Here is a 108,037-nt window from a genome sequence, read left to right on the forward strand (position 1 = left end):
TCGCGCTGATGCTGTTCGGCTGTTTCATTCCGTTTCAGGTCGTATTGCTGCCCATGGCGCAAACCCTGGGGTGGCTGGGTATTTCAAGCTCCCGTGCGGGGTTGGTTCTGGTGCACGTGGTGTTTGGGATTGCCTTTACGACGCTGTTTTTCCGCAACTTTTATGTCGGTATTCCCAATGAACTGGTATCAGCGGCAAAGCTGGATGGTGCGGGGTTCTTCCGTATCTTCTGGCGAATTCTGCTGCCTGTCTCGACGCCGATCATCGTGGTCTCGGTGATCTGGCAGTTTACCCAGATATGGAACGACTTTCTGTTCGGCGTGGCATTCTCCGCCCACAACACCCAGCCGGTGACCGTGGCGCTCAATAATCTGGTCAACACCTCCACCGGCGTACGCGAATACAACGTGGACATGGCCGCGGCAATGATAGCCGCACTGCCCACCCTGGTGGTGTACGTGCTGGCCGGTAAATACTTCGTGCGCGGGCTCACGGCAGGCTCGGTGAAAGGCTAACAATAATAGGCAGACCCATTATGGCAGCGTTAGAAATACACAATGTGAGCAAAGATTTCGGCAGTGAACGCGTGCTGAAAGATGTCAGTATCTCAATCGATTCCGGCGAGTTCCTGATACTGGTGGGGCCGTCGGGCTGTGGTAAATCCACGCTGATGAACGCCATTGCCGGGCTTGAACCGGTTACCAGCGGCAATATTTATATCGATGGCGAAGACGTCACCTGGCGCCCCCCGGCTGATCGGGATATTGCCATGGTGTTCCAGTCCTACGCCCTCTACCCGAGCATGACGGTGCGTCAGAACATCAGCTTCGGGCTTGAAATGCGCAAGGTGCCCAAGCCTGAGCGTGAGGCTGCAGTCGAGCGCGTCGCCGACCTGCTGCAAATCACGCCGTTGCTCGAGCGCAAGCCTTCACAACTGTCTGGCGGGCAGCGTCAGCGAGTGGCCATGGGGCGTGCGCTGGCCCGCGAGCCAAAGGTCTATCTGTTTGATGAGCCGCTATCCAACCTGGATGCCAAGCTGCGGGTGGATATGCGCACCGAGATCAAAAAGCTCCACCAGCGTCTGGGCACAACCATTGTTTACGTGACCCACGACCAGGTTGAGGCGATGACGCTGGCTGACTGCATAGCGGTCATGCGCGACGGACATATTCTGCAGCTAGGCAGCCCCGACGAGGTGTACAACAACCCGGTGGACATGTTCGTGGCCGGCTTCATGGGGTCACCATCGATGAACTTTATCAGCGCGATGCTCGAGCGCGATGGTGACGACTATGCGGTACGTATCGCCACGCCGAATGAGGAGGATTTATGCCTGCCCTGGCCGACGGCGCGGGTCACGGACGCCATGACCGAGCAGTTGGGCAAGCCGGTGATTCTGGGCCTGCGCCCCGAGCATTTCAGCGAGGAGGATGAGCGCTTGAGCGCCCAGGCAGAAGGCACCTTGCTGCATGCAAGCGTCACCGTCGTTGAGCCCACCGGCGCTGATATACTGCTGCGTCTGCCACTGGGTGAGCAAGAAGTGACGGCGCGGGTAGGGCCCAAGTGTGCCGTATCCCCCGGTGAACGCCTGGCGCTTCGGGTGGATATGGCGCGGGCGATCCTGTTCAACGCCGAGACCGAGAAGCGACTCGCGTAAGCCTTCAAACCTGCGGACAAAAAAAGCCCTGCCAGATCAGCAGGGCTTTTTCGTCACCGTTTCCCCTTCAACTGCGTAAATGCCGCAATTCGCCATTGAGCGCCTTGATGATCGAGTAGCACATCACCAGGAGCACGAGGGAGAACGGAATTGCGGTGGCGGTGACGCCCGCCTGAAGCGCTGACAGGCCACCGCCGATGAGCAACACGATCGCGATGAGACCTTCCACGATTGCCCAGAACATCCGCTGGGGCCGTGGCGCGTCGATCTTGCCGCCCGCGGTGATGGTATCGATCACCAGAGAACCGGAGTCCGAGGAGGTGACAAAGAAGATCAGCGCCAGGATGATGCCCAGGGTCGACATCAGGCCCGTCAGCGGCAGTTCGTTGAGCATGCCGAACAGCGAAAGCTCGGGCCGGTAGCTGTCGATCACATACTCCTTGACCAGGCTGGCGGCAGGATTGGCGTAGAGCTGATCGAGCGCGGTTGAGCCGAAGACACCCATCCAGATAAAGATGAACAGGCTGGGTACCAGCAGCACGCAAAGCACGAACTCGCGCACCGTGCGGCCCCGCGACACCCGCGCGATGAACATTCCGACGAACGGTGCCCAACTGATCCACCACGCCCAGTAGAAGATGGTCCAGGACTGGCGATAGGCATCGTCGTCACGGCCGAAAGGCGCCGATAATGGCAGGAAGTCAGTCACATAGGTGGCAAGTCCTGACCAGAACCCGCTGAGCGCGACAAGGGTAGGACCGGCGAACAGCACGAAAAAGAAGAACAGGACAGCCAGGATCATGTTGATCTCGGAGAGCTTTTTCAAACCGCCCTCAAGCCCGCGCCAGACCGATACCAGCGCCACAGCGGTGACCAGAATGATGACGATGACCTGGGTGAAGGTACTCACTTCCAGGCCGAAGACGAAGTTCATCCCCGCATTGGCCTGCTGAGCCCCAAGCCCGAGGGAGGTCGCCAGCCCAAAGAGGGTGGAAAACACCGCCAGAATATCGATGACATGCCCCCACCAGCCCCAGACGCGCTCGCCGAGGATGGGAAAGAACGCCGAACGGATGGAGAAGGGTAAGCCCTTGTTATAGGTGAAGATGCCCAGTGCCAGTGCCATCACCACATACACCGCCCAGCCGTGGATACCCCAATGCAGATAGGTACCGGCAAGGCCCAGGGCGCTGGCGTCGGCAATGGCGTCAGGGTTCAATTCCCCATCGGCTCCAAACGGAGAAGCGACCCCTAAGGGCAGGGAGACGTTGGCATGGTAAACCGGCTCCAGCACTCCGAAGAACAGCAGGCCGATGCCGATGCCGGCGGTGAACAGCATCGCGAACCAGGAGAGGTAGCTATGCTCCGGCCGGGCATCAGGGCCGCCCAGCCTGACCGACCCGTGGGGCAGGACGACCAGCGCCAGGGAAAACAGAATAAAGAAGTCCACGATGATCATGAAGTACCAGTCCAGTGTCCCCGTGGAAAAAGCGACAATGGCCTGGAAGGTGTTGCTTGCCCGATCGGGGAACAACAGGGTGAGGAGAATGAAAATAATTGACGCAACTGCTGATACGACAAAGACCCGGTTGTGAATATCGAAACCAAAGGGGCCGAGGTTTCCCGAGATATTATCCTGACCAACGACATAGTCAGTCTGCATGTCGTCTGCCATGGGCGGGGATTCAGAATCGCTTGAATCGTTCATGCAAGATTTCTCCTCATTCAAGAATGGTGAGACAAGCGACCATCATGGCGGCAACCAGCGTTGAAACCTAACGGGCTTTCAACGGAAGCCGCCTTTCAGGGTGTTTACGGCCGGGATGAGCGGTCTTGGGGCGTGGCTTCCTTGTCGAGGCGCTTGATCTGTCGCCACAGGTCCTGGCGCAAGTCGCTGAGCCTGGGTTGCTCTTCGGCGGTAAAGGCCACCGGGCGGCACAGCCGCTGAGCGCGCAGCCCAAGGCGGGCACTGAGCAGCCCGGTGGCGAGGCCCTGGCCAGCCCGTGCGGACAGGCGACTGGCCAGATCCAGCGAGAGCATATCCATGCTGGCCTCGGTGGCCAGCTCGCTTGCCCCGGCAAACGCCATGTTATGCAGCACCTGGCGAAACAGCCGCAGGCGGCTGGCGTAGCCCAACTCCAGGCCATAAAGGCGACATAGCCGATCCACCATCGCCAGGCTGCGCCAGGCCACCAGCGCCATATCGACCAGGGTCAGCGGGCTCACCGCGACCATGATGGCGGTTTCGCCGGACATCCGCGTAATCAGTCGCTGCGCTTCCCGGTCCCGGGGGGCGAGGAGGTGGTAGCGCAATAGTGTCTGGATCTCTTCGCCGCTATGGTGTGGCTGACAGGCGTGTTTGAATGCTTGCCAGTGCGGGTCGTCGTCGGCCAGCTTGAGCTGGCATTTAAGCTGTTCGGCCATCTGCTGGGCTTGCTTGGCTGAGCGCTCAGGCAGCTCGGCCAGGTCGCTGCGCAGCCGGTCGTGACGTTTTAAGCGTCTTAAGCGGCCCAACTCCTTAAGCAACGATAACCCACCCAGCCCGATCAACCCCATGCCGAATACCTGCCAGGCCATTGCCAGCCACTGGGACTGAGCCAGCGCCTCGGGAATACCCGTCGCCAGTTCCAGGGTGCCCAGGGCGGCACCACCGCCCAGTGCCAGCATCAGCCCCCAGCGGCGTTTGCGCGGCGCGCCCAAACGGGCCTCGGGGAGGGCCTTTTCCTCGGCAGAAGGCGGCAGGGGGTGGTGATGGTCGGTAGGTGCGAAGGTTTCACGCTGACGCAGCTCGGCATCAGCTCCATCGTGGGTTGCCTGGGGCTCATCGAGGTTGAAGTGTCGACGTGGCTGTGGGGTGGTCATGTGAGTTTATCTCCAATCAGCCAATCGATAGCGGCGTCCATGCGAATGTGACCAAGGGCTTCGGACCGTATATCCATGGGTCGAAAGCTGGGGAAGTCGAAGCCTTGCTGTTGCCAGAAGTCATGCGTCGGTAAACGGGGTGGTACATCGCCGGGATATACCAAGACGTCTTCCCCCTCAAGCGTGGTACCCCGCAGAGCGGGCGAACGCTGACCGTTGTGCACGACCTCGCGGGCTTCGGTGGCGCGAATCGCGGCCAGCGAAAGCGCCTTGACGGGAATGTTGGCAAAGCGCAAATCCTTGAGAGGTTCCGCCAGCAAGGCTTCAAGCAGTTGAACGACATGGCCGTGCTGGTCGGGGGTGACATGGTCCGCCTTGGTAGCGGCGATGGCCAGCTTATCGATCTTGGGGGCAAATAACCGTGTCAGCAGGCTGCGCTGGCCATAATCGAAGCTGTGCATCAGCTGGCTGAGCGCCTGGGAGAGGTCCTCGAACCGCTCAGGCCCGGCATTGAGCGCACCCAATACATCCACCAGGACAATCTGGCGGTCAAAGCGGCGGAAATGGTCACGGTAAAAGGGGCGCACGACCTGCTGCTGGTAGTAGCGAAAGCGCGCCGCCAGGGTGGCATACAGGCTGTCAGGTGGAAGTGCCTCCAGTTCCTCTTTGGGCATAGTGAGCTGGGGAAGTGGAAAAAACTGTAACACCGGCGCCCCGTCCAGCTCGCCCGGCAATAAAAAACGCCCGGGCTGGAGGTTGGAGAACCCTGCCTGCTTGGCGCGTCGAAGGCCCTGTGCATAAGCTTCAGCAAGGCTTGCCAGCTGCCCTTCGTCGGCTTCGGCGGTGGGGTCGAGGGTTTCCACCTCGGTTAGCCATTCGCTGAACATGGCCCGGCGCTGGTCGCCTGAGTGCAGCGGCTGTGCCTGGCACCAGCTGTAAAAGTCGTGCTGCAGCAGCGGTAAGTCGAGCAGCCACTCGCCGGGGTAATCGAATAAATCCAGCGTAAGGTGGGCGATGTCGGGCGCTAACCAGCCCTGTTGAGCGGGGCGGTAGCGTAACTGCAGGCGCAGTTCGCTGATCCCCCGGGTGGGCTCAGGCCAACGGGGCGGGGTATCGCGCAGCGCGGCCATTCCCGGGTCATAGGGAAATCTCGGCACGCCCAGGTCAGGCTGATTGAGGCGCTGGGCACCGAGCAAGCGCCCCTCGCGGGCTGCCGGTAGCAGGTCTAGCTGGGCTTCAACGCCAGCATGGCGGAGCTGATTGACCAGTGAGGTTAAAAAAGCCGTTTTGCCCGCCTGGGAGAGTCCGGTGACCGCCAGCCGAAGTTGGCGGTCGCGGCCACGTTCTATCAGGTTACTCAGCTCGCGATGAAACGCCTGGCGCATGGCGCGTTGTCCTCTATCAAGGTTTGCAAAGCTCAGGTTCTGCTCAAGGTGGTACCCAGCAGATGTTGGGCACCGGGGACCAGCCATACGGGATCCAGGCGGGTGTTGGCGGCCTCGACACACACAAAGCGTTTGGCGGCCTCGATAGAGGTATCGGCGGGGGGCTCTTGGTCCGGGTGCCACACCACGGTGGAATCGCTGGACTGTTTGCCGATGCGTAGCGTGCGCGGGCCATCATGCAGCATCACGGCTTCATTGGAGTGATAGATACGGTCGACCGCACCGCGAATGGCCAGGATGCCTTGCTGCTCGCTTTCCGCAAAGTCGCGCAGCTTGTCGAGATAGCGTGCGCCGGTCAACCCCTCCAGCCGACACTGGTGAGCATCGTCGACCGCGAGATAGGAATGCAGTGCGCCACTGACCTTTACCGGGCTTTCGCCCACGTTTTCGGTGATCAATTCCACCGCGAGCCGCTGGGCATTGGCCTGGATGACGGTGCGCACCGTCAGTTGGGAGTGCAAAGGCTGCATTGGTGAGAGGTGGAGTTCGATTCCCTCGGCATGTTCATCCGCCGCTTCCAGCCGCCAGTCGGCATGCCGGGCCAGGCCGTGGAAGGTGCCGCTGCGGTCGGGCGTTTCGTCAGCGTAGCGTTCATCCGCGAACCAGGGCCAGCAGAGCGGAATGCCGCCACGGACGGCGCCAGGCATGGGTTGTGGGGTGGGGGTTACCCATAGCCAGCCAAGGTCATTGGGCGGTCGAAAGTGCAGTACCTGGGCGCCTTGCAGCGAGACGATCAGTTCCCCCCAGGGGGCGTTGAACAGTACAAGGTCGCGGCCTTGCCAGTGAGACGTTTGCTGGCCGTCTACACCATCAAGCAACTGCTGGAGGGAGTCGGGAATCATAGGCAATCCTTTTTTCAGCGGGGCCACTGTCAATGAATATTAGCGCGGTACCTTAACGCTGTGTGCTATGTTAAAACACGCAAGGGAAACAGGATAACATTAACCACAGGTACGGAAAGGAGGCGACATGGGTTTCATTGCTTGGTTGATCATTGGTGGTCTGGCTGGCTGGATTGCCGGCAACATCATGCGAGGCGGCGGTTTTGGCCTGCTGGGCAATATTGGCGTCGGCATTGTGGGCGCCGTCTTGGGTGGTTTCCTGTTTAGCCTGTTGGGCCTGCAGGCCGGCGGGTTTATTGGGTCACTGGTAACGGCCATCGTCGGGGCGGTGGTATTGCTGTGGGTTATCAGTAAAGTAAAACAGGCCTAGCGCCCCAGTCGGCAATTAACCGTTGTGCAATTGCCACGAACCCGCGCCGTTGAGCGCGGGTTCGTGTGTTTGGGGCGTTACCAGCCGCCCTGGCCCTCAAGCAGGCTGCGCGTATTGTTGTTCAATGCAAGCCTGAAGTCGGCACTGCCCAGGACCATGGCATCGCTCGAACGTACCACCCGGGCGCTGACGTAGATATAATCCTGCCCTTGGGCATAGGTTCCCATCAGGATGGAGCGTGCATCGTGCTGGGCGCTCAGGCGTTGAACCTGCCGAGACAGGATCAGCTCGCCGACGCTTTCTTCGATAAACATGCTGTCGCGCATCTTGACCTCGCGCACCTGCATGCCCTGGCGGCCCAGCGCCGATGCCATGAGTTCTGAGCTGATACGTCCAAGCGTGGAGGATTGACTCAGGTTGTCGATGCTCACGAAAGTCGCGGCAATCATGGGGCTGTAACGTGTTATGTCAGGGTTGCTGGCCACCATCTGCTCAGCCGCTTTTTGTGTAAGCTCGGGCAGGTCTGGAGCAGGTTCCTGTTGTTGCGTATTACTGCCGCCAAGCACGCTACAGCCCGCAAGGCTCAATACCAAAAGACTGGCCGTTAACCACTTGGCGGTGAAAAGCGGGCGCGTTAAGTGCATAACGACAAATGACATCGCAGACATGGCATTACCACCTATCCGTAATGGAAACCGAGGGTGTTGACGGCGCTGAGGGGACACGGTCGGGCGCATAGTGGCGACGGTCGCCGCTGTTAATGTAATAAATGTTCGACGATGAATAGAGAATTTGCTCACCGTCGAGAATCTGGGTGGTGACGATGATTTCTTCGTTACCGGTGTGTGTCCAGCTGCCGCTGGTGACGTCAGCGGCGACGGCGGCCGGGATAAGCCCCAGGGCGGGTTCCGCCCATTGGTTAATCGGTATCGCGGCCACGGCTATACCGCCTGCCAGGGCGGTGAACGCCCCCGTGGGTGGGCGTACAAAGCCTCGGTCCCGGTGCGCAACGACGTCAACGTCGATATGAACCTCGGCGCTGCTGGGTAGAGGCTGAGTGGTCAGGTTGGCTCCGCGCGAGACCAGTTCACTGGTGAGCAGTGTACGAAAGCCACGGCCAAATTCACCGCCGCTGTAAGCGTGGGTGGCGTCTTGCGGGGCATCCGGGATGTGCAAATCGCGGAAACGGACACGCTCGCGCTTCAGGATCTGCGTCGCCTCATGGCGGGCGAGAACATTCCAGTGATGGGCAGCCTGCATACGCTGCTGCTCGCTATAGGGATACGTCGTGGCGATGGGCGCTTGCGATGTATTGGCATAGAAGCAGCCACTGAGCGTCAGACAGGCCAGTCCGATGACAAGTGGGCGTAGCGCTGACGAGGATATATCAATTTTACGGGTGCGCACCGGGTGGTTCCTTCTCGCTACGAAACGGCTTTTTGATAGACTAGGCAGCGCTAATGACAACGCCACCCATTAATAGTCGGCCTGGGAGCCAAAAACTTGAATGAGTAATCACACGGATGCTTGAAGATCACCGCAGTGGACCTCGCCACGACTCGCTCATGTCCCCCTACCGTGAAGATGATAGCGGTAGTATCTGGATGGTGAGCTATATCGATATCATGACGCTGCTGGTGGCGCTGTTTGTGATCATTATTGCGGCAGCCGGTGCCACAAGCCCGACATGGATGGCAACAGAACCACCTCCCGAGCCGCTCTTTGATTCGCCACCGCCGCTTGGGGTACCGCTGCCAGAACCGCTGGCCAATATTCGTAACGAGCGAGATAGATCAGCAAACTGGCTGGGTGGCGAGTTGCTGACCAGCACGATCACGGCGGCCCAGGGAGTGGCCGGGCGCCCCAGGCGAACCACACGCGGTGTCCCCCCGCTGCTTGCCATGCCCGATCCGGTAGCGGAGCCACTGGCCGCGTTGCCTGAACCCCGTTTGCCGATGCCCTTGGTGCCGGTTGAACAGCCAGCGCTTCAATTTCCGCTGGCTGATTATATGGTCGTCCTCACGGACAATCCCCCAAGTAATGTCGAGACGCTCAGCGACGATGCCATTGACGGTGCGTTGGCCCTGAGAGAGCAGGTAGAGCGCTCTCCGTATCTGCCTGACCTGGAAGGTGTCGAAGTCTCACGGGTAGAGGAAGGTATCAGTCTGCGAGTGCAAGACCGGCTGCTGTTTCCCTCGGCGGAAGCGCGGTTGACCAATGATGGAGGCGAATTGATCAGTTCGCTACTTGACACTATCCAGCGGTATGACGGAGAAGTATGGGTTGAGGGCCATACGGATAGTCGAACGATTGATACACCGGAGTATTCGTCCAACTGGGCGCTATCCAGTGCCCGGGCGATCGCCATTGTGGAAGCCCTGGAAGCGGCTGGCGTTGCATCGGACCGCTTGCGTGCCGTTGGACTGGCGGCGACCCAATCCCTGGCAGATAATGACACGGCAGAAGGGCGGGCGCGTAACCGCCGGGTCGAAGTCGTCATCCACGTAGAATAAAAGCTTTGCATAAAAAAGCCCGCCGGGGAAGGCGGGCATAAAGGGCTTGGCTCACTGCAGCCCACTGGCAGAGGGGGTGGGGTGTACAGGGTTGCCAGTGGGTACAATTTCAGTATAGCTATTTATTGCGCCTTGCCAAGCTTTGTGTTGGATTTTTTGTTATCAAATGTAACGTTCAGCGGCACTACCCTGGCTCGGCTGTGTTTGACCTGCCCTGTCTTATTGCACCAGAAAAGTGCACTGCAACGTCCGTTTCCGCTAAAACCATTACTCCCTTCAGGTATTACCCCCTGCCACCTTATGCATATCAAAGCGTTAAAAGCGTTGGCATGTATTGTGCTAGGCAATAAACACGCTGTCATTGCCATCTCTATCAAGTGGCGAATGAGTGCGTCCACCGCTTAGCAGTAGAGAGGCTGCGCCATGCTTGAACACGCCAGCGCTTCGGCGCTTCCCGACGACCGAGTGGACCCGCCGCGTCTTGTGGTCACCGACCTCGATGGCTCGCTGCTTGACCACCATAGCTATGACGCCTCCCCGGCAAAGGCCTGGCTGGCCCGATTAAAGCAGGCGAAGGTGCCGGTGATCCCCGTGACCAGCAAAACCCGTGCTGAACTGTTCCCCCTGCGTGAAGCGCTGGGTCTGACGATGACCCCGTTTGTGGCTGAAAATGGGGCTGTTATCGGCCTTCCGCCGGGGTGGTGTCATGCGCGGCTGGATCGGCCGGGCAACGGGCGTGACGGGATGGTCATCAAGCATCCAAGCGTCGATATTGGTTTTATTCGTGCCCGCCTTGACGTCTGGCGCAAGCGGCTCGGTGTGCGCTTTACCCCGATGAGCGAGCTTAGCCTTGACGACTTGACCGGGCTGACCGGGCTCGACACTCACCAGGCACAGATGGCCCGCCAGCGTGAGGGTAGCGAGCCGTTGCTCTGGCACGATGATGACACCTCGCTTGAGACGTTTCGCCGAGCGCTGGAAGGTGATGGCCTGCAACTTACCCAGGGAGGCCGCTTTTATCACGTTATGGGGAGCGCATCCGACAAGGGGAGTGGGGTCACCTGGCTGGTCGGGCGATTCCGGGCGCTGCGCGGTCGTGAGCCGCTGTCCATCGGCTTGGGCGATGGACCCAACGATGTGTCGATGTTAAACGCCGTCGATCAGGCGGTGGTGATCCGCGGTCACCATGATCTGAAGGTTGAACCCACTAATCCCCAGCTTTATCGAACGCGAGCCACTGGCCCAGATGGCTGGGTAGAAGGCATGTCCCACTGGTGGGGTAAGGCGTTTGCTCCGACCAACCCGCGTGATGCAAAGGAGGTAAACGCATGAGTGATTTCCATCAGAACGGCGTCATTACCGATTTTCATAACCTGACCCGCCGCCCGGTCGAGGCACTGGAAAAAGAGCTATGCCAGTTTGCCCGGCGGCGGCCCATGGGGCTGATCCTGCCATCGTTGTTTTCAGAGCTGGAAGGCCCGGCACTTTCGGCCATTGTCGATGAGCTGGTCAAGGTGCCCTATCTCGGCGAGATCGTGATTGGCCTGGACCGGGCTGACCGCGAGCAGTTCTTGTATGCGCGGGAGTTTTTCTCGCGCCTGCCGCAGCACACACGTATCTTATGGAACGACGGGCCGCGCCTGCGTGCCCTGGACGCCGAGCTGGAGCAGCACGGGCTGGGCGCATTAGAGCCTGGGAAAGGGCGCAACGTCTGGTATTGCGCGGGCTATGTGTTGGCCTCGGCGCGCTCGTCGGTAATTGGGTTACACGACTGCGATATTCTCACCTATGATCGCGGGCTGCTGGCGCGTCTGATGTACCCGGTCGCTCACCCACGTTTTAACTACAGTTTCTGCAAGGGCTATTACCCCCGCATTGCCGAGGGAAGGCTCAATGGGCGCGTATCGCGCCTGATGGTGACGCCGTTGCTAAGGGCGCTTAAAACCGTATGCGGTCCGTTACCCTACCTTGATTACCTGGACAGCTTCCGCTACCCACTCTCGGGCGAGTTCGCCATGCGCAGCGACGTGCTTGAGGGGATACGCATCCCGGCGGACTGGGGGCTTGAAATTGGCGTTCTCTCCGAGCTTCAGCGCAATTACTCGCCGCGTCAGCTTTGCCAGGTCGACATCGCCGATGCTTATGATCACAAGCACCAGCCGGTCAGTGAAGACAACCCCGATGCCGGGTTGAACCGCATGAGTCTGGATATCGCCAAAGCCCTTTACCGTAAGCTGGCCACTCAGGGGATTACGTTCAGCAGTGAAGATTTCCGCACCCTGAAAGCAACCTACTACCGGCTGGCGTTGGACTTGATCGAGGCTTATGACCACGATGCGACCATGAACGGTTTGAGTCTTGATCGGCATAGCGAAGAGCAGGCCGTTGAACTGTTCGCCAGCAACCTGCTGGAAGCGGGTAACCTGTTTTTGGATAACCCCCGCGAACGCCCCTTTATCCCCAGCTGGAACCGTGTCCAGGCAGCGGTGCCCGACCTGCTCATGCGCATGCACGAAGCGGTAGAGCTGGATAATCAGGGCGATGTTTGAGGCGGCTTTAGCCAATGTGTGAAGACTGGCTGGGCAGGCCATGTAAGGGGCTTGCCCAGCCGGAAAGGCTTTATTTAGCCATGGTGAGAGGAGGGAAGGGACGGTGTTGCCGAGGCTTGGTGGCCGGCAATCTGGAAATGCGCGACCCGCTGGCGTAGCTCAAAGCTGAGATCTGCCAGACGTTGGGTGGCCCCGGTGCTTTCTTGTACCAGCCCGGCATTTTGCTGGGTCATTTGATCCATCTGAGTGACGGCCTCGTTGACCTGCTCGATGCCGTGGCTTTGTTCCTTGGTAGCCGCCGAGATTTCTTTCACCAACGTATCGAGCTGCCGAATATTGTCGACGATACCGCTAATCACGGTGCCGGTGTCGCGCACCTGGCGGGTGCCCTGCGTGATATGAGCGTCAGAATTGTCAATCAGCGTTTTAATCTCTTGGGCTGCCGTTGCCGAGCGGCTGGCCAGCTGGCGGACTTCACTGGCGACCACGGCAAAACCGCGTCCCTGTTCGCCTGCCCGAGCCGCTTCAACAGAGGCGTTAAGCGCCAATATATTGGTTTGAAACGCAATCGAGTCGATCGTTTCGATGATACCGCTCATTTGTTTCGCGCTATCGTTAATCGTCGACATGGTGTCAATCACGGACTCCATCGCTTCGCTACCTTGCTGAGCACTGTCGGTGGTTTTGCTTGCCAGTTGGCTTGCGTGGTCAGCGTGTTCAGCGTTTTGTTTTACCGTTGCGGTCAGCTGTTCCATGCTGGAAGCCGTCTCGGCAAGTGACGCCGCTTGTTGCTCGGTACGCGTGGATAACTCTTCGTTAACGCCGACGATCTGTTCAACAGCGGTGTTCACGTTATCCGCGCTCTGGTGAATGCTCCCGATGGTGTCTGACAGCGTTTCACGCATGCGGTCAATATCAAACAGCAGGCTTTGCTGGTCCCGGGCGGAGAGCTGTGTCGTGCGCGTCAAATCGCCGTCGGCAATATGCCGTACCACGTCGGCGGCGTAGCGAGGGTCACCTCCCAGGCGACGGGATACATCGCGAATCACCCAGCCCATTAGCAGCGTCACCGGTAAGCCGATGATCAGCAGGATGGTCATTGAGCGAATCAAATTGCCAATAAACGCCTCATCAATATCATCGACATAAATACCGGATGCCAGCGACCATTCCCATTCGGGAATATAGGCAACATAGCTTGTCTTCGGCACTTGTTCATCGCCGCTAATCCGGCGAGAGTAATAGTCAACGTGGCCGCCACCTGCATGAGCCGCCTCACGAAAAGCCGCATAAAGATCCATGCCGCTTGCGTCCTGGTAGTTGCTCATGTCTTCTCTCCGAGGACGGTTCGGATGAGAGACAATCCGTAGGTCATCATCGAAAGAGAACAGGTATTCACCATCACCAAAACTGACGTTTGACATGGTATCGATAGCACGTTGTTGAGCTTCCTCAAGGCTAAGCTCGCCGGTGTCGACCCGTGTCTGCAAGGCACTCACCTGACTTTGTACGCTTTCAACCAGGTGCTCGATGCTGGTGCGGCGTTCATCTTCAATCGTCTGGCGATTTTCCCAGGCAAGCCAGCCTACCAGCATCAGCATGGCCGCCAAGATGATAATTAGAGTACTCCAGAGCTTCTGTGTCGTCGTCAAGCGGTTCATAGGGCTTCCTGATGGGTCGATATTACACGCTGATTTTGGAAATCAGCCGTCTATTATCTATCGGCCCGATCAGTAAAACCTTAACGATCTAGGGGTATAAATTAATGAGGTATTGCTAATAAACGCGATATCAACCAGCGCGAGCGTGCGTTAGCGTGTCGAGTGCGCTGCCCTGGATGCAGGCGCTGGTTTGGCAACTCAAACAGCGTAAGACGGCGCTTTGCTCGCCAGTGCCTTCGAGGCGAAAACGGGCCAGAAACGCTGTAGTGGGAGACTCGAAATTGCCGCAACGGCGGCAAATGATGTCAACACCGCGGACTTTGTAGTTGATGATGATAGGTTGCACGCTGACCTCCTACCCGTGGGTGTCGTTGGGTCACTCGTCACACAACCCGATAGTGGCAAGTGGTGGATTATTAACCATAGGCCATGATGGGCAGTTCGGTGAGCAAAAAAGTCATTTTTTTCGGCTTTCATATCCTGGGTTAGATAAACCATTGGTCTTGAAGTGCATTGTGGGCACCTAGCGCAGAGGACGCGCATCAGGGAAGACCAAGCAGGATGCTTGATGGACTCAAGGACGCATGAACAGGACGTTCATGAAGAAGGATCAAGGAGGACCTGCTCAAACCCCAGCCCAAAATGGCTGGGGTTTTTTTTGGTGCATGCCGTGATCAATCGGCTTTTTCAGCGTTTTCTTCGTCGTCGGGTTTGTCGCTACCCTGGTGGCCAAGGGGGCTTGCCTGGTCAAGACGTGGATGGTTATCGAGGAATTCACGCTTCAGGTCAGGCAGTTTATCCAGCGCTTTCAGTGTGTGGGTCAACGCATGGATGGCGGCCAATACGTCTTGGGTATTGCCGGTTTCCGAAATCGTGTGCATGTTGCGAATCGGGAAACCAATCGACGTGGCGGCACTGTCCACCGACGCCAAGACACCCGCCATCCCGTCGGTACCCGTGTCAACGCCGACCATGTCGCGCTGCATGGGGATGTCATTGGCTTTGGCCGCCTGGGCAATCACGCGGTTCAACTGTTCGCTGGCGACCGAGCCCACCGCCATGGTGAAGCCTTTGCCCATCTCCAACGGCTGCATGCGTTTGTCGCCGATGCCGGGAGCGGCCACGTAGTCGTGGTTCACATCGACGCCAATCAGCGCATCAGGTTTCATTTCGCCCGCCATGACGCGGCTGCCGAAACGTCCAATCTCTTCGTAGCTGGCAATCGCGAACAGTACGCGTACATTTTGGGTGCCGCCTGCCTCGGCGATCAGCTTGGCGACTTCAGCGGTCACAAAGCAGCCCAGGCCGTTATCCAGGTAGGCGCCATAGAAGGTGTTGGGGCTAAAACCTTCGCGAATAGGGCGATCAAAAATAATCGAGTCGCCGGGGCGCACGCCAAGATTGAGTACCTGCTGTTTCTTGTTTTCGCCGTGGATCTGCAGGTCCAGATAGATCTGTTCTTTCTTCAGCCCTTTGCTGCCATCGCGCATGGCGGGGTCGGAAAAATGAATCGCGCCCAGGGCTTCCACCGTGCCGCCTTCAATGCAGCGGTAGCTGCCGGGGGCTTCCGGGTCTTCGCTAAACAGCTTCACTTCATGGCCGACCAGTACGGTGGGCAAGAAGGAGTCGGTGTTGATCCAGATCTTGCCGTCTTCGCCAATCGAGCGCACCTGCATGCGGATTTTATCCGCATGGCCGATGATCATGACCTTGAACATGTCATCCTGACCGGGATGGGTATCGAGCACGACGCCCGCATTGCCCTTGAACTGGTGCAGATGCCAGTCGCTCGGGGCAAAGCTTTCAAAATAGGGCTTTAACACGCCGTAGGTCATGGCGGCTTCCAGGCCCACGGGGCTTGGCGCCGCCAGGATATCGCGCATCAGTTTGAACTGCGCGTCGGGCATGGGTTGTGTCCAGGGTGTGGCGCTATCACTCATTAAGCTTTCTCCAGTTGAGGGATGATCAAGATGATCCAGTGTGACAGATTATGCCGCCATACGCGTCCTCGGTAGGCGACGTTTAGACGATGTCATGTTGGTGGGGTTCATCTTATGATGGCTTTAGTAAAACCGCATATAAAAAACCAGCGTTCACGACGAGGATGTCGATATGGCCACCGTTACCCTTCGCTCTCAGCGCTTCAAGGTGCTGTTGGCGGGTGTTTTCAGTCAGTTGCTGTGTATCGGGGTGGCGCGCTTTGCCTACACGCCGTTGCTGCCGGTGATGCAGCAGCAAAGCTGGATGGGCGACGCCGATGGTGGTTGGCTGGCGGCGCTCAATTACGCGGGCTATATGCTGGGCGCTGTGCTGGCGGCGTCGATTCGTCGTATTCATGTCAAAGATACGCTGTACCGTATTTGCTTGGTACTGGCCGTTCTCACCACGGCGGGTATGGCCTTGACCGAGCATTTCTGGCTTTGGGCGGGGCTGCGTTTTTGGGCGGGGTTTTCGAGCAGCGGCGCGATGCTGCTGGCCTCGGGGCTGATTCTTCACTGGTTGATTCAGCACCGCCAGCGTGGCGAGCTGGGCATTCATTTTGCCGGGCTTGGCCTTGGCATTGTCCTTGCGGCCGTCGCCGTTGAGCTGATGTTGGCGTTGTCGCTGGACTGGCAGGCGCAATGGTGGGGATTCAGTCTGCTTGGCGTAGTGTTGCTCGTACCCGCCTGGCGCTGGCTGCCCAGGCCACTGCCTGCCGTGCCCGGTACCTCGGGGGATAAAACCGCCGCTGCCAACCCACCCACCCGTACCTTTATGCGCTGGATGCTGGCCGCATATTTCTGTGCGGGTTATGGCTATGTGATCAGCGCTACTTTCATCGTCACGATTGTGGAGCGTGAACCGCTGTTGGCCGGTGCCGGTAACTGGACCTTTGCGTTGGTGGGCCTGGCGGCGGCCCCTGCGGTCATCCTGTGGGATCTTGTAGCGCGTCGTATCGGCTATTTGGGGGCACTGATACTGGCCATGAGTCTGCAGGTTATCGGCATTGTCCTGCCCGCCATGACGACGAATCTAGCGGCAGTGCTGCTCAGCGCAGTGCTTTATGGCGGCACCTTTCTGGGTTGTGTCAGCCTGGTACTGACCATGGCGGGGCGGCTGTATCCCGCCAGCCCCGCACGCTTGATGGGGCAAATGACCCTGGCCTACGGCGCCGCGCAGATGATCGCGCCGGCGCTGACAGGCATGTTGGCGGAGGCTTCAGGCCACTATAACGTTGGTCTCTGGCTGGCCGGTGGCTTCGTGGCTCTGGGCGCCCTGTTGTTTGCCTGGTTGCGGCGTGTCGACCAAACCGCGCAGCGGCTGGACGCCGAGGCCAAAGCCGCCGTGTATGCCCCGTAGTGACGTCTTGAATGTCGCCATGATGTGTTGAATGGCCGCGCGCGTCAGGATTTTTTGCGCATTCGTTGCCAAATCCTCTAGGATAAGCGCTTTTTTCCAACAGGGTGGTAGATCATGGCGTTTTCTGGGCAACCGCGCATCCAATGGTTAGGCCGCTGGGGCTTTATGCTGGCGGCGACGGGGTCGGCCGTTGGGTTAGGCAATATTTGGAAGTTTCCCTATATCACCGGGGAGTTTGGTGGGGGAGCCTTCGTGCTGGTCTATCTCGCCTGCATCCTGGCGGTGGGCGTGCCGGTCATGATGACCGAGATTGCCTTTGGGCGGCGCGGTCAGGGGAGCCCGGTCGATGCCATTCGCCGGGTGGTCAATGAGTCCGGTCGGTCTTCAGTATGGTCATTGATCGGCTGGATGGCGATGCTCTGTGGCTTCATGATTCTGTCGTTTTATGTCGTTGTGGCGGGCTGGTCGTTTTCCTATCTGTGGAAGATGCTGACCGGCGGCCTTTCGGGTAGCAGCGTTGACGATATGGCCGCAGTGTTTGGTGCCAATAACGCCAATCCCTGGAACCTGGGCTTCTGGAGCACTCTGGTCACGCTGCTGACCATGCTGATCGTCGGTAAAGGCGTGCAGGAGGGCATTGAAAAAAACGTCAGTTGGATGATGCCCGGGCTGGTGCTGATGCTGGCGCTGTTGATTGTGTTTGGCATTTTTTCGGGCGGCTTTGGTCAGGCATTCAGTTTCCTGTTTTCTTTCAAGGCGGGCAGCCTGTCCAGTGACGGCATGCTGGCCGCGCTGGGGCACGCGTTTTTCACCCTGTCACTGGCCTCCGGGGCCATCCTGACTTACGGCAGCTACCTGCCTAAAGGGACTTCCATCGGGCGCACCACGCTAAGCGTGGCGGTTGCCGATACCGTGGTGGCCTTGATGGCCGGACTGGCCATCTTTCCGGTGATTTTTGCCAACGGGATGGATCCCGCCGAAGGCCCAGGGCTTATCTTCATGAGCTTGCCACTGGCGTTTCAAGCGATGCCGCTGGGGACACTGTTTGGCATTCTGTTTTTCCTGATGCTGTCGATGGCCGCACTGACCTCGGCGATTTCGATGGTCGAGGCGACGGTGTCCTGGCTATGTGATAACAAAGGTCTCTCGCGTAAAGCGGCCTCGTGGGGCACCGGCATCGTACTTTGGCTGATCAGTACCCTGGCGATGCTGTCGTTCAACCTGGGCGCCGACTGGACGCTGGCGGGCAAGAACTTCTTTGACTGGCTGGATTACCTGACCTCGCGCTTGATGATGCCGTTGGGCGGTTTGGGCACGGTCGTGCTGGCAGGCTTTGTGTTGAAGAGCGAGACGTTCCGCGATGAGCTGGGGCTTTCACCGCTGCCCTATGCGCTGTGGCTGACCATGGTGCGCTACGTTAGCCCGCTCGGTATCGTGGTTATTTTTATCAACGCGCTGGATATTTATCAGGTCTCGTTTATCGCGCACTGGCCGTGGTTACTGGCGATTCTGGTCGTCATGGCGTGCTTGGGCGAAACGCTCAGCCCGCGGTTGCGTCATGTTCGGAGCCCCCGCTGAGCGCTGTTACGGCTGCGATTGTTGCCGTCTTGCCCTGGCGTCGGCAATCGCGCCGGGGTGAGTGCCGACTTCAAGTAACTCATCCCAGCGCGTGGTATAGCGCTTCGAGCGATGGGCGCAGCGCAGTTGCCAGGGGGCTTCGTCATCGGTCATCCCGAAACGGATCGTGTCTTGCCCCATACGCTGGTTGATGGCGTCCACGGTGGCCATTAGCCGGGGATGGTGGCGGGCGGGGGCATCGAGTAGCGATAGCTGATGCTGTTGGGCGTCGACGAGATCCAGCAGCATCACGCCGGCTTTCATGAACCGATAGCCGGGGCGGTATATTTGCTCAAGACCCTGGCGGACGGCGTCGAGGACCACGCGTGTATCGTCGCTGGGGGTGGGTAACGCGACCAGGGTGTGGGGAAAGTACTGTGGCTGGTCACGGCGGTGGCGGTTGGTTTTCAGGAACAGCATCACCGAGCGCGCCAGGCTGTGCTGTTCGCGAAGTTTTGTGGCACTACGCTGGGCATGGCGGCGCAGTGCTTCGTGCACCTGCGTTTTTACCCCGGTGGGCTGACCAAAAGAGCGCGACGTCATGATGCGCTGGCGCGGCTGATCCACCGCGTTCATTGTCAGGCAGGAAGTGCCACGCAGTTCCAGGGCGGTGCGCGCCAGCACCACGGAAAAGCGTTTGCGCAGCTGTTTTTTATCGCACTCGCGTAAATCCAGGGCGCTATGGATGCCGTTAATGGCAAGCCGTTCGGCAAGCCGCCTGCCCACGCCCCATACCTCGCTGACCGGCGTTTGCTTCAGCAAGGCGGTGGTGCTGGCGTCGTTCCCGGCAAGCAGACAAACGCCCTGGTAGTGTGGCTGCTTCTTGGCCGCATGGTTGGCGAGCTTGGCCAGGGTGTGGGTCGGTGCCAGCCCGATACATACCGGTAACCCGAGGCAACGCTGAATGTCTCGGCGTAGGCGATCGCCCAGGGCCTGGCACTGGTGCTCGCTCATGCCCTCCAGGTAGACAAACATTTCATCGATGGAGTAGGGGGCGATGTCAGGGCAAGCGTCCCGCAGCAGTTGGGCGAGCCGTGCCGACATGTCGCCATACAGCTCATAGTTGGACGACAGCAGATGAATCTCGCCGCGCTGGCGGAGCCCCTCCAGTTTGAAGGCAGGGGTGCCCATGGGAATATCCATCGCTTTCATTTCCGCCGAGCGGGCGATTACGCAGCCGTCGTTGTTGGACATCACACCGACGGCTTTGCCCTCCAGATGGGGCTGGAAAACACGTTCGCAGCTGACGTAAAAGTTGTTGGCGTCGACCAGTCCGATCATGGCGGTGACATCATCGCAGGTATTCGTGAATGACCGCCCGGACAACCCCCCATACCTGACAGTCGCTGTCTTCCAGGGGCAGCGGCGGATAATGGGGGTGCGCTGAGCACAAGTGGGGTGTGCCGCGATAGAGCGCGTAGCGCTTGATCAGTAGTTCGTCGTCGAACATGGCGACCAGAATATGCCCCAGACGAGGGGAAAGGCTACGGTCAACCACCAGCAGGTCGCGATCGAAAATTCCCCAACCTTCCATGCTGTCACCGGTGGCGGTCAGGTAAAACGTGTGGGTGGGGTTCTTGATCAGGCGCACGTTGAGGTCCAGCGTGCGCTGCTCGTAATCCTGGGCGGGGGAGGGGAAGCCGCTAAACCCAGCGCGGCCGTGTAGCGGAGGAAAGGGCAGCGACTGATGCGTTAACGGCACGGCGGGCGTGATAGGCGATAACGGCTGCGTCATGGTCAGCCTCCTCACTGGCAAAATATGTATTTATATACAGTATTTGGCCATGGGGATAAAATTGCAAGAGCTGTTAGGAATATCCGTGAAGGCTTATCTTGCCAGCCAGAGGCCCACCACAATGGCGCTGGTCACAGCGATGAAAAAGACCCAGTTGCGCGTTCGGGTATCACGGTGGGGTTTCATAAAGGCCTCGTTAGCAGGAAAAGATAGACGTTGGTAAGTGTCAGTCATTTTGTACAGACAATGACGTTTGGCATGGTACCGTTTGTGCTTTATGCCGTCATCTTGCTGCCTAGGGCGGTTGGTTTGCTTAGGATAGATTCATAATGTCTCAACCCACTTCAAGGCGTTATCCGCACTCCCTTTCCCTCGCCCACGGTCGTCTGGCGGCGCTGAGCTGGGGGCGCGAGGAGGCGCCCACTTGGCTGGCACTCCACGGCTGGCTCGATAATGCAGCAAGTTTTTCCCGGTTAGCGCCATTGCTGGTGGAAGCGCTGGATATTCGTATTGTGGCCATCGATTTCCGTGGTCATGGCTATTCGGCACACGCCCCAACGGGGCAGGATTACGCGCTGTGGGATTATTGCCATGACGTACTGGATGCCATGGAAGACCTGGCCATTGAGCGAGCGGTGTTGCTCGCCCATTCAATGGGCGCCGCGGTGGCCTGCTTATTGGCGGCTGCCTTGCCGGAGCGTATTGAGCGAATGACGCTGCTGGATGGCTTGGGTGCGCTCAATACCCCCGCCAGTGACACGGCAAGCCAACTGCGCAAGGGGTTAATGGCGCATAGACGGCCCACTTCCCAGGCACCGCGTTACCCTGATCTGGCCACCGCGGTGGCGGCCCGCTTGGCCGGTGGTGTTACCCCGTTAGATACCATCACGGCCACGCCGCTGGTGGAGCGCAATGCCGATGTGGCGGCTGACGGGCACGTACAGATGCGCACCGACAGCCGTTTGTTGAAGCCATCGCTGGTACGCTTTACGCCTTCCCAGGTGTTAGCGCTACTGGCCGATATCCAGGCACCGGTGCTATTGATAGAAGGTGAGGAGGGCATCTTGGGCGAGCGCGACTGGGCGGGAAAAGCCCGCCAGGCGGTACCCCACTTAACACGCCATGTACTGGCAGGCGGTCATCACCTGCACCTTGAACCCCAGGCGGTGTTCCGCGTTGCCGAGGTAATTACGCAATCTATCAATGAAACGTCGGGATCAGTCGTAGGAAACGAGCAATGAACGAACCGAACCTGGCCGATGGCAGTGTATCGAACGGCAATAACGGCAATAACGGTAATAAAGTGGCGCTGGTTCTGGGTAGCGGCGGCGCCCGGGGCTACGCGCACATCGGTGTGATTGAGGCGTTGGAAGCCCGGGGTTACGAGATCATCTCGATTGCCGGGTGCTCCATGGGCGCGCTGATAGGCGGTATTTATGCGTCGGGCAAGCTTCCCGAATACCGTGAATGGGTGTGTAACCTGGACTATTTGGATGTGCTCAAGCTGGTCGATGTGACCTGGAGCCCGATGGGCGCCATGCGGGCCAGCAAGATCATGAGCAAGCTGGAAGGGCTGGTGGGCGATACATTGATGGAAGACCTGCCGATTCCGGTAACCACCGTCGCTACTGACCTGGTACGTCAGCGCGAGGTATGGTTTCAAAACGGCCCGTTGCTGCGCGCGATACGGGCATCGATCGCCGTGCCCGGCGTGATTACCCCTGTGCATCTGGGAGGGCAGGTACTGGTCGACGGTGGCCTGCTGAATCCGCTGCCCATGATGCCCATACTCGCCGCCCACGAGGCAGACTTTGTGGTGGCAGTCAACGTGACCGCCCACAGCCCGCAGCCGGTGTCTTTGGAGACCCTGCTTCCCAAGGACGAGAATAGCGATAGCCGCACCACCCGGGAGCGCGATCGCGATGCCAATATCGGTGGCTGGATGGACGAAGTGCGGGCTACCACGCGGCGACTATGGAGCGAGCTTGGCAGCCGTAATGAAGAAGAGGGTGAGGTGGATGAGACGCTGGACCTTCGCGGCAAGCGGGAATGGGGCAAGCTGGATATGATCCTCGAATCGTTCGATATTACCCAGGCGGCGCTGGCGAAATATAAAATTGCCGGTTACCCGCCAGATATTCTCATCGAAGTTCCCAAAACGGTGTGCAGTACCTACGAGTTTCACCGCGCCAGGGATCTGATCCGCCTGGGCCGTCATCTGGCCGATGACGCCCTGGCACGACGGATGCCCGACACGGCGTCGGATGCGCAAGCGTAGAGGGCCTACTGGCCGCGTTTGCGTAGCAGGATGTAGACCGCGCCGGTGCCGCCGTCGATCTCAATGGCAGAGCAGAACGCCAGGACGCCGGGCCACTCGCGCAGCCAGGCATTGGTGTGGCTTTTCAGTACTGGAAAATCAGCCGTTGTGCCCCAGGCCTTACCGTGGACGACCAGCACGCAGCGAAGCCCTTGAGCAGTTGCATCCCGCAGAAAGCTCTCAAGTTCCAGCCGGGCTTCTTCAAGGGTGTAGCCATGCAAGTCGAGGCCGGCCTGCCAGGCCATCTGGCCACGTTTGAGTTGGCTAAAGGTACGCCAGGGCAAATCGGCGACGCTGAATTCCAGATACTCGGAAGGGCGCACCGCCTCGACCCGGCCATCAGAGGTGCGGCCGGTGGTGGCGAAGGTATTGCTTTCCACCGCCGCCTGCCGCCTGGCCTGCTGGGCATCATCGTTGCGCTTGGGTTTGCCGGGGTCGGCCTGGTTGGTGGCCATGCGACGCACGCCCGCGGCTTTCAGCGCTTGGCGGAAAGCACTGATATCGTCATCATCGGGCAGGTGGCGGCGTCGTGTCATGACAGGCTCAAATGGCAAATGGGCAAAACGGAGAACAGGCGCACAGTATAGCGAGATGCGCGCTGCTGTGAACCGGGCAGCGTCAAAGGTACAATCTTTTCTTTTGCCATGCCGTCTTCCTAAGAGATGGCCGCTTTTGTTGACCAGGAGCCGATGTGACCCAGCCTCTCAACGCCGAGACTTCGCCTTCCTCCCTCACCCTGCCGGATACGGCGCTGGTGAGCGAGCTTATAACCTTACGTGACTACCTGCGCTGGGTATCCAGCGAGTTCTATCTGGCGGGGCTCTATTACGGCCATGGCACCGAGTCGGCATGGGACGAAGCCGTTGCCCTGTGTCTGGGGGCGCTGCATTTGCCCTGGAATGTCGACCCAGGGGTACAGGATGCACGTCTGTTGCCGATGGAGCGCGAGCGCATTGTGACCCTGACCCGTGAGCGAATCACCACGCGTCGCCCGCTGCCTTACCTGCTGGGAGAAGCTTTCTTCGCCGGTTATCCGTTTGACGTTGACGAACGCGTGCTGATTCCGCGCTCGCCGATGGCGGAATTGATAGAGGATGGCTTTGCCGCCTGGTTCCCCGAAGAGCCGCCCGAACGGGTGCTGGATTTGTGCACCGGCTCCGGCTGTATCGGCATTGCCACCGCGCTTTATTTGCCCACCTGCGAGGTGACGCTGGCCGATATCAGCCAGGAGGCGCTCGCCGTGGCGCGCCAGAACATCACCCGCCACGATGTCGGCGAGCGCGTACGCGCGGTGGAAGCCGATGTGTTCAGCGGGCTGGAGGGCCAGCGTTTTGATGTCATCATTTCGAACCCGCCCTATGTCGACAAGCGTGACCTGGCCACCATGCCCGCCGAATTCCGCCATGAGCCTGCTCTTGCGCTCGGCGCGGGCAGCGACGGTCTGGATATCGTGCGGCGCATCCTGCGCGAAGCACGTGCACACCTGACCGATGAAGGGTGGCTGATTGTCGAGGTGGGTAACTCAGACCGCCATGTGGAGGCTGCCTTTCCCGAGGTGGCGTTCATGTGGCTTGAATTCGAGCGTGGCGGCCAGGGCGTCTTTGCCCTGAGCGCCGCTGAACTCGACGCCCATGCGGCGTCTTTTGCGTGAGGAGCTAAGGCTCATGTCCGGCAATACATTTGGCAAACTATTTACCGTCACCACCTTCGGGGAAAGCCACGGCCCGGCGCTAGGCGCGATCGTCGATGGCTGCCCGCCGGGGCTGCCCCTATCCGAGGCGGATTTACAGCACGACCTGGACCGCCGCCGCCCCGGCAGCTCGCGGTATACCACCCAGCGCCAAGAAGCGGATCAGGTGAAAATCCTGTCGGGGGTTTTCGAAGGCAAAACGACCGGAACCTCGATTGGCTTGCTCATCGAGAACACCGATCAACGCTCGAAAGATTATTCAAAAATCAAGGATCAGTTCCGCCCCGCCCACGCGGACTACACCTACCACCACAAATATGGTCACCGTGACTATCGTGGCGGCGGGCGCTCGAGCGCCCGGGAAACCGCGGTACGCGTCGCTGCGGGCGCCATCGCCAAGCAGTACCTGGCGGCTCAGGGCGTGCAGGTGCGTGGCTACATGAGCCAGCTTGGCCCGATCAAGATCGATTTCCACTCCTGGGATGCCGTCGGACAGAACGCGTTTTTCTGCCCCGATCCCGCCAGAGTGCCGGAGCTTGAAGATTACATGGATCAGCTGCGCCGTGATCAGGATTCCGTCGGCGCGGAGATCACCGTGGTGGCCGAGGGCGTGCCGGTCGGGCTGGGTGAGCCGGTATTTGATCGCCTGGATGCTGATCTGGCGCATGGTTTGATGAGTATCAATGCGGTAAAAGGGATTGAGATTGGCGCCGGATTTGGCTGCGTTGATCAACGGGGCAGTGAGCATCGCGACGAGATGACGCCGGAGGGCTTTTTGTCCAACCACGCCGGTGGGGTGCTGGGCGGGATTTCCAGCGGCCAGCCCATTGTGGCCCGCCTGGCGCTGAAGCCGACGTCAAGCATCACCACGCCGGGGCGCTCGATCGACGTCAACGGCAACGCCGTCGAGGTGGTGACCAAAGGCCGTCACGACCCTTGCGTGGGTATTCGCGCAACGCCCATCGCGGAAGCGATGATGGCGATCACGCTGATGGACCACTGGCTACGTCAGCGAGGGCAAAACGGTGAGGTAAGCGTTGATACGCCACGGCTAACCCAACGCTAGCGGCAAGGTGTCCTTCGTATATCGCTGCTACACTTAAATAAAACAAGATTGGTTAATAAAGCAGGAGCCGCCGATGAAGATTAACGTTGAGTTCGATCTCACCCCCGATGAGTTTCGCCAGGCGTTGGGGTTGCCCGATGTTGAAGCGTTCCAGCAACATTTGCTTGATAACATTCAGCGGCAAATGGAGTCCGGGGTTGAAGGGTATGATCCCATGAGCCTGATGCGGCCCTTCCTGCAGCAGCCCATGATGCAGCAGGGCCTTTCTCAGGGGTTGTCCAACTTTGGCACCTATCAGCAGATGATGCTTGATATGTTGAAGCAGGCCGGGAACGCCAGTACCAGTAGTAGCGGCGCTCCCGAAGAGGACAAAACTCAAAAAAGTAGCACGACAAGTACCAAGAGCACCGATGCCAATGCCAAGGCAACGGCATCTTCCCGTTCACGGGCAAAACGGAAAGCGGAGTGAACGGAAAGCAGTGCGATCTATGAGGGTAATGTCGCCAGGGCACGACCAAAGCGTTAGAAGCCGTTTTCGTCTAGGTAGTTGCAACACACCCTGTCAAGGATTACTCTTTTTGCAGTGCAGCAATTTGCGTTTGTGTGAGTCACTCTCGGCTCATGCCAAGGAACGAAAAGAGGAGTAGACACCATGCAAGATAAAATGATGGACGCCTTCAACGCCCAAACCCGCCAGATGTTTGAGCCGATGCGCAAGATTAACTCGCTGATGCTCAACAACATGGAAAAGATGACCCAATATCAGCTGGAGGCGATGAAGCGCTACAGCCAGATGGGCACCGAACGCCTGCGTAACGCCACCGACATTCAGGATGCTGAAAGCCTGCGCGATTTCGGCACGCAGCAAGCAGCTATGATGAACGAGCTGTCGCAGCAAATGCAGGAAGACGCTCGCGTGATGAGCGAGATGAGCCTTGAATTCAAGGCAGAAATGGAAAAACTGTTTGGTGAAGCAGGCAAGCAAATGGCCGACCAGGCCAGCGCCGCGGCCAAAGGTGAGCAGCCCTCCGCCAAGGGTGAGCAGCCCGCGAAAGCGAGCAGCCAGTCATCGCGTAAAAGCTGATTGACCCGATTGATCGCGGCGCCCAAGGGCGCCGCGCCTATTTTGAGCCTTTGATTACCTGCCATCATACGGGTTGCGTATGGGTTGCGCGCCGGTAGAGGAGAATGAAGATGTCAGCAGAGTGGGAATTACCGCCCCATGGCCTGTCTCAAGAAGAGCTGGACGCCTGGAACGCTCAGCTAAAAGATATTGGTGAGCAGTATCAAGGTCTCATGCAGGATCTGTTATCGCGCATTGCGCCTAGCGAAGCGGCCGACTCCGTGTATAGCGATATGCGGGAAAGCTTTGAAGCCGGGGCGCAATCATTAATGCAGAACCCGACGTTATTATGGCAGACCCAGGCACGCCTGCTGCAGGACCAGTGGCTGCTATGGCAGCAGGGCATGCGGGCGATGGCCGGTGAAGAGGTATCGCCATTGGTCACGCCGGAGAAAGGTGACCGGCGGTTCAAGGACGAGGCCTGGACCCGGGAACCCCACTTCATGGCCATCATGCAGCAGTATCTGCTGTTTTCCCAGATGGTGGACGAGCTGGTGGATAGCTTGAGCGGCATGGATGAAACCCATAAGCGCAACCTGGCCTTTTACGCCCGCCAGGTGGTCAATGCCATGTCGCCGACCAACTTTGTATCGACGAACCCCGAGGTCATGCGCCGCACGCTGGAAACCAAGGGACAGAATCTGGTGGAAGGTCTTGAGCGGCTGCGCGAAGACCTGGCCAATTCCGCCGAAGGCATCAACGTCCGCATGACCGACCGCAGCGCCTTTGGCGTGGGCGAGAACATTGCCGTTACCCCGGGAGCGGTAGTGTATGAAAATGAATTGATGCAGCTGATCCAGTACACGCCCACCACCGAAAAAACCTATAAAACACCGTTGCTGGTCGTGCCGCCGTGGATCAACAAGTACTACGTGCTTGATCTGCGCCAGGATAATTCAATGATGAAGTGGCTGGTCGACCAGGGGCACACCGTGTTCCTGATCTCCTGGCGCAACCCGGGGCCGGAACAGCGCGACATTACCTGGGCTGACTACATGCAGCTGGGCCCGATCACCGCCATGGAAGCGATCGAAAAAGCCTGTGGCGAGAAGTCGGTCAATCTGTTGAGTTATTGCGTTGGCGGCACGCTTACGGCATCAACCGTGGCCTATCTCACCAGCACGCGGCGTGGTCGCAAGGTCAAATCGGTGACCTACATGGCCACTTTGCAGGATTTCCGCGATCCCGGCGATATCGGCGTATTCCTCAATGAACGCGTCGTAGAGGGCATTGAAGAGAACATGCAGTTGAAAGGTTATCTAGACGGGCGCTCAATGGCCTATACCTTTAACCTGCTGCGTGAAAACGATCTTTTCTGGTCGTTCTACATCAATAATTATCTGAAAGGTGAAACCCCGGCCGCCTTCGACCTGCTCTACTGGAACACGGACGGCACCAACCTGCCTGCCGGTACCCATGCCTGGTACCTGCGGCACATGTACCTGGAGAACAAGCTGGTCGAGCCCGGTGGTATCGAACTGGACGGAGTGAAGATCGATCTCAGGAAGATATCGGCGCCCAGCTATTTCGTGTCGGCCAAGGAAGACCATATCGCCAAATGGAACAGCTCCTACTACGGTGCGCTGTTGCCCAAAGGGCCAGCCACCTTTGTGCTGGGTGGCTCGGGGCATATTGCCGGTATCGTCAACCCGCCGCATAAGCAAAAATATGGTTACTGGACGAACGATCAACTGCCTGAAAGCCATGACGCCTGGTTTGAGGGGGCGACCTTCAATGAAGGGTCTTGGTGGCCTCACTGGCAGGCCTGGATCACCGAAAATGGCTACGCGGACCCGGATCCGAAAAAAATGGTTGCCGCGCGTCAGCCGGGTGAGGGCGAGTTGAGCGTGATCGAGCCCGCCCCCGGGCGCTATGTCAAAACCACGATTCCTGAGGTGTTGGGTGAAACACCTGAATAGGTGATCCCGTACGCTGTGCCCGATATAGCCCTGCTTTCACCGGCGGGGCTTTTTTCGTATGGCCAGACAATCGACGGTGTCGCTGACATAATGTCGCATCAGGGTTGCGGAAACCTGGGATCTGGCTATGGTGACGGTACTTTTGAAATGTCAGCAATGTCAGCACCTAAGCGTTTAGCGTATCTGCTGATGGGATAAAATAGTGTCGAATATTTCAATCCTTTGCCAAGTGGGGAAATAAGATGGTCAGTCACCTATTCAAGACGCCTCGGCTGTTGGCCGGTGGCATGCTGCTGATGTTGATCACCGCTGGGCATGCCAGCGGGCAGGACGTACAGGTCAGCAACGCGCGATTGAGCTTGTTGCCCGGTGAACAGCCGGGAGCTGGGTATTTTCAGCTGCATAACACTGGTGACGAGACAGCTGTTTTAGTCGGCGCGCAAAGCGAGGCCTTTGAAGATGTCGAGATCCATATGAGCAGCGATGAAAACGGCATGGCGCATATGCACGCCATGGAACAGGTGGCAGTCGAGGCGGGGGAGCGTTTCGAGTTTGCTCCTAAAGGCCATCACTTGATGTTTATCGGGCGTAAGCAGGCACTGGCTGAAGGGGAGGATGTCGAGGTGCTTCTGCAATTTGGCGATGAGCAGCGATTGCCGGTCACGTTCGAAGTGGTATCGCCCGCAGCGCTTTAATACGCTTTCACGCAGGATGAGTTAATGGTTATGCGGTTGTTAATTTTACTTGTTTCACTGTTGCTTGTGGGCTGTGGTGATCGCAATTGGCGCACGGCAGAGACCTCGGAAATCATGCCGCTGCTGGATTTTTCGCTGATTGATGAGAACGGTCAGGCCGTTGAGGCTGAAGATTATCAGGGTAAGGTCACACTGGTTTACTTTGGGTATACCTATTGTCCGGATGTGTGCCCGATTACCTTGGCCAGGCTGGCAGGAACCTTAAACCGTTTGGACGATGATGTCCGTGAAGATATCCAGGTACTGTTTATCTCCGTTGACCCGCAGCGTGATACTCCCGAGGTGGTAAAGCGTTACACCAATGCGTTTGGTTCCGAGTTTATTGGCATTACCGGTGAGCTGGCGGAAATAGACGCGTTGACCAATCGCATGCGCGTTACGTATGACTACGAAGAGCCCAATCAGCGCGGCGACTATATCGTGACGCACACGAGCGCGGTGTTCGCATTTGATCGGGAAGGGGGCGCACAATTCCTGATACGTGATTCGCACCCCATTTCTGACGCGGTAGCGGATATCAATCGGCTGGTGAATGACGGTGCCTGAATTACTGGCAGGCAACAGAGAGGCTACAGCGTGACTTGTAGCGGCTCGATTTTATGTCCAGTTCGACGCTGTCGTGTTGCGTATCGTAAAGAAACGAGGCGTAACCCCTCTTTGACGATGAAGTGCGGTATAGGCCGCAAATGGTATAGCCGTACTGTACTTTCTGAAGCTTTGAAAGCTCGATGTCGCCAGGATTGTGGTTAATCTCCTGCGCCAGAGCGTGCTGGATATCTTCATCCATATTGTTGTCGGACAGAGCCTGGCCACCAAAAATGACCCCGCCCAAGAGCAGTGAGAGAAGTAGCGGAATAACGACCAGTAATAAAAAGGGGCGAGACGTCAACTTGGCAGTCTCCTGTATCGATTGGGTGGAAAAAAGCGGTGACTAACGGTTTCCGCGTAAACCACTCGGCGTCGCTTACCAGGCTGACAGTTTACCGGCGGTGCGTTCGTCGCACACCCACAAGTGCCATCAGTGCGGCTAAAAACCACACCGGCCAGCTACCCATGCGGGTAAACGGCGTTAGCCCCTGGGTAGCGTAGAACTCGCCGGTGAGCGATGCGATCTCGAATTGAGCGGCACGTTCGACGATGCGTCCCTGGGCATCAATGATCGCGGTAATGCCGTTGCTGGTAGCGCGCAGCACGTAGCGGCCATTTTCCAGCGCCCTGAGCCGTGCCATCTGCAGGTGCTGGTGCGGGCCGATCGAGGCGCCAAACCAGGTGTCGTTGGACAGCGTCATCAATACATCGCTTTCCCTGGCGCGGCTGGCCACCAACTGTGGGTAAATGATTTCATAGCAGATGGCATTGCCGATGCTGACCCCCGCGGCCTCCATTGGCGCCTGGTCGGGGGCGCCTTTGGTAAAGCTCGACATGGGCAAATTGAAAAAGTTGATGGCACCGCGCAGCAGGCTTTCCAGCGGCAGGTATTCGCCGAAGGGCACCAAATGCTCTTTTTGATAGCTGCCCTCGACATTCCCTACACCCACCACGCTGTTGAAGTAGCGGTCGTTGATGTCGCGCTGGACAATGCCGGTCATCAGTGCCGTGTCAGTGGGCAGATTGCTTTGTACGCGCTCAAGCACCGGGCGTGCCTGGGTTTCCATCATGGGCAGAGCAGTTTCCGGCCACACAATCAGGTCAACGTCATCGGCGACGTCGCGGGTCAAATCGCTGTAGATGTTGGCGGCATTGCGCTGGCCTTCAGGGGTCCATTTTTCCAGCTGGGGAAGGTTGCCCTGCAACAGTGCGACCCGCGTGGGTGTTTCGGCGGGCGTGGTCCACTGCGTGGGCAACGCCAGAGGTATCAGCCAGATAGCCGCCAGTGGTGCGAGCGTCCACCATTGGCGGCGCAGCAGCAACGCCGCGCCGAGTGAGCCACTGAGGGCAACCAGCAGCGATAGTAGATAAACGCCGCCGATGGGCGCCCAGGCAGCCAGTGGCGAGTCCACATACCCTGACCCCAACAATAACCAGGGAAACCCGGTGAATAGATAGGTGCGCAGGACTTCTCCCAGCACCCAGATACCGGCAAAGCTGACGAGCGCCAGTCGGGGGCCGGTAAAGCGGCGGTAGAGCCAAAGCGTGGCGGCGAAAAACAGCGCCAGTACGCAGACGAACAGGGCGGTGAGCAACAGCGCAAGCGGTACGCCGGTATAACCGTAGTCATGAATCGATACGTAGACCCAGGAAGCACCACTGCCAAACAGTGCCACCCCGTAGAGCCACCCCTTGAGGGCCGCCTGGGCAGCGGTGAGCTGATGCGTGCCTGCGTACATCAGGCCTGCGGCCACCGGCCCTAACCACCATAGCTCAAATGGCGACGCCGTCAGCGTAGTAAAGCCGCCAGCCAGCAGTGCGGCGATTAGCTGTCGATACACAGCCGGGATGCTACCCATAGCGAGATATCCTTATGTCCAGGACGGGGGTGAGGCGTGAAGGCTAGGTGTCGCTCTGCTCGTCGTCGCTGCTGTCAGGGCGATGTTCCCGGTAGGCCTCAAGCAGGCGGATGCGGCGGTTGTCGGCGTTGAGGACCTCAAAGCGCCAGCCGCCCAGGTGGGTATATTCGCCGCGTTGCGGCAGGTGGCCAAATTGCTGCATCACCAGCCCGCCGATGGTATCGAATTCATCGTCAGAGAACTGGGTGTCGAAGTGCTCGTTAAAGTCATCAATGGTGGTCAGCGCGCGGATGGCAAAGTGCTTATTGTCCAGCTCGCGAATATCCTCTTCCTCGTCGGCGTCATGCTCATCTTCGATATTACCGACAATCTGCTCAAGAATATCCTCGATGGTAATAATGCCCGCCGTGCCACCGTACTCGTCGACCACAACCGCCATGTGGTTATGGGTATCGCGGAACTCTTTAAGCAGGCTATTGAGCCGTTTGGATTCAGGAATGAACATCGCCGAGCGAACGATATCAGCCAGTTGAAACGCATCGCGTTCGGCCTGGGTCTGGGAAAGCAGCGGCAACAGATCCTTGACCAGCAAAATGCCTTTTACATCGTCAAGGTTTTCGCCAATCACTGGATAGCGCGAGTGGCCGGTCTCCTGGATGAGCGCCAGGTACTCTTCACTGGTCTGATCAAGGGTGATCGCCGAGATCTGCGAGCGGGGGATGAGGATTTCGCGAACCTGTTGATCGCTGATTTCCAGTGCGCCTTCAATGATCATGATGGCGTCCTGGTCAAGCTTTAAACGCCCCGCCGCGTGGCGTAGAAATTCCAGTAACTCATCGCGGGAGCTGGGTTCGTCGTTGTCGCCCGAAAGGGCGCTAAAGAGTTTCTCGAGCCAGGATCGTTGATTGGCGTTGCTCGATCGGTCTTCGCTCATGCAGGTAATCTCTTGTTGACGGACTCAGGTAGCGTGATTCGAAAGGACGTTTTATCACTGACCAGGGGCGCGGTGCCAGTTCAACGTATGGGCCTTAAGTCTCATATGTCGCCAATATAGGGGTCTTTGATACCCAGGGCGGCAAGCAGCTCGCGTTCACATTGCTCCATCACCTCGGCGTCTTCCTCTTCAATGTGATCATAGCCCAACAAGTGCAAGGTGCCATGGATCACCATATGAGCGTAATGGTGCTCAAGGGCTTTATGCTGCTCTTCAGCCTCATTGACAACGATGGCATGGCAAATCACCAGGTCGCCGAGTAATGGCAGCGTTATGCCCGGCGGGTTCTCAAACGGAAACGACAGCACGTTGGTGGGTTTGTCCTTGCCCCGATAATCGTGATTGAGTGACCGGCTTTCGTCGGGATCGACAAAACGCACGGTCAGTTCCTGGCGTGGGTCATCGGGGTGTCGGGCAAGCACATCACCCACCCAGCGGGTGAGCTGTGCCTGCGTCGGTAGGTGCTGATCGTCGATGGCCGCCTGGCGGTCGATCACGATGCCACTCATCGTGAGGTGTCCCCCTGGCCTTCGCGGCCCTGCAGGCGGGCTTCCCGCTCTTGCTGGCGCGCTTCCCAGCGGGCGCGCTCCTCGGCTTCCTGCTGGGACTCGAAGGCGTCGTAGGCTTCAATGATGCGCTGCACCAGCGGGTGGCGCACCACATCCTTGGCGGCAAAGTGGGTAACGCCAATTCCAGGCGTGTCTTTCAGTACGTCGAGCACCTGGATAAGGCCCGAGCGCTGCCCCTTGGGGAGGTCGACCTGGGTGACGTCACCGGTAATCACCGCGGTGGAGCCAAAGCCGATACGCGTCAGGAACATTTTCATTTGTTCGGGCGTGGTGTTCTGGCTCTCGTCCAGGATGATATAGGCATTGTTGAGCGTCCTGCCGCGCATGTAAGCCAGCGGGGCAATTTCGATCACCTGGCGCTCGATCAGTTTGGCAACCTGCTCGAAGCCGATCATTTCGTAGAGCGCATCGTAGAGCGGGCGCAGGTAAGGATCGATTTTCTGGGCGAGATCGCCAGGCAGAAAGCCGAGCTTCTCACCGGCTTCCACCGCCGGACGGACCAGCAAGATACGCCGCACTGCCTGCTGATTGAGTGCTTCCACGGCGGCGGCGACGGCCAGGTAGGTTTTACCGGTACCTGCCGGGCCAATGCCGAAGTTGATGTCGTGCTCGCGAATGCTGGTGACATAGCGCTGCTGATTAAGGCCACGGGGCTTGATCATGGTACGTGGTGTACGCATGATCACTTCACCGCTATCGCCTTCCGTATCGTCCTCTTCCTCCTCCAGCGCTTCCAGGCCGGATTCTTGAAGAAACAGGTGGACCGTGTCGGCCGATACTTCTTCCGCCGCCGTTTCACGGTAGAGATGTTCCAGCACGTTGGCAGCGGCTTTGATGCGATTGGCAGGCCCGGCCAGCTGGAACACATTGCCTCGGTTGCGCAGCGTTACGTCCAGGCGGCTTTCGATCAACTTCAGGTGCTCATCCTGCTGACCGCACAGGCTGGCAAGGCGCTGAGGGTCATTGGGTTCAAGGCTTAAGGTGGTAATGCGATTGGCCTGAGGCGATGGCTGGCTCAAGAGTGAAAAACCTGTCGGTTGATGGGTGTCAATGTCAGCTTACTGCCCCAAGCGGTGTTGGGGCAATTACCTGGGATAAGCGATGTTCAATAACGCTCGGGGGAGGCGAGTTCACCGCGCAGTGAATTGGGCAGGGCCTCGGTGATTTCCACGTCCACGAAGTAGCCGATCAGCTCGGTGGGGTTGGCGGCGCGGAAGTTGACCACCCGGTTATTTTCCGTGCGCCCGGACAGCTGGCCTGGGTCTTTTGGCGAAAAGCCGGTGACCAGGATGCGCTGGGTGGTGCCCACCATGCGACGGCTGATTTGCCCGGCCTGCTGGAGAATACGCGCCTGCAAGATCGCCAGACGCTCTTTCTTGACGCTTTCCGGTGTTTCATCCTCGAGGGCGGCGGCAGGCGTGCCGGGGCGCGCCGAGTAGACAAAGCTGAAGGAGTGATCGAAGCCGATGCGATGGATCAGGTCCATCGTTGCTTCGAAATCTTCTTCCGTCTCGCCGGGGAAGCCGATAATGAAGTCGGAAGAAAAGCTGATGTCCGGGCGGTTGGCACGAATCCGCTCCATCTTTTCGATATAGGCTTCTGCCGTGTGGCCACGCTTCATCGCACTCAAGATGCGGTCCGAGCCCGATTGCACCGGCAGGTGCAGGTGGCTGACCAGCTCGGGGATGTCGGCGTAGGCATCCACCAGGCTGTCAGTGAACTCAACCGGGTGGGAAGTAGTGAAGCGAATGCGGTCGATCCCCTCGACCGCCGCGACACAGGCAATCAGTTCGGCAAGGTCGATCTCATCGCCCAACTGGTTTTCACCCCGGTAGGCGTTGACGTTCTGGCCGAGGAGGTTGACTTCGCGCACGCCCTGGTCGGCCAGGTGAATGACCTCATCCATCACCGCTTCAAACGGCCGCGAGACTTCTTCGCCGCGGGTGTAGGGCACCACGCAGAAGGTACAGTACTTCGAGCAGCCTTCCATGATGGATACAAAGGCGGTGGCACCGTCCGACGTCGGTTTAGGCAGGTGGTCGAATTTCTCGATTTCCGGGAAGGTCACGTCCACCGCGGCAATTTGATTGTCGCGGCGTGCATCCAGCATGGATGGCACCCGGTGCAGTGTCTGCGGGCCAAACACCATGTCCACATGGGGCGCACGCTTGCGCAATGCTTCGCCTTCCTGGCTTGCAACGCAGCCACCGACGCCAATGACCAGATCAGGATTGGCGTCCTTGAGTTTTTTCCAGCGTCCCAGCTGATGGAACACCTTTTCCTGCGCTTTTTCACGAATGGAGCAGGTGTTGAGAAGAATGACATCGGCTTCGCGCTCGTTATCGGTGAGTTCGAGCTGATGAGAAACGCCGAGCATGTCCGCCATACGGGAGGAGTCATACTCGTTCATTTGGCAGCCGTGCGTTTTGATGAAGAGCTTCTTCGCCATCGGTACCTGTCATCTATGGGTCGTCGGAAGGACGAGGGATGAATGAAGTGTCGTTGCGCCTGTGCGCGAATGATTGGGTGCATTATACGGACACAACCAACAGGCGGCTAGCGTTGACGCGGAATCGATGCTTGACCGTTAAGTTTCTATCAGTATACTACGCACCGTGTTTGAGCAGTTCCCCGATAGCTCAGTTGGTAGAGCAAATGACTGTTAATCATTGGGTCGCAGGTTCGAGTCCTGCTCGGGGAGCCAATGAACTGATCTCAAATACGGCAATAACAGATTGTTCCTCGATAGCTCAGTTGGTAGAGCAAATGACTGTTAATCATTGGGTCGCAGGTTCGAGTCCTGCTCGAGGAGCCAAATTGCCCCGCAAGATATTTTTCTACCGTTCACGGTAGTCCTATTGTTCCCCGATAGCTCAGTTGGTAGAGCAAATGACTGTTAATCATTGGGTCGCAGGTTCGAGTCCTGCTCGGGGAGCCATCTAGCGTCTGTTTACCCTCCTTCTATGACGCCAGCCGTTAATCGATTCCGCCTTTTCTTTCGTTAGTTCTTCTTTCGTCAGCTCGCTTTGACGCTGCTATTTATTAGGTGCCTGCTGCCTTGTGGTGCATGGGGTGTTTCTGCGGGGCTGCTTGACGCTTGGTGTCGGCGGCTTTGCCGATAATCACGCCGGTGGCGTAAACTATCCGCATTATTGATCTGGTGGGAATAATCGTCTTGGGAAAATCCACTCCGTTGAATGCGCTGCAGGTCTTCAAATGCCTGAGCGATGAAACGCGTCTGATGCTGGTGCTGCTGATTGCCCATGAGCAGTCGCTGTGCGTGTGTGAAATGACCTATGTGCTTGAAGAGTCCCAGCCCAAGGTGTCGCGTCATCTGGCGCAGCTTCGCCAGTGCGGGCTGCTGGTGGACCAGCGGGACGGGCAGTGGGTGTATTACCAGCTGGCGCCGCAGCTGCCGACATGGGCACGGCATATTATCGAGTCGGCACAGCAGGGCTGTGCCGCCCAATTGGCCCGTTTGACACAGCGCCTGGCTGCCATGGGCGATCGGCCAACACGGCGAGCTGCGCTTTGCTAGTCGACTAAGAAAAACGCCGGTGCCACTGGGGCACCGGCGCTTTTGAAGCCTTGACGCTTATTCGCTTACCGATTGACGAACCGCTGGGTGCTTTCCAGATGGGCGTAATCGAGCAGAACTTCGGCGGCTTCCAGCACGTGGGCACGCTCTACTGAGGTGGCATCCTCCTCGTCGGTATTGCCGTCTTCACTGTCGTTATCGCTCAGCGCGGTGGCGTCGCGAGCATCGGTCCACTCTTCCAGTTCTTCAAGCCCCAGGGCACGACGCCGCTGGTTTTCCAGCGCCAGCTGCTCGGCTTCTTGAGCCTGGGTTTCACGCTCGCGCTGCTCACGATTCAGGCTGACACTGGTATTCTGCTCGCGAAGCTCCCGTGACAGTGCAGATTGCCGCTCCAGGTAGCGGAAGTTGGGGTTGCCCGCCGCGCGTTCCTGGTGAGCCGACAGAAGCGCATCAAGGTAGCGTTCGGGTTCTCCGTACCGGCGGTATTGAACGTCCTGAACCGTGTCCCATTCCAGGGCGTGGTCCAGGCTGCTTTCGCCAATACGCTCAGGGTCGATCAGGCTGGGAAACTCGATGTCGGGTTCGACACCTCGGTTCTGGGTGCTCGCGCCGGAGATGCGGTAGAACTTGGCGCGGGTAAGCTTGATTTCGCCGTGGCTCAAGTCGCTCAGCGTCTGCACCGTGCCTTTACCAAAGGTCTGGCTGCCCATCACGATGCCGCGGCCATAGTCCTGGATGGCGCCAGCGAGAATTTCTGATGCCGAGGCTGACAACCGGTTTACCAGCACGCCCAGTGGGCCGTCGTAAAGCGTGCCTGCCTCACTGTCGCCGTAGAGGTTGATGCGCCCGTCAGCGTCGCGAACCTGAACGGTGGGGCCGCGGTCGATAAACAGGCCGATCAGCGAGTTGGCTTCCTGAAGTGCGCCGCCGCCGTTGTTACGTAGGTCGAGCACAATACCCTCAACATCCTGGCGTTTTAACTTCTCGACTTCCTTGGCGACGTCGCGGGTGGTACTGCGGTAGTCATCCTCTCCCGCCTGCCAGGCGTCGAAGTCGACATAAAAAGTGGGGATTTCGATCACCCCGAGGCGGTGGGTCGCGCCATCGCGTTCGATATCAATCACTTCGCTCTGGGCGGCCTGATCTTCCAGGTCAACCGTATCGCGAGTGATTTCAACGGTTTGTGAGCGGGTCATGTCAACCGCCTGGGCGGGCACGACATCCAGCTTCACTACGGAACCTTTCGGGCCGCGAATCAGGTCGACCACGTTGTCCAGGCGCATGCCAATCACGTTGACCATCTCGCCGTCTTCCTGACCGACGCCAATAATCCGGTCGGCGGGCTCCAGTACGCCGGCGCGCTCGGCGGGGCCGCCCGCGACCAGGCTGGAGACTTTGACATATTCGCCGTCGGATTGAAGCAGTGCCCCGATGCCTTCAAGCGAGAGGCTCATTTGAATGTCAAACGATTCTCCCTGGCGGGGTGAGAGATAGCTGGTGTGCGGATCAATGGTGCTGGTCACTGCGGCCATGATCAAACCAAAGACATCCTCCGATTCGGTCTGATCCAGGCGGGAAAGCTGCCCTTCGTAGCGCTGGCGGAGATTCTCGACAATCTGTTCATCGTCCTGGTCGCTCAGGGCAAGCGTCAGGGCGTCATTTTTCAGCCGTTTTTGCCACAATGCATCCAGTTCGCGCTGACTCTCGGCCCAGGCGGCGTCCTCGCGGTCAAGCTCGAGGCGCTCGTTGCCGTCGAAGTTGAACGTCGTGTCGTCATCCAGGTGTTCAAGCAGCCATTCAACCCGAGCGGTGTGGCGCTCGTTAAGGCGGTTGTAAAGGGCAAACGCCTCATCCAGCTCGCCGTCGAAAAGCGTATCGGCCAGGTCGGTTTCCAGGTGGCGATAGGGCTCAATGTCGCGGCTCAGCAGGTAGGCCCGCTGGCCATCCAGAATGTCCAGGTAGCGGCCAAAGGCTTCTTGTGACCAGGCTTCGTCAAAGCTGACTTCGGCGTAGTGGCCATAGCGAAGCGAATCGGCAATTTCGACAGCCGCCTGGCGCTGTTCTTCGGTCGGCTCCAGTTGCGCTATTGCCATCGGGCTGGTGACGACCAGTATGATGGTTAGGGCGACTGAGCGCGAAAGCGTTGCAAACAAGCTCATCAGTCAAGCTCTCCCGGATTTGTGTACACTCATGCTTTCCTAGACCCGCATCTGACCAATGAGTTGCGAAGGCCGAGGGAGCATTGTAGCAGGTCACCTGCTTTGCTGAGACTCAAACATGTCGGTAATGAGGATTTCATGTCTGAAATATTCAACGTTGAGCGCGTCACGCGGTTATGCGAGTTCTTGCGCCGGTCTCCCACACCATGGCACGCCACGCATGCCATGGCGGAGCGTCTGGAGCAGGCGGGTTTCGAGCGCCTGGAAGAGACCGCCAATTGGCAGCTGTCGCCCGGCCAGCGCTACTACGTGACACGCAATGATTCATCATTGATCGCCTTTCAATTGCCCAAAGAGCCGCTGCACAGCATGCGCATGCTGGGCGCCCACACCGATAGCCCCGGGCTGCGTTTAAAGCCCAATGCCACCCAGTATGCCGCCGGCTGGCTCCAGTTGGGGGTGCAGGTGTATGGCGGTGCCCTGCTGGCGCCGTGGTTCGACCGCGACCTGGGAATCGCGGGACGGGTGCATATCCGCCACGCCGATGGGCAACTGGAAAGTGTGCTGCTTAACGTTGATCGGCCGGTGGCGATGATTCCGAGTCTTGCGATTCACCTTGATCGGGACGTCAATGCCGGGCGTAGCATCAATCCTCAGACTCAGATGGCGCCTGTATTGATGCAAAGCGATACTGAAAGGCTCGAGGATCTGCTGGCGCGCTGGCTGGAAGCTGAGCACGGCCTGCGGGCGGTCGACGTGGTGGATTTTGAACTGGGCTTTTACGACGTTCAGCCGCCTTCGCTGGTGGGCGTCAACCAGGAACTGATCGCGAGCGCGCGCCTGGATAACCTGCTGTCGTGTTTTGTGGGCCTGGAAGCGTTGCTCGACTGCGATGGTCAGCAGGGCGCGCTGCTGGTCGCCAATGACCACGAGGAAGTCGGCAGTGCCAGCGCCTGCGGCGCTCAGGGACCGTTTCTGGGCGATGTGCTGAGGCGTATCAATGCCCAATTGGGCAGAGGGAGTGAAAAGGGTAGCGACGAATCACTGATTCAACTGATCCAGTCATCGCTGATGATCTCCTGCGATAACGCCCACGGCCTGCACCCCAACTTTCGCGATAAGCACGACGAGCAGCACGGGCCGACACTTAACGGTGGGCCGGTCATCAAGGTCAACGCCAGCCAGCGCTACGCCACCAACAGCGTGACCGGTGCGCTGTTCCGGGATATTTGCCGCGCGGCGGATGTGCCTGTCCAGTCGTTTGTGACCCGCTCGGACATGGGCTGCGGCAGCACCATCGGCCCGATCACCGCCACCGAAGTCGGCGTACCCACCATTGATGTGGGGCTGCCCCAGTGGGCAATGCACTCGGTACGCGAAACGGCGGGTACCCAAGACGTCGAGCACCTTACCCGGGCGCTGGTCGGCTTTTTAAACCGCAAGGTGCTTAATTGAACGTTTCTGTCACCCACAAACCCACAAAAAAGCCCGCTGACAGGATCAGCGGGCTTTTGGGTATTCAGTGGTTGGTGGCTACGCCCTGATTTGAACAGGGGACCCCATCATTATGAGTGATGTGCTCTAACCAGCTGAGCTACGTAGCCATTCAACGGGGGCGAATATTACTCAGCGCGGCTGAGTCCGTCAAGTTTTTGTTGCACAGCGCGCGTGGGCGGCGATTATCTTTCATCGGGGCGCGTCAGGGGAAACCAATCGACCGATGCCCGGATAACATCCTGGTAGTTACGGATACGCTGAACATAATGGACCGGCTCATAGCCCCGTGCGTAGCCGTGTTGCGTCTGCGGATAGTAGCGCTTGTCGGCCTTGAGGGGCAGAACCTCTTGCATATCCGCCCAGGAGTCAGGGTCTTTGCCCAGCTCCCGGGCCAGCTCGCGCGCATCCAGTACGTGGCCGCGGCCAATGTTGTAGCTTGCCAGGGCCAGGTAGGTGCGATCCGGCTCGGCCAGGGTGTCGGGAAGGCGCTCATGGCGGTCGGCTAGATAGCGGGCGCCACCATTGATGGACGCGGCCGGGTTCAGGCGATTGTCGACGCCAAGGGATTGGGCCGTGTTCTGGGTCAGCATCATGATGCCGCGTACACCGGTGGGGGAGACCGCTTGTGGGTCCCAGTGCGACTCCTGGTAGGCCAGCGCGGCGAGCAGGTCGGCTGGCATGCCAGTCTCATCCTGGGCTTCCAGGAAAAGGTCAAGGAAGTCAGGCAGGCGTTCGTCGATGCGCCGGTTGAGCGCACGCAGGTCAACGAAGTCGAACTCGCTGATATAGGCGTAGTAGCGCTGCTGCACCTCGTCGATGCTTTCCTGGCCTTCGGGGCTTGCCATCCACTGGTTGGCCATGTCGGCCAGTGCCTGCTGGTCGGCGGGCAGATACCAGCCCAGACGGTCGCCGCTGGTGAGGTTGATGGCCACTTCCAGGTGCGGAAAGTGGCGGCGCACCAGCTGGACGATATTGGAGTCGGCAACGGTGCAGTCAATGCGCTTTTCGGCCACGTCGGTCAGTAATATCTCAGTGGTGCGCGGGTCTTCCTCGAAGTCGATGCCCGTGTGCTGGTTGACCAGGCTCTGCAGCTTTTCGGCGTAGCTGGAATCTGCCGTGACACGGATACCGATCCCGGCCATTTCCTCTACCTGTCGCGGCATGGGCCGCATGTCCCGGTGACAGACCAGTTGCTCGACGATATCGGTGTGAGTGGGGCCCCGGCGGAAGTGTTCATCCCGGGTGGGCAGGTGCGTCAGCCCAGCGGCGGCGAGCTGCTGCTCATCGCCTTGCAAGGACTGGAGCACCCCCGAGGTGGACTCGGCAAGCGTCCATTCAACCTCCCAATCGTTGGCGTCGGCGAACGCTTCCACAAGGTCGTGCTCGGGGCCTGCAGGATTTCCATGGCGATCAAGGTAATAGGTCGTGGCGCTGTTGCGGGTAACGACGTTAATCGATCCGCCCGGTTCGGGCGGATCGAGCTGTGTGATCGTCGGCTCGCTCTGGCCGCAGCCTGAAAGCACCGCCAGCGGTAGCAGCAAGCTGAAAATGACCAGATGGGATCGGGGTGTATGACGGATCGTCCGATCATCTGGGTAGAGTGGATAAGGCATCAATTAACCCTAGCAGGCCTCAGCGCTGCCAGGAAGGCAGCGCTTAAACGCTGGGTTATCGGTGGTGAGGGTGTGCCGCTACCCTTGAGCGGTGACGTGTTGCGGGCTAGACATTGAAACGGAAATGCACCACGTCGCCGTCCTTGACGATGTATTCCTTGCCTTCCAGCCGCCATTTGCCCGCGTCTTTGGCACCCTGCTCGCCGCCCAGTGAGACAAAGTCATCAAAGGCGATCACTTCGGCGCGGATAAAGCCTTTCTGGAAGTCGGTATGGATGGCGCCAGCGGCTTCTGGTGCGGTAGCCCCTTGTTTGACGGTCCAGGCGCGCACTTCCTTGACGCCTGCCGTGAAGTAGGTCTGCAAGCCGAGTAATGCATAGCCAGCGCGAATCACGCGGTCCAGGCCGGGTTCTTCCATCCCCATCTCGCTCAAGAACATCTCGCGTTCTTCGTCATCCAGCTCGGCGATTTCGGCTTCGATCTGGTTGCATACCGGCACCACGACAGCGCCTTCTTCCGCAGCGATTTCGTTGACGATATCGAGGTAGGGGTTGTTGTCGAACCCGTCTTCATTGACATTGGCAATGTACATGGTGGGCTTGAGCGTCAAAAAGCCGAAGCTTTTCACCTGAAGCTGTTCTTCTTCGCTCAGGCCAAAACTGCGCAGCGGCATCCCTTCGGCGAGGTGCGGGTGAATTTTGTCCAGTACGGCCTTGGTGGCAATGGCGTCCTTATCGCCGCCTTTGACAACGCGTACCAGGCGCTGGCTGGCTTTTTCGACGGTATCCAGATCGGCAAGCGCGAGTTCAAGGTTGATGGTTTCGATATCAGCGCGCGGGTCGACCTGATTGGAGACATGGATCACGTTGTCGTTATCGAAACAGCGCACCACGTGGGCGATAGCCTGCGTTTCGCGGATATTGGCCAGAAACTTGTTGCCTAGCCCTTCACCTTTTGAGGCACCTGCCACCAGGCCGGCAATATCGACAAACTCCATGGTGGTCGGCAGCACTTTCTGCGGTTTGACGATCTCGGCCAACGCATTGAGGCGCGGGTCGGGCATGGGGACGATCCCGACGTTGGGCTCGATGGTGCAGAAGGGGAAGTTTTCTGCATCAATACCCGACTTGGTAAGCGCATTGAAGAGTGTTGACTTGCCGACGTTGGGCAGGCCGACGATGCCGCAGTTAAAACCCATAAAGTGTTCCTGAAATAAAATGGTAGGCGAGAAATCAAAGGCCATTCTACGAGATCAGCCCGCTGCCAGCTACGGGGGCAGCGCTACTGCTTGAGGCTGTGCAACTGGTTCATGGCTTTGGCCCAGTCACCGGCCAGTGCCATGGGTAATGTCGCCTGGCATTCTTCGATCACGCGTTCAATTGCCGCTTGTTCATCCTTGCCAGCGCGACCCAGTACATAGTTGGTCACCTGGCGTGCGTCGCCCGGGTGGCCGACGCCAATTCGCACGCGGTGAAACTGCTTCTGGTTGCCGAGTGCGCTGGTGATATCGCGCAGCCCATTATGGCCGCCGTGGCCGCCACCGGTTTTATAACGCGCCTGACCTGCAGGCAGGTCGAGTTCATCGTGGGCCACCAGCAGATTTTCCGGGGCAAGCTTGAAAAACTGGCTCAATGCCGCGACGGCAGCGCCGCTGCGGTTCATGAAGGTGGCGGGCTTGAGGAGATGCACGTCCTGGTCGCCGATGCGAACCTTGGCATAGTGCCCCAGGAACTTCTTTTCCGGGCGCAATTCGCCATGCGCGCTGCTGGCAATGGCATCGACCAGCCAAAAGCCGGCGTTATGGCGCGTTGCCGCATATTCCGGCCCGGGGTTGCCGAGTCCAATGATGGCCGTTACCTGGCTCATTTTCCACCTCCAAAAAATTTCCGGGAGAAATTTTTGACGCCGCGCCAGCGGCGGCCCGAAGGGCGTCTGCCGCGGGTGGCAGGCCGCAAAAAAAATCAAGCGCCGAGGCGCTTGATTTTAACATTACGAAGGCCGTTAAGGGACGGCCAACGCTGACAGCTTACTCGGCGCTGTTGTCTTCTTCGCCTTCACTGCCACTTTCGCTTTCACCACCTTCATCTTCGTCGTCTTCAGTCGCACGAACCTTCATCTTGGTGATGCTAAGAATCGCGTTGTCGTGATCTTCACCGTGAGACAGGTCAACTGAAGTGACGCCCGCCGGCAGGGTCAGGTCTGACAGGTGCAGCGTGGTGCCAACCTCGGCATTGCTGATGTCAATTTCCAGGTAGTCAGGAAGGTCTTTCGGCAAGCAGCTGATCGCCACTTCGTTGGCGAGAACGTGCAGTTCGCCGTCCTGGTCTTTGATGCCCACACACGCTTCTTCGCCAGTCACGTGCAGCGGCACGTTCATGGTGATTTCGTGGGTAGCGTCAACACGCAGGAAGTCGGCATGGGTCAGCAGCGGCTTGTAGGGGTGACGCTGAAGGTCACGTACCACTACCTGTTCTTCCTTGCCTTCAATCACGAGCGTGATGACCGAGGAGAAGAACGACTCGTCTTCAATCGCCTTGTAAAAAGCGGTTTTTTCGACGGCGATCGACTGTGCATCTTTGTTACCGCCGTAAACAACGGCCGGTACCTGTTCGTTCGCACGACGCAGGCGGCGGCTCGCACCTTTCCCCAGGTCGTTACGAACACTGGCTTTCAAGCTAAAATCAGACATGGAATTGCCTCTTGGTTTTGAGTAAGGAAACGCCGCCGTCCGCGACCAGACGACGACGTTCCCAGGAGCCCGTAAGCGGGCTGTGATGTCAGGCGATTAGTGGAACATCGCGCTGACAGATTCTTCGTTGCTGACGCGGCGGATGGCTTCCGCGATCAGGCCAGCTACGCTCAACTGACGAATTTTACCGCTCCGTCGCGCTGCGTCGGAAAGCGGGATGGTGTCGGTCACCACGACTTCGTCAAGTTCTGAGTTGGTGATATTGTCGACGGCAGGGCCGGATAATATCGGGTGCGTGGCGTAGGCGACGACGCGCTTGGCACCATGATCTTTCAGCGCTTCACCGGCTTTGCACAGGGTACCGGCGGTGTCGATCATGTCGTCGACGACCACACAGGTACGGCCTTCAATTTCACCGATGATGTGCATCACCTGGGCTTGGTTAGCCTGAGGGCGACGCTTGTCGATGATGGCCAGGTCGGCATTGAGCTGTTTGGCGATGGCGCGGGCGCGCACAACGCCGCCCACATCGGGGGACACCACTACCAGGTCGCTGTAGTTCTGGCGCTCGATGTCGTCGAGCAGGATCGGCGACCCGTAGACGTTATCCACCGGCACGTCGAAGAAACCCTGGATCTGGTCGGCGTGCAGGTCCATGGTCATGACGCGGTCAACCCCGGCCTTGACCATGATGTCGGCGACCACTTTGGCCGAGATGGGCACCCGTGCCGAACGCACTCGGCGGTCCTGGCGGGCATAGCCAAAGTAGGGCAGCACCGCCGTGATGCGAGTGGCTGAGGCGCGCCGCAGGGCGTCGACCATCAGGATCAGCTCCATCAGGTTGTCGTTAGTCGGCGCACAGGTGGACTGCAGGATGAAGACATCCTTACCGCGCACGTTCTCATTGATCTCGACCGCGATTTCACCGTCGCTGAATTGACCCACCGTGGCGTTACCCATACGGCTGTCCAAGCTCTCGGCAATTTTTTGAGCGAGTTCGGGATTGGCGTTCCCGGCGAAAACCATCAGTTTTGACACGCGCAGCCACCTTTGCAGTGTTGGGATTCAGGGAGGAAAACGCTGGTCAGCCTTAGGCTGGCTGGGGTACCAGGATTCGAACCTGGGAATGCCGATACCAAAAACCGGTGCCTTACCACTTGGCTATACCCCAGTAATGACCTAATGCGATGACCGGGCGATTCAGCAGCCCAAAGCATCATGTAGAGGAGAGGTGTTGAGTCCGCGAGCCACCCAGGCGGATCCGTGATGGCCCGCTGCTTCGGCAACTGCGTGTGCCGTCTGCGCATCTTCGAATGCTGCAAACACACAGGCGCCCGTGCCGGTTAACCGGCTTGGTGCATGCTGCGATAGCCAGTCTAGCGCTTGTGCAATGGCTGGATAGTGCCGTTTGACCACCGCTTCACAGTCATTGCGCCACTCCGACGCTCCCCCCTGCAGTGCGCGCGCCATAGTAATGGGGCGGCTGTCGCGTGTCAATTGCGGGTCCTGGAATACCGCCTGTGTCGAGACGCTGACACCGGGGTGAATGATCACAAACCAGGGGGTGTCAAGAGTCACCGGCGTGAGCTGCTCACCGACGCCCTCGGCCCAGGCGGTGTGGCCATGAACAAAGACAGGGATGTCAGCGCCCAGTCGAAGCCCAAGGGCGGCGAGTTCGTCAAGCGAGAACCCAAGCCGCCAGAGGGCGTTGAGGCCAACCAGCGTCGTGGCCGCATCGGAACTGCCGCCACCCACTCCGCCGCCCATGGGCAGGGTTTTGTCCAGGGTGAGCGTGGCGCCCAGATGGGTGCCGCTCGCCTGCTGCAGCAGCTTGGCAGCTCTTGCGATCAGGTTGTCGTCGTCGGCAACGCCTGGCACGCGGGTAGCCAGCTGAATCACGCCGTCATCCCGGGAAGTGAGTGTCAACTGGTCGCATAGGTCAATAATCTGAAACAGCGTTTGCAGACGATGGTAGCCGTCTTCACGGCGACCGGTAATATGCAGCAGTCGATTCAGCTTGGCGGGCGCAGGCAGCGTCAGGGTTGTCATCATGCTTGGCTTACTGGCCCTCTTCGCCTGTGGCGCGCCATTCGTTGACGACCAGGGTGATTCGGATGTCGTCGTAGTTCATCACCAGGCGGCGCGGTAGCCACATGCCTGCGAATTGCTCCCAGTCGCGATAGTCGATTTCCCAGCCGTCCTGGGCTAAATGACTGGGGAAGCCGAATTCGTCGCTTTCCATCTGGTAGTTTTTATCGTCACCGGGCAGGCCGCGAACCCAGTCGGGCATGTCGCTGACGGGTAGCGCCCAGCCTAATTGTTCTTCCATCAGGGCTTCGGGGGTTTCGGCCTCGAAGCGGCCTTCGCTGTTGGACAGTGAGAAGCGCCCCTCGCGGCCTTCCAGTACGTTACGTCCACCGCCAAAAGGGCCGCTGATCAGCATGCGGAAATAGTGGGGGTGCTGGTTCCAGTCGAGATTGGCGCTGGTGTTGTCGTCGGGGGTGCGTAATCCGGCCTTGCCCACCAGGGTCCAGGTGTCAAAGTCGTTTACCCGGTCTTCCTGGGCATCCCAGTCACCGACTTGACGGCCGCTTTCATCCTGCGGGGCTTGGGTGGCGCACCCGGCGAGCAATAAGGCCGCCGCGCAGGCCGCAAGCCTTGATGCCCGGCGCAAGGGATGGGGCGTTATATAAGTGGAAGCAATAGTGGGCATGTGTCGGACTCCTTGTCAGTTCATCGGTCAGCGGCTGTCGCGCACGAGTAAGCGCCGGTGACGTCTTAGAGGTGGTTTGCCGGGTCGAGTTCGGGATAGCGCTGTAGTAATTCGTCAATCGTCGGGTGGTCCTGGGTGCGCTGCTGTATGTCACGGATAATTTGGCGTGCTTCGTCGCTGCGCCCAAGGGCATGAAGCACCTCGGCAAGATGGCCGGCAATTTCCTGGTCGGGCATGCGGGCATAGGCCTTTTCGAGCCAGGGGAGGGCTTTCTCGGCATCGCCCAGGCGGTAATACACCCAGCCAAGGCTGTCGAGCACCGCAGGGTTGTCACCGTCAAGCGCATAGGCGCGCTCGATCAGCTCGCGGGCTTCTTCCAGACGGCCGGGAAGGTCGAGGTCCGCCAGGGTATACCCCAGCGCATTGAGCGCCACGGCATTGTCGGGTTCGATGCGCAACACATGGCGCAGGTCTTCCTCCATTTGTTCAACATCGCCCATCTCCCAGGCGCGCATCGCGCGGAAATAAAGCAGGTCAGTATCGTCTGGCGTGCGTGTCAACTCCCGGGTAAGAAGGGCATTGGCATCATCAGTGCGGCCCAGCTCGTCGAGTAGCTGTACTTCCAGCTTGACCAGTTCGCTGAAGTAGTCGTCGTGACGCATGCGCTCGACACGCAAAAAGGCGCGCGCGTCGATGAGCCGGTCGTCATCGATGAGCATCTGCGCCGCCGTGGCGCGAGCGGGCAGAAATTCCTCGCCGCTGTCGACCTGCCGGTAGTAAAGCAGGGCGTTGTCGGTGTCGCCTTTCGACTGGGCAATCACACCCAATAGATAGTAGGCCAGGTTGGGCGTATCGTCCCGGCCCATCAGCGGCTGTAGAAGGCGCTGTGCGGGGTCGGGATGGCCCTCATCCAGATAGAGCTGGGCGAGGGCGACCCGTAACGCATCGCTGCCCGTATGGCGGTCGAGCAGGGCGTCGGTCTGCTGTTGGGCGGCATCGAGATTGTCGAGTCGAATCTCCGCCTGCGCCAGCAGCAATAAAAAGCGCACGTCATCGGGATTATCCAGCAGGCCTTGCCGGGCTGCCTGGCGAGCCTTGCCGGGGTTGCCGGTTTCAAGCGCCAGTTGGCCTTCGACCAGCAGCAGGGAGGGGCGTTCGCTCAGGCCCGAGGCCTGGTCGAGGTAGCCGCGCGCTCGTTCAGTGCGCCCGAGCGCCGCTTCCCAGAGCGCCGCCGCCAGCAGGGCATCGGCTTGTTGAGCCGGGTCGTTGGAAGAGGCCTGGTTCAAATGCTCGACAAGGCGGCTTAGCAGTCGGTTGAGCGGGCCCTGTTCGGCGATGGCGGTTTCGGCAAAACTGGTGAGTTCGCCACCCCGGTCCGCCTCACTCAAGGCCAGGCGGCGTTCCAGGCTTTCCATCCAATTGCCCTGCTGCAGCGAAAGCGCAGCGAGCAGTCGGTTGGGGGTGTCGGCCCGCGGGTTCAGAGTTTTCCAGCTCTGCGCCGCTTCTTCGATCAGGCTTTCGTCGTTGCTGAAACGGGCCGCAAAAGTAGCGCGCTCGGCCAGCGCTTCGGCCCCGTAGCGTCTGGCGGCTTCAAGGTAGCCTTGGCTGGCCCGTTTGAAGTCGCCGCGCTGCCCGGCAAACTCGGCTTGCAGCAGCGTGCTTAAACCAGCAGCGTCCAGCCCCTGCGTAACCGGCGGGGCGTTATCCATGGGGTCGGCAGTTAATGAAAGCCGCTCGTCGTTGGCATTGGGCGACAGCTGGCAGCCACTCACGGATAGCGTGATGGCGGCCAGGGAAAACAGTAGCAGACGTAGTGGCATGCGGATCTCAATCAGTTGGCCGAGTACCCAGCATAGCGGCTTGCCTGCCTGCGGCAAAGTGGTGTGCGCCAGATCATTCTGTGCTGTGATAAGATAGTGCCTTTATCGTGCGGCGTTTAGCCCTCATATCTCTGCCCAGACTTGCATGAGCAAGCCCAAATTGACGTGAAGACCGACACACTAGCGAAGACGCCTAACCCATGACGCTCCTTGCCCTGGGAATTAATCATCGCACCGCCAGCATCGCCGTGCGCGAACAGGTTGCCTTTACACCGGCGCAGCTCAATCATGCGCTGATGGAATTGCGTGCGCTACCGCAAATCAGCGAAGCGGCGGTACTGTCCACCTGTAACCGGACAGAACTGTATTGCGTGACTGACGCGGCAGGCGAGAAAGTCGTCCTTGACTGGCTGAGCCGCTTTCATCGGTTACAGGTCGATGAACTGACCCACTGTGCCTACCACTACCTGGATAACGAGGCGGTTCGCCACCTGATGCGCGTTGCCGTGGGACTCGATTCCATGGTGCTTGGTGAGCCGCAGATTCTTGGTCAGCTCAAGGAAGCCTATCAGCAGGCCCGTGAAGCCCAAGGCTTGGGCAGCGAGCTGGAACGATTATTCCAGCATACGTTTGCCGTGGCCAAACAGGTGCGCACGGAAACCGGTATTGGCAAGAACCCGGTATCAATCGCTTACGCCGCCGTCAGCATGGCCAGCCGGATTTTTGACGATTTTGGCCGCTCAAAGGCGCTGTTGATCGGGGCAGGTGAGACCATCGAGCTGGTCGCCCGGCACCTCCATGAAGCCGGGGTGCGAAAGCTGACGGTGGCCAACCGGACCCGTGAGCGCGCCGAGAAGGTATCAGCGCCCCTCGGCGGCACGGCGATCACCCTGCCGGAGATCCCGGCCGCGCTGGAGGAAGCGGATATCGTTATTTCCTCAACGGCGGCGCCGCTACCGATTCTCGGCAAGGGCATGGTCGAGCGTGCCCTTAAAAAACGTCGTCATCGCCCGGTGTTCATGGTCGATATTGCCGTCCCTCGGGATATCGAGCCCGAAGTGGGGGATCTCGCCGATGTCTTCCTGTATACCGTCGATGACCTTGAAGAAGTCATTCAGGAAAACCGTCGGCATCGTCAGGTGGCCGCTGATCAGGCGGAGTCACTGATTGAGCATGGCGTTAGTGGCTGGCAGCATGAGCGGCGCATTCGCCACGGTGGCGAGCTTATTCGCGGTTATCGCCGCCACGGGGAGTCGCTGAGGGATGCCGCCCGAGACCAGGCCCTGGAGCGTCTGGCGCGTGGCGAGGACCCGACAAAGGTTGTCGAGCGTCTGGCCCACCAACTGGCCAACCGGCTGATGCACCAGCCGACACAGACGCTGCGCGATGCGGCGTCTCAGGAAGATCACGCGCTATTGGAAGCGGCGCCGCGACTGTTGATGCCGCCCAAGCCTGCCTTTGAGAAACCCTCGACATCGACGGCCAATCGCCAGAAGGATGATACGCCCGCATGAAAGAAACACTGCGCCAACGTTTAGATAGCTTTGCCGACCGATTCGAAGAGCTGTCGATGCTGTTGTCCGACCCCGAGGTGATCCAGGATCAGCAGCGTTTTCGCGATTACTCCCGCGAATATGCCGAACTTGACGAACTGGTGGGGGCTTGGCAGCGCTATCGCCGTATCGAAAACGATATTGATGCAGCGCAGCAGCTCAGCCAGGACAGCGACCCCGAGATACGCGAACTCGCTGAGATGGAGATCGACGACGGGCGTGAGCAGCTGGACGCGTTAGATGCTGAGCTCAAGCGACTGCTGGTGCCCAAGGACCCTGATGATGGCCGTGGCGTCTACCTGGAAGTCCGCGCGGGGACGGGCGGCGATGAAGCCTCATTGTTTGCCGGCGACCTGTTTCGCATGTATTCCCGGTATGCCGAAAAACGCGGTTGGCGGGTGGAAGTGGTGAGCGCCAGTCACGGCGAACAGGGCGGGTACAAAGAGATTATTTCCCGGGTCAAGGGCGATGGCGTCTACGCCCGGCTGAAGTTTGAGTCGGGAGCCCACCGCGTCCAGCGCGTCCCCGCCACCGAATCCCAGGGGCGCATTCACACCTCGGCGTGCACCGTGGCGGTGATGCCCGAAGTCGACGATGTCGGCGATATCGATATCAACGCCGGTGACTTGCGTGTCGATACCTTCCGCTCCAGCGGCGCGGGCGGCCAGCACGTCAATACCACCGACTCGGCGATTCGCATTACCCACTTGCCCACAGGGGTGGTCGTTGAGTGCCAGGAAGAGCGCAGCCAGCATAAAAACCGGGCCAAGGCGATGTCGCTGCTGGCGGCTAAGTTGAAGCAAAGCGCCCAGGATGCTCAGCGCCAGGACCAGGCCGATACCCGTCGCTCGCTGGTGGGCTCGGGCGATCGCAGTGAGCGCATCCGCACCTATAACTTTCCCCAGGGGCGGATTACTGATCATCGCATCAACCTGACACTGTACAAGTTGACCGAAGTGGTGAGCGGTGAACAGCTCGACGATGTGATCGACCCGCTGGTGCAAGAGTATCAGGCGGAGCAGTTATCTGCCTTGCAGGGTGCCTGATGGCCCTGGATGCGTTGCTACGAAAGGCAACGGAGCGGCTGGCGAAGGCAGGCTCACCCAGTGCGCGGCTGGATGCCGAGGTATTGCTTGGGCATGCCATCGAGCGTGACCGCACCTGGCTGTATACCTGGGGCGATAAAGGCTGTTCAAAATGGCAACAGGCGCGGTTCGATGCGCTTGTAGCTGCCCGCGCCCAGGGCTACCCCGTGGCCTACCTGACCGGTGAGCGTGAATTCTGGGGCCTGCGCCTCATGACGTCGCCGGATACGCTGATTCCCAGGCCCGATACCGAAACGCTGGTGGCGTTGGCGTTACGCCGCGCGGCGCAACCTCAGGGCCGCTTGCTGGATATCGGCACAGGAACCGGGGCGATTGCTCTGGCGTTTGCCAGCGAACGCCCCGGTTGGCAGGTGATCGGCGTTGACCTGCTCCCCGCCGCCGTCGCGCTGGCGCAAACAAATGCCACACAGCTGGGCCTTGGCAATGCCCGTTTCCAGCAAAGCGACTGGTTCAGTGCCTTAGCTGCCCCGCCTGAGGGGGCGGCTTTCGACGTGATTGTCGCCAACCCGCCGTATATAGCGGCGGATGATCCGCATTTGAAACGGGGAGACGTGCGCTTTGAGCCAGCGTCTGCCCTGGTGGCCGACGCCGATGGCTTGGCAGATCTGCTGTACCTTATCGTCACGGCGGAGACTTACCTGTCCGATTCGGGGTGGCTGATGCTTGAACATGGCCATGGCCAAGCCGCCGAACTGCGCGAGGCCATGCGGGTAGCGGGCTATCAAAACGTTGAAACGGTTCGCGACCTGGGAGGTCATGAACGCGTTACGCTAGGCTCTTTAATTACCGTCTGATTCTTCAGTAATGGATCCTGCCATGAAAGCAAAAAACAAAACGCTGGACCGTATCGATCTAAAAATCCTGCGCTGTCTGCAGGAAAACGCGCGAATTTCGTATGTGGACCTGGCCACCGAGGTGGGGCTTTCGACAACCCCCTGTCTGGAGAGGGTCAAGCGCCTTGAAAAGGCCGGCATCATTCGTGGCTATCAAGCGATTCTCGATCCTCAGGCGCTCAAGGCGAATCTACTGGTGTTTGTCGAGATCAGCCTTGAAACCCAGTCGCCCGCCGTTTTCGATGAATTTCGACGCGCAGTGGAAAAGCTGCCGCAGATTCAGGAATGCCACCTGGTCTCAGGGCAGTTTGATTACATTTTAAAATGCCGTATTCCCGAAATGTCGGCGTATCGCCAACTGCTTGGTGATGTCGTCCTGACCCTGCCGGGCGTCAAGGAGTCGAAAAGTTACGTGGTCATGGAGGAGGTGAAAGAAAGCTTCAGCCTGCATGTACCTGAGTTTGAGGATTTCGAGGAAAAGTAGCCCATGATGGATGATCCCGCGCTGCTGCGCTATAGCCGTCAGATCATGTTGCCAGAGGTGGATATCGACGGTCAGGAGCGGCTGATCGGTAGCCATGCACTGATTGTCGGGGCCGGTGGGTTGGGGTCGCCGGCGGCGCTGTATCTGGCGGCGGCGGGGGTGGGGCATATCACCCTGGTTGATGCGGATAGCGTTGAGCTTTCCAATCTGCAGCGTCAAATTGCCCACCAGCAGGCGAGTATCGGTCATAACAAGGCCGATTCGGCCAAGGCCAGTATGCAGGCACTCAACCCTGAGTGCCGGGTCAGTACGGTCGTGGAGCACGCCCAGGGTGAGCTGCTCGAGCGGTTGGTTGCCACCGCCGATGTGGTGCTTGACTGCACGGATCGCTTTTCCAGCCGTTACGCCATCAATGCCGCCTCGCAAAAAGCCAGGGTGCCGCTGGTATCCGGGGCTGCGATTCGTTTTTCAGGGCAACTGGCGGTATTTGATCCGCGTCAGCCCGATGCGCCCTGTTACGCCTGTTTGTACCCACCCGATGGGCAAGGCGATGATGCGTTGAGCTGTGCAGAAAGCGGCGTGATGGCCCCTCTGGTCGGCGTGATCGGCTGCTTCCAGGCCGTCGAGGCGTTCAAGCTGCTCAGTGGCGCTGGCAAGGCCCACCAGGGGCTATCGCTTTTCGAGGCGCTAAGCGGCCACTGGCGACACTTTAACGTCCCCAGGGATCCTGCCTGTCCGGTCTGCGCGCCTGCCCGTTAAGGGGTGTCGGTTTCTTCTTTTGTGGCGGTGCCGTCATCAGCCGGGAGGCTGGCTTTCTGCGGGTCGGCCTGTGGTGTTGACGACTCGTGCTTCCCCTTGCTGTTGACGCCCTTTGACGGTGGCGCTGAAAAGACGCTGGTGAAAATGTCGTTATCCGGGTTCATGTCGATGCTGCCATGAAAGACGCTGCCGTCCTCGAGTACCAGGCAGGGAGTGGTAAGGGTGCCGGTCACGTACGCCCCGTCATGCACCGTTATCTTATGCAGGGCAACCAGGTTGCCGTCCACGCTACCCGAAACACGCAAGGTATGCGCGTAGGCGTCGCCACTGAGGCTGCCATTTTTGCCCAGTGTCACGGTGTGCTGTTTGCAGGTCACGACGCCAGTGACCTGGCCTTCGATGGTAATGTCTTCGTCGCTATTGATATCGCCATGAACCTGGGTATTACTGCCGATCACCGAGGTGCTTTGCCGTGACGTAGTGGGCAGGCTGAGGGTCTCATCCGGCATTGCCTGTTGCGTGTCCTTCGTGCTGTGTGGCGCAGTGGGTGGTTTGGTTTTACTGAACATGCGATATACCTGTTGGGGTTGAGAGCGGTTGCCATGGCGGCAATAGCAGCATGATGGCTGTGTTTCATGCGATATTGTTAATTTACGCTGAACATGGTTAAGTCAAAGCGCAAAGATACCGCGCAACTCGCCTTGTATTCTTGACGTTAGCTGATCAGCTTGGGTCTATAACATTGACGCTGAATGAAAAGCGGGGGCATCGCATCTCATGGGTATTGAAACATGGCTGATTTTGCTTAGCGTTGCGGTAATGACATTGATTATTGTGGATGGTAGGCGTAAAAAACTGAAAAAACGGGCAGCGAAAATTGATGACGCCTCAAGGGTAAGCGCTCGAACCGACGACGCAGCAGCCGTTGATAATGCGCGGACCCTGCCTGCTTTGTCTGATGCCTTCACGCCGTCTGAGGAGCCGCCCCGTTGCGACGGTGATGTTTCGCATGAGGCCTCGAGCAGAGAGGGAAGTTATCTGGGAGTGGCGACGCAGGTAGCGGGTAACATCATTGCCAATGAAAGCGTGTCGATTAAAGGGTGCGTGGTGGGGTCTGTGATTGCCAGGCATCAACTGATTCAACTGGGCGCCAGCAGTTTGGTCAGCGCTGACCTGGAAGGGGGGCATGTCTGTATCGATGGCCATCTGGACGGCGACGTCCATGCCAGTGAGAGATTGACCCTGATGTCGAGTGCCAAGGTGCATGGTGCGATGTCAACGAACCGTTTTGAATGTCATTCCGGTGCAAACCTCACAGGTACCGTCGCAGACTGTCAGGCCACCGACAGGTGAGCATAAAAAAGCCCGCTAGTCAGCGGGCGCGACGCCATTGTACTCAGCGTTAAAGGAAATTGGTCCAAGCGTAGTTAACAATTACCCGTGGACCGGTAGGGGGATTTGGGGGCAACCTAGAGGCGTATCAGGTAGTCGAAGGCGCCCAGTGATGCCTTGGCACCTTCGCCCATGGCAATAACGATCTGCTTGTAAGGCACGGTGGTGACGTCCCCGGCGGCAAAAATGCCCGGCACCGATGTCATGCCATGTGCATCGACGATGATTTCGCCGCGCGGGCTCATCTCGATGGGCGAACCTTTCAGCCATTCGGTGTTGGGTACCAGGCCAATCTGCACAAAAATACCTTCCAGCGCGACGTGCTTGATTTCGTCGTTGGTACGGTCCTTGTAGGTCAAGCCATTCACGCGGCTACCGTCGCCGATTACTTCGGTGGTCTGGGCGTTGAGGATGATATCCACGTTGGGCAGGCTCTTGAGTTTTTTCTGCAGGACGGCGTCGGCGCGCATTTCTCCCATGAACTCGATCAGCGTCACGTGCCCGACAATGCCTGCCAGGTCAATCGCGGCCTCTACGCCGGAATTACCGCCGCCAATCACGGCGACATGCTTGCCCTTGAACAGCGGGCCGTCGCAGTGCGGACAGTACGCCACGCCTTTGTTACGGTAGGTCTGCTCGCCAGGCACGTTCATTTCACGCCAGCGCGCGCCGGTGGCCAATACCAGCGTCTTGCTTTTAAGCGTGGCGCCGGACGCCAATGTCACCTCGTGCAGGCCGCCTTCAGTATCGGCAGTTTTGAGCGAGGTGGCGCGCTGCAGGTTCATCACGTCCACTTCGTAATCCTTGACGTGTTCCTCGAGCGCGCTGACCAGCTTGGGCCCCTCGGTGTGCGATACCGAGATGAAGTTTTCAATGCCCATGGTGTCGGCCACCTGACCGCCGAAGCGTTCGGCTGCGATGCCGGTATGGATGCCTTTGCGCGCCGAGTAAATGGCGGCCGCGGCGCCGGCCGGCCCACCGCCAAGCACCAGGGTGTCAAAGGCCGCTTTTTCGCTGAGTTTTTTCGCCTCGCGTTCGGCGGCCCCGGTATCCACCTTGGCAAGAATTTGCTCAAGGGTCATGCGACCTTGATCAAAGGGCTTGCCGTTGAGGTAGATGCTGGGCACCGACATGATCTCGCGGTCTTCCACCTCGTCCTGGAACAGTGCGCCGTCGATGGCAACGTGGCGAATATTGGGGTTGAAAATCGCCATCAGGTTGAGTGCCTGGACAACATCGGGGCAGTTCTGGCAAGACAGCGAATAGTAGGTTTCAAAGACCATTTCCTGATCGAGCGCGCGGATCTGGTCGAGGACATCGTCACTGGCCTTGGGCGGGTGTCCGCCAACCTGCAGCAGGGCCAGGACGAGGGAGGTGAACTCGTGGCCCATGGGAATGCCCGCAAACACGACGCCAGTGTCTTCGCCGGGCCGGGTAATGGCGAAAGACGGTGTTCGCGGATTGTTGCCTTCCGTCGACAGGGTGATCTTGTCGCTCAAGCTGCTAATGTCTTGTAGCAGGTTGAGCAATTCCTTCGATTTATCACCGTCATCCAGCGAGGCGACAAGCTCAAGCGGATGCGTTACTTTTTCCAAATACGCTTTTAGCTGATCTTTTAAATTGGCGTCGAGCATGATCGAAACAACCTCTTGGCTTACAAAGGTGTATGACGGCAATGGGGTCGTCGTTTCAGGGGTACCAGACAACAGCACCCGGGTGATCCCCGGGTGCCTGTCGAAAACTAACGCGTTGCGGCGCCGTTAATAGCGTTAGATCTTGCCGACCAGATCCAGCGAGGGTGCGAGGGTCTCTTCGCCTTCTTTCCACTTGGCAGGGCAGACTTCGTTGGGGTTGGCACGCACATGTTGCGCGGCTTTCACCTTGCGCAGCAGCTCTTCGGCGTTGCGGCCAATGTTGCCGGCGTTGATTTCAACGATCTGGATCTTGCCGTCGGGGTCGACAACAAAGGTGCCGCGCTCGGCGAGGCCAGCGTCTTCAATCAAGACGTCAAAGTTGCGCGAGATACGCAGCGTCGGGTCAGCAATCATCGGGAATTGCAGCTTGCCGATGGTCTCCGAGCTGTCGTGCCATGCCTTGTGGGTAAAGTGCGTGTCGGTAGAGACGCTGTAAATTTCGACACCGAGTTTCTTGAATTCTTCATAGTTGTCTGCCAGATCACCAAGCTCGGTTGGGCAGACAAAGGTAAAGTCGGCTGGATAGAAGAAGAAGATGCTCCACTGACCTTGTAGATCGGCGTCAGAAACGTCAACGAATTCTCCGTTCAAGTAAGCGGTTGCGTTGAACGGTTTGACTTCAGAATTGATCAAGGACATCTATAACATCTCCATTGGCAACGAATGACAGTAAATAATCTCGATAGTTAGACTAAAGGCTAGGTTATAACTGATGAAATTGGAAAAAAATATCAAGCAGATAGAAGGAGACTATTGATAGAGCTCGCATATGTTCATGTCGTGTATTGCGCTACGCTGGGGTAGAAGCAGGCTGCCTGTGGGCATAATACTTTTTTGCGCGTTGTCTTGCGGTAGCGGGCTCCGCGCCGCAAAATTCGCACGGCCAGTCGCTCAGTGGCGAACGGGCGAGGTTAAAACCTTACTTGAGTTTATCGTTGGTTTCACTAAGGAGCAGGGTAATGGGGAATATCCACAAACTTTCCAGGGCCGTTGCGGCCATTTCACTTGCCGCAGCGGCAACCACTGTCAATGCCGATGAAGTCCGGGTATACAACTGGTCCGACTATATTGCACCCGATACATTGGAAAAGTTCACGGAACGCACTGGCATCGAGGTTACCTACGACGTATTTGACAGCAACGAAATACTCGATGCGGCATTGCTTTCAGGCCGGTCCGGCTACGATGTGGTGGTGCCGTCCACCTACTATCTCACGCGGCAAATGAAAGCCGATGTGTATCAACCGCTTGACCATGACAAGATTCCCAATTTAGAGCACTTGAATCCGGCGCTGATGGAGAACCTGGAAGCGGTCGACCCAGGCAGTGAGTACTCGGTGCCGTATATGTGGGGAACCAACGGTATTGGTTACAACGTTGATCGCGTTAAAGAAATTCTTGGCGAAGATGCCCCGGTCGATAGTTGGGCCTTGCTGTTTGACCCTGAGATCACCGGACAACTCAGCGAGGCCGGTTGCGGGCTGTCGATGCTGGATTCCGGCGATGAAATGCTGTCGCCCGCGATGGTTTATCTGGGCCTGGACCCGACGAATGAAAGCCGCGAAGACCTTGAAGCAGCAGGTGAGTTACTCGCCAAAGTGCGTGATGACATGACCTACTTCCACTCGTCTCGCTATGTGTCGGACCTGGCCAACGGCGACATCTGTGTGGCGGCCGGTTACTCGGGGGATATTTTCCAGGCGGCCGACCGGGCTGAAGAAGCCGGGCGTGATTTCGAAATTGCTTACAGCATCCCCAAAGAAGGTGCGGCATTGTGGTTTGACATGATGGCGATTCCCGCCGATGCGCCCAATCCCGATAACGCCCATGCCTTCATCAACTTTATTCTTGATCCGCAAATCGCCGCCGAAATCACCGAGTACGTGCGTTATGCCAACCCCAACGCCGCGGCGGATGAATACCTTTCAGAGGAGATTCTCAACGACCCCGCCATCTACCCTGATACTGACGTGATGGATAACCTCTACGTTCAGGTTGAAAAGCCCCAGGACATCCAGCGCGCTCGCACTCGTATCTGGAACCGCGTAAAATCCGGTCGCTAAGATACGTTCATCCGACGGCGAGCTCAGGCATCTAAAGGATTGGCCTGGGCTCGCTGTTTGTTTTTTGATTGCCCGCTGTCTGCGGGCCTTTTGATGGGAGTGGCGAATGGTGACTACGCCGCTATCGAACGACGCGTCATCCAATCTTCCTGCCAATGCCGCTGCAATGCGCGCCCTGGGCAAAGCCCCACGGTTCGCGGACGACATCGTGCTGGAGGTGAAGCGGTTAAGCAAACGCTTTGATGACGCCTTGGCGGTAGATGACGTCAATCTGCAGGTAAAGCGCGGTGAGATTTTTGCCTTGCTGGGTGGCTCTGGCTCTGGCAAGTCAACGCTGCTACGCATGTTGGCGGGGTTTGAAACGCCCACCGAGGGACGTATCTTGTTGGGCGGCGACGATATTACCGCCATGCCGCCGCACAAGCGTCCCATCAACATGATGTTTCAATCCTATGCGCTGTTTCCGCACTTGACCGTGGCCCAGAACATCGCCTTTGGGCTAAAGCAGGACAAACTGCCCAAGGCGGATATCGAGGCGCGGGTCGCGCATATGCTCAAGCTGGTGCACATGGAGCGTTTTGCCAAGCGCAAGCCACACCAGCTTTCCGGCGGCCAGCGCCAGCGCGTGGCACTTGCCCGCTCGCTGGCCAAACGCCCCAAGCTGTTGCTGCTTGATGAGCCGATGGGGGCGCTGGACAAGAAACTGCGTACCGAAATGCAACTGGAAGTGGTCGAGATCATCGAGCAGGTCGGGGTGACCTGCATCATGGTCACCCACGATCAGGAAGAAGCCATGACCATGGCCGACCGCGTGGCGATCATGGCCGACGGCTGGATCGAGCAGGTAGGCTCGCCGATCGATGTCTACGAAAGCCCCGTCAGCCGCATGGTGGCCGAATTCGTCGGCACGGTGAATCTATTTGAAGGTGAAATCGTCGAAGACGCCGCCGACCACTGTAAAATCGTCTCGCCGCTGCTCGAACGGCCGATCTATATCGACCACGGTATAACCACCCAGGCCGTGGACCGGCGGGTGTGGGCCGCGCTTCGGCCGGAGAAGATCTGGCTGACCCGCGAATGCCCATCCACTGCCTGTAACTGGAGCGCAGGCAAGGTGGAAGATATCGCCTATCTGGGTGGCTTTTCGCTTTATTACGTGCGCACCCCCAGTGGTCAACTCATCAAGGTCAGCATGGCCAACACCGAGCGTCGCGGCGACCGACCCACCTGGGAAGACCAGGTGTATGTGTACTGGGAAGATCATAGCGCCATGGTGCTGAACCGTTAGCATGGGCACCTTACTCGTCTATGAAAAGCGCATTGAAAAATGCCTTTTGCGGTGGTTGCTCAGGAGACCGTCTGAATGATGCCTGCTCGATTTGCCGCCACGCTGAAACGCCTTCAACTGGGACGGCGTGCGGTTATTGCGTTGCCACTCGTGTGGCTGACGCTATTCTTCCTGCTGCCCTTTGCGCTGGTGCTGAAAATCAGTTTCTCGGAGGCGGCCATCTCGGTGCCGCCCTACGGGCCCTTGGTCGAGGTTGTCGATCAAACCCTGAACATTGCCCTCAACCTGGGCAATTATCTGTTTCTGGCATCGGATTCGTTGTATGTGGCGGCGTATTGGGGGTCGCTGAAAACCGCCTTCATCTCGACTCTGGCCTGCTTGTTGATCGGTTACCCCATGGCCTACGCCATGGCGCAAGCGAGTGCGCGCTGGCAGATGATCTTGTTGCTGCTGGTGATGCTGCCATCCTGGACATCCTTTCTGATCCGGATCTATGCCTGGATGGGCATCCTCAGCAATAGCGGCTTACTGAACAACCTGCTGATAGGCATGGGGCTGATCGACGCTCCCCTGCGGATGATGAATACCCAGTTCGCGGTGATTATCGGGATTGTCTATGCCTACCTGCCCTTCATGGTGCTACCGCTCTATGCCCACCTGACGCGGCTGGACAATGCATTGCTCGAGGCAGCCTCAGACCTGGGGTCGCGCAAGCTGAACACCTTCATCAAGGTGACACTACCGCTGTCCATGGGGGGCATCATTGCCGGTTCGATGCTGGTATTCATTCCCGCCGTCGGCGAGTTTGTGATCCCTGAGCTGCTGGGCGGGCCGGATACCTTGATGATCGGCAAGGTGCTCTGGGAAGAGTTCTTCAACAACCGTGACTGGCCCGTGGCCTCGGCGCTGGCCATGGTCATGTTGCTGCTGCTGTTGATCCCGATCGTCTGGTTCCACCGTCATCAGTCACGGGAGTTGAACGAATGAGCCTTGCCAAGCCTCGTCTCCGTTTTAGCAGTGTCATGCTGGCCCTTGGACTGCTCTTCCTGTACGGGCCCATGCTGGTACTGGTGGTGTACTCGTTCAACGCCTCCCAACTGGTGACGGTATGGGCGGGATTTTCGACCCAATGGTACGGGGCGCTGTTTCGCGATGAGCAAATCCTTTCAGCTATATGGATGAGCCTGCGCATTGCCTTTTTCTCCGCCAGCATGGCGGTATGCCTGGGAACCGTTGCGGCGTTCGTGATGACCCGCTATGGGCAGTTTCGCGGTAAAACGGCGCTTTCCACTATGATCACCGCTCCCCTGGTAATGCCCGAGGTGATCACCGGGCTGTCGCTATTGCTGCTGTTTGTGCAAATGGCCCAGATCACCGGCTGGCCCGCCGACCGGGGGATGGCAACTATCTGGATTGCGCATACCACCTTCTGCAGTGCCTACGTGGCCGTGGTGGTGGCAGCTCGCCTGCGTGAGATTGATCGGTCCATCGAAGAGGCTGCGATGGACCTGGGGTCGCCACCGATGAAAACCTTTTTCTGCGTGACGCTGCCGGTCATCGCACCAGCGCTGGTGGCCGGTTGGCTGTTGGCCTTTACGCTGTCGCTGGATGATCTGGTGATTGCCAGCTTTGTATCCGGCCCGGGGGCCAATACGCTGCCAATGGTGGTGTTTTCGTCGGTGCGAATGGGCGTATCGCCCAAGATCAATGCGCTGGCAACGCTGATCATTTTAGCGGTATCGCTGGCAACGCTGCTGGCGTGGTACATCATGCGTCGCAACGAGGCCAAGCGACAGCAGGTGTTGAAAGCGTCAGGTTAGAGCACATCGTCATCGCTGCCCAGGCTTACGCTTTCCAGCTCGCCGGTGACCAGCGATACCTCGATAGCCAACTGGATGGGCGCACAGCACTGGTGGCAATCCTCCCAGGTAACGTGACTGCCCTGGGAGGCATCAATCAATAGTGTTAACAAGGTATCGCAGTAGGGGCAGTAGGCGTCATACTCTACCAAGGTATCTTCTTGCATGGCGCGATCCTTTTGACAGTGACACTTTAGTGTAGCAGCCGTGTCATCGAGAGGCATCGGCGTATGCAATCAGTTAGGCGAAACGCCGTTTTATAACGCAGTGGAGAGCAGCGATGAAGTTACGACAGCTGGCCGTAGCGGCCTTGGTGGCCTTGCCGGTAGCCGCATGGGCGGAAACACCCAATATAACGCCGGGTTCATGGGAATTTGTCAGTACCACCACCGTGAGCGGTGACATGCCCATTCCTGACCAGACAAACACCGAACAGCAGTGCATTACCCAGGAAGACCTGGACGATGCCGATCTGGGCTTTATTGAGGAAGAGGAAGGCTGCGAACTACTCAATCAGGATACCAGTGCCGACGGCCTTTCCTACAGCATGGTATGTCGGGCTGACGGCGGCGAAGCCAATATCGATGGTGATATGCAGTTCATGGGTGAGCGCATCGAGGGCTCCGTTGATATCATGACGCAGTCGCCCATGGGTGAGCTGAACATGCAGACCCAGATTGACGGTCAGCGCTTAGGCGATTGTTAAGCTTAGCCTGACGGGTAATGCATAAGAGGGCGCACCAGCAGGTGCGCCCTCTTTGCTGATTGACAACAGAAATGTATAGAGGCCGCCCTTGGTTACCGTTCCGGTGGCGACTGGGCGATTTCATGCTCCAGTCGGCGTTTGACGGCGCCTGGCGAGCCACTGTGACGAGACAATAAATCGTAGGCGACCGGCACCACAAACAGCGTGAACAGGGTGGCCGCCCCCACGCCGGCCATGATGACAATACCAATCACATAGCGCGATTCGGCCCCCGGGCCGCTGGAGACGATCAGCGGAATAGCCCCGGCCATGGTAGTGATTGCGGTCATCAGGATAGGCCGTAAACGGGTGACCGCAGCGTCGACCAAGGCGTTGCGGAAATCGCGCCCTTCATCGCGCAACTGGTTGGCAAACTCGACGATCAGGATGCCGTTCTTGGCCGCCAGGCCGATCAGCAGGACCAGCCCCACCTGGCTGTAGATGTTCAGCGACTGGCCGGTTAACCACAGCGCCAACAAGGCGCCACTCATGGCAAGGGGTACCGTGAGCATGATGACCAGGGGATGAATGAAGCTTTCAAACTGAGCGGCCAATACCAGAAAGACCACCAGTGCGCCCAGCACCAGTAGGAAGGTGGTGGCGCCACTGGCATTCTGGAAATCCCGTGATGGCCCGGCAACATTGGTTTGTGCCTCTTCGGGCAGTAGTGTGTCGGCGCTTTGCTCCAGATAATTCAGGGCTTCGCCCAGCGGATAGTCATCCGCCAGGTTGGCCTCGATGGTGATCGAGCGCACACGGTCGAAACGGTTAAGCGTACTGGCCCCTGCCGCATCACTTAATGTTACAAGGCTCGCCAGGGGAATAAGCTCACCCGAGCGCAGCGAGCGGACCTGAATGTTGTCCAGTGAGCGGGGACTGTTCTGACTGGCGCGGTCGCCTTCAACGATGACATCGTATTCCTCACCGTTATCGACATAGCGGGTGACATTGCGCCCGCCCAGCAGCACTTCCAGTGTGCGACCGATCTCGCTGACCGTGACCCCCAGGGCGGCGGCTCGCTGTTCGTCTATTTCCACGTTGAGCTGGGGCTGCGTCTCGTTGTAATTGCTTTCGATGGCACGAATGCGTGGGTTGTCGTCGCGGATATGGTCAATCAGCCGGTCCCGCCATTCGGCCAATTCTTCGTAGGTTCCTCCTCCGAGCACGAACTGCACGGGCTTTTGTGTGCGCTGGCCGAAGCCCTGACGCATGACCGGGAAGGCCTGGACGCCGGGTAAGGTATTCAGATCAGCGCGAACATCGTCCATGATCGCCCAGGCGCTACGACGGCTGCCCCAGTCGGCCATGTTGACGATGATGAAACCGCTGTTGAAGTTTTCGATATTGCCGTAGCCGCGTGGCGCCCGCACGACAACCCGTTCCAGCTCACCGCTGTCGACCATTGGCCTCAAGCGGGCTTCTATCTCATCCATGTAATCCATCATGTAGTCGAAGGTGGCCCCTTCTGGCCCGTTGACCAGCACGATGAAGTTACCCCGGTCTTCCTGGGGGGTGTACTCGTTGGGCAGTAGCTGGCTCAACCAGGCGGTCAGTGCAACCAGTACCCCAAAGACGGCGACGACCCAGCTGCGTCGCGCGAGCAGCACTTCAAGCAAGGAACGGTAATGATGTTGGGCGCTACGCATGATGCGCTGCACGCGTTTGGAAAGGCGGCTGTCGTGCATGCGCGGCGACAGTATTTTGGAGGCCATCATCGGTGTCAATGTCAGCGCCAACAGGGTGGAGATGGCGACCGCTGCGGCCATGGTGAGGGCAAACTCCGAAAATAACCGCCCGATGTCGCCTTGCAGCATGCTGAGGGGCACAAAGACGGCAATCAACACCAGTGTGGTGGCAATGACCGCAAAGGCGATCTGGCGGGTGCCACGAAACGCGGCCACCAGGGGTGTTTCGCCTTCGTCGTGCATGCGTCGATTGATGTTTTCCAGGACGACAATGGCGTCATCGACAATCAATCCGATCGCCAGCACCAGTGCCAGCAGGGTCAGCAGGTTGATGGAAAAGTTCATGACCGCAAGCGCGGTAAAGGCACCGATGATGGCGATCGGCACGGTAACCGCCGGGACCAGCGTGGTGCGCAGGTTGCCCAAAAACAAAAACATGACCACGATAACCAGCACCATCGAGATCAATAACGTCAACACGACCTGCTTGATGGCTCCCGAAACGAACACCGACGCGTCGTAGTTCAAGCTGAGCGACATGCCATCGGGAAGCGTCGATTGCAGGCGTTCAAGCTCCTGGCGCACCGCGCCTGAGAGTTCAACGACGTTGGCGGTCGACTGCATGATCATGCCGAGGCCCACCAAGGGAACACCGTTGGCGCGGAAGACCGTGCGGTCCTCCACGGAGCCGACCTCGACGCGGGCAACGTCTCCCAGGCGCACCAGATAGCCATCGTCGCCTTCGACAAGCGGAAGCGCCTGAAAATCATCCGCGGTTGCAAAGGTGCGCGGCAGGCGCACGATGAATTGCCGATCTTCGGACTCGATGGCGCCAGCGGGTAGCTCGACGTTTTCGGCGCGTAGTGAATCCTCAATATCACCAACGGTTAAATTCCGTGCTGCCATGGCGTTGCGGTCAATCCATACGCGCATGGCATAGTCCCGGCCGCCGCCCACGCGCACCCTGGCGACACCCGGCTGCACCGAAAGGCCATCCACCAGAAAGCGGTTGGCGTAGTCGGTCAGCTCGGTGATCGAGTAGCCGTCCCCGGAAAGGCTCAGCCACATGACGACTTCTTCGCTGCTGTCGGCTTTGCTTACCTCGGGGTTCTCGGCGTCGTCGGGCAGGTTGCGCAATGCGCCGCCTATCCGGTCACGCACATCATTGGCCGCTGCGTCGATGTCCATGGTCAGAGAAAATTCGATATCGATACGTGAGCGGCCGTCCTCACTTTGGGAGGTGATCAGGTCGATCCCTTCCACGCCAGCAATGCGGTCTTCAAGCACCTGGGTAATGCGGGTTTCCACGACGCTCGCCGACGCGCCGGGGTAGCGGGTATCGATACTCACAACGGGTGGGTCGACGGTGGGGTATTCCTGAAGCGGCAGGCGGTCAAGTGCCAGCAGGCCAAAGGCAATGATCAACGCCGCCATCACCACCGCCAGGACAGGGCGTTGAACCGATATATCCGATAAGCGCATTAGCGATCCGCCTCGAGTAAGTCACGCACATCGGTATCTTCGTCCAGCAGGCCAATCAGCCGCACCGCTTGACCATCCCGAGCTCGCTGCAGACCATGCACCACGACGATGTCATTGGCCGCTAACCCTTGGTTGATTTCCACTTCGCCTGCCCGCCGCTCGCCTAGTTCGACGCTCTGCTGGCGTAACCGAGGGGCGCTGTCGTGATCGTCGATCAGCATCACGTAGTGGCGGTTACCGTTGGGTTGGACGGCTGCTTCGGGCACGACCACGCTTTGCCGGGACTGCTGGCGAACCACGACTTCCATCAGCATGCCAGGGCGCAGCTTTTCATCCGCGTTATCGATTTCCGCGCGAACGCCAATGCTGCGGGTCACCGGGTCGACACGCGTCCCGAGACTGGCAATTTCACCGTTGAAGACCGCGTCCGGATAGGCGGCGGTGGTGGCACTGAGCGACAACCCGGGCGCAAGTCGGCCGAGGTAGGTTTCCGGCACGCTGAAATCCAGCTTCATGACGTCCAGTTTGTCCAGCGTGATCAGCTCCATGCCTGGCGTCACCAATGCCCCAGGGCTGACGTTGCGCGTACCGACACGACCGCTGAACGGAGCGGTTAGCCGGTAGTCCTCAAGACGTGCACGCAATGCCGCAATGTCAGCCTCGGCCTGGTCAACGCGCGACTGGCTATCTTCTACGTCAGCGCGTGCTGCCAGGTTGCGGTTCTGTAACTCAGAGGCGCGCCCCAGGGCGTTACGCCGCTCGTCTCGTAGCGATTGTGCGGCCCTTAAACGTGCCTGCTCTTCAGCATCCCGCAGGCGAATTAGCGTATCGCCCTCGGCCACGCGCTGGCCGTCCTGAAAATTGATCTCGGCAATGATGTCGGTGACGGTAGCCGATAGTGTCACGCTTTCATCGGCGCGCAACGTTCCCAATGCTTCAATGGGGTCAGACCAAGTGGCAAGCATGGCGCGAACACCAATCACGCTGGGTTCGGATTGAGCCAGGCTGGCGATGGGGGCTGTGATGAGCAGTAGCGTGACAGCCAAGCGGCGCAATAAAGGCATAAGTCTCTCTGCAATACGTGGACCGCCTGCGCACTATCCTGACGCCAGGCAGCGGTTTATTTTGTCGATGTCGATAGCGATGTGGTCTTATACAAAAGCTATATTTATTATTTCAATGATACAATAAAAAACGCCTCTGGAGGCTGTTAGAATGCCGCCTTTTGCCAAGCTTGGAGCGCTGAAGAATGACCTACGATGTCGTGATCATTGGGGCTGGTGCGGCAGGCCTGATGTGTGCCGCCCAAGCGGGCTATGCCGGAAAGCGTGTGTTGGTGATTGATCATGCGAAAAAAGCTGGCAAAAAAATCCTCATGTCAGGCGGTGGGCGCTGCAACTTTACCAATCTTGGCACTACGCCACAGCACTTTTACTCGTCAAACCCCTATTTTTGTATTTCGGCGTTAAAACGCTACCGGCCCGAGCATTTTGTCGAGCTGGTAGAGCGTCATGGAATCGACTACGTGGAAAAAACGCCCGGCCAGCTATTCTGTGCGACCTCTGCCAAAGAGATTGTCCGCATGCTGCTCACCGAGTGTGAGTGGGCGGGTGCTGACATACGGCTCAGTACTCAGATCACCCGCGTCGAGGAGCAGGGCGGTGCCATGCGGCTAACGACCTCGATGGGGAGTATCGATGCGGGGGTCGTCGTCGTGGCAAGCGGGGGACTGTCGATTCCGACCATGGGGGCGAGTAGCTTCGGGTACGACCTCGCCCGTCAGTTTGGTCTTGCCGTGCAGCCGACGACACCGGGCCTTGTGCCGTTTACGCTCAGCGATCAGTGGAAAGCCAGGGCCAGCGATCTATCGGGCGTCAGCTTGCCGGTGACGGTGAGCGTTGGCGCGCAGCGTTTTAATGAACCCATGCTGTTTACCCATCGCGGGTTATCCGGCCCTGGCATGCTGCAAGCATCCAGTGTCTGGGCGCCCGGCGAGGCGATTGAAATTGATTTATTGCCGCAGCAGGATGCCAAGGCGTTGCTGCATCATGCCCGCGAACACACACCAAAACGCCAGTTGGCCACGTGGCTGATGGATTATTTGCCCAAGCGGGTGGCGCAATCGCTGTGTGACTGGTATCCAGAAGGCCATGACAGGCAGCCATTGGCGCAATACAGCAATGCCCAGCTTGAGCGTTGGTCGGCACGGCTGAACCGCTGGCAGTTGAAACCTGCCGGTACTGAAGGGTGGCGAACGGCGGAAGTCACAATGGGGGGGGTGGATACCCAGGCAATTTCCTCCAAGACCTTTGAGGTCAGTGGATTGCCCCAGTTGCGGTTCATTGGCGAAGTGCTCGATGTGACCGGTGAGCTGGGAGGCTATAACTTTCAGTGGGCCTGGGCTAGCGGGGTCGCCTGCGGTCAGGCTTGCTGACCCAGACAAACCGCTGCGGGTATCAGGTGGTCGCCTTGGCAAGCAGCTTGAGCTTGCGTAAAAGCATGTACCCCGCCAGGACCTTACGACCACTTGCCAGTACCCCGCGAGGATGACGGGCCAGGCGCAAGGCAACGAAACCGCCGACGACATAAGCAGGTATTTTAAAGCGTTGCCAATGGGAGTCGAGGGGAGACGCCGCGCGCAAAAGCTGATCGCTGTCGACCAGGATATCCACACGCTGCTGCTCCAGTTCGGCTAGCAGGCGCGCCTTGCGCTCCGCCCGGGAAGGTGGCTTGGTGTCGGCGCCTGTTGGCTTAGCGGGGGCGTTGGTCGGACTCATTTTTAGCCTCCAGCAAGGCGCGGTCAGCCGCCAGTTGGTTCAGCGTTTCTTTAAGCAGGGTGTGCTGTTTCGCTTGGCGAAGCGCAATCACGGCCAGCGTGAAGCTGGCCATAATCAATACCAGAGCGCTTCCGCCAATGGCGGCAAGCCGATAGGTATCCCAGAACAGTACCACCACCAGTGCCACTAGGGTGGCGACGCCGAGCAACAGCAAAAGCAGGCTGGCGCCAGCCAACAGCAGGAGTACAAGCAGCCGTGAGCGTTCTTCTTCCAGCTCTACCACCGCTAAACGCAAACGCGTTTCACCGTTGGCGATCAGCGAGCTGAGTAAGCGTTTAGCCGCCGAAAAAACGCGTTGGGTAGGCCCCAAAGCCATTAGCGGCGACCGATGAGCATACCGATGATGACGCCTGCTGCAGCACCGATGCCGATGCTGGTCCAGGGATTTTCGTGGACATAGCGGTCGCAGGCATCAGCCTGGTGTGTCAGGGAGTCGCGGGTGTCTTCATAAATACGCTCGCCACGCGCTTCCAGCCGTTGACGGGTATCCTTGAGACGCTGTTCGGCACGGCTGCGCAGATCACGCATTTCGTTGCTGGCGTCTTTTGAGGTGGCATTGACAAGCTCTTCGACGGTATCGCTCAGATGGCGCAGATCTTCTTTCAATTGATCGGCCTGAGCGGCGCTTTCATTTTGACGTTTAGCCATGATGTCTTCCTTTGACGGTTGATGGACAGCTATCAGCATAGCAGTCGCATAGTGACTGACAAGCGAATTGCCTATCGGTTCAGGCCGCTGGCGCTGAACAACGGGTTTAAACTGAACCCGATGCTCAAGCGATGCACGCGGTGATCGTAGTCGATCAGGCTCTCGCCGTAACCGTAGTAGTACTGGACATGAGCGCGTAAGGAATTGAAGGTCGGCCAGCTATAGTCGATTTGAGTTCCCATGTTGCCAGCGCTGGGGTTGCCCCGTAGCTGGCCACTGACTTCATGGTTGTCGTCGAGCCGTTTTGCGACACGGATGTCGCCGTAACCCATGTAGCGTTCAATATCCGGATTATCGTCATTGCCTCCGGATTCGGGAACCCGCCAGTGGGGCGCAAAAGTAACGGCCCAGTCGCCGCTTTGAAAGATGCTTTCTAGATAGACACGGTTCCAGCTTCGCGACAACGGATCCGAACGACCGTTGGACTGATGGTTGACCGCGACACGGTTACGGGTATTGACCCAGCCAAAAGCTCCCCACGGGGCATCGATGTCGATAAACACTTCGGGCTCGTAGTTGGTTTCGCGAAATGGAGAAGACGAATCAGTGTTGTAAGCCTGCCACCAACTGCGCTGGGTATAACCAAAGTATATGTCACCGTAGCCGTTCCACAGTACATCCTCTGCCAGATTGACCTTGGCGCTGAACTGAAATTTTACTTCGGTATTATCCGGCGGGGAACTTGAGGAGACGCTTCTGAAGTTTTCGCGATTCTGTTTTTCATTATAGCTGACCGGCAATAAATAGTTGGTCCGGTGCGTGGTAATCGAAAAGGGATTGCGGCTGGATTCCTGTTCCAACTGGCGCCGCTCGCTGAGATCCTCAAGCGCGACCACCTCAGGTGACTGAATGACGGTCTCATTGACGTCACCATTTGCGTCAACCGCTTCGGCCTGCTCCAGCTGCTGGTGAAGGCGGGAAAGTTCATTGTTCAGCTCGCTGATACGTGCCTCGATATCCTCGCGGGTATTGGCGTGCGTGAGAGCGCTGAAGACCGTCAGGCTGCATAGTACAAAGAAGCGTGTTAGATGTCGGTGTCGAATGACCATCGATAACTCACATGAATAGGGTGGGGCACATGCCTGTGCTTGAGCTGTTCTATCATGCTGACGACGTAAGTCAACTGTTATGATTGCGCAGCGACTGCCAACCCCCGACAATAGCCAAGCTTAATATTGACGCGTAGCGAGGCATAGCGCTGTGGTGAAATTCGCCTTCCCTTTGGCAATGAAAGGGTTATTGGTCCTGATGCTACTATTTTGTAGCGTTGCCTTGAAGGCGGCGGCGTTGGAAGATGCCCCCGACGAAGCCACGCTCCAGGAACGGCTTGATCAGCTTGAATCGCAGGAAACCTTAAACGCGCAGCAGGAGTTGGATCAACAAGCCTTGATCGCCGCACTGGAGGCCTACGAGCGCCTGGATGCCATTGCACAGCAGCTAGCGGAGCTGGAGGAGCGGGTAAGTCAGGCGCCTGATGAGCTGATTGCCGTCGAGCGTGAGCTCGCAGAGGTTGAAGATGGCGATGACATGCCATCGATCGATGAGCTCAGCAATTTACCCTTGGCGGCACTGGAGTCCGAGCAGGCAGAGGCGCTGAACCAGCTCCAGCAGCTTCAGAGCCAGCTTGCGGAAGTGAATTCGCAGTTTCTGACCGCACAAACGTTGCCCGAACGCGCCCAGCAATCCATGGCCGTGACGCTTGAGCGCATGGAATCGCTGCGCCGTGACGCCGCTGAACGTGAAGCGCTACTGGGGGATCGTCAGCTATCCGCCCTGAATGATGCGCGCATGATTCAATTGCGCCTCGAGCGGGCCGTTGCCGATCGCGAGGTGGCTCTCTACCAGCGCCAGTTGAGCGCCAACGGACGGTTGCGTGATCTTGCCCAGCAGCGTCGGGACCTGTTGATGCTGAAAATCGATCAACAGGAACAGCGGCTGAATCTGCTGCAAAACGTTATAGACCGGGAACGGCGGTTGGCATCGGAACAGGCGATTGCCGATGCTGCCCAGAAGGATCCCTTGATTGCCGCGGGTCACCCTGTGGTGGAGCAGGCCCAGCAGCGTAACCAATCGCTTAGTCTGGCGCTATTGCAGGCGGGCGAGCGGGATAACAGCCTGGTGCGCGACAATATCGATGCCCAACGCCAGCTCGAGCACGTGCGTCAGCTACAGCGCAGCTTGAATGAGCAGATAGAAGCCATTCGTGGCAGCCAGTTGCTGTCACGGATACTGCGCGAGCAGCGCCAGTCGCTGCCCAACGTCCAGCCCCGTCGCGATCTGCAGGACGAAATAGCCGACTTGCGCCTCAAGCAGTTCGATCTGGTTCGCCAGCGCGACCAGTTACGCCAGGCCGAGCAGCTGGCCAGGCAACGGCTCAAGGATGCCAATGTCGAACCGACCCCCGCGCTGATCAATACGCTGTCAAGGCTCTACCAGTCGCGCCGCGAACTGGTTGATGAGCTTGAAGAGGTCTATGGTCGGTTGTTAAGTGCTGCCGTCGAGCTGCAGCTCAATCAACAGCAACTGCTGGCCACTACTCAAGCCTTGCGCAATACCATTGATGAGCAGTTGTTCTGGGTGGCCAATAGCCGTCCGTTGGACGTTAACTGGCTCCGGCAGCTACCTCAACATCTACGCCTCGAGTGGCAGGAAGGCGAATGGCGCGCTGCCTTGCCAAATCGCTGGCCGTCACTGGATTGGGCAATGTTAAGCGGCATTCCCTTTTTTGCCGCCGGGCTTTTGCTGGCCGTTATGCGTCGCCGAATCAAGGCGCGCCTGGCGATACTCCATGGTCAGATCGGACGACTCAAAAGCGACACCCAACTGCATACGCCCAGAGCCGTTTTCCTCAACGCCTTGCTGGCAGCCTCAGGGCCCTTGGCGCTGGCGGGAGTAGGGGTGGCTCTGGGTACCACCGAGAGTCTGCTGGCGGCGAACCTGGCGCCCGCGCTGGTGCAACTGGCGTTGAGCTGGGTTGTGGTCGCCTGGGGGCGGCGGCTTTTGGTGGCTGGTGGCGTGGCTGAGCAACACTTCACCTGGTCGCCTGCTTATAACGCTCAACTGCGGCGTTTGCTGGCCGGACTTGGGGTGGCGCTGGTACCGGTGATTGCCATTTCGACACTGGCCGACAGTCTTCAGACGCCGCTCGCCCAACGGCCGGTTGCCATGGGACTGTTGACACTGGGGCTGCTGGCAATGAGCGTGTGCTTGGCCAGGCTGATCCTGGCCCACGTGCCCATCTTTGGCGTGCGCCTGTTCCGTCTGCTGCTGGGTCTGGCCATGTCGGCAGTGCCTGTCGTCCTGCTGGGGCTGGTGGTGTGGGGATATGAATACACGGCGTTGCGGCTGGTGGGTCGCTTTGTTGCCACGCTCTACCTGCTGGGCCTGTGGGTGGTGGTAGAAGCCACGGTGGTGCGTAGTCTGGCCGTGGCAGCAAGGCGTTTGGCCTACCGGCGCGCACTGGCAAAGCGCCGTGCCCAGGTTCAGGAGGGGGCCGAAGGCGGTCTGGAAGTCGTAGAAGAGCCGCCGTTGGACATGGAGCAGATCAATACCCAGTCGCTGCGCCTCTCCAAGCTGATTTTGCTGGTTGCCTTCAGTGGCCTGCTTTATCTGGTCTGGGCAGACCTGCTCTCAGTGCTGGGGTACTTGGATCAGGTGTCGCTATGGGATAACACCGACGGAGAACTGGTCGACAGCGCGTTGTCGATTTCCGACCTCTTTGCTGCCCTGCTGGTGGTCGCATTGACGTTTATTCTGGCGCGCAATCTGCCGGGGCTGCTGGAAGTCATGGTGCTTTCCCGCCTGACGTTAAAGCAGGGTAGTGCCTATGCCATCAGCTCCTTGTTGTCCTACACCATTGTCGGTACTGGTATTGTATCGGCTCTGGGCACGCTTGGCGTGTCCTGGGACAAATTACAATGGCTGGTAGCGGCCTTGAGTGTGGGCCTGGGGTTTGGGCTCCAGGAGATCTTCGCCAACTTTATCTCCGGGCTGATTATCCTGTTCGAACGCCCCATCCGGATTGGCGACACCATCACCCTGGGTAACCTGCACGGCACGGTGAGTCGTATGCGCATCCGTGCGACGACGGTGACCGATTTTGATCGCAAAGAAATCATCATTCCCAATAAAACCTTCGTAACCGATCAATTGATCAACTGGTCGCTCTCGGACAACGTGACCCGTGTGGTGCTGACCTATGGCGTGGTCCATGGCTCGGATCTGGCGACGGTGCACCGCTTGTTGCGTCAGGCGGCGGACGAAAATGCCCGAGTGCTTGCCGACCCCGAGCCGCAGGTGTTCTGCATGAGCTATGGGCCCCATAGCCTCAACTTTGAACTGCGTATTTTTGTCAACGATCTGCTGGATCGGCTGTTTGCCGCCGATGAGATCAACTGCCGGGTGGATGCACTGTTCCGCGACGCGGGCGTACGCATAGCCTTCGAACAAATGGATGTCTGGTTGCACCGGGCGTCGGGGGAGTCGGTGAAGGTGGAAACGCTAACGTCACCCCCGGGCGCGTCCAGTGACTAATCGTTTTTTTGCGCGTAAAGCAGAAATTCGCGGTTGCCGTCGCCGCCGGTGATCGGGCTGATTTGCCAATGCTGGATGGTGAACCCCAGCGACTGACATGCTTCCCGCAAGCGTTCCTCTACCGCTTGATAATGCGCGGCATCGCGGACCACGCCGCGTTTGTCCAGTGCTTTCGACGTCAACTCGAACTGCGGCTTTACCAGCGATATCAGCCGTCCATGGCGAGGCAGTAGGGCGGCTATCTCAGGCAGGATCAGGGTTTGCGAGATAAACGACACGTCCATGACGGCGAGGTCGACGGGGTGCTCGGCGAGCGCCTGTTGCAGGGTCTCTTCCCCACGCATGGCGCGGGCATTGATGCCTTCCAGGCAGGTGATCCGTGGGTCGTTGCGAAGGCGTGCGTCCAACTGGTCATGGCCCACTTCGACACCAATCACGTGGCGCGCGCCAGCTTGCAAAGCGCAGTCGCTGAACCCCCCTGTTGACTGGCCGACGTCGAGGACCCCAAGTCCGTCGAGGCGGAGTTCAAGTGCGTCAAGCATGGCTTCCAGCTTGAGGCCAGCGCGCGATACGAAGCGCTCCTCAGGGTCCGGGGCAACGTACAGGTGGGTATCTTCGGGCCACTTTTCGCTGGGTTTGGTCAGTGCCTGCTTCGTCTCATCAAGCGAAACACGGCCATTGCGGATAAGGCGCTGTGCACGGGTACGTGAGCTCGTCAGCCCCTGGCTGACGAGCAGTTGGTCAAGTCGCATCATGGATCGTTGGGCGGGGTATGGTGAGGGCCTTCGTTGGCTTGCAGCTCCGTGGCGGGTAGCCGTTCGGCCCCCCAGCTTTGCTGCAGGTAACGTTTAACGGTATCCAGCTCGTCTTCGGTGACTGTCGCCAGTTCACCGCGCTCAAGTGGGTCAAAGTGATAAATGTACAGCCGCGAAACAAATTGCGAAAACGGCAGCGACGCTTCACCGAAGCGTTCGCCGTGTCCCGCGGTGCTGACCTTGACGCCATCGCCCCAATCCTGACCGCTGTCGTTATTGGGGTTGTAAAAATAAATGCGCATCACGTCGTTAGGGTCAAGGGAAGCGCGCAGGATGGTAATGGCGTGCCAGCCAATAAAACGGGCGGCGCTGTCTGTCACGGCGATACCGGCAGGCTGCGGATGAATCAGCGGCTGGTTGCCATTGTAGTAAGGGTGGTAGCAGGCGTAAAAATGAAGAATGAAATCATTCAAGTCGATTAACTTGCCGGTCGCAACATCGACATTGATACGAAAGCCGCGGCCAGACCACCAGCCGTGAAATTCCGGATTTACCCAGCGGTGGGGGTCGCCTTCACGGCCAACGCAGCGCCGCCCCATCTCGGCGTAGATACGGTCCAGGTGAGGCACTACAATCAACGAAACGGGGTCAAGATCTATGGGTAGCTCGGTGGCGACACCTGAGAGGCTCGCCATCGAAGAGATGGCCTGGCCTTCGAAGTGCATGATGATCTCGTCATCCCGTGCGGCCCAGGCGACCATCTGCAATAAGTAATCCGGGTCATTGTAAGCCCACATTGATAACGCGCGAGCCGACTGGCAGGTCGGGTTATTGCCCTGACCAACACCTAACGGCAAGCCCAGCATGCACAGCACCCCTTCCAGCAAACGAGCCCTTGGCGACGCGGACTCGCCATAGGCAATATTCAGCCGTGCCTGGGACCATTCGGAAATAGGCAGGTTGAGCTGGCGCCACATGGCCGGTGCCACCGGTGGCTGGTAAAGAATCCCACGCTCGAGCATCAGGGCCAGCCCGTAGACTGCCTGGGCCGTGGCGGGATAAACGCTGCCGCGAATCAGCGCATGGACCAGCTCGCGGTAACACAGCAGGCAATCACGGCCGGTTGACGAGAGCCCGAAGGCTTCAGACACCAGGTGATCCCCCTCCTCGAGCAAGTGACGCAGCAGAACCGCGTGATAGGGCGATACCAGTCCGGTATCGTGCATGGCACGGGCAAACCCGGTCGCTTCAGCCTGTAGAGCCGATTGGTCCATGCCATCCAGCCGCTCGCGGTAGATATCAATACCTGGGTCTTCGCGACACGCCTGTGTTGGCCCGAACAGCGAGCTGACCAGCCTGTCGGCACCCTGGCCGCTAGACCCCAGGTCGATCTCGGGGTTCGCCTGGCACAGGGAGATCTGGGTAATCATCTGTTTGATAGACTCGACCTGAATAGGGCGCTGCTTGAGGATACGCCAGATCTCGTCAATCAACTGGTCAATGATGTGTTCGTAACCAACCCGTTCAGCCAGATACTGGAAGAGCTGGCGTGGAATGACGGCCAGGCGGCCCTGCTGTTCGCGCTCAGCTTCGCTTGGCGCGGTAAACAGCAGCCAGAGGTTGATGGCGATGACCTGGGTCAGGTAATGATGGGCAAATTCTTCCGATACCAATGGATGGGCATAAACACCCTTCGCGACAGCGAGTAAACGAATCTCGCTTAGCGTCTCGATGACTACCACGTTGGGGTCGGTGCTTTTAAGCGCAAACGTGGTCAGGGTTGGCACCAGGTACTGGGGGGTTTCCCAGTCGGAACCCAAGAAGACGCCCGCCGCCTCAAACGCTTGCGCACGTTCTTCGAGCGCTTGAGTGCCGCCATCCAGCATTAAAAGTTCGTGAGCTGTATCCAAGACGCGCGGTAGTTCCGCTGGTTTCAAGGACGCAGGCGCTTGCGAGAGCAGGCGCACGGCGTCGTCAAAGCTGGTCAGCAGCCCGTTTAACTTATCGTCTGGCGTCGCTGGCTGTTGATCGGTGGTCACGATGACTCCTCGTCCCGGGTGAGCGGGGGATTATACATAGAAGTCGAGATCTTCTTGATGTTTTAGTAGATCGCGAAGCGAATGGGCTTTCTCAACCTTAACGTAGACCAGTCCTCGGTGGGTACCAAATGGGATACTTTCGACGATGACACTGAGGCACCAGCCAGCGTGGTGCAGCGCCTGTTTGGCCTCCTGGGCACGGGTAATATCTGCCGGTTGGGGAGAAAACGTTAAACAGGTACGTCTACCCTACACACAAGCGGTGATGTCGGCCATGTAACGGTTGTCCGGCTGGCAAACGCTGGCAGTGGAATATGTTAAGCTTCACCGCTAAATGAACGTTTCAACGGCAAGAGGAAAAGGCCAAGATGGCGGCCAAGCCGATTTATCGAGTGGTGGTGCACCAGCAGGGTGAAATTTGGGATTTATACGTGCGCGAGATATTTCAAAGCGAACTCTGGGGCTTTATTGAAGTCGAGGAGTTTGTCTTTGAAGATGCGTCGAGGGTGGTAATCGACCCGGCAAGCGAAAAATTGCAGCGTACCTTCGAAGGTGTCAAGCGAAGTTACCTCCCGCTCAACGCAATCGTGCGCATTGATGAAGTGGAGCGAGAGGGACCTTTGAAAGCCGTCAAAAGCGACGCGCAGGTGGCGGAGTTTCCTCGTCCGTTTTCATTACCGCCGCGCGGAGATTAGACACGTTAGTGTTGCCGAAAGGCAGCGACTTAATCAGGACATTACGTCATGCAGATAGCTCAATTTTGTCATCGTTACCGGGCGGTTGCCGCCGGTGTATTAGTCAGTGTTTGGTGTGTCAATGGGGTTGCTCAATCGGGAAATGAGGCCTGGGTAACCGACGAACTTTCCACCTATGTACGCAGTGGCCCTACGGATGGTTACCGCATCGTGGGAACGCTGAATGCCGGCGAGCAGGTTGAGGTGCTTGAGACCAGCGGCAACTACACCCGTGTGCGCGGTGACGGTGGCGATGCCGTATGGATTTTGAGCGATGAGCTGCAGGAAACGCCCAGTGCCACCGAGCAACTGCCAGAACTCGAGTCACGGGTAGCCGCGCTTACCGATGAGTTGGACGGTATCAATGAAGAATGGGAGCAGCGCGTGGCCACCATGCGCGATACCCTGGAAGCCCGTCAGCAGCGCATTGATGAACTGGAAACGCGTAACGACCAGTTGAGCCGACATGTTGACGAGTCGAGCGAGCGGGTGCGCGCCTTGCAAGCACGGCTTGATACCCAGGAAGAAGACCTGCTGCTGCGTTACTTCATGTATGGTGGGGGCGTTGCCGGGGCAGGCCTGATTGTCGGGCTTATCGTGCCTCATCTGCCACGTCGGCGTAAAAAACGCGACCGTTGGTTTTAAACGTGTGGGCGACCAAATATGACTGACCTCTGGCGGGCTCGGTGGCAGGAAGGGCGTATTGGCTTTCATTTGCCCCAACCACACCCTGCACTGATCCATTACTGGCCTTCACTGGGCGTGCCTGACCACGCCAAGGTGCTAGTGCCCTTGTGCGGCAAAACGCTGGATATGCGTTGGCTTGCCGAAGCGAGGCATCCCGTGCTGGGTGTTGAGTTGGCGCCCGAGGCAATCGAACAGTTTCTTGCCCAGTCATCGGCCCCGGTATCGCGTTATCAGCAGGCGGGGTTCAGCATAAGCCGACAAGGCAATATCGAGCTTTGGTGTGGCGATTTCTTTCACTTGCACATTCAGCAGGCGAGCGAAATCGGTGCCTTTTACGACCGCGCCGCGCTGATCGCCCTGCCCGAAGCAACGCGCCAGCGTTATGCGTTTCATCTTGCCCAGCTGACGCCGCCGGGGGCCAAGGGGCTGCTGGTGAGCGTATCCCACCAGGGCGAGGGCGGCGGGCCTCCTTACAGTGTCCCGCATCAGGAAGTCGAGGCGTTGTTCATGCCCAATTTCCGGGTGTCGCGGCTGGAAGAGGTCGAGCCGGATGAGCGCGGGCTATCGGAAACCGTATGGCATTTAGTGCGTCGAGGACCGTTGGAGCCATAAACGGCTGACGCACTAAATCACTATAAATCAACAGCGACCAAGCTTAGCGGGCCAGTAGTTGACCAAGGTCCCGATCACTGAAGGCACGATTCAGCGCATCGCTGAGGAGATCATTGATCATACGCGTATTGGTATCCTTGTCAGGCTTGATCGCGTACTCCTGATTGCGCCGGGATGTGTAGGTGCCTGTATAGGTGGTGCCGTCATTGCGAGCGATGGCGCGTAGCACTCCCTCGATCCGAGCTTCGTCGATCAATGGCTGATCGCTGTTGCCCTGCGCATAGGTAAGGCTTGCCAGCTCCAGCGTCAGGCTGGGGCGGCCATCGGCGGCTTGCCGGGTGGGTGTAAAGCCCATGTCGGCGACTGCCCGCTCGGCTTCCTGCTGCAAGCGCGGGATGATTTCATGGCTGTTGACGGTGATTTGCGCGGTGGACATGCCGCCGCCTGCACGGTTGCCAATCACCTCGCTGTCGCGGCCATCCTGCGCCAGAACAGTCACTTCCTGCCCCTGACCGACCGAAGGAACCTTGGCGGTACGTTCGGGGGAAAGCTGCAGGTAGTGGGGGCTGGCACAGCCCGCCAGCCACACCGTGGCCAGCAAGGTGGCAGATAAAGTGAGCAAATGACGCCGTAGCATGGGGTTCTCCGCTGTGGTTGAAACTGTCATCAAAACACCAGTATAACGCTGCTAGTGCGCAAGCGGTATGATCAGACGATGCGGGTTTGCTACGTTGTGTTTAACCGCTGACTGTGAGCCACTCTTCGCAGTGCAAAGCTGGCTTCGCTCCATGGACACCGACCAGGCATTGCGATGGTGCATAACGACTTGTTCGAAAACGACGAAATGAAGTTGATCAACCTGCTGCCGCAGGACGGGGAAGCCTATTACCACGGACAAATCCTCGACGCCGGTACGGCGGATCGTTATCTGGCGCAATGCATCCGTCAGCTTAGCTGGGCGCATGATCGTGCGTTCATGTTTGGTAAAGAGATGGTGACCCAGAGGAAGGTGGCCTGGTACGCGGATGAGCCCGTCTCTTATACGTACTCCGGGTATACCAAGACGGCGTTGGTGTGGCCTGATTTCTTGCGCGAGATAAAACAGCGGGTGGAGAGAAGCAGCGGTGATAGCTTCAACTCATGTCTGTGTAATTTTTACAGCTCAGGCGATGAAGGCATGGGGTGGCACAGCGATGGCGAAAAAGAGCTGGTTGAAGAGGGGGCGATCGGGTCGTTGACGCTAGGCAGCGCGAGACGATTTTCCTTCAAGCATAAAGTCACCGGCGAGCGGTTGTCGCTGAGCCTTGAGCACGGCAGCTTGTTGATCATGAAAGGCAGTACCCAGAAAAACTGGCTGCATAGCCTGCCTAAAACCAGGAAGTCGACGGACCCACGGGTGAATCTGACGTTTAGGCAGATGCGCTTCTGAGGTAGGGAATCCACCAGAAAACGGCTACCCGTTTGGGGCAACCGTTTTGCTAGGCAAGGTGAGTTTGCACCTCCGCGTTTTCCGTCGCTTCGGGGAAGCGTCGCCAATGCCGCGGATGGGCGTAAAGCCTTTGCCCACGGCGCAATGCCAGGCGGTTGAAGTCGGCATGACGGACTGTGGCCAACCAGGGCTCTGCCAGCCAGTCAGCTTCCAGTTCCACCCGGACTTCAGCGCCCACGGGGGAGATCGCGGTGATCGTCACCGGCAGGTGACTCTCCGGGGTGGGCTGCTCGGCGAGGCGGATTTCATGGGGCCGCAGCAGCAATTCTGCGTCGCCGTCCGGCAGGTCCACTGCCAGGTGCGCGTCGCCGCAGGTGAGCGTGCCGTTGTGTACCTTGCCTTCCAGATAATTGACGTCGCCGAGAAACTCAAACACAAAGCGGTTTTGGGGTGCCCGGTAGAGGGTTTCCGGCGTATCGATCTGCTCAATACGTCCATTGCTCATTACGACGACGCGGTCCGAAAGCTCAAGGGCTTCTTCTTGGTCGTGGGTAACAAACACGCTGGTGAAGTTGAACTCTTCGTGCAGATGACGCAGCCAGCGGCGCAGCTCCTGGCGCACTTTGGCGTCGAGCGCGCCAAACGGCTCGTCAAGCAGCAGCACATCCGGCTCGACGGCCAGCGCACGGGCCAGTGACACGCGCTGTTGCTGGCCGCCGGATAGCTGTGCCGGGTAGCGGTTGGCAAAGGCTTCGAGTTTGACCATTTCGAGCAGACGATACACCCGGGCGCGAATGTCCTGGGCAGATGGCCGCTTGGCACGGGGCATGACGGTCAAGCCAAACGCGACGTTGTCGTAGACGCTCATGTGCCGGAACAGGGCGTAATGCTGAAACACGAAGCCAATCCGCCGGTCACGGACATGCACGTGGGTCACGTCGCGCTCGCCGAATAGGATCCTGCCGGGGGTCGGGGAGTGGTCGGCGGTTTCAAGCCCTGCAATGATGCGCAGCAGAGTGGTCTTGCCCGAGCCGGAGGGCCCCAGCAGGCCAACCAGCTCGCCTTCCTGGATATCCAGGTTGATCGGCTCCAGCGCTTGAGTCGCGCCAAAGTGTTTGGCGATATTGTCTAAGCGAATGCTCATGCAAATGCCTCCCGGCGCGACGCGCGCCATTCCAGTCCCGCCTTGGCGGCGAGCGTCAGTAGGGCAATCAATGCGAGTAGGGCCGCACAGGCAAAAGCCCCCACGGCGTTGTAATCCTGATAAAGCTGCTCAAGGTGCAGAGGCAGGGTGTTGGTCTGGCCGCGAATCGCCCCGGATACCACCGAGACGGCCCCAAACTCACCCACCGCGCGGGCGTTGGTGAGAATGATGCCGTAAAGCAGTGCCCAGCGGATGTTGGGCAGGGTGACGCGACGGAATGTTGTCCACCCTGAAGCGCCGAGCGTCACGGCCGCTTCTTCTTCTCGCGAGCCTTGGGCCTGCATCAAGGGGATCAGTTCCCGGGCGACGAAGGGGCAGGTGACAAAGATGGTCACCATCAATATCCCCGGCCAGGCGAACATCAGCTGAATATCGTGGCTGTTCAGCCAGCTGCCTATCCAGCCGTTGCGCCCGTAGAGCAGCAGGTAGATAAGCCCCGCAACGACAGGCGACACCGCGAAGGGGATATCAATCAACGTTTGTAGCAGGCGGCGGCCAGGAAAACTGAAACGCGTTACCAGCCAGGCCAGCGCCACCCCGAACACTAGACAAACCGGGATCGTCAGCAGGGCAATGCCCAGGGTCAGGCCAATGGCGTGCAGGGTGTAGAAGTCACTGACGTTTGACCAGAACACACTGACACCCTGCGAGAAAGCCTGAGCGAAAATGGCGACCAGCGGCAGCAGTAGAAAAAGCCCCGACAGGCCCACCGCTGCTGCAATCAGCAGGCGGCGGACAAGTGGTGCATCACCAATCCGACGCATTACCCCTTACCTCCATGCAAGCGGCGAATAAACCGCCCCTGCCAGACATTGATCGCGAGCAACAGGGCAAGCGAGACAAACAGCACCACCGAGGCGATTGCCGAGGCCCCCGCGTAGTCGTACTCCTGCAGCTTGACGAAGATCATCAGCGCGGTGATCTCGGTTTCGTAAGGCATATTACCCGCGATAAAGATAATGGCGCCGAACTCGCCGAGTGAGCGTACAAACGCAAGCCCTGTACCAGTCACCAGTGCCGGCCATAAGTGAGGCATGATGACCCGGCGAAACGCGACACCGTCAGTGGCACCCAGGGACATCGCCGCCTCATCGACTTCGGCGGGCATGTCTTCGAGTACGGGCTGTACGGTGCGCACTACAAACGGGATGCTGGTGAACGCCATGGCCAGGGCAATGCCGACCCAGGTGTAGGCAACCTGAAACCCCAGTGACTCCAGCCAGCCGCCCATCCAGCCGCTGCTTGCGTAGAGAGTGGCCAGGGTAATGCCAGCCACTGCGGTGGGTAAGGCGAAGGGCAAATCCATCAGCGCGTCGAGCAGTCGTTTGCCGGTGAAGTCATAGCGGACCAGCACCCAGGCCAGCAGCAGGCCAAAGACGGCATTGACCAACGCCGCGACGGCGGCTGCGCCGATGGTGACCATGTAGCTGGCGACGACGCGGCCTTCGGTGATGATTGCCCAGTACTCGGCGAGGCTAAGTCCGGCGAGTTGGCCGAAAAGTCCGGTAATGGGCAGCAGCAGTACCAGCGAGATAAACAGTACGCTGATACCCATGGAAAGACCGAAACCCGGCAGCACGCGCGCGCTGCCGGAGTGTCGAAGGGCGAAGTAGCTCATGGCTCAGTCCGGCGAATCAAGAATTAACGGCGCTGAAGCTGGTCAAGCATGCCACCGCCTTCAAAGTGCGTTTCCATGGCGTCTGGCCAGCTACCGAAGACATCTTCAACTTTCAGCAGGTCGGTTTCGGGGAACTGATCGGCAAATTCCTCGACTACCGCCTCATGGTGAACGCGGTAGTTAAAGCCAGCCAGCAGCCGCTGGGTGTCCTCACGGTAGAGGTAGTCCAGATAGCTCTGCGCCAGGTCGCTGTTACCGTTTCTCTCAGCGTTTTCGCCCACGACGGCAACGGGGAACTCAGCCAGGATGCTGGTAGGCGGCACGATGACTTCGTAATCGTCGCTACCATATTCCTGGCGAATGTTATTCACCTCGGACTCGAAGCTGATCAGTACATCACCGATCCCACGCTCGATAAAGCTGGTGGTGGCACCACGTCCGCCGGTATCAAAGACTCTGACGTTAGCCAGGAAGGTGCGCATGAAGTCCTGAATCTGTTCTTCGTCGCCCTCAAACTGGTCGTCGGCAAAGCCCCAGGCGGCCAGATAGGTATAGCGACCGTTGCCCGAGGTTTTGGGGTTGGGGAAAACGATGTCAACGTCATCGTTAACCAGGTCGTCCCAGTTCTCGATAGCCTTGGGGTTATCTTTGCGCACCAGAAACGCCGTGGTGGAATAGTAGGGCGAAGCGTTATTGTCAAACGCATCCTGCCAGTCTTCGTCGACCAGTCCCGCTTCAGCGAGAACGTTAACGTCGGTCACCTGGTTAAACGTCACGACGTCAGCACGCAGGCCCTGCATGATCGCCCGTGCCTGGGCCGAGGAACCGCCGTGGGATTGACTGACTTCAATGTCTTCGCCGTGCTCTTCTGCCCACCAGGCTTCAAACTTGGGGTTGATCTCGGCGAACAGCTCCCTGGCAATATCGTAAGAAGAGTTCAGCAGCTCGCGCTCCTGGGCAACGGCCGGGGTTGAAAGCGTGGCGCCGATGGCCAGCGCCAAGACGCTGCGACGGAAAACGGAAAATGACATCATAAGCTCCTTAATAACCAAGCCAGTGTTGGCAACTGGTGTTGATAATATAGCTAGCAAGCTTAAACCTGTGATTGTGGAATTACAATTGTGTTTTATATTCTCTTTTGGAATATAGGTGGAAGGCAATGCCTGATAGACCCCGTTGCACAACGCTTCTGGTAATATGCAGCCTCTCTGAACGCGGTAATGGCCGTTGTTTACTTACTTTGGCAAAGCAGGAATGTTGATATGACGTCTGTGCGTGATTGTTTAATTGCCCCCTCGATTCTTTCCGCCAACTTTGCCCGCCTTGGCGAAGAGGTGGACAACGTGCTTGCGTCGGGGGCGGATATCGTCCACTTCGATGTCATGGATAACCACTATGTGCCCAATCTCACCATCGGTCCGATGGTGTGCAAGGCATTACGCCAACACGGCGTGACAGCCCCCATTGACGTGCATCTGATGGTCAAGCCGGTGGATCGCATGATCAGCGATTTTATCGAGGCGGGGGCCAGTTATATCACCTTTCACCCGGAAGCCTCCGAGCACATCGACCGCTCGCTGCAACTGATACGTGACAGCGGCTGCAAAGCCGGGCTGGTATTCAACCCCGCAACGCCGCTGTCCTATCTCGATTACGTGATGGACAAGGTCGACATGGTGCTGCTGATGAGCGTCAACCCCGGTTTTGGCGGGCAGTCGTTCATTCCCGGGACGCTGGATAAGCTGCGCGATGCGCGCGCGCGGATTGATGCGTCAGGGCGCGCGATTCGTCTGGAAGTCGACGGCGGTGTCAAGGCCGATAACATCGCCGAGATTGCCGCTGCCGGGGCGGATACCTTCGTCGCCGGGTCGGCAATCTTTAATGCTCACCAGCAAAGCGATCCGCACGGCTATGACTCCGTGATCCGGCAGCTACGCGAGGCGATTGCCAGTACCTGATACCCTTACGGGATGCCAGGACTTAATGCAGCTTCATGCGCGGTTTCAGGTAGCGATTGAGCTTATCGACCAGCCAGGCAAGGCCGGTCTTTGGCGCGCCGTGAATCGATAGCTGGTGCATGCGATAGAGTGACGCATAGGCGCGGCGTGCCAGCCAGCCTTCCAGGAATAGCCCGCGTGATGCAGAGCTGCGCATCAGGCTGCCGACGGCATCGTAACGGGCTAGCGACACCAGCGAGCCGTGATCCCGATAGTGAAACTCGTGAAGCGGCTTGCCTTCCAGTTGGTTGACCAGGTTCTTGGCCAGGAGCTTGGCCTGCTGGTGAGCGGCCTGGGCACGCGGTGGGACGGCGCTGTCATCTCCCTGTGGGCAATCGGCACAGTCGCCAAGGGCAAAGATTGCCGGATCATCGACGCTCTGCAGCGTTTTCGCCACCTTGAGCTGATTTTTGTTATTGGTCGAAAGCCCCTGCTCGGCGAGAAATGGCGGTGCCTTGATGCCCGCCGCCCAGACGTTGAGATCGGTTTCGATCACGTCGCCATCGCCCGTCACAAGACAGTTAGCCTGTGCCTCCTTGACCGCCGTGCCCACGTGGATCGTCACGCCCATGCTCTCCAGTTCCTGCTGGACGGTTTGGCTGATACGCTCGGAGAGCCCGGGAAGCAAGAGGGGCGCGGCCTCTAACAGGTGGACGCTGATCTGCTGGTGATCGGTGGCGGTTACCCCGTAGGCGTTGAGCATCCTTGAGGCGTCAAACAGTTCGGCGGCCAGCTCCACCCCGGTGGCACCACCGCCCACTATACCGATGGTCAACTGTGGGTGCTGGCGCAGTGTCGGGTCGGTGTAACGCAGGAAGGTATTGATCATATCGCGCTGAAACGCCTTGGCTTGCTGGGGCGAATCGATAAAATGGCAGTGCTCGGCAACCCCTGGCGTGCCAAAGTCGTTGGACACGCTGCCAAGGGCCATGACCAGGTAGTCGTAGCCCAGCTGTCTAGCGGGAAGAACCTCTTCGCCTTGTTCATCCACCACAGGCGCTAGATGCAGCTGCCTGGCCTGGCGATCAATACCGGATAGTGAGCCACGCTGATAGCGGTAATGATGCGCCGATGAATGGCCGCGGTAATCAACCTCGTCCATGCTGGAGTTCAGTACCCCGGTGGCTAATTCGTGCAGCAGCGGCTTCCAGACGTGGGTCGTATTGCGATCGAGCAAGACCACATTGGCCCGCCCAGGCTTGCCAAGCTTACGCCCCAATTGAGTTGCCAGCGCCAGACCGCCAGCGCCGCCGCCAACGATCACGATGGTGGGAAGGCTCATGTCTTACTCCTTGACTTAAATGATACTCATCATAGAGGTTTCTCGCGGTAGTGACGAACGTAAGCCGCGGTTCATATAGCAAAGCCGGTTCTCAGGGCTGTCCCTGAAGCGAGCTTTCGTTGACTCTTTACGCAGATAAGGATGGTCACTTGCACCCACTTCTTCATGGCAAGCGTCTGATTGCCTTTGACCTCGATGGCACGCTCATCGATTCGGTTCCCGATCTAACGGTCGCGGTTGCCCATGCGCTGGCCGACCAGGGACTGGCAATGCCATCGACAGATAGCGTTCGCGACTGGGTGGGCAACGGCGCGGCCGTGCTGGTTGAGCGCGCATTGACCTGGTCGCTGGGCGCGCCACCCGATGCCCTGCTTCTTGATCGTGCTTACGCGGGCTTTTTGCACCATTACGCGGCAGCCCCGAATCAGTTGACCGCCTTGTACCCCGGCGTGAAACAGGCACTGACAGCACTGCACGAAGCAGGCTATATGCTGGTGCTGATCACCAATAAGCCAGAGCGCTTTATTACGCCTATTTTGGACCACTTCGAGCTTAACGGCTGCTTTGCTCTGTGCCTGGGCGGTGATTCCCTGGCAGAGAAAAAACCTTCCCCGTTGCCGCTGCTGTACGCGGCTAAAGCCTGTGGCGTGATGCCCGGCGACTGCATGATGGTGGGGGATTCGCGTCATGATATCGAGGCAGGTAAGGCCGCCGGGTTTACGACCCTGGCGCTGCCCTATGGCTATAATCACGGCGAACCAATCAGCCACAGCGACCCGGATGCCGTGCTCACATCACTCGACGAAATGATCGCCTGATGAAAGGCTGCTAGTCTTCTTCGCGGGCACCGCCGAGGGTGGCGTGCAACTGTTCCGCGTTGTGGCGCAGCATGTCAGCGTAGCTGGATGCCGGGCCGTCACTGCCGCTCAGGGCATCCACGTAGAGCGGCCCTGCCAGGGGAAGATCGGCATAACGTGCCTGGGCGTCCATGTGAATCTCCGGCGTTGTGCTCTCAAAAAACAGGCCGGGCGGTCGTTTTTCGGCCAGCCTTGCCTGCATGCGAGCCATCGCAGCGGCCGTCCCCATGGTTTCGTGGTTAACCCCCCATAAGGCATCGTAATCGAACGCGTAAGCATCGGCGAAGTAGGCAAGGCCGGCTTCGCTGGTTACCAGGGTCCTGTTGGTCTGGGGAATGCCGCCCAGGCGCTCTTCAAGCTCGGCATCGAGCTCTTTCAGCGTCTGCTTGAGATCAGCGGCGCGTTGATCGAAGGCGTCAGCATGGTCCGGTGCATGTTTTGACAGGGTGTCGGCAATAATATCCACATAGGCGGCGGCACCTTCGGGGGCCATCCACATGTGAGGGTTAGCGTAGCCTTGATAACGGCCAGAGGTAAGCGGCAGCGCCGGGTAGTCTGCCTGCTCGGCCAAGGCCACCATGGGCAGATCATTTTCCACGATGGCTTTGACATCGCGCAGCCAGGGCTCCAATTCCAGGCCGTTGTAAATGACCAGATCGGTTTCTTCCAGTGCCAGCACATTGGGTGGGGTCAACTCCCAGCGGTGGACGTCTTCATCGGGCGGGACGATCACATCCACGCTAACCGCGTCGCCTGCCACGCCTTTGACCAGTTCAGCGATCACTGAAAATGATGCCACCACCCGAAGCGAGGTTTGCGCCGTGGCCGAGGGGCTGGCGATCATCAATGCCAACAGCAGCAGCCCCCATTTCATGACGTTGTTACGCATCCCGCGCTCCTGACTCTCTTGAAAAGCGACTGATAATAAAGATTGTTATGCCGCGATACTAGCGCCTGTTAGCTTAGAGGCGTACCGCAAACGTGGCATTATCACGAGGTTGGTAAGTCATATTTTAACAGCATAGCGTGTTACCGTGGGTGTCACGGCGTCAACGTCCCCCGGTTGCCTTCTTAACCCCTGCACTGACACATCGGGTTGGGGTATCATCGCGGTACAGCAGTTGTTAATCATCGTTTTACCTTGACGGAGCAAGCAGCCAATGGCGCAGGGGAAGGTCGCGAAGCGCGTCCTTATGCTGGATCATTACGACGACACTCCATAGTACTGTATATAACTCCACGCCCATCCTGCTAATCCGCATAACACCCCGCCGATTCTGTATATCACTCCATTGTACTCCACATAAATTAGGGCTCGACCTGGGTAATATCCTGGGTAACACTATGAGCACACCCATTTTCAGAGAGCGTTACCCAGGTGCCGATCTCAGACACAAAAGCGCGGAAAGCGCAGCCCGGGGAAAAGCCCTACCGAATACCGGATAGCGAAGGCCTTTATCTCGACGTTCGCCCTAGTGGGAAAAAGTACTGGCGCGTGCGCTACTTCATGCATGGCAAAGAAAACCTCTTCACGCCTGGCCAGTATCCTCATGTCACGCTGAAGGATGCCAGGAAGAAGCGTGACTGGGTTAAGCACAATGCCGCCCAAGGGGTTGACCCCAAGGTGCTCGAGCAGGAAGAGCGGGACAAGCAGAAGCGAAGCGAGCAAGACTCATTCGATGCGATCGCTACGGAGTGGTTCGAAAAGCATAAGCTGCGCTGGACTGATTACTACGCGCACCAGGTTAAGGTTGGCATTGAGCGCGAAATGCGGCCAGCGTTTGGTCACAAGCACGTGACCAAGGTGACGCCCGCTGACGTGCTCAGGCTAATCCAAAAGATAGAAGAACGCGGCGCGCCAACGGTGGCCGTGTTGACGCGTCAGTGGATCAGCCAGATCTACCGCTATGCGGCGAGCACACTACGGGCTGATCATGACCCGTCGGCACCGTTGCGTGGGGCTGTACAGCGGGCTCAGGTGACTCACAGCAAGTCGCTCGGCAAGGAGGACCTGGCAACGCTCGCCAACCAGATCGATACCCAGGGCGGCTGGCGCATTAACGCCATCGCCATGCACGTGCTGATGCGCACGATGTTGAGAACGGGGGAGCTAAGAGCAGGGCGCTGGGAAGAGATTGACTTCATGCGTGCTGAGTGGCGCATCCCAGCGGAACGAATGAAGATGCGCCGCCCCCATGTTGTGCCGCTTTCAAAGCAGACAGTAACGCTGCTTCAAGAGCTGCACCGCTCTACCGGCCTTGGGGAAATGATGTTTCCGTCATTGCGTCACCCATCAAAGCCCATGAACAAGACAACGATCAATGCTGCCCTGGCGCGAATGGGATGGTCTGGACGGTTTAGCGGCCACGGTTTTCGCTCGACCGCCTCAACACTTTTGAATGAATACGGCTGGCGCGCGGACCTGATAGAAAAGCAGCTGGCGCACATGCCCGGCAACCAGGTGCGCGCCGCCTACAACCATGCCGACTATCTGAAAGAGCGTCGGGAGATGCTGCAATGGTACAGCGACTTCATCGACGCGATCATGCAAGGCGCAGACGCGCCTCCGGTGCCTGAGCGTATGCGCGCTTGATCCAGTCATCGACCTCGCTATCAATCCACCGCACCCCGCCTGTGGCTAGCTTGCGCCCAGGCGGGAAGTCGCCTTCCCGAATCATGGCGTACAGCTTGCTTTCGCTGTAACCCACCCGCTCGGCAACTGCCTTCATCGGTAATAGCTGTGCCATATATCAATCTCCCGTATATCGCTGGCCGCCGGGGCCATGGCCGGGCCCGTCTCGCCATTGCTGCTCTTGCCTGCGCACGCTGTCGTTGAACGCCTGCTGGCGATCCTGGTCGAGCAGGGCCTGCACCGCTGGGTTCTGAGCAATACGCCGCAGGTTCAGTAGCTCGTCTTGCTGGCGCTGGATAATGCGGGTGGCCACGGCGGAGAGCTCCCAGCGATCGGCTGGCGTCTCGCCGTCGTCGCGCACTTTGCCCAGTCCGTAGCAGCCGCCGCAGGGCAGGGCTTTATTGTTCTTGATGTGGTCGGTGCCAGTGCCCATGCAGACGGTGCAATCATCCGGAGCGACCTCACGCCAGTTTTGCACCCAGTCATCTTGGGTCGTTGCCATTTGAAAGCCTTCATCTAGGTCGTGGAAGATGACTATCCAATGCCCATCAAGCGGGCCGGTACCCTGGTGCTGCGCGATTTCGTGAAACTTTCCGCCGCCGTCCCGGTGGGTGTGTGTTGGCTGGGTCATTGGTGGCACTCGTCTTTGCATTTGCAGTAAGTGCCATAAGCACCGCACTCAAGCGTGCAGTTTTCGTAGTTGCGCTGCTTGCCCACCTGCAGGCCTTCGGCTTGCTGGCGTAGTTCTTTCGCCCTCTGACCCAGCAGTTCAAAAGCTGCGTCCCATCCAGCATCAAAGTCGTCTTCCTGGGGCGTATTCTCATCCGGACCTGACTGAAATTTAACAAGCTCCAGCGCCTCCGCCTGCTTTAGCGCATCGCGGAGGGATAGTGATACGAAAGGGGTATCGTGAAGCGCCTCGCCTATTTGTTCATCGTCTGAACCTGACATGAATATTTTTTTCAACCGATCAAGGTGCGCAGCCAGCGCCGCCTCCCGATCTTCTACCTCGGCAATACGCGCCACCAATGGATTCTTGGGGCACTGCTGATCATGCGCCACGATCTTCGCGTGGGCGTCCGCCATGTCGGTTACCTGGCGTGTGTCGTAGATGATGGTTTCGCCGCAGTAGACGCACATCGCGGCGTGGGTGTTATCGCTCATGATTGATCGCCTCTCGGTGATGGTAGTAGTGGTGGCATATCGCCGGTTTCGTAAGCGCTTTTGACTTGGGGGAGCATCCAGCGGCCAACAGTGCCTCCGTTGGGCAGTACGATGTGCGCCAGGAACTCCTCTTCAAACTCGGTAATGCCTGACTCGACCGCCTCGAGCTTGGCCTTGATGACCAGAGCGAGGGCGCGCCACCGTTGGCGACAGGCTTGCTCCCAGGCTTTGGCGGCTTGTGCTGGCGCACGATCGCGCCCCGTTTCCGTGGTCGTGAATTCGTCGCTGTGGCGGTCGGGCATGGTGAGATCAAAGCGGATCCGGCGGCCGTTCATCTGGAATGCCATGACCGCGGTGTCACCGTCCCACCCGTACATGAAGCCGCTGGCGCCGTAGTGCGAGACGGTCTGCTCGATCTCGGCGCGGCTGCGCTCGTTGGATACGCTGGTTTTTTCTGCGTAGCGGGTCACTTCCCACCTCCCAGCCGCGGCAAACCTTCTTCATCCAGTTGCTCACCGGCGGGGAGAAAGTCAGTTGCTGGCGCACGCTTGAGGATTTTCAGTCGCTCGTTTTCAGCTCGGGCGGTATCGATCACCTGTCCGGAGATCTCACCCACGGCCCTGGAACGCTGAATTTCTTCTTTCAAGGCATCTCCGGAAAGGGTTTCGTCGCCCAGGCGTTCGAGCTGGGCAAACAGGTGGTTGCGTAGGTCATCGATCTTGTTTTTCATACCTGCTTGCTCCTGCGGTTGATTTTGCGATTCAGGGCCCCGCGTAGCTGAATGAGCTGCGGCAGCGGGTCCGGTAAGTTGTGGAAGGTGTTTCGGCGCATGAGATCGGCGCGGCTGATAAGATCCAGGTTGTCTGGCGCAAAGTTGCGCTTGTCACCATCGCGGAAAGTGACGGCATGCCCAGGCGGCACTGGCTTGCCGTGGTGCTTTTCCCATTCGATATGGCTAACTGCTACAAAGTCATGGCGAGTGATGCCTGTATCGGTCATCTTGCGCTCCAGGTAACCGTCCTTCGTGACGCGCTCAGAGCCGATCGGCAACCAGGAGGTAGGGCGCTGGCCTTTTTTGAAGCGGCCACGCTCGCTGCCTGGTGGGCTGAAATGAGTGCCTTTGTTCCAGGGCGCTTGTCCAGGCTTAAAACAGCCGGGCTTTTCCCGCTCCATGTACTCCGCTGATTTCGTCCAGCCGTGTTTGATGGCCGCGTTCTGAATGCCGGACTCAGTGCGGCGGAAGATCCGGCCCAGGGTGACGTTGTCCGTATTCGGGTAGGCCTTTGCTAGGGCGGCCAAGTCTTCCGGCGACCAGGGTTTGCCCTTGTTGGCCAGGTAATCAGTCATGGTTGATCTCCTGTCATTTTGCTGGCATCCGCAATATGGGGTAGCGGACGCGCAAGGGCAGTGCCCTTGGCCAGTTCAATGCAGCGGCTTAAATCCTGGCGACGCTGGCGCTCTTGCTCGCACGCACTCAGGCTGCCGCGCTTGGGTTTGGTGATCAGGTCCATGCCGCGCTTGCCGGACATGTAGCGGCTGTACACGGTGCCGGATGCGATGCCGTAAATCCCGGCTAATTGGAAGAGCGTGACTTCATCGCCGGTGTTCGGGTCGGTGACCAGGTGATCAAGTTTGGGCATGGTCCACCTCCTGGGCGATTTCCTGACGATGCAGCTGCTCGACGTCGACGATCTGCATGCCGACGCGGTGGGCAACGTGCAGCTCGAGGTGCGCGCCTTTGGATGCCTGCCAGCCGGGCAGTAGGGCGATCGTGTCGCAGGTCAGCATCTGCTGAAGATCTTCCCTCAGGTATTCTTCCCAACTGAGGTCTTCAGATTCGCTTTGCTTCTCTGCCGGATTGACGACCTCATAGCCCAGCGCCCGCAGCTGGTGAGCCGTGAGGTGGAACGCGCCATAATTCAGCCCTGGCAGCCCGGTCATGGGGCCGCTGATGTAGATACGTTTCATGCGGTCGGCTCCTGATTGGCGTCGTCATCTGACTCTTCTTCAAGCACCGGCTGTTCGTATTCCATGAGCTCGCAAAGCTCATTGACGACGCCCACCATTCCCTCCACTTCACGCATGGCCATCATCCGCCAATCGTGAACGTCATCGCCTTCGCCGCCATCGTCGTCCGGCTCTTGCGGCTCGAAGTCGATTCCCTTGAAGCGGAATTGGTGCGTCAAGCGGAAGGACATAGCGGCGGGCGGGAAGCTCAGCCCTATCTCTTCCACTTCAAAGCCGTCTTTCAGGTGGCTTAAAAGCTCTTCGTTATTCGCAAGCCACGTGCCTTTGTATGTGACCACCTCAGTAGGCTCCCCCGGCTGCAGCAGGCGCTTAACCCGTGCGTGGTCATCGGGAGCAAGCTTGCCGAAAGGTCTCTTTTCGTCGTCGCCTTGATGTTCAATGGCATCACGCAGGCGGGCGGTAACACCGTTTTTGATGCCGCTTATGTGGATCGTGACGGTCTGAACCTTGCCGGTAAGCTTGACCAGGGCGCCCATGAGGCGCTTAACGTCGCCAGGTGAACTGGTGTTGACGAACAGGTACTCGCTCTCAGGATGGTAAAAGGCCTGGACGTACTTGGTTTTTACAAACGCTTTCTTGCAGATTTCCACGGCGACATCGCCATAAAGCTGGTCGCGCTCTTCGTCATCCAGTGGCTCGCCGCGCTCCTCCTCAATCTCGCTGGCGCGTTTGAAGACCGCCTCGCCGATAGTGCCAGTAGGAATGATCTTTTCCTGGCAGCGCAGGCACAGCGCAAAGCCAGAAGGGAAGTCGGCGACAAGTTCGCCCGCAGCCGCCGGTATAAACGCGTCACGACGGAATTCTGTTTCTGCGATCTCGGCCCAGTCAGCGGCTTCTAGTTGCTGGCGCAGCAAGGCAACCTCAGGCAGGAGGGCTTTTAGTACGATGGCGTTTTTGATCATGGTCATGGTGGCAATCCTTATTGGCTGTCGGGCGTCGGCCAGAGATTGGTGGCATCTGGCGCTTGCATAAAATTCCGGCCGGTCAGTGAACGGCGGTATCGGATGGTTTGGGCTGCTGCAAAGAAAGGGCGGCCGCCGCGTTGCGAACCCAGATAGGTGTTGAGCCGAGCGCGAAGGTCTCGCCGCTCCAAGCAAGCAGCAGGGTGGTACCCATCACGCTGGCGATTGCTTCGGCGGCCGGGGGCGGTACGGCGTTGCCGATACGCTCCCGCCAGCCGCTGTCGCTCAACCCTTCCAGCTCGAGGTGTTCCCATGGGTCGATGAGGCCTTGAAGCGCGGCGAGCTCTAGCGTGGTGAACGGGCGGTGCCAGGTGCCATCGAGAGAGCGGATGACGGCCACCAGCTTTTCGTTGGGTTCGGGCAGGCGTGGGTCGGCTACTGACCAACTGCCGTTATCGTGCCCGGCGGAGGCCGACACGGCGCCGCAGGTGGCTGACCAGGGCACTACGCCGTAGTGGCTCGCTGTTAAGTAGTGGTCGCCTTTTTGCCGCTGCAGGTTGGGGCGTGGGTCTGCTATGCACTGGCCGCTGCCGTGGGCGCCCGTAATACACCGTGCGGAACTCTCCCAGGGCACAATCCGGTAGCAGTTGCTGTGCTTGGCTGGGCCAAGGTGGCGCGGATCCGCAACGCCAAACGCCCCTTGGCCGGTGGTGCTGCCGGAAATAACGGTACCGGAAGACTTCCCCCACTGAGTGATGCCGTATTTACCGTAAGTGGGGCCCTTGCGTCTTGGGTCTGCCACGGCAAACGCCCCTTGGCCAGGTGATTGCTGGCCGGTGATCGCGCCAGTGGGCCCATTCCAGCGGCGAACGCCGTAGGCTTGTCCATCGCGCCACTTGGCGGATTGCTCAAAGCGAGGATCCGCGATCGAGAAAGCGCCGTTGGTTGGTGTGCTACGTCCCGCCACGGTGCCGGTCGTCTCTCCCCACTTATTAACGCCCAGGTAGCCGCTGCGATACTCAGGAACAATCAGGTAATCACGCAGCTGCCCATCTTCCACGGCCAGCTTATTGAGCGATCGCCAGTCGCTGCCCGCTTCCACGAACGCAAGACGTACCCATGTCTTCCACTGCAGGCGTGGGATGCGGTGCATGGCCCCGGCAAGTTCATCACCGGGCATGGGCATGTCGCCCAAGACGTCGCCCACGGCGCGAAGCGGGCGCTTCACCGGCTCATACAGGAAGGGCGGCACTTTCTCGGCATGCCTGGCTACCAGCAAAAATCGCTTGCGGGATTGCGCCAGGCCGCCCAGCTCGCCGCAGTCGTGCGTGGTTTCGGCAACGTGGTACCCGTAGTGCTGGAGCATGGCCACGATCTTGTCGAGTAGTGGGCGCCCGCGGTTTGCAATACGCGGCACGTTCTCGAAAATGATCAGTTCAGCGGGGTCATCCGCAAATGCTTCCAGTGCCAGCCACATGCCGCGCAACGTCAGCCGGTTGAGCGCCTGATATTTGGGCGTGGTGCTGCGTGTCTGGCTCAGCAGCCCTGAGAATCCCTTGCAAGGCGCGCTCAGGAACAGGATGTTCGGTGCCTCGCCGCCAGCGGCCGCTTGAATGTCAGCCGCGGTAGATTCCTGCCAGCCCGCCGGTGGCTCATGGCCATGAAAAGCGGTGAACTGGTCGCGGTCGAACATATCGAGTACCGTACCGGGCGTGCCCGTCATGCGGCCAAAGTCGGCGATCGCGTGGGCGTCTACATCAACGCCACCCAGGCAGCGGAAGCGGGCTTCCATGTTGCCCACCCGGGCGTGGCCGCGGTTGAAGCCTTTCGCGCCGGCGCCCAGACCACAGAACAGATGGAAGTGCTTTACCTCTCGTTTATCAATCATGCTATTTCCCTTCCTGTTTGGTCTGGCCGTCGCCCTTAGCTGGCGCTGGCTTAAATATCCGGTCGAACTGTTCCTGGTCGATCACTGCTTGTATTCCTTCCAAACGGTTCGCGTGGCAGGCTTTTTGCCGCGAAGTACATGCACCTTCACCGGGTGGCGGATATGCAGCCCGCGTGCCCGCCCGCTGCGTTGCGCTATTTCAATGAACTGGTTGGCAAACTGGGGCGCATCGAATGAACTGCTGAGCGGAACGGCACGGTTGCCCTCCATGATCTTTTTGAAACGCTCCTGCACGCGTGCCTCGAACTCCTCCACGGACTCCAGTGGATGGGGGGGGGTAGAGGCGCGGGCCAGCTGCATGGCTTTACATTCGGTCATGCCGTATACGCGGAAGGTGCTCATGCGGCCTCCTGCTTTGCAGCGTCGTACTGCTGGATCGCCCAGACGATGGCGTAGCAGCAGATGAGGTAGTGATGATCAAAGTCGGTGCAGTCGCATTCCCAGAAATCGGTTAGGTCTAAGGCCTCGTTATCCCAGTCCAGAACCGCCTGCGCCGCTTCCTCTTTGAAATTACCGAACTCTAGAACCTCATGATTTAGCTTTGCGCGAACTCCGGCAACACGGGCTTCGTCGTCCTGAACTTCCGCCCAGTACTCAAACTCCCTCAAAATGTTTCGCTTGAAGGCCTCTTCGCACCACACCTTGGCAAACTGAGATCCACCGCTACCGCCTGCCTTTAGCTTTCCAGCCCAATAGCTGGCGTTGATGTGGAGCCCTGGCTTTTCCGATCGGAAGAACTCGAACATGTCCGGCACGCGGCTGAACATGAAGTCGCCCATGTCGCCAGCGATGGCTAGGTACCCTGGCCAAGTGACGATGTTGAAGTGGTAGATAGATGAGCCCTTATGGCTAAAGCGCAGGTGGCGATACTTGCCGTTATCCTGCAGCACTTCCATGGAGTGGTTTGCTACGTTTTCCATGAACTCTTCTAGCGCTAAATCTGCATTAGTCGTCATCGTCATCACCTCAAAACTGAACAAGTTGGTTGGCGGGCGCCGTGTCCGGCATCGCGTAGCGAGATGACCAACTTGTAAGGAATTCTTGTGAGTTCAGCGCGGGCCCGGCTGGCCGCATACCTGGGCACTGCTCCTCGACGTTGATGCTCTCGTCCCAGTCGCGGTGGCCGGTGCGGTTTTCCAGCGGAACGCCGCGGGCTTCCTCGGCGGCATACACCGCCACGCCCTCGCAATACTGCGTGATGCTTTGCTCTTGCTCGGCGTTGGTGTCGTTGCCCGCCAGGGCGGCCATGGTTCCGATGATCGTGCCCAGGGCCACTGCCCAGAGGCCGTTTTTGGTTTGCTGTTTCATGCCGCTTGCTCCTGGTCGGTGTTGGTTTCATCTGGGTGTGGATCGAGGCTGATGCGGCCCTCGACGTGCGCGCGCCACAGCACGTTGCGCAGGGCAATGCGGGCAGCGATCTCGGTGGGTAGCGCGCCGTTCATGCGGACGATGATTCGCGTGCCTTCCTTGCCAACAAACGCGGGCAAGTAGCCGCCGCCAAGTACCGGCTCGGCAGAGATGACGGTGCTGTGCAGGGTGTAGCCGTCTCGCATGGCGAATAGCCGCCAGTGCTGGATGACAAAGCGGAGGCTGATGACGTGAGTCAGGCTCATGCGTCACCGCCTTGGCTGTCTTGCAGCAGCGACTCGAGGTGCTTGTACATCGCGCCCAGCTGTTCGCGGCAATATTCCCGACCTTCCTCGGCATCGGTCATGCCGCCCCAGCCAGGCACGGTGATCGCGCTCAAATTGCAGTTCATGGCCACCGCCTCGGGGTCGGTGTGTGTCTTGCCCGCTGGCATGGTGACGATGCGCCAGCCGAAGTAGTCACGCTCACCGCTCAGGGTGGTGTAGGTGTGATAGCGGCCGTGGAGGGCGACATCGAGCGCCAGCTCATGGATTGCGTGGATCATGAGGCGCATATCGCCCGGTAGTTGCTGGGAGGCGTTGGGTTGGATGCTCATGCGTAGAGGCTCCCGTTGTCGCGGCGGGCGAGGGTACGGCTGGCGCTTACTTGAGTACGGGTGCGCATCGGCGGGCGGTGGCGCATGGGCTCGACGTCGGGGTTGATGCCGCCGATGATCAGCGCCAGCAGGAACGGAGCTAGAAGGGCAAAGCAAGAGATTCGTTCTATCCAGCGCCGGTTCATGGCCTCTGCAACAGCGGCGGTACCGCGTGTCACGTTGAGCTTCTGATAGGCGCGTTCTAGGCAGTGCTTGACGGTGGTTGGCTGGCGCCCCACTGCCTTGGCGATTTCCTTTTGAGTGCAGCCGTTAGCGAGGTGGAGCAGGTAAGTTGCTTCCATGCGCGTAAAGCCCAGTCCTCCACGCTCCGCGTTGATTGTTGCTTGCCAGTTGCCGTGTGTGATTTGCATGGGTTTATCCCTTTGCCTGTATTCGATGATCTAAAATATAGGCAAACACATAATAAAGGTCAATAGGTATTCCTATATTTGTTGTTTAGGCACAAAAAAACCGCCTCGGCTGGCGGTGATTATTGATTTGGCAAGCAACAAAACCGCCTGAAACGGGAGGCAGTCTTCAGGAGGAATTAGGCGGGTTGGGCTATCCGGTGCTTAAGTTTGCGCTGCAAGTCGGTCACGTTATCCAGGCTTTGCACCATGTCGTTAGCCGCGTTCATTAGGCGAGCACCGTCAGCCCTTGGTAGGGTGTAGAAATCGGAACAGACCACAAACGAATCGAAGTCATGGGAGTTCTGGATGAGGTGCTGCATCACAATGGTGGAGATGCGGGCGCGATCTGCTGTATTGACGCCAAACAGGTATAGCGGTCTTCCTGGTGTTTTAATATGAAAATCAATCGGGTATAAGCTAGCGTTTTCTATATTAGGCACGATGTAGTCTTCTTCAATGTCATCGGCAGACACCACATCGAGCAATATGCTTTTAAGGTCTTCTTTGAACGTCGATTCAACCCTGGACTTCGACCATAGCCCTAAGTCTTCAATCCGAGAGGCGCTTTGGCCAATCTGAAACAAGCCGTTTAGTAGCCGATCGGCCTGAACTTCCGTGTATATCTCCCCATCCTCTTCTCGAACCCCTGACTCTGTGAGGATTTGATCAAACAGCTTGCCACGTGGTCCTGTGAGCAGCGTATTGGTGTCGTTATCGTAGCTCAGTCGCATCAGCGTACTGCCCATATCGGAGAGCCGCCACCCGCCTTCTGCACGCTTTAAGTAGATCGTGTGATGGTCTCCATCGCGGCCGGTTAGAGGCAGAGAGACCCGGATGAAGTCGTTTTTTTCAGACACGCGAACATCCGCGCAAAACGCGGTGCACAAGTGCTGTTTTAAAGACTCCACATTGATGGTCATGTTTGCGGCGAACCTCCAAAAAGGTCGTTGTGTACATCGCTTAGTGGGTTGCTATCTGGGAATATGATTGAGCAGTCGTGGCAAAGTGCCTCGATAGCGCCCTCCAGCGACGTGTAGCGGTCCGTTGTTTCAGCGTAATGCTCAGGTTTCCTGCCCGCTTGAATGTAGCGGTGTGTGGCACGATGAATATGGCAGCGCTCGTGAATAATATCGCTGCTCTCAAGGGGGTTGGAATGCGTGTGATCACTTCCATTATAGCGGCAAAGCGTTAAGTTGTGTTCCTTGCCTTTTGGGTGAATAAACCGCAGCCCGCATGAAAAGGCGTCCTCTATCCGCATGTTCTGGCGAATGTACATCTCAAAGTGCTTACCGCAAGCTGACACGAGCTTGTAATTTCGCTGTCGGGACCCTTTCTGCTCTTTCCAGTGCGCCCTGGGATTTTGCACCCGCTTTTCGACACTCAACAGCGTGGAAATTTCCTCGTCTGTGAATACCGTATCATCCATGGGTCTCTCCTAGCGTTGGCGTTATTTATTTTTTTAGTGCATGGCCCCGCCGCGCCATACGACTTTACCAATGATGGGTACCTGGCAGACGGAAGCCGAATCGATCAGTTCATCCCGATAAAGCGCTTTGTTGGGATTGTCGCTGCTTAAGACCCATTCGCCAGTCACATGCTGAATAAGCCGCTTGATGCTGATGCTGTCGTCTGGCCGCCGGATAGCGAAGACCTTGCCATTGACTGGCGAGGTAGCCCCATGGTCGATCAGCACGACATCCCCGCTGACAATGTAGGGCTCCATGCTGTCGCCATCGGCATAAATAACGCTCAATCGTTCAGGCTTTGCCCCAATCTTGGCGAGCCATTCTCGCTTAAAGGCCAGGTCGCCTTTTACCTCAACGTGATCGTTCAGGTAACCATTGCCGTTTTCACCCCGGGCGCTGAGTTGAGGGATAAGCGCATAGTCATCAGTCGAGGGTGGTGTCTCAGTGGCGTAAGAAGCACCCCCATCCTTAACACCTGGAACCATCTCGCCTTTTCCAGTGGCAAGCCATAACGCGCTTACGCCCAGTTCATGCGCAATCTGAGTCGAAAAGGATGTCGACTTTGATTTGCCGCGCTCCAAATCGGAAATGCTGGTCTGCTGCACGCCAATTCGTGTGGCGAGTTCTGCTTGGTTAAGGCCAGCGTGCTTCCTGGCTGCTTTGAGGCGGTCTTTGAATTCCATAAGCATTTTTATATAGGTGCGCCCATATACTTGCAAACGGGTTTGCCTATACCTAATATATAGGTATTCCTATTTTGGAGCGCCCAAAGATGAGCCAAACCTCTACCTTCCAAAGCTTGGTGGGTTACTTCGGTACGCAGATAAAAACAGCTGAGCTGCTGAAGGTTGATCAAGCAACCGTTTCAGGGTGGGTGCGTGGCAAGCACGGCATGTCTCCTGCGGTTGCGCTGCGTGCCCAAAAGCTGACCGGTGGGGCGTTTACCGCCGCGCAGCTTTGCCCGTCTGTGTTTACCGAGCCACCGCTAGATGAGGTGGCCTCTCAATGATTCAAGTCTATGCAAATCAGCCGTCTAAAACATCGGCCGCGATGGGCCTGTTCGGGCGTACAGTGTTTTGGGGGTGGTTATGAGCAAGCTACTACGCCGCATTGCCATCGTGATTCGACTCACTCGCGCTGGCCGTGGTGCAGAGCTGGATCGTGTAGTCGCCAGAATGGAGCAGGGGGGGCATTTTGAAGGCGCTGTTGGTGAAATGCTTTTTGCATTAATGCCCTGCCGCAAGAATGGCTGGCTCGAGCGTTCCTTGCGGGGAGGCGATAACCGCCTTACCAGCGAAGAGCTTCAAAGCATCGGCCGTGGTTGGGCGCATCGTGTGCAGCGTTATGTCAAAGCGACGCGCCACCGTTCCAGCAGCGGGGGTGAGTAAATGCTATCGCCCGTTGTTAACCGCAGCTATCAAGTCGTCTATATCGCCCCGAAGGCTCGCGCCCAAATCGCCATCCATCAGGCTTTCAAGCTCTGCCATCGCCTCAAATCTCGGGTCAATATCAGGGTCTCGGTTAGTGTTTATGGCCGTCTCGATTCGCTCGATCCTGCCAAGCATTTCTGCCTGCATTACCAGCACGGCTTTAAGCATTTTCTGTGTGTCGTTTTCAGCCACGTCGTTTTCCTTCAGTTGGTGGGTGGTGTTGCAGCTTCCACCTTAGCGGGTGACGGCGTGGCTTTCTATTTGTGGGGTGCGCCATGACCGAAGAACGCGCCTTCCGCGGTGTCTGGATACCCGCTGAAATCTGGCTGAATCGCGATCTCTCACTGCAAGAGAAAGTGATGCTGATCGAGATCGATAGCCTTCAGCACCCCCAGAAGGGCTGTTTCAAGTCCAACAAGAAGCTGGCCGAGTTCTTCGGCCTGTCGCCAAATCGTGTTTCTGAAGTGATCAGCTCGCTCAAAAAGAAGGGCTGGATTCGCGTCGACCAGGTGCGTGAAGGCAAGCAAATTGTCGAACGCCGCATCTTCATGAGCCGCCCGCTGGAAACGGGAGATAAGGGTACTCGGAAAACCGAAGGGGGGTATTCGGAAAATCGTGAGAACCCTACTCGAAATCTCGAAGGGGGGTATTCGGAAAATACGGAGAACCCTACTCGAAATCCCGAAGAGGGGTATTCGGAAAACAGGGAAGAGAGGGGTTCAGGTTTAGGGGGTCAGTTAGAGGGGTCCAGTAAGAGGGTTGCGCCTGGGGCAAGCCCAGCCGCTGCCGAGGGTGATTATCTGGACGCTGACGAACAAGACCCAGCCCCCAGTGCCTCGCAGGAATCATCCGCCGATCTGCTGGCGCGCATTCCTGCCGACATGCCCGGTACCCGAGACCCCAACGCCAAGACGTTCAAGCCTTGGGCCAACTACGCCTGTGCTTACCGAGCGCGTTACGGCACATGGCCGGTCTGGAACCAGAAGGCCGCGGCGAACATGAGTCAGCTGGTCGAGCGGGTGGGTGCCGACCGAGCTCCGGCCGTGGCCGCGTACTACCTGAAGCTCAACAGCCAGTTTTACACCGCCCGCATGCACCCCGTTGGCCTGCTGCTGCAGGACTGCGAATCCATCACCACTCAACTCACCACCGGGCAGCAAGTGACCCAGGCCAAGGCCCGCCAGGTCGACAGCACCCAAACCAACCTGAGCAACGCGGAGGAGGCCAAGCGGATCATGGCCGAGCGCCGCCAACAGCAGGAGTCTTCGACATGCCATTGACCGACCACGAAGCCGACCAGGTGGTGGAACTGGTGTACGCCACCGCCGAAGTGCTGGGGCAGGAGATCCGCCCAGCCGCCGCGGCCCTGATTGCCGACGACCTCAACGCCTACCCGTTCGCCGAGATTGGTCGAGCGCTGGCGCGGTGCCGTGCCGAGCTACACGGCAAGCTGACCCTGGCGGCGATCATTGAGCGCTTACCCAGCGCGAACGCTCATTTGAGCGGTAACGAGGCCTGGGCGCTGGCGCTGCACAGCACCGATGAGCAGGAGACCGTGGTGTGGACGCCGGAGATTGCCCGGGCCTTCGCCGCTGCCAAGCCGGTGCTGGACGGTCGCGACAAGGTAGGTGCCCGGATGGCGTTCCTCGCCGCGTATGAGCGTGAGCTGGCCGCCGCAAAAGCGGAAGCCCGCCAGCCCGAGTGGCAGGTATCGCTTGGCCATGACCCGATGCGCCGCGAGATCGTACTCAACGATGCCGTGAGTGCCGGAAAGCTACCCGCGCCCAAGGTTGCGCATCTGCTGCCGCCGCCTGACAAGCCGGTGACCGAGGAGGGCAAGCGCCAGCGCAAGAAGGTGGTGAGCCACCTACGCGACATCATCAACCAGCCGGTCGACAGCAAGGCCCAGCAGCGCCGCGAAGCGCGGGAACGGGAAGAGGCCCGCCGCCGTGAACTGTTAGCACAAGCAGGCGAGCCCCTGGCCGCCACGGGAGGGCGTTAATCATGATGGAGCGACACTATTTTTATTCGGCGTCTCGCTGGCGTGAGGGCGGCATGGGCGAAAGCTGGCAGCACGGCATTTTTTCCACAAGGACGTGGCTGCCCGCGCCGCAACGTTACCTGATGGATAAAGCACTGGCGCTTGCGAAAGAGGGGCTTGATAAGCGCCAGCCCAATAACAGCCAGCCCATCCGCCTTTTGGCCCTCAACCGAATTTAAGGTGCCGATCATGACCACTACCGCCGTAATGCAGCCCACCGGGCGCGAAGTCTCCGCCGAGGCGTTCCACGACCACCGCCACAGCGGAAAGCAAAGCGCCAGCCGGCAGCGCGTTCTTGAGGCCCTTACCGCTGGCCCGATGACCCGCAACCAACTGGCAGGGCGCACCGCGTTGCCGCTATCCAGCGTGTGCGGCCGCTGCCGTGAATTGCTCGACGCGGATCTGATTACCGTGATGGGTACCACCCAAGACAAGCCCGCCCGCCAGCTGCTGCAGCTGACCGATGCGGGGCGAGTTGTGGCTCACAGCGAGGTGAATGATGAATAAGCCGATTGAGCCGGGGTGCCTGGCTTACGTTACGTATTCCGTCAGAAAACCTTGGCTGGCATGGACAAAGTGCCAAGTTATAGCGCGCTGCCCTGAGGGATCGCCGACAGTCGAAGGTGAGCCGACCGGCCATGGCGAATGGGACTGTGACCATCCATATGTGCCGGATGTTGCTGTGTTCCACGAGAAGCAACTAATGCGGATTGATGAAGGCGACCCCGACACGGCACAGGAGCAAGATCAGGAGGTACCTGAACATGCCAACGCTTAAGCCCATCGACCACCAGAACATTGTCATCCGATTGCTCGGAATGACCTCGTGCAACGCCGCGCACCTCACCACGCTTGCGCATGCCCACAAGCTGCCGGTGTCGCTGCATGAGATCCGTGTTGCCTGTGACGCGCTGGTCGAGCAGCAGTTTGTCGAGCACGCCCCTGGGTACGCCTACCGCCTGACCGCCGCCGGCACGGTTGAGCTGCCTGCCGTGCCGTTGCTGGAGAGCTACTACACCGCTGGCGCCAGCACCGGGGGTGCGGCATGACGCATAAGGCCTACATACAACCCAAGTGCCCTGATTGCCACTACCGTAAGGCTGCCGCTGAGTTTCGCGACCCGGGCACTGGTGAGCCGTTGCCAGCGTGTAAGCAATGCATGAGGACCAAGCAGCGGGGAGGTGCCGCCCATGGGTAATGTGAAGGAATGGACACACGCTGAGCTATGCGCCGTTGCCGTGAAGTGGCTCAAACGCCCCAACAGCAACAACGGCCATGGCTGCCACGTGGCGGTGAGCGAGGTTCGTTCGGGCTGGACCGGTGAGATACCGGATGCGATCGGCTTTCGTCAGTCAGGCCACCCGCCGAGCGATGGCTCGGTGGTAGTTGAGGTCAAGGTATCCCGCGGCGATTTCCTGTCGGACAAGAAGAAGCCGCACCGCATCGAAGGCGGCTTGGGTAACTGGCGCTATTTCATGTGTCCGGAGGGGATGATTCAGCCTGACGAATTGCCCGAGGGCTGGGGGCTGTTGTGGGTAAACGCTCGCGGCCATGTAAAACCAAAGGCGGGTTTCGCCCGTGCTCTGGCGGATACCAGGAATTACGTCAACCACCAGGAGGCGTTAGCTGCCAACCGCCAAGAAAGCGACTGGGACGGCGAGAAGTTCATCCTGGTCAAGCTGTTCTCCCGCATCGGCGACCCCGAGGCCATGAACCTCAAGCTTCGCGAATCGCTCGGCGAGCAAAGCCGCCTGGCCCAGCGATGCAACAGCATGCAGGAAGAGTTGAGAAAGCTAAAGCTCGATCTATGGACGGCCAAACGGCGCGGTTCTGATGACTCCTCAGAGAATAGAGGGGATCGCAAGAGCCCGCTTCGGCCTGCAGCAGGAGGTAACCCATGGACGTAGTAAACATCTACCTACTGGGCGTGATGACCGGCGTGTTTATCGTGATTGCTTGCGCGGCTGGCGCGTTCTGCTGGGGCGCGGGCGACTTCTATACCGGCGATGGAGGCCCTCGGGATGACGGATAAAGCGAAAGGCGGTCTTCAAGCGCGCCGCGCGGCAATGCTCTGCCAGAACTCTCGCTTTGGGCTGTACCTCGACCAGCGGCGCCGCCAGGCAAACGACTTGGATCGTAGCGACCTACCCGACGGCACGCACACGCCCAGCGACTGCACCGACTGGCTTCGCCATGCGTGCGGTATCAACAGCCGTGCCGAGCTGGACCACAACGACGACGCCCGGGCGATGCTCGACAAGATCATGGCGGACTACAACAAGTGGGAGCGCCAGCAGCGCCTCAACGACCGGATAGCAGGAGGTGTGGTGTGAGAGTCGTCGATAAACGGAAAGCGGTTAACGGTCGATCGGAACGCACCGCCGCGATGGTGCTGGTTCTCGCTTTGATCATCTCTACATGGCTGGCGCCAGTTACCAATGGCGGATTGGCCAACCTGGCCACGTTCACAGCGTGGGCGATTGGGCTGGCGGTGCTTGTGCTGGCAGTTCTCGGTATTTGGCTGGGGTCGGTGCATGAAGAGCCCGTGTACATACATCCGGTTCTGCGCTGGGCATTCTCTTTGGGCTGGTGGATTGCTGTTGCCTGGGCGGCCTACCACGGCATGCATTGGCTGGCGGCGCTACATACGCTGAGCGGCGTGCTTCTATGGCTCAACAAGGCGCGGAAGGTGAAGGCATGACGATGCGGTTCCAGAAGCCCCGACGCCCGCGCGCGCTCAAGAATGACGGCACGCCCCGCGCTCGCCCTGTGGATTGGGAAGGCCAAGAACAGGCCGTGCTTATTCGCTGGCTGCTGGGCGAGAAGATGCGCGGCGAGCCGGTGGGGCAGTTATATGACGCGATCTATCACGTCCCGAACGGTGGCCAGCGCAACAAGAAGACTGCGTCTGACCTCAAGCGGCAGGGCGTGAAGGCGGGGGTCAGTGATCTACCCGTTAGGCAGGCGCGTGGCGGGTGGCATGGCCTTTATCTGGAGTTCAAGGCAACGCCGCCACGTGATGCCGCTCTGGCGACTAGCCAGTTCGAGTGGCTTGAAGGCAGCGAATACGAAGGCTACTGCGCCGTGCTGGCGCTGGGTCTTGATGAAGCCAAGGCGGTGCTCAGGGAATACGCCAGCTGGCCGCGCACGCAAATCGTCGGCGAGCGGCTGGCGCTGCAAAACGGTACCGAGTGGAGGAAGGGCTAATGGGCATGGCATTGATGAAAGAGGGGATGACGATGCGGGAAGAGTTAGAGCGGATGCCAATGCGCCGGTTGCGGGAGATCGCGCGTGAGTCTCATGAGGAGCATGATCCGGAGGCTGCCCGGGTGTTCGTCAATCGTATCCTCGATATGGAAGTAGAACGGCGCACCTGGTACGCGCATGAGAATCCTGGCTTTCAGCCTTTCAGCTCTGCCGCAAAACTGGGCGAGCATCCAGGCGGCGGTACCGCTGCCGCTGACCCGCTGGTGATTGCGTATGACCGTGGAATTCGTGTCCACGCGGCGCATGAGGAAGCCCGCCAGTTCCTCGAGCATGCCCGGCTGACACCGCGCAACCTGCTGGCCGCGCTGATCCAGGCGGCGAAAACCGACAGGCGCGTGACTGGCCCGTGGGGCAAGAGCTACGACCAGATAGCGGCGAACGTGGGGCCCTACGCGCAAAGCCTGGGTTTCTCGCCCGGCGTGATGCACGGCAAGACGTTGGTGTGTTACGACACCATTAAGCACGAGAAGGATAGCCGCGTGTGGATGGAGAGGGTGGAGACCAAGCACGTGGTGCCGCTGTTTAGGGACGGTATAGCTATAAAGAACGCTGCAAAGCAAGCTCGGGTAGCGCTTATATTACTCGCAAAGTTATAAATCATATTGACAGCTTCGCAAACGCGAAGCTATAATAGGGGCATAGGGTACGAAATCAGTTCGACCCAACTCTTAGAGAGAGCCCCGCAATGACCTTTCTGCACACTAGCCCTTCTGCAATTACCGAAATCAATGCTTTTGGCCGTTTTGGTGAATTCTTGTTCTTCACTGTTGATGCGCCCTACGTGATGACAGCCGGTGATTATGTGACCTATTCCCTTGAGCTTGATGAGAGTCAAATCGTTGATGCTGAGTCACTTTTTTACCATCAAGATGCTGAAAAGCTTTCAGGCTTGGTTCAGAAAGTAGCTGACCTCGTTGGCTGTGATGAGGATATGGCAGAAGAGCTGATCGCACAGCGTGCCGATGTTCACTCTATCGACTGTGATATTGAGCCTGAGGACTTGGCAGAGGCGT

General features: G+C 58.7%; 119 protein-coding genes, 5 tRNA genes and 1 pseudogene (2 of these 125 only partly in view). 57 read left to right on the top strand and 68 right to left on the bottom strand.

Annotated elements, in window-relative coordinates; translation table 11 throughout:
• Together BMX75_RS11085 and BMX75_RS11090 are read left to right on the top strand one after the other, a co-directional pair.
• A protein-coding gene (locus tag BMX75_RS11085; RefSeq protein WP_066322350.1) for a carbohydrate ABC transporter permease crosses the window boundary here: on the top strand, window positions 1–515 show its 3' portion. The gene continues 364 nt to the left of window position 1, outside the view; the window shows 515 of its 879 coding nt (coding positions 365–879); its start codon lies off the left edge, out of view; its stop codon occupies window positions 513–515.
• A gap of 20 nt (window positions 516–535) precedes the next feature.
• A complete protein-coding gene (locus BMX75_RS11090; protein WP_092827919.1) occupies window positions 536–1,657 on the top strand; it encodes an ABC transporter ATP-binding protein in 1,122 nt (373 codons plus the stop codon).
• Window positions 1,658–1,724: 67 nt separating this feature from the next.
• On the opposite strand, the gene BMX75_RS11095 is transcribed toward BMX75_RS11090, so the two are convergent.
• The 4 genes from BMX75_RS11095 to BMX75_RS11110 all read right to left on the bottom strand — a co-directional run bounded on the left by BMX75_RS11095 (window position 1,725) and on the right by BMX75_RS11110 (window position 6,806).
• Window positions 1,725–3,365: a BCCT family transporter gene (locus tag BMX75_RS11095; protein ID WP_092827922.1), complete on the bottom strand. Its 1,641-nt coding sequence runs from the start codon at window positions 3,363–3,365 to the stop codon at window positions 1,725–1,727.
• 104 nt (window positions 3,366–3,469) lie between these two features.
• Window positions 3,470–4,519: a YcjF family protein gene (locus BMX75_RS11100; protein ID WP_092827924.1), complete on the bottom strand. Its 1,050-nt coding sequence runs from the start codon at window positions 4,517–4,519 to the stop codon at window positions 3,470–3,472.
• Entirely contained in the window at window positions 4,516–5,904 is a 1,389-nt protein-coding gene (locus BMX75_RS11105) for a YcjX family GTP-binding protein (protein WP_092827926.1), read from the bottom strand. Before BMX75_RS11105 ends, BMX75_RS11100 begins: the two co-directional genes overlap by 4 nt.
• A 32-nt stretch (window positions 5,905–5,936) precedes the next feature.
• Window positions 5,937–6,806: a D-hexose-6-phosphate mutarotase gene (locus tag BMX75_RS11110; RefSeq protein WP_092827928.1), complete on the bottom strand. Its 870-nt coding sequence runs from the start codon at window positions 6,804–6,806 to the stop codon at window positions 5,937–5,939.
• Window positions 6,807–6,933: 127 nt separating this feature from the next.
• Here BMX75_RS11110 and BMX75_RS11115 point away from each other — a divergent pair, with 127 nt between their 5' ends.
• Complete coding sequence (locus tag BMX75_RS11115; protein ID WP_066322329.1) at window positions 6,934–7,176, top strand: GlsB/YeaQ/YmgE family stress response membrane protein; 243 nt, start codon at window positions 6,934–6,936, stop codon at window positions 7,174–7,176.
• A 77-nt stretch (window positions 7,177–7,253) separates the two neighbouring features.
• On the opposite strand, the gene BMX75_RS11120 is transcribed toward BMX75_RS11115, so the two are convergent.
• Together BMX75_RS11120 and BMX75_RS11125 are read right to left on the bottom strand one after the other, a co-directional pair.
• A complete protein-coding gene (locus BMX75_RS11120) occupies window positions 7,254–7,844 on the bottom strand; it encodes a FlgO family outer membrane protein (protein ID WP_175474728.1) in 591 nt (196 codons plus the stop codon).
• Window positions 7,845–7,848: 4 nt separating this feature from the next.
• Window positions 7,849–8,583: a hypothetical protein gene (locus BMX75_RS11125; RefSeq protein WP_245748509.1), complete on the bottom strand. Its 735-nt coding sequence runs from the start codon at window positions 8,581–8,583 to the stop codon at window positions 7,849–7,851.
• A 158-nt stretch (window positions 8,584–8,741) separates the two neighbouring features.
• Here BMX75_RS11125 and BMX75_RS11130 point away from each other — a divergent pair, with 158 nt between their 5' ends.
• From BMX75_RS11130 to BMX75_RS11140, 3 genes are all read left to right on the top strand, one after another.
• The gene (locus BMX75_RS11130; protein WP_340148048.1) at window positions 8,742–9,689 is read left to right on the top strand and encodes an OmpA family protein; all 948 of its coding nucleotides are present in this window, start codon (window positions 8,742–8,744) and stop codon (window positions 9,687–9,689) included.
• 423 nt (window positions 9,690–10,112) lie between these two features.
• On the top strand, window positions 10,113–11,021 hold the full coding sequence (locus BMX75_RS11135) for an HAD-IIB family hydrolase (RefSeq protein WP_092827932.1): 909 nt from the start codon (window positions 10,113–10,115) through the stop codon (window positions 11,019–11,021).
• A complete protein-coding gene (locus BMX75_RS11140; RefSeq protein ID WP_092827934.1) occupies window positions 11,018–12,238 on the top strand; it encodes a glycosyltransferase family protein in 1,221 nt (406 codons plus the stop codon). Before BMX75_RS11135 ends, BMX75_RS11140 begins: the two co-directional genes overlap by 4 nt.
• A 74-nt stretch (window positions 12,239–12,312) precedes the next feature.
• Here the strand turns inward: BMX75_RS11140 and BMX75_RS11145 are convergent, their stop codons facing one another.
• The 3 genes from BMX75_RS11145 to BMX75_RS11155 all read right to left on the bottom strand — a co-directional run bounded on the left by BMX75_RS11145 (window position 12,313) and on the right by BMX75_RS11155 (window position 15,839).
• Entirely contained in the window at window positions 12,313–13,899 is a 1,587-nt protein-coding gene (locus BMX75_RS11145) for a methyl-accepting chemotaxis protein (RefSeq protein ID WP_092827936.1), read from the bottom strand.
• 130 nt (window positions 13,900–14,029) lie between these two features.
• Window positions 14,030–14,245, bottom strand: a complete 216-nt coding sequence (locus tag BMX75_RS11150) for a hypothetical protein (protein ID WP_092827938.1) — start codon at window positions 14,243–14,245, stop codon at window positions 14,030–14,032.
• Between the two features lie 328 nt (window positions 14,246–14,573).
• On the bottom strand, window positions 14,574–15,839 hold the full coding sequence (locus BMX75_RS11155) for a M20/M25/M40 family metallo-hydrolase (protein ID WP_092827940.1): 1,266 nt from the start codon (window positions 15,837–15,839) through the stop codon (window positions 14,574–14,576).
• A gap of 172 nt (window positions 15,840–16,011) precedes the next feature.
• On the opposite strand from BMX75_RS11155, the gene BMX75_RS11160 reads away from it, so the two are divergent.
• Window positions 16,012–17,238: a YbfB/YjiJ family MFS transporter gene (locus tag BMX75_RS11160; RefSeq protein ID WP_092827942.1), complete on the top strand. Its 1,227-nt coding sequence runs from the start codon at window positions 16,012–16,014 to the stop codon at window positions 17,236–17,238.
• Between the two features lie 114 nt (window positions 17,239–17,352).
• A complete protein-coding gene (locus tag BMX75_RS11165) occupies window positions 17,353–18,816 on the top strand; it encodes a sodium-dependent transporter (RefSeq protein WP_092827944.1) in 1,464 nt (487 codons plus the stop codon).
• A 6-nt stretch (window positions 18,817–18,822) separates the two neighbouring features.
• Here BMX75_RS11165 and BMX75_RS11170 read toward each other — a convergent pair whose 3' ends face one another.
• Both BMX75_RS11170 and BMX75_RS11175 read right to left on the bottom strand, forming a co-directional pair.
• On the bottom strand, window positions 18,823–20,136 hold the full coding sequence (locus BMX75_RS11170; RefSeq protein WP_092827946.1) for a Y-family DNA polymerase: 1,314 nt from the start codon (window positions 20,134–20,136) through the stop codon (window positions 18,823–18,825).
• Between the two features lie 10 nt (window positions 20,137–20,146).
• Window positions 20,147–20,590: a LexA family protein gene (locus tag BMX75_RS11175; RefSeq protein WP_092827948.1), complete on the bottom strand. Its 444-nt coding sequence runs from the start codon at window positions 20,588–20,590 to the stop codon at window positions 20,147–20,149.
• A 329-nt stretch (window positions 20,591–20,919) separates the two neighbouring features.
• Between BMX75_RS11175 and BMX75_RS11180 the strand changes: the two genes are divergently transcribed.
• Together BMX75_RS11180 and BMX75_RS11185 are read left to right on the top strand one after the other, a co-directional pair.
• Window positions 20,920–21,831 (top strand): alpha/beta fold hydrolase, encoded by a 912-nt coding sequence (locus tag BMX75_RS11180; RefSeq protein WP_092827950.1) that lies wholly within the window; start codon window positions 20,920–20,922, stop codon window positions 21,829–21,831.
• Window positions 21,828–22,868, top strand: a complete 1,041-nt coding sequence (locus BMX75_RS11185) for a patatin-like phospholipase family protein (RefSeq protein ID WP_092827952.1) — start codon at window positions 21,828–21,830, stop codon at window positions 22,866–22,868. The genes BMX75_RS11180 and BMX75_RS11185 overlap by 4 nt, the downstream gene beginning before the upstream one ends.
• A gap of 5 nt (window positions 22,869–22,873) precedes the next feature.
• Here BMX75_RS11185 and BMX75_RS11190 read toward each other — a convergent pair whose 3' ends face one another.
• The gene (locus tag BMX75_RS11190) at window positions 22,874–23,443 is read right to left on the bottom strand and encodes a Smr/MutS family protein (RefSeq protein ID WP_066322302.1); all 570 of its coding nucleotides are present in this window, start codon (window positions 23,441–23,443) and stop codon (window positions 22,874–22,876) included.
• A 155-nt stretch (window positions 23,444–23,598) separates the two neighbouring features.
• Here BMX75_RS11190 and prmB point away from each other — a divergent pair, with 155 nt between their 5' ends.
• From prmB to BMX75_RS11225, 7 genes are all read left to right on the top strand, one after another.
• Window positions 23,599–24,558, top strand: coding sequence for a 50S ribosomal protein L3 N(5)-glutamine methyltransferase (gene prmB, locus BMX75_RS11195; protein WP_066322300.1), 960 nt, complete (start codon window positions 23,599–23,601; stop codon window positions 24,556–24,558).
• Between the two features lie 13 nt (window positions 24,559–24,571).
• Entirely contained in the window at window positions 24,572–25,663 is a 1,092-nt protein-coding gene (gene aroC / locus BMX75_RS11200) for a chorismate synthase (RefSeq protein WP_092827954.1), read from the top strand.
• Between the two features lie 73 nt (window positions 25,664–25,736).
• A complete protein-coding gene (locus BMX75_RS11205; protein WP_092827956.1) occupies window positions 25,737–26,132 on the top strand; it encodes a hypothetical protein in 396 nt (131 codons plus the stop codon).
• Window positions 26,133–26,315: 183 nt separating this feature from the next.
• Window positions 26,316–26,747, top strand: coding sequence for a phasin family protein (locus BMX75_RS11210; RefSeq protein ID WP_092827958.1), 432 nt, complete (start codon window positions 26,316–26,318; stop codon window positions 26,745–26,747).
• A gap of 110 nt (window positions 26,748–26,857) precedes the next feature.
• Window positions 26,858–28,705, top strand: coding sequence for a class I poly(R)-hydroxyalkanoic acid synthase (phaC, locus tag BMX75_RS11215; RefSeq protein ID WP_092827960.1), 1,848 nt, complete (start codon window positions 26,858–26,860; stop codon window positions 28,703–28,705).
• A gap of 242 nt (window positions 28,706–28,947) precedes the next feature.
• Complete coding sequence (locus tag BMX75_RS11220) at window positions 28,948–29,400, top strand: copper chaperone PCu(A)C (protein ID WP_092827962.1); 453 nt, start codon at window positions 28,948–28,950, stop codon at window positions 29,398–29,400.
• 30 nt (window positions 29,401–29,430) lie between these two features.
• On the top strand, window positions 29,431–30,006 hold the full coding sequence (locus tag BMX75_RS11225; RefSeq protein ID WP_245748511.1) for an SCO family protein: 576 nt from the start codon (window positions 29,431–29,433) through the stop codon (window positions 30,004–30,006).
• Window position 30,007: 1 nt separating this feature from the next.
• Here BMX75_RS11225 and BMX75_RS11230 read toward each other — a convergent pair whose 3' ends face one another.
• The 6 genes from BMX75_RS11230 to miaB all read right to left on the bottom strand — a co-directional run bounded on the left by BMX75_RS11230 (window position 30,008) and on the right by miaB (window position 35,919).
• The gene (locus BMX75_RS11230) at window positions 30,008–30,349 is read right to left on the bottom strand and encodes a hypothetical protein (protein WP_092827966.1); all 342 of its coding nucleotides are present in this window, start codon (window positions 30,347–30,349) and stop codon (window positions 30,008–30,010) included.
• 91 nt (window positions 30,350–30,440) lie between these two features.
• A complete protein-coding gene (lnt, locus tag BMX75_RS11235) occupies window positions 30,441–31,907 on the bottom strand; it encodes an apolipoprotein N-acyltransferase (RefSeq protein WP_092827968.1) in 1,467 nt (488 codons plus the stop codon).
• A gap of 43 nt (window positions 31,908–31,950) precedes the next feature.
• Complete coding sequence (locus tag BMX75_RS11240; protein WP_092827970.1) at window positions 31,951–32,841, bottom strand: HlyC/CorC family transporter; 891 nt, start codon at window positions 32,839–32,841, stop codon at window positions 31,951–31,953.
• A 101-nt stretch (window positions 32,842–32,942) separates the two neighbouring features.
• A complete protein-coding gene (gene ybeY, locus BMX75_RS11245) occupies window positions 32,943–33,410 on the bottom strand; it encodes an rRNA maturation RNase YbeY (RefSeq protein ID WP_092827972.1) in 468 nt (155 codons plus the stop codon).
• Window positions 33,407–34,489: a PhoH family protein gene (locus BMX75_RS11250; protein WP_092827974.1), complete on the bottom strand. Its 1,083-nt coding sequence runs from the start codon at window positions 34,487–34,489 to the stop codon at window positions 33,407–33,409. The genes ybeY and BMX75_RS11250 overlap by 4 nt, the downstream gene beginning before the upstream one ends.
• Window positions 34,490–34,575: 86 nt before the next feature.
• Window positions 34,576–35,919, bottom strand: coding sequence for a tRNA (N6-isopentenyl adenosine(37)-C2)-methylthiotransferase MiaB (gene miaB, locus BMX75_RS11255; protein ID WP_066322267.1), 1,344 nt, complete (start codon window positions 35,917–35,919; stop codon window positions 34,576–34,578).
• Between the two features lie 179 nt (window positions 35,920–36,098).
• Here miaB and BMX75_RS11260 point away from each other — a divergent pair.
• The 4 genes from BMX75_RS11260 to BMX75_RS11275 all read left to right on the top strand — a co-directional run bounded on the left by BMX75_RS11260 (window position 36,099) and on the right by BMX75_RS11275 (window position 37,008).
• Window positions 36,099–36,174: transfer RNA gene (locus BMX75_RS11260), tRNA-Asn, on the top strand.
• A gap of 35 nt (window positions 36,175–36,209) precedes the next feature.
• A tRNA-Asn gene (locus BMX75_RS11265) sits at window positions 36,210–36,285 on the top strand.
• Window positions 36,286–36,332: 47 nt separating this feature from the next.
• Window positions 36,333–36,408, top strand: a tRNA-Asn gene (locus BMX75_RS11270).
• Window positions 36,409–36,645: 237 nt separating this feature from the next.
• Entirely contained in the window at window positions 36,646–37,008 is a 363-nt protein-coding gene (locus BMX75_RS11275; RefSeq protein ID WP_092827976.1) for a metalloregulator ArsR/SmtB family transcription factor, read from the top strand.
• A 65-nt stretch (window positions 37,009–37,073) separates the two neighbouring features.
• On the opposite strand, the gene BMX75_RS11280 is transcribed toward BMX75_RS11275, so the two are convergent.
• Window positions 37,074–39,167, bottom strand: a complete 2,094-nt coding sequence (locus BMX75_RS11280) for a carboxy terminal-processing peptidase (protein WP_092827978.1) — start codon at window positions 39,165–39,167, stop codon at window positions 37,074–37,076.
• 138 nt (window positions 39,168–39,305) lie between these two features.
• On the opposite strand from BMX75_RS11280, the gene BMX75_RS11285 reads away from it, so the two are divergent.
• A complete protein-coding gene (locus tag BMX75_RS11285) occupies window positions 39,306–40,622 on the top strand; it encodes a M18 family aminopeptidase (protein WP_092827980.1) in 1,317 nt (438 codons plus the stop codon).
• 72 nt (window positions 40,623–40,694) lie between these two features.
• Here BMX75_RS11285 and BMX75_RS11290 read toward each other — a convergent pair.
• From BMX75_RS11290 to BMX75_RS11335, 10 genes are all read right to left on the bottom strand, one after another.
• A tRNA-Met gene (locus tag BMX75_RS11290) sits at window positions 40,695–40,771 on the bottom strand.
• Window positions 40,772–40,846: 75 nt separating this feature from the next.
• Complete coding sequence (mltF, locus tag BMX75_RS11295; RefSeq protein WP_092827982.1) at window positions 40,847–42,277, bottom strand: membrane-bound lytic murein transglycosylase MltF; 1,431 nt, start codon at window positions 42,275–42,277, stop codon at window positions 40,847–40,849.
• Between the two features lie 106 nt (window positions 42,278–42,383).
• Complete coding sequence (gene ychF, locus BMX75_RS11300; protein WP_066322251.1) at window positions 42,384–43,475, bottom strand: redox-regulated ATPase YchF; 1,092 nt, start codon at window positions 43,473–43,475, stop codon at window positions 42,384–42,386.
• An 83-nt stretch (window positions 43,476–43,558) separates the two neighbouring features.
• Window positions 43,559–44,143, bottom strand: coding sequence for an aminoacyl-tRNA hydrolase (gene pth / locus BMX75_RS11305; protein WP_092827984.1), 585 nt, complete (start codon window positions 44,141–44,143; stop codon window positions 43,559–43,561).
• Between the two features lie 160 nt (window positions 44,144–44,303).
• Window positions 44,304–44,966, bottom strand: a complete 663-nt coding sequence (locus BMX75_RS11310) for a 50S ribosomal protein L25/general stress protein Ctc (RefSeq protein WP_092827986.1) — start codon at window positions 44,964–44,966, stop codon at window positions 44,304–44,306.
• Between the two features lie 96 nt (window positions 44,967–45,062).
• On the bottom strand, window positions 45,063–46,004 hold the full coding sequence (locus BMX75_RS11315; protein ID WP_175474729.1) for a ribose-phosphate pyrophosphokinase: 942 nt from the start codon (window positions 46,002–46,004) through the stop codon (window positions 45,063–45,065).
• A 58-nt stretch (window positions 46,005–46,062) separates the two neighbouring features.
• Window positions 46,063–46,137: transfer RNA gene (locus tag BMX75_RS11320), tRNA-Gln, on the bottom strand.
• 29 nt (window positions 46,138–46,166) lie between these two features.
• Window positions 46,167–47,018 carry a 4-(cytidine 5'-diphospho)-2-C-methyl-D-erythritol kinase gene (gene ispE / locus BMX75_RS11325; protein WP_092827989.1) on the bottom strand — a complete coding sequence of 284 codons (852 nt, stop codon included), beginning with the start codon at window positions 47,016–47,018 and terminating at the stop codon, window positions 46,167–46,169.
• 7 nt (window positions 47,019–47,025) lie between these two features.
• Complete coding sequence (gene lolB / locus BMX75_RS11330; protein ID WP_092827991.1) at window positions 47,026–47,679, bottom strand: lipoprotein insertase outer membrane protein LolB; 654 nt, start codon at window positions 47,677–47,679, stop codon at window positions 47,026–47,028.
• Between the two features lie 65 nt (window positions 47,680–47,744).
• Entirely contained in the window at window positions 47,745–49,499 is a 1,755-nt protein-coding gene (locus BMX75_RS11335) for a tetratricopeptide repeat protein (protein ID WP_092827993.1), read from the bottom strand.
• A 200-nt stretch (window positions 49,500–49,699) separates the two neighbouring features.
• Between BMX75_RS11335 and hemA the strand changes: the two genes are divergently transcribed.
• From hemA to BMX75_RS11360, 5 genes are read left to right on the top strand one after another with little or no spacing between them, the layout of a single operon-like run.
• Window positions 49,700–51,013, top strand: a complete 1,314-nt coding sequence (gene hemA, locus BMX75_RS11340; protein WP_066322238.1) for a glutamyl-tRNA reductase — start codon at window positions 49,700–49,702, stop codon at window positions 51,011–51,013.
• Window positions 51,010–52,098 (top strand): peptide chain release factor 1, encoded by a 1,089-nt coding sequence (gene prfA / locus BMX75_RS11345; RefSeq protein WP_092827995.1) that lies wholly within the window; start codon window positions 51,010–51,012, stop codon window positions 52,096–52,098. The genes hemA and prfA overlap by 4 nt, the downstream gene beginning before the upstream one ends.
• Complete coding sequence (gene prmC / locus BMX75_RS11350; protein WP_092827997.1) at window positions 52,098–52,952, top strand: peptide chain release factor N(5)-glutamine methyltransferase; 855 nt, start codon at window positions 52,098–52,100, stop codon at window positions 52,950–52,952. Before prfA ends, prmC begins: the two co-directional genes overlap by 1 nt.
• 22 nt (window positions 52,953–52,974) lie before the next feature.
• A complete protein-coding gene (locus tag BMX75_RS11355; RefSeq protein WP_092827999.1) occupies window positions 52,975–53,475 on the top strand; it encodes a winged helix-turn-helix transcriptional regulator in 501 nt (166 codons plus the stop codon).
• Window positions 53,476–53,478: 3 nt separating this feature from the next.
• Window positions 53,479–54,234, top strand: a complete 756-nt coding sequence (locus BMX75_RS11360; protein WP_092828001.1) for a HesA/MoeB/ThiF family protein — start codon at window positions 53,479–53,481, stop codon at window positions 54,232–54,234.
• On the opposite strand, the gene BMX75_RS11365 is transcribed toward BMX75_RS11360, so the two are convergent.
• Window positions 54,231–54,803 (bottom strand): bactofilin family protein, encoded by a 573-nt coding sequence (locus BMX75_RS11365; RefSeq protein WP_092828003.1) that lies wholly within the window; start codon window positions 54,801–54,803, stop codon window positions 54,231–54,233. The genes BMX75_RS11360 and BMX75_RS11365 overlap by 4 nt on opposite strands.
• 208 nt (window positions 54,804–55,011) lie before the next feature.
• Here BMX75_RS11365 and BMX75_RS11370 point away from each other — a divergent pair, with 208 nt between their 5' ends.
• Window positions 55,012–55,587: a bactofilin family protein gene (locus BMX75_RS11370; RefSeq protein ID WP_092828005.1), complete on the top strand. Its 576-nt coding sequence runs from the start codon at window positions 55,012–55,014 to the stop codon at window positions 55,585–55,587.
• 116 nt (window positions 55,588–55,703) lie between these two features.
• Here BMX75_RS11370 and ahpF read toward each other — a convergent pair whose 3' ends face one another.
• The gene (gene ahpF, locus BMX75_RS11375) at window positions 55,704–57,260 is read right to left on the bottom strand and encodes an alkyl hydroperoxide reductase subunit F (RefSeq protein WP_092828007.1); all 1,557 of its coding nucleotides are present in this window, start codon (window positions 57,258–57,260) and stop codon (window positions 55,704–55,706) included.
• 135 nt (window positions 57,261–57,395) lie between these two features.
• On the bottom strand, window positions 57,396–57,959 hold the full coding sequence (ahpC, locus tag BMX75_RS11380) for an alkyl hydroperoxide reductase subunit C (protein ID WP_092828009.1): 564 nt from the start codon (window positions 57,957–57,959) through the stop codon (window positions 57,396–57,398).
• A gap of 320 nt (window positions 57,960–58,279) precedes the next feature.
• On the opposite strand from ahpC, the gene BMX75_RS11385 reads away from it, so the two are divergent.
• The 4 genes from BMX75_RS11385 (at window position 58,280) to BMX75_RS11400 (ending at window position 62,491) form a co-directional block, all read left to right on the top strand.
• The gene (locus BMX75_RS11385) at window positions 58,280–59,383 is read left to right on the top strand and encodes a polyamine ABC transporter substrate-binding protein (protein WP_092828011.1); all 1,104 of its coding nucleotides are present in this window, start codon (window positions 58,280–58,282) and stop codon (window positions 59,381–59,383) included.
• A 106-nt stretch (window positions 59,384–59,489) separates the two neighbouring features.
• Entirely contained in the window at window positions 59,490–60,671 is a 1,182-nt protein-coding gene (locus BMX75_RS11390) for an ABC transporter ATP-binding protein (RefSeq protein ID WP_066322211.1), read from the top strand.
• 75 nt (window positions 60,672–60,746) lie between these two features.
• On the top strand, window positions 60,747–61,658 hold the full coding sequence (locus BMX75_RS11395; RefSeq protein ID WP_092828013.1) for an ABC transporter permease subunit: 912 nt from the start codon (window positions 60,747–60,749) through the stop codon (window positions 61,656–61,658).
• Window positions 61,655–62,491: an ABC transporter permease subunit gene (locus tag BMX75_RS11400; RefSeq protein WP_092828015.1), complete on the top strand. Its 837-nt coding sequence runs from the start codon at window positions 61,655–61,657 to the stop codon at window positions 62,489–62,491. Before BMX75_RS11395 ends, BMX75_RS11400 begins: the two co-directional genes overlap by 4 nt.
• On the opposite strand, the gene BMX75_RS11405 is transcribed toward BMX75_RS11400, so the two are convergent.
• Window positions 62,488–62,697 carry a zinc ribbon domain-containing protein gene (locus BMX75_RS11405; protein WP_092828017.1) on the bottom strand — a complete coding sequence of 70 codons (210 nt, stop codon included), beginning with the start codon at window positions 62,695–62,697 and terminating at the stop codon, window positions 62,488–62,490. The two genes, BMX75_RS11400 and BMX75_RS11405, sit on opposite strands and share 4 nt — an antisense overlap.
• A gap of 113 nt (window positions 62,698–62,810) precedes the next feature.
• Between BMX75_RS11405 and BMX75_RS11410 the strand changes: the two genes are divergently transcribed.
• A complete protein-coding gene (locus BMX75_RS11410; RefSeq protein ID WP_092828019.1) occupies window positions 62,811–63,236 on the top strand; it encodes a DUF3617 domain-containing protein in 426 nt (141 codons plus the stop codon).
• 92 nt (window positions 63,237–63,328) lie between these two features.
• On the opposite strand, the gene BMX75_RS11415 is transcribed toward BMX75_RS11410, so the two are convergent.
• Both BMX75_RS11415 and BMX75_RS11420 read right to left on the bottom strand, forming a co-directional pair.
• Window positions 63,329–66,442, bottom strand: coding sequence for an efflux RND transporter permease subunit (locus BMX75_RS11415; RefSeq protein ID WP_092828021.1), 3,114 nt, complete (start codon window positions 66,440–66,442; stop codon window positions 63,329–63,331).
• Entirely contained in the window at window positions 66,442–67,506 is a 1,065-nt protein-coding gene (locus tag BMX75_RS11420; protein ID WP_092828023.1) for an efflux RND transporter periplasmic adaptor subunit, read from the bottom strand. The genes BMX75_RS11415 and BMX75_RS11420 overlap by 1 nt, the downstream gene beginning before the upstream one ends.
• Window positions 67,507–67,691: 185 nt before the next feature.
• Between BMX75_RS11420 and BMX75_RS11425 the strand changes: the two genes are divergently transcribed.
• A complete protein-coding gene (locus BMX75_RS11425) occupies window positions 67,692–68,876 on the top strand; it encodes a BaiN/RdsA family NAD(P)/FAD-dependent oxidoreductase (RefSeq protein WP_092828025.1) in 1,185 nt (394 codons plus the stop codon).
• A 22-nt stretch (window positions 68,877–68,898) separates the two neighbouring features.
• Here BMX75_RS11425 and BMX75_RS11430 read toward each other — a convergent pair whose 3' ends face one another.
• The 4 genes from BMX75_RS11430 to BMX75_RS11445 form a co-directional block, all read right to left on the bottom strand.
• Window positions 68,899–69,219: a YqjK family protein gene (locus BMX75_RS11430; RefSeq protein ID WP_092828027.1), complete on the bottom strand. Its 321-nt coding sequence runs from the start codon at window positions 69,217–69,219 to the stop codon at window positions 68,899–68,901.
• On the bottom strand, window positions 69,194–69,595 hold the full coding sequence (locus BMX75_RS11435) for a phage holin family protein (RefSeq protein ID WP_092828029.1): 402 nt from the start codon (window positions 69,593–69,595) through the stop codon (window positions 69,194–69,196). Before BMX75_RS11435 ends, BMX75_RS11430 begins: the two co-directional genes overlap by 26 nt.
• Window positions 69,595–69,927 carry an ElaB/YgaM/YqjD family protein gene (locus BMX75_RS11440; protein WP_092828031.1) on the bottom strand — a complete coding sequence of 111 codons (333 nt, stop codon included), beginning with the start codon at window positions 69,925–69,927 and terminating at the stop codon, window positions 69,595–69,597. Before BMX75_RS11440 ends, BMX75_RS11435 begins: the two co-directional genes overlap by 1 nt.
• Before the next feature lie 71 nt (window positions 69,928–69,998).
• A complete protein-coding gene (locus tag BMX75_RS11445) occupies window positions 69,999–71,036 on the bottom strand; it encodes a phospholipase A (protein WP_092828033.1) in 1,038 nt (345 codons plus the stop codon).
• Window positions 71,037–71,235: 199 nt separating this feature from the next.
• Here BMX75_RS11445 and mscK point away from each other — a divergent pair, with 199 nt between their 5' ends.
• Entirely contained in the window at window positions 71,236–74,520 is a 3,285-nt protein-coding gene (mscK, locus tag BMX75_RS11450) for a mechanosensitive channel MscK (protein WP_245748513.1), read from the top strand.
• On the opposite strand, the gene BMX75_RS11455 is transcribed toward mscK, so the two are convergent.
• Together BMX75_RS11455 and BMX75_RS11460 are read right to left on the bottom strand one after the other, a co-directional pair.
• Window positions 74,517–75,275 (bottom strand): TlyA family RNA methyltransferase, encoded by a 759-nt coding sequence (locus BMX75_RS11455; RefSeq protein ID WP_092828037.1) that lies wholly within the window; start codon window positions 75,273–75,275, stop codon window positions 74,517–74,519. The genes mscK and BMX75_RS11455 overlap by 4 nt on opposite strands.
• Window positions 75,272–77,314 (bottom strand): hypothetical protein, encoded by a 2,043-nt coding sequence (locus BMX75_RS11460; protein WP_092828039.1) that lies wholly within the window; start codon window positions 77,312–77,314, stop codon window positions 75,272–75,274. Before BMX75_RS11460 ends, BMX75_RS11455 begins: the two co-directional genes overlap by 4 nt.
• A 368-nt stretch (window positions 77,315–77,682) precedes the next feature.
• Here BMX75_RS11460 and BMX75_RS11465 point away from each other — a divergent pair, with 368 nt between their 5' ends.
• The 3 genes from BMX75_RS11465 to BMX75_RS11475 are packed head-to-tail and all read left to right on the top strand — an operon-like array spanning window position 77,683 to window position 79,347.
• On the top strand, window positions 77,683–78,009 hold the full coding sequence (locus tag BMX75_RS11465) for a DUF1820 family protein (protein WP_066322166.1): 327 nt from the start codon (window positions 77,683–77,685) through the stop codon (window positions 78,007–78,009).
• Between the two features lie 48 nt (window positions 78,010–78,057).
• Complete coding sequence (locus BMX75_RS11470) at window positions 78,058–78,693, top strand: TIGR04211 family SH3 domain-containing protein (protein WP_092828041.1); 636 nt, start codon at window positions 78,058–78,060, stop codon at window positions 78,691–78,693.
• Between the two features lie 18 nt (window positions 78,694–78,711).
• Window positions 78,712–79,347, top strand: a complete 636-nt coding sequence (locus BMX75_RS11475) for a class I SAM-dependent methyltransferase (RefSeq protein WP_092828043.1) — start codon at window positions 78,712–78,714, stop codon at window positions 79,345–79,347.
• Window positions 79,348–79,390: 43 nt separating this feature from the next.
• Here BMX75_RS11475 and BMX75_RS11480 read toward each other — a convergent pair whose 3' ends face one another.
• Window positions 79,391–79,984 (bottom strand): YajG family lipoprotein, encoded by a 594-nt coding sequence (locus BMX75_RS11480; protein WP_092828045.1) that lies wholly within the window; start codon window positions 79,982–79,984, stop codon window positions 79,391–79,393.
• 174 nt (window positions 79,985–80,158) lie between these two features.
• Between BMX75_RS11480 and BMX75_RS11485 the strand changes: the two genes are divergently transcribed.
• The gene (locus BMX75_RS11485) at window positions 80,159–80,776 is read left to right on the top strand and encodes an alpha-ketoglutarate-dependent dioxygenase AlkB family protein (protein ID WP_092828047.1); all 618 of its coding nucleotides are present in this window, start codon (window positions 80,159–80,161) and stop codon (window positions 80,774–80,776) included.
• 49 nt (window positions 80,777–80,825) lie between these two features.
• On the opposite strand, the gene BMX75_RS11490 is transcribed toward BMX75_RS11485, so the two are convergent.
• Genes BMX75_RS11490 through cysP form a run of 4 tightly spaced genes read right to left on the bottom strand, consistent with a single transcriptional unit; the run spans window position 80,826 to window position 84,629 of the window.
• Complete coding sequence (locus BMX75_RS11490) at window positions 80,826–81,920, bottom strand: sulfate/molybdate ABC transporter ATP-binding protein (RefSeq protein ID WP_092828049.1); 1,095 nt, start codon at window positions 81,918–81,920, stop codon at window positions 80,826–80,828.
• Complete coding sequence (gene cysW / locus BMX75_RS11495) at window positions 81,917–82,744, bottom strand: sulfate ABC transporter permease subunit CysW (RefSeq protein ID WP_092828051.1); 828 nt, start codon at window positions 82,742–82,744, stop codon at window positions 81,917–81,919. The genes BMX75_RS11490 and cysW overlap by 4 nt, the downstream gene beginning before the upstream one ends.
• Window positions 82,744–83,598, bottom strand: a complete 855-nt coding sequence (gene cysT, locus BMX75_RS11500; RefSeq protein ID WP_092828053.1) for a sulfate ABC transporter permease subunit CysT — start codon at window positions 83,596–83,598, stop codon at window positions 82,744–82,746. Before cysT ends, cysW begins: the two co-directional genes overlap by 1 nt.
• Window positions 83,599–83,621: 23 nt before the next feature.
• Complete coding sequence (cysP, locus tag BMX75_RS11505; RefSeq protein WP_175474730.1) at window positions 83,622–84,629, bottom strand: thiosulfate ABC transporter substrate-binding protein CysP; 1,008 nt, start codon at window positions 84,627–84,629, stop codon at window positions 83,622–83,624.
• Between the two features lie 231 nt (window positions 84,630–84,860).
• On the opposite strand from cysP, the gene rpe reads away from it, so the two are divergent.
• A complete protein-coding gene (gene rpe / locus BMX75_RS11510) occupies window positions 84,861–85,556 on the top strand; it encodes a ribulose-phosphate 3-epimerase (protein ID WP_092828057.1) in 696 nt (231 codons plus the stop codon).
• Window positions 85,557–85,578: 22 nt separating this feature from the next.
• Here rpe and BMX75_RS11515 read toward each other — a convergent pair whose 3' ends face one another.
• Window positions 85,579–86,877, bottom strand: coding sequence for an NAD(P)/FAD-dependent oxidoreductase (locus BMX75_RS11515; RefSeq protein WP_092828059.1), 1,299 nt, complete (start codon window positions 86,875–86,877; stop codon window positions 85,579–85,581).
• A gap of 149 nt (window positions 86,878–87,026) precedes the next feature.
• Here BMX75_RS11515 and BMX75_RS11520 point away from each other — a divergent pair, with 149 nt between their 5' ends.
• A complete protein-coding gene (locus BMX75_RS11520; protein WP_092828061.1) occupies window positions 87,027–87,695 on the top strand; it encodes a phosphoglycolate phosphatase in 669 nt (222 codons plus the stop codon).
• 10 nt (window positions 87,696–87,705) lie between these two features.
• Here BMX75_RS11520 and BMX75_RS11525 read toward each other — a convergent pair whose 3' ends face one another.
• Entirely contained in the window at window positions 87,706–88,623 is a 918-nt protein-coding gene (locus tag BMX75_RS11525; protein WP_092828063.1) for a metal ABC transporter solute-binding protein, Zn/Mn family, read from the bottom strand.
• Window positions 88,624–89,112: 489 nt separating this feature from the next.
• Here BMX75_RS11525 and BMX75_RS11530 point away from each other — a divergent pair, with 489 nt between their 5' ends.
• Entirely contained in the window at window positions 89,113–90,327 is a 1,215-nt protein-coding gene (locus tag BMX75_RS11530) for a tyrosine-type recombinase/integrase (protein WP_092828065.1), read from the top strand.
• Here BMX75_RS11530 and BMX75_RS11535 read toward each other — a convergent pair.
• The 20 genes and pseudogenes from BMX75_RS11535 to BMX75_RS18240 form a co-directional block, all read right to left on the bottom strand.
• Window positions 90,278–90,481 carry a helix-turn-helix transcriptional regulator gene (locus BMX75_RS11535; protein ID WP_092828067.1) on the bottom strand — a complete coding sequence of 68 codons (204 nt, stop codon included), beginning with the start codon at window positions 90,479–90,481 and terminating at the stop codon, window positions 90,278–90,280. The two genes, BMX75_RS11530 and BMX75_RS11535, sit on opposite strands and share 50 nt — an antisense overlap.
• 3 nt (window positions 90,482–90,484) lie before the next feature.
• Window positions 90,485–90,997, bottom strand: a complete 513-nt coding sequence (locus tag BMX75_RS11540) for a hypothetical protein (RefSeq protein ID WP_092828069.1) — start codon at window positions 90,995–90,997, stop codon at window positions 90,485–90,487.
• Window positions 90,994–91,530: a hypothetical protein gene (locus BMX75_RS11545; protein ID WP_092828071.1), complete on the bottom strand. Its 537-nt coding sequence runs from the start codon at window positions 91,528–91,530 to the stop codon at window positions 90,994–90,996. The genes BMX75_RS11540 and BMX75_RS11545 overlap by 4 nt, the downstream gene beginning before the upstream one ends.
• Window positions 91,527–92,000, bottom strand: a complete 474-nt coding sequence (locus tag BMX75_RS11550) for a hypothetical protein (RefSeq protein ID WP_092828073.1) — start codon at window positions 91,998–92,000, stop codon at window positions 91,527–91,529. Before BMX75_RS11550 ends, BMX75_RS11545 begins: the two co-directional genes overlap by 4 nt.
• Window positions 91,997–92,260: a hypothetical protein gene (locus BMX75_RS11555; RefSeq protein ID WP_092828075.1), complete on the bottom strand. Its 264-nt coding sequence runs from the start codon at window positions 92,258–92,260 to the stop codon at window positions 91,997–91,999. The genes BMX75_RS11550 and BMX75_RS11555 overlap by 4 nt, the downstream gene beginning before the upstream one ends.
• The gene (locus BMX75_RS11560; RefSeq protein WP_092828077.1) at window positions 92,257–92,877 is read right to left on the bottom strand and encodes an HNH endonuclease signature motif containing protein; all 621 of its coding nucleotides are present in this window, start codon (window positions 92,875–92,877) and stop codon (window positions 92,257–92,259) included. Before BMX75_RS11560 ends, BMX75_RS11555 begins: the two co-directional genes overlap by 4 nt.
• A complete protein-coding gene (locus BMX75_RS11565; RefSeq protein ID WP_092828079.1) occupies window positions 92,874–93,170 on the bottom strand; it encodes a hypothetical protein in 297 nt (98 codons plus the stop codon). Before BMX75_RS11565 ends, BMX75_RS11560 begins: the two co-directional genes overlap by 4 nt.
• Window positions 93,157–93,498: a DUF4406 domain-containing protein gene (locus BMX75_RS11570; RefSeq protein WP_092828081.1), complete on the bottom strand. Its 342-nt coding sequence runs from the start codon at window positions 93,496–93,498 to the stop codon at window positions 93,157–93,159. Before BMX75_RS11570 ends, BMX75_RS11565 begins: the two co-directional genes overlap by 14 nt.
• Complete coding sequence (gene rdgC / locus BMX75_RS11575; RefSeq protein ID WP_092828083.1) at window positions 93,495–94,466, bottom strand: recombination-associated protein RdgC; 972 nt, start codon at window positions 94,464–94,466, stop codon at window positions 93,495–93,497. Before rdgC ends, BMX75_RS11570 begins: the two co-directional genes overlap by 4 nt.
• A gap of 76 nt (window positions 94,467–94,542) precedes the next feature.
• On the bottom strand, window positions 94,543–96,348 hold the full coding sequence (locus BMX75_RS11580) for a DNA cytosine methyltransferase (protein WP_092828085.1): 1,806 nt from the start codon (window positions 96,346–96,348) through the stop codon (window positions 94,543–94,545).
• An 81-nt stretch (window positions 96,349–96,429) separates the two neighbouring features.
• Entirely contained in the window at window positions 96,430–96,750 is a 321-nt protein-coding gene (locus BMX75_RS11585) for a hypothetical protein (protein ID WP_092828087.1), read from the bottom strand.
• Window positions 96,747–97,364, bottom strand: a complete 618-nt coding sequence (locus BMX75_RS11590) for a nitroreductase family protein (RefSeq protein ID WP_092828089.1) — start codon at window positions 97,362–97,364, stop codon at window positions 96,747–96,749. The genes BMX75_RS11585 and BMX75_RS11590 overlap by 4 nt, the downstream gene beginning before the upstream one ends.
• A gap of 10 nt (window positions 97,365–97,374) precedes the next feature.
• Complete coding sequence (locus BMX75_RS11595) at window positions 97,375–97,716, bottom strand: hypothetical protein (protein WP_092828091.1); 342 nt, start codon at window positions 97,714–97,716, stop codon at window positions 97,375–97,377.
• Window positions 97,713–98,021, bottom strand: a complete 309-nt coding sequence (locus BMX75_RS11600) for a hypothetical protein (protein WP_092828093.1) — start codon at window positions 98,019–98,021, stop codon at window positions 97,713–97,715. The genes BMX75_RS11595 and BMX75_RS11600 overlap by 4 nt, the downstream gene beginning before the upstream one ends.
• Window positions 98,018–98,371 carry a hypothetical protein gene (locus BMX75_RS11605; RefSeq protein ID WP_092828095.1) on the bottom strand — a complete coding sequence of 118 codons (354 nt, stop codon included), beginning with the start codon at window positions 98,369–98,371 and terminating at the stop codon, window positions 98,018–98,020. The genes BMX75_RS11600 and BMX75_RS11605 overlap by 4 nt, the downstream gene beginning before the upstream one ends.
• Complete coding sequence (locus BMX75_RS11610; RefSeq protein ID WP_092828097.1) at window positions 98,368–98,781, bottom strand: response regulator transcription factor; 414 nt, start codon at window positions 98,779–98,781, stop codon at window positions 98,368–98,370. Before BMX75_RS11610 ends, BMX75_RS11605 begins: the two co-directional genes overlap by 4 nt.
• Window positions 98,782–98,957: 176 nt before the next feature.
• Window positions 98,958–99,740, bottom strand: coding sequence for a DUF1828 domain-containing protein (locus BMX75_RS11615; protein WP_092828099.1), 783 nt, complete (start codon window positions 99,738–99,740; stop codon window positions 98,958–98,960).
• Window positions 99,737–100,246: a hypothetical protein gene (locus BMX75_RS11620; RefSeq protein WP_092828101.1), complete on the bottom strand. Its 510-nt coding sequence runs from the start codon at window positions 100,244–100,246 to the stop codon at window positions 99,737–99,739. Before BMX75_RS11620 ends, BMX75_RS11615 begins: the two co-directional genes overlap by 4 nt.
• 33 nt (window positions 100,247–100,279) lie before the next feature.
• A complete protein-coding gene (locus BMX75_RS11625; protein ID WP_245748525.1) occupies window positions 100,280–100,771 on the bottom strand; it encodes a S24 family peptidase in 492 nt (163 codons plus the stop codon).
• Between the two features lie 9 nt (window positions 100,772–100,780).
• Window positions 100,781–100,975 (bottom strand): annotated as a pseudogene (locus BMX75_RS18240) (helix-turn-helix transcriptional regulator); the annotation flags it as partial.
• 83 nt (window positions 100,976–101,058) lie between these two features.
• Here BMX75_RS18240 and BMX75_RS11630 point away from each other — a divergent pair.
• From BMX75_RS11630 to BMX75_RS11700, 15 genes are all read left to right on the top strand, one after another.
• On the top strand, window positions 101,059–101,295 hold the full coding sequence (locus BMX75_RS11630) for a YdaS family helix-turn-helix protein (RefSeq protein WP_092828103.1): 237 nt from the start codon (window positions 101,059–101,061) through the stop codon (window positions 101,293–101,295).
• Between the two features lie 79 nt (window positions 101,296–101,374).
• Window positions 101,375–101,674 carry a hypothetical protein gene (locus BMX75_RS11635; RefSeq protein ID WP_092828105.1) on the top strand — a complete coding sequence of 100 codons (300 nt, stop codon included), beginning with the start codon at window positions 101,375–101,377 and terminating at the stop codon, window positions 101,672–101,674.
• Window positions 101,675–101,995 carry a hypothetical protein gene (locus BMX75_RS17970; protein WP_139197163.1) on the top strand — a complete coding sequence of 107 codons (321 nt, stop codon included), beginning with the start codon at window positions 101,675–101,677 and terminating at the stop codon, window positions 101,993–101,995.
• Complete coding sequence (locus BMX75_RS11645) at window positions 101,992–102,996, top strand: helix-turn-helix domain-containing protein (RefSeq protein WP_092828109.1); 1,005 nt, start codon at window positions 101,992–101,994, stop codon at window positions 102,994–102,996. The genes BMX75_RS17970 and BMX75_RS11645 overlap by 4 nt, the downstream gene beginning before the upstream one ends.
• A complete protein-coding gene (locus BMX75_RS11650) occupies window positions 102,987–103,718 on the top strand; it encodes a hypothetical protein (protein WP_092828111.1) in 732 nt (243 codons plus the stop codon). Before BMX75_RS11645 ends, BMX75_RS11650 begins: the two co-directional genes overlap by 10 nt.
• A gap of 2 nt (window positions 103,719–103,720) precedes the next feature.
• The gene (locus BMX75_RS11655; protein WP_092828113.1) at window positions 103,721–103,936 is read left to right on the top strand and encodes a hypothetical protein; all 216 of its coding nucleotides are present in this window, start codon (window positions 103,721–103,723) and stop codon (window positions 103,934–103,936) included.
• Window positions 103,937–103,946: 10 nt separating this feature from the next.
• Entirely contained in the window at window positions 103,947–104,264 is a 318-nt protein-coding gene (locus BMX75_RS11660) for a helix-turn-helix domain-containing protein (protein ID WP_092828115.1), read from the top strand.
• A gap of 257 nt (window positions 104,265–104,521) precedes the next feature.
• Window positions 104,522–104,806, top strand: a complete 285-nt coding sequence (locus tag BMX75_RS11670) for a hypothetical protein (RefSeq protein WP_092828119.1) — start codon at window positions 104,522–104,524, stop codon at window positions 104,804–104,806.
• A 141-nt stretch (window positions 104,807–104,947) separates the two neighbouring features.
• Window positions 104,948–105,664, top strand: a complete 717-nt coding sequence (locus tag BMX75_RS11675) for an adenylosuccinate synthase (protein ID WP_092828121.1) — start codon at window positions 104,948–104,950, stop codon at window positions 105,662–105,664.
• A complete protein-coding gene (locus BMX75_RS18335; RefSeq protein WP_281244556.1) occupies window positions 105,655–105,789 on the top strand; it encodes a hypothetical protein in 135 nt (44 codons plus the stop codon). Before BMX75_RS11675 ends, BMX75_RS18335 begins: the two co-directional genes overlap by 10 nt.
• A complete protein-coding gene (locus BMX75_RS11680) occupies window positions 105,779–106,090 on the top strand; it encodes a hypothetical protein (protein ID WP_092828123.1) in 312 nt (103 codons plus the stop codon). Before BMX75_RS18335 ends, BMX75_RS11680 begins: the two co-directional genes overlap by 11 nt.
• Entirely contained in the window at window positions 106,087–106,458 is a 372-nt protein-coding gene (locus BMX75_RS11685; protein WP_092828125.1) for a hypothetical protein, read from the top strand. The genes BMX75_RS11680 and BMX75_RS11685 overlap by 4 nt, the downstream gene beginning before the upstream one ends.
• The gene (locus BMX75_RS11690; protein WP_245748516.1) at window positions 106,425–106,964 is read left to right on the top strand and encodes a VRR-NUC domain-containing protein; all 540 of its coding nucleotides are present in this window, start codon (window positions 106,425–106,427) and stop codon (window positions 106,962–106,964) included. The genes BMX75_RS11685 and BMX75_RS11690 overlap by 34 nt, the downstream gene beginning before the upstream one ends.
• Window positions 106,964–107,620 carry a hypothetical protein gene (locus tag BMX75_RS11695; protein WP_092828129.1) on the top strand — a complete coding sequence of 219 codons (657 nt, stop codon included), beginning with the start codon at window positions 106,964–106,966 and terminating at the stop codon, window positions 107,618–107,620. Before BMX75_RS11690 ends, BMX75_RS11695 begins: the two co-directional genes overlap by 1 nt.
• An 89-nt stretch (window positions 107,621–107,709) precedes the next feature.
• Window positions 107,710–108,037: the 5' portion of an AcrIF11 family anti-CRISPR ADP-ribosyltransferase gene (locus BMX75_RS11700; protein ID WP_092828131.1), read on the top strand. It continues 140 nt past the right edge of the window; the window shows 328 of its 468 coding nt (coding positions 1–328); it begins with the start codon at window positions 107,710–107,712; its stop codon lies beyond the right edge, outside the window.

It is taken from the genome of Vreelandella subterranea (assembly GCF_900111305.1).
Lineage (GTDB): Bacteria > Pseudomonadota > Gammaproteobacteria > Pseudomonadales > Halomonadaceae > Vreelandella > Vreelandella subterranea.

What these genes read in the sequence shown, in the direction of transcription:
- BMX75_RS11090 (WP_092827919.1), top strand. Translation starts at nt 536, where the DNA reads ATGGCAGCGTTAGAAATACACAATGTGAGCAAAGATTTCGGCAGTGAA.
- BMX75_RS11095 (WP_092827922.1), bottom strand. Translation starts at nt 3,365, where the DNA reads ATGAACGATTCAAGCGATTCTGAATCCCCGCCCATGGCAGACGACATG.
- BMX75_RS11100 (WP_092827924.1), bottom strand. Translation starts at nt 4,519, where the DNA reads ATGACCACCCCACAGCCACGTCGACACTTCAACCTCGATGAGCCCCAG.
- BMX75_RS11105 (WP_092827926.1), bottom strand. Translation starts at nt 5,904, where the DNA reads ATGCGCCAGGCGTTTCATCGCGAGCTGAGTAACCTGATAGAACGTGGC.
- BMX75_RS11110 (WP_092827928.1), bottom strand. Translation starts at nt 6,806, where the DNA reads ATGATTCCCGACTCCCTCCAGCAGTTGCTTGATGGTGTAGACGGCCAG.
- BMX75_RS11115 (WP_066322329.1), top strand. Translation starts at nt 6,934, where the DNA reads ATGGGTTTCATTGCTTGGTTGATCATTGGTGGTCTGGCTGGCTGGATT.
- BMX75_RS11120 (WP_175474728.1), bottom strand. Translation starts at nt 7,844, where the DNA reads ATGTCTGCGATGTCATTTGTCGTTATGCACTTAACGCGCCCGCTTTTC.
- BMX75_RS11130 (WP_340148048.1), top strand. Translation starts at nt 8,742, where the DNA reads ATGTCCCCCTACCGTGAAGATGATAGCGGTAGTATCTGGATGGTGAGC.
- BMX75_RS11135 (WP_092827932.1), top strand. Translation starts at nt 10,113, where the DNA reads ATGCTTGAACACGCCAGCGCTTCGGCGCTTCCCGACGACCGAGTGGAC.
- BMX75_RS11140 (WP_092827934.1), top strand. Translation starts at nt 11,018, where the DNA reads ATGAGTGATTTCCATCAGAACGGCGTCATTACCGATTTTCATAACCTG.
- BMX75_RS11145 (WP_092827936.1), bottom strand. Translation starts at nt 13,899, where the DNA reads ATGAACCGCTTGACGACGACACAGAAGCTCTGGAGTACTCTAATTATC.
- BMX75_RS11155 (WP_092827940.1), bottom strand. Translation starts at nt 15,839, where the DNA reads ATGAGTGATAGCGCCACACCCTGGACACAACCCATGCCCGACGCGCAG.
- BMX75_RS11160 (WP_092827942.1), top strand. Translation starts at nt 16,012, where the DNA reads ATGGCCACCGTTACCCTTCGCTCTCAGCGCTTCAAGGTGCTGTTGGCG.
- BMX75_RS11165 (WP_092827944.1), top strand. Translation starts at nt 17,353, where the DNA reads ATGGCGTTTTCTGGGCAACCGCGCATCCAATGGTTAGGCCGCTGGGGC.
- BMX75_RS11170 (WP_092827946.1), bottom strand. Translation starts at nt 20,136, where the DNA reads ATGATCGGACTGGTCGACGCCAACAACTTTTACGTCAGCTGCGAACGT.
- BMX75_RS11175 (WP_092827948.1), bottom strand. Translation starts at nt 20,590, where the DNA reads ATGACGCAGCCGTTATCGCCTATCACGCCCGCCGTGCCGTTAACGCAT.
- BMX75_RS11180 (WP_092827950.1), top strand. Translation starts at nt 20,920, where the DNA reads ATGTCTCAACCCACTTCAAGGCGTTATCCGCACTCCCTTTCCCTCGCC.
- BMX75_RS11185 (WP_092827952.1), top strand. Translation starts at nt 21,828, where the DNA reads ATGAACGAACCGAACCTGGCCGATGGCAGTGTATCGAACGGCAATAAC.
- BMX75_RS11190 (WP_066322302.1), bottom strand. Translation starts at nt 23,443, where the DNA reads ATGACACGACGCCGCCACCTGCCCGATGATGACGATATCAGTGCTTTC.
- aroC (WP_092827954.1), top strand. Translation starts at nt 24,572, where the DNA reads ATGTCCGGCAATACATTTGGCAAACTATTTACCGTCACCACCTTCGGG.
- BMX75_RS11205 (WP_092827956.1), top strand. Translation starts at nt 25,737, where the DNA reads ATGAAGATTAACGTTGAGTTCGATCTCACCCCCGATGAGTTTCGCCAG.
- BMX75_RS11210 (WP_092827958.1), top strand. Translation starts at nt 26,316, where the DNA reads ATGCAAGATAAAATGATGGACGCCTTCAACGCCCAAACCCGCCAGATG.
- phaC (WP_092827960.1), top strand. Translation starts at nt 26,858, where the DNA reads ATGTCAGCAGAGTGGGAATTACCGCCCCATGGCCTGTCTCAAGAAGAG.
- BMX75_RS11220 (WP_092827962.1), top strand. Translation starts at nt 28,948, where the DNA reads ATGGTCAGTCACCTATTCAAGACGCCTCGGCTGTTGGCCGGTGGCATG.
- BMX75_RS11225 (WP_245748511.1), top strand. Translation starts at nt 29,431, where the DNA reads ATGCGGTTGTTAATTTTACTTGTTTCACTGTTGCTTGTGGGCTGTGGT.
- lnt (WP_092827968.1), bottom strand. Translation starts at nt 31,907, where the DNA reads ATGGGTAGCATCCCGGCTGTGTATCGACAGCTAATCGCCGCACTGCTG.
- BMX75_RS11240 (WP_092827970.1), bottom strand. Translation starts at nt 32,841, where the DNA reads ATGAGCGAAGACCGATCGAGCAACGCCAATCAACGATCCTGGCTCGAG.
- ybeY (WP_092827972.1), bottom strand. Translation starts at nt 33,410, where the DNA reads ATGAGTGGCATCGTGATCGACCGCCAGGCGGCCATCGACGATCAGCAC.
- miaB (WP_066322267.1), bottom strand. Translation starts at nt 35,919, where the DNA reads ATGGCGAAGAAGCTCTTCATCAAAACGCACGGCTGCCAAATGAACGAG.
- BMX75_RS11280 (WP_092827978.1), bottom strand. Translation starts at nt 39,167, where the DNA reads ATGAGCTTGTTTGCAACGCTTTCGCGCTCAGTCGCCCTAACCATCATA.
- BMX75_RS11285 (WP_092827980.1), top strand. Translation starts at nt 39,306, where the DNA reads ATGTCTGAAATATTCAACGTTGAGCGCGTCACGCGGTTATGCGAGTTC.
- mltF (WP_092827982.1), bottom strand. Translation starts at nt 42,277, where the DNA reads ATGCCTTATCCACTCTACCCAGATGATCGGACGATCCGTCATACACCC.
- ychF (WP_066322251.1), bottom strand. Translation starts at nt 43,475, where the DNA reads ATGGGTTTTAACTGCGGCATCGTCGGCCTGCCCAACGTCGGCAAGTCA.
- pth (WP_092827984.1), bottom strand. Translation starts at nt 44,143, where the DNA reads ATGAGCCAGGTAACGGCCATCATTGGACTCGGCAACCCCGGGCCGGAA.
- BMX75_RS11310 (WP_092827986.1), bottom strand. Translation starts at nt 44,966, where the DNA reads ATGTCTGATTTTAGCTTGAAAGCCAGTGTTCGTAACGACCTGGGGAAA.
- ispE (WP_092827989.1), bottom strand. Translation starts at nt 47,018, where the DNA reads ATGATGACAACCCTGACGCTGCCTGCGCCCGCCAAGCTGAATCGACTG.
- lolB (WP_092827991.1), bottom strand. Translation starts at nt 47,679, where the DNA reads ATGCCCACTATTGCTTCCACTTATATAACGCCCCATCCCTTGCGCCGG.
- BMX75_RS11335 (WP_092827993.1), bottom strand. Translation starts at nt 49,499, where the DNA reads ATGCCACTACGTCTGCTACTGTTTTCCCTGGCCGCCATCACGCTATCC.
- hemA (WP_066322238.1), top strand. Translation starts at nt 49,700, where the DNA reads ATGACGCTCCTTGCCCTGGGAATTAATCATCGCACCGCCAGCATCGCC.
- prfA (WP_092827995.1), top strand. Translation starts at nt 51,010, where the DNA reads ATGAAAGAAACACTGCGCCAACGTTTAGATAGCTTTGCCGACCGATTC.
- prmC (WP_092827997.1), top strand. Translation starts at nt 52,098, where the DNA reads ATGGCCCTGGATGCGTTGCTACGAAAGGCAACGGAGCGGCTGGCGAAG.
- BMX75_RS11355 (WP_092827999.1), top strand. Translation starts at nt 52,975, where the DNA reads ATGAAAGCAAAAAACAAAACGCTGGACCGTATCGATCTAAAAATCCTG.
- BMX75_RS11360 (WP_092828001.1), top strand. Translation starts at nt 53,479, where the DNA reads ATGATGGATGATCCCGCGCTGCTGCGCTATAGCCGTCAGATCATGTTG.
- BMX75_RS11365 (WP_092828003.1), bottom strand. Translation starts at nt 54,803, where the DNA reads ATGTTCAGTAAAACCAAACCACCCACTGCGCCACACAGCACGAAGGAC.
- BMX75_RS11370 (WP_092828005.1), top strand. Translation starts at nt 55,012, where the DNA reads ATGGGTATTGAAACATGGCTGATTTTGCTTAGCGTTGCGGTAATGACA.
- ahpF (WP_092828007.1), bottom strand. Translation starts at nt 57,260, where the DNA reads ATGCTCGACGCCAATTTAAAAGATCAGCTAAAAGCGTATTTGGAAAAA.
- ahpC (WP_092828009.1), bottom strand. Translation starts at nt 57,959, where the DNA reads ATGTCCTTGATCAATTCTGAAGTCAAACCGTTCAACGCAACCGCTTAC.
- BMX75_RS11385 (WP_092828011.1), top strand. Translation starts at nt 58,280, where the DNA reads ATGGGGAATATCCACAAACTTTCCAGGGCCGTTGCGGCCATTTCACTT.
- BMX75_RS11390 (WP_066322211.1), top strand. Translation starts at nt 59,490, where the DNA reads ATGGTGACTACGCCGCTATCGAACGACGCGTCATCCAATCTTCCTGCC.
- BMX75_RS11395 (WP_092828013.1), top strand. Translation starts at nt 60,747, where the DNA reads ATGATGCCTGCTCGATTTGCCGCCACGCTGAAACGCCTTCAACTGGGA.
- BMX75_RS11400 (WP_092828015.1), top strand. Translation starts at nt 61,655, where the DNA reads ATGAGCCTTGCCAAGCCTCGTCTCCGTTTTAGCAGTGTCATGCTGGCC.
- BMX75_RS11405 (WP_092828017.1), bottom strand. Translation starts at nt 62,697, where the DNA reads ATGCAAGAAGATACCTTGGTAGAGTATGACGCCTACTGCCCCTACTGC.
- BMX75_RS11410 (WP_092828019.1), top strand. Translation starts at nt 62,811, where the DNA reads ATGAAGTTACGACAGCTGGCCGTAGCGGCCTTGGTGGCCTTGCCGGTA.
- BMX75_RS11415 (WP_092828021.1), bottom strand. Translation starts at nt 66,442, where the DNA reads ATGCGCTTATCGGATATATCGGTTCAACGCCCTGTCCTGGCGGTGGTG.
- BMX75_RS11420 (WP_092828023.1), bottom strand. Translation starts at nt 67,506, where the DNA reads ATGCCTTTATTGCGCCGCTTGGCTGTCACGCTACTGCTCATCACAGCC.
- BMX75_RS11425 (WP_092828025.1), top strand. Translation starts at nt 67,692, where the DNA reads ATGACCTACGATGTCGTGATCATTGGGGCTGGTGCGGCAGGCCTGATG.
- BMX75_RS11430 (WP_092828027.1), bottom strand. Translation starts at nt 69,219, where the DNA reads ATGAGTCCGACCAACGCCCCCGCTAAGCCAACAGGCGCCGACACCAAG.
- BMX75_RS11435 (WP_092828029.1), bottom strand. Translation starts at nt 69,595, where the DNA reads ATGGCTTTGGGGCCTACCCAACGCGTTTTTTCGGCGGCTAAACGCTTA.
- BMX75_RS11440 (WP_092828031.1), bottom strand. Translation starts at nt 69,927, where the DNA reads ATGGCTAAACGTCAAAATGAAAGCGCCGCTCAGGCCGATCAATTGAAA.
- BMX75_RS11445 (WP_092828033.1), bottom strand. Translation starts at nt 71,036, where the DNA reads ATGGTCATTCGACACCGACATCTAACACGCTTCTTTGTACTATGCAGC.
- mscK (WP_245748513.1), top strand. Translation starts at nt 71,236, where the DNA reads ATGCTACTATTTTGTAGCGTTGCCTTGAAGGCGGCGGCGTTGGAAGAT.
- BMX75_RS11455 (WP_092828037.1), bottom strand. Translation starts at nt 75,275, where the DNA reads ATGATGCGACTTGACCAACTGCTCGTCAGCCAGGGGCTGACGAGCTCA.
- BMX75_RS11465 (WP_066322166.1), top strand. Translation starts at nt 77,683, where the DNA reads ATGGCGGCCAAGCCGATTTATCGAGTGGTGGTGCACCAGCAGGGTGAA.
- BMX75_RS11470 (WP_092828041.1), top strand. Translation starts at nt 78,058, where the DNA reads ATGCAGATAGCTCAATTTTGTCATCGTTACCGGGCGGTTGCCGCCGGT.
- BMX75_RS11475 (WP_092828043.1), top strand. Translation starts at nt 78,712, where the DNA reads ATGACTGACCTCTGGCGGGCTCGGTGGCAGGAAGGGCGTATTGGCTTT.
- BMX75_RS11480 (WP_092828045.1), bottom strand. Translation starts at nt 79,984, where the DNA reads ATGCTACGGCGTCATTTGCTCACTTTATCTGCCACCTTGCTGGCCACG.
- BMX75_RS11485 (WP_092828047.1), top strand. Translation starts at nt 80,159, where the DNA reads ATGGTGCATAACGACTTGTTCGAAAACGACGAAATGAAGTTGATCAAC.
- BMX75_RS11490 (WP_092828049.1), bottom strand. Translation starts at nt 81,920, where the DNA reads ATGAGCATTCGCTTAGACAATATCGCCAAACACTTTGGCGCGACTCAA.
- cysW (WP_092828051.1), bottom strand. Translation starts at nt 82,744, where the DNA reads ATGCGTCGGATTGGTGATGCACCACTTGTCCGCCGCCTGCTGATTGCA.
- cysT (WP_092828053.1), bottom strand. Translation starts at nt 83,598, where the DNA reads ATGAGCTACTTCGCCCTTCGACACTCCGGCAGCGCGCGCGTGCTGCCG.
- cysP (WP_175474730.1), bottom strand. Translation starts at nt 84,629, where the DNA reads ATGTCATTTTCCGTTTTCCGTCGCAGCGTCTTGGCGCTGGCCATCGGC.
- rpe (WP_092828057.1), top strand. Translation starts at nt 84,861, where the DNA reads ATGACGTCTGTGCGTGATTGTTTAATTGCCCCCTCGATTCTTTCCGCC.
- BMX75_RS11515 (WP_092828059.1), bottom strand. Translation starts at nt 86,877, where the DNA reads ATGAGCCTTCCCACCATCGTGATCGTTGGCGGCGGCGCTGGCGGTCTG.
- BMX75_RS11525 (WP_092828063.1), bottom strand. Translation starts at nt 88,623, where the DNA reads ATGCGTAACAACGTCATGAAATGGGGGCTGCTGCTGTTGGCATTGATG.
- BMX75_RS11535 (WP_092828067.1), bottom strand. Translation starts at nt 90,481, where the DNA reads ATGGCACAGCTATTACCGATGAAGGCAGTTGCCGAGCGGGTGGGTTAC.
- BMX75_RS11540 (WP_092828069.1), bottom strand. Translation starts at nt 90,997, where the DNA reads ATGACCCAGCCAACACACACCCACCGGGACGGCGGCGGAAAGTTTCAC.
- BMX75_RS11545 (WP_092828071.1), bottom strand. Translation starts at nt 91,530, where the DNA reads ATGAGCGATAACACCCACGCCGCGATGTGCGTCTACTGCGGCGAAACC.
- BMX75_RS11555 (WP_092828075.1), bottom strand. Translation starts at nt 92,260, where the DNA reads ATGAAAAACAAGATCGATGACCTACGCAACCACCTGTTTGCCCAGCTC.
- BMX75_RS11560 (WP_092828077.1), bottom strand. Translation starts at nt 92,877, where the DNA reads ATGACTGATTACCTGGCCAACAAGGGCAAACCCTGGTCGCCGGAAGAC.
- BMX75_RS11565 (WP_092828079.1), bottom strand. Translation starts at nt 93,170, where the DNA reads ATGCCCAAACTTGATCACCTGGTCACCGACCCGAACACCGGCGATGAA.
- BMX75_RS11570 (WP_092828081.1), bottom strand. Translation starts at nt 93,498, where the DNA reads ATGAAACGTATCTACATCAGCGGCCCCATGACCGGGCTGCCAGGGCTG.
- rdgC (WP_092828083.1), bottom strand. Translation starts at nt 94,466, where the DNA reads ATGACCATGATCAAAAACGCCATCGTACTAAAAGCCCTCCTGCCTGAG.
- BMX75_RS11580 (WP_092828085.1), bottom strand. Translation starts at nt 96,348, where the DNA reads ATGATTGATAAACGAGAGGTAAAGCACTTCCATCTGTTCTGTGGTCTG.
- BMX75_RS11585 (WP_092828087.1), bottom strand. Translation starts at nt 96,750, where the DNA reads ATGAGCACCTTCCGCGTATACGGCATGACCGAATGTAAAGCCATGCAG.
- BMX75_RS11590 (WP_092828089.1), bottom strand. Translation starts at nt 97,364, where the DNA reads ATGACGACTAATGCAGATTTAGCGCTAGAAGAGTTCATGGAAAACGTA.
- BMX75_RS11595 (WP_092828091.1), bottom strand. Translation starts at nt 97,716, where the DNA reads ATGAAACAGCAAACCAAAAACGGCCTCTGGGCAGTGGCCCTGGGCACG.
- BMX75_RS11600 (WP_092828093.1), bottom strand. Translation starts at nt 98,021, where the DNA reads ATGAGCCTGACTCACGTCATCAGCCTCCGCTTTGTCATCCAGCACTGG.
- BMX75_RS11605 (WP_092828095.1), bottom strand. Translation starts at nt 98,371, where the DNA reads ATGAGCATCCAACCCAACGCCTCCCAGCAACTACCGGGCGATATGCGC.
- BMX75_RS11610 (WP_092828097.1), bottom strand. Translation starts at nt 98,781, where the DNA reads ATGCAAATCACACACGGCAACTGGCAAGCAACAATCAACGCGGAGCGT.
- BMX75_RS11615 (WP_092828099.1), bottom strand. Translation starts at nt 99,740, where the DNA reads ATGACCATCAATGTGGAGTCTTTAAAACAGCACTTGTGCACCGCGTTT.
- BMX75_RS11620 (WP_092828101.1), bottom strand. Translation starts at nt 100,246, where the DNA reads ATGGATGATACGGTATTCACAGACGAGGAAATTTCCACGCTGTTGAGT.
- BMX75_RS11625 (WP_245748525.1), bottom strand. Translation starts at nt 100,771, where the DNA reads ATGGTTCCAGGTGTTAAGGATGGGGGTGCTTCTTACGCCACTGAGACA.
- BMX75_RS11630 (WP_092828103.1), top strand. Translation starts at nt 101,059, where the DNA reads ATGAGCCAAACCTCTACCTTCCAAAGCTTGGTGGGTTACTTCGGTACG.
- BMX75_RS11635 (WP_092828105.1), top strand. Translation starts at nt 101,375, where the DNA reads ATGAGCAAGCTACTACGCCGCATTGCCATCGTGATTCGACTCACTCGC.
- BMX75_RS17970 (WP_139197163.1), top strand. Translation starts at nt 101,675, where the DNA reads ATGCTATCGCCCGTTGTTAACCGCAGCTATCAAGTCGTCTATATCGCC.
- BMX75_RS11645 (WP_092828109.1), top strand. Translation starts at nt 101,992, where the DNA reads ATGACCGAAGAACGCGCCTTCCGCGGTGTCTGGATACCCGCTGAAATC.
- BMX75_RS11650 (WP_092828111.1), top strand. Translation starts at nt 102,987, where the DNA reads ATGCCATTGACCGACCACGAAGCCGACCAGGTGGTGGAACTGGTGTAC.
- BMX75_RS11655 (WP_092828113.1), top strand. Translation starts at nt 103,721, where the DNA reads ATGATGGAGCGACACTATTTTTATTCGGCGTCTCGCTGGCGTGAGGGC.
- BMX75_RS11660 (WP_092828115.1), top strand. Translation starts at nt 103,947, where the DNA reads ATGACCACTACCGCCGTAATGCAGCCCACCGGGCGCGAAGTCTCCGCC.
- BMX75_RS11670 (WP_092828119.1), top strand. Translation starts at nt 104,522, where the DNA reads ATGCCAACGCTTAAGCCCATCGACCACCAGAACATTGTCATCCGATTG.
- BMX75_RS11675 (WP_092828121.1), top strand. Translation starts at nt 104,948, where the DNA reads ATGGGTAATGTGAAGGAATGGACACACGCTGAGCTATGCGCCGTTGCC.
- BMX75_RS18335 (WP_281244556.1), top strand. Translation starts at nt 105,655, where the DNA reads ATGGACGTAGTAAACATCTACCTACTGGGCGTGATGACCGGCGTGTTT.
- BMX75_RS11680 (WP_092828123.1), top strand. Translation starts at nt 105,779, where the DNA reads ATGACGGATAAAGCGAAAGGCGGTCTTCAAGCGCGCCGCGCGGCAATG.
- BMX75_RS11690 (WP_245748516.1), top strand. Translation starts at nt 106,425, where the DNA reads ATGGCTCAACAAGGCGCGGAAGGTGAAGGCATGACGATGCGGTTCCAG.
- BMX75_RS11695 (WP_092828129.1), top strand. Translation starts at nt 106,964, where the DNA reads ATGGGCATGGCATTGATGAAAGAGGGGATGACGATGCGGGAAGAGTTA.